The organism is Sphaerisporangium flaviroseum (genome assembly GCF_039537005.1).
Classification (GTDB): Bacteria; Actinomycetota; Actinomycetes; order Streptosporangiales; family Streptosporangiaceae; genus Sphaerisporangium; species Sphaerisporangium flaviroseum.
In genome coordinates this window covers 530,085-628,029 of the sequence record NZ_BAAAZR010000008.1, presented here as the reverse complement: position 1 = coordinate 628,029, position 97,945 = coordinate 530,085, and the positions used below count along the sequence as shown (strand labels likewise).

The 97,945-nt window shown below is 69.6% G+C and carries 79 protein-coding genes, 1 tRNA gene and 1 pseudogene; 37 read left to right on the top strand and 44 right to left on the bottom strand.

Annotated elements, in window-relative coordinates:
* Positions 1-734 precede the first annotated feature (734 nt).
* The 3 genes from ABD810_RS19070 to ABD810_RS19060 form a co-directional block, all read right to left on the bottom strand.
* Positions 735-3,401: a glycoside hydrolase family 3 N-terminal domain-containing protein gene (locus ABD810_RS19070; protein ID WP_344941599.1), complete on the bottom strand. Its 2,667-nt coding sequence runs from the start codon at positions 3,399-3,401 to the stop codon at positions 735-737.
* A 332-nt stretch (positions 3,402-3,733) separates the two neighbouring features.
* Entirely contained in the window at positions 3,734-4,159 is a 426-nt protein-coding gene (locus ABD810_RS19065) for a PH domain-containing protein (RefSeq protein WP_344941597.1), read from the bottom strand.
* An 80-nt stretch (positions 4,160-4,239) separates the two neighbouring features.
* Complete coding sequence (locus ABD810_RS19060; RefSeq protein ID WP_344941595.1) at positions 4,240-6,732, bottom strand: transketolase-like TK C-terminal-containing protein; 2,493 nt, start codon at positions 6,730-6,732, stop codon at positions 4,240-4,242.
* 155 nt (positions 6,733-6,887) lie between these two features.
* On the opposite strand from ABD810_RS19060, the gene ABD810_RS19055 reads away from it, so the two are divergent.
* Positions 6,888-7,397 (top strand): Lrp/AsnC family transcriptional regulator, encoded by a 510-nt coding sequence (locus ABD810_RS19055; protein WP_344941592.1) that lies wholly within the window; start codon positions 6,888-6,890, stop codon positions 7,395-7,397.
* On the opposite strand, the gene ABD810_RS19050 is transcribed toward ABD810_RS19055, so the two are convergent.
* The gene (locus tag ABD810_RS19050; protein WP_344941589.1) at positions 7,394-8,404 is read right to left on the bottom strand and encodes a YihY/virulence factor BrkB family protein; all 1,011 of its coding nucleotides are present in this window, start codon (positions 8,402-8,404) and stop codon (positions 7,394-7,396) included. The two genes, ABD810_RS19055 and ABD810_RS19050, sit on opposite strands and share 4 nt — an antisense overlap.
* Positions 8,405-8,590: 186 nt before the next feature.
* On the opposite strand from ABD810_RS19050, the gene ABD810_RS19045 reads away from it, so the two are divergent.
* Positions 8,591-9,304, top strand: coding sequence for a dienelactone hydrolase family protein (locus ABD810_RS19045; protein WP_344941586.1), 714 nt, complete (start codon positions 8,591-8,593; stop codon positions 9,302-9,304).
* Here the strand turns inward: ABD810_RS19045 and ABD810_RS19040 are convergent.
* On the bottom strand, positions 9,301-10,953 hold the full coding sequence (locus ABD810_RS19040; RefSeq protein WP_344941583.1) for a catalase: 1,653 nt from the start codon (positions 10,951-10,953) through the stop codon (positions 9,301-9,303). The genes ABD810_RS19045 and ABD810_RS19040 overlap by 4 nt on opposite strands.
* 214 nt (positions 10,954-11,167) lie before the next feature.
* Here ABD810_RS19040 and ABD810_RS19035 point away from each other — a divergent pair, with 214 nt between their 5' ends.
* A complete protein-coding gene (locus ABD810_RS19035) occupies positions 11,168-11,416 on the top strand; it encodes a helix-turn-helix transcriptional regulator (protein WP_344941580.1) in 249 nt (82 codons plus the stop codon).
* 357 nt (positions 11,417-11,773) lie between these two features.
* On the opposite strand, the gene ABD810_RS19030 is transcribed toward ABD810_RS19035, so the two are convergent.
* The gene (locus ABD810_RS19030; RefSeq protein ID WP_344942001.1) at positions 11,774-12,694 is read right to left on the bottom strand and encodes a cytochrome c oxidase assembly protein; all 921 of its coding nucleotides are present in this window, start codon (positions 12,692-12,694) and stop codon (positions 11,774-11,776) included.
* Between the two features lie 2 nt (positions 12,695-12,696).
* Positions 12,697-13,248 (bottom strand): DUF2243 domain-containing protein, encoded by a 552-nt coding sequence (locus ABD810_RS19025; protein WP_344941577.1) that lies wholly within the window; start codon positions 13,246-13,248, stop codon positions 12,697-12,699.
* A gap of 368 nt (positions 13,249-13,616) precedes the next feature.
* On the opposite strand from ABD810_RS19025, the gene ABD810_RS19020 reads away from it, so the two are divergent.
* From ABD810_RS19020 to ABD810_RS19010, 3 genes are all read left to right on the top strand, one after another.
* Complete coding sequence (locus tag ABD810_RS19020) at positions 13,617-14,705, top strand: zinc-dependent alcohol dehydrogenase family protein (RefSeq protein ID WP_344941575.1); 1,089 nt, start codon at positions 13,617-13,619, stop codon at positions 14,703-14,705.
* A gap of 185 nt (positions 14,706-14,890) precedes the next feature.
* Positions 14,891-15,748, top strand: a complete 858-nt coding sequence (locus ABD810_RS19015; RefSeq protein ID WP_344941571.1) for a lytic polysaccharide monooxygenase auxiliary activity family 9 protein — start codon at positions 14,891-14,893, stop codon at positions 15,746-15,748.
* Positions 15,749-15,958: 210 nt separating this feature from the next.
* Positions 15,959-16,567 (top strand): STAS domain-containing protein, encoded by a 609-nt coding sequence (locus ABD810_RS19010; protein ID WP_344941568.1) that lies wholly within the window; start codon positions 15,959-15,961, stop codon positions 16,565-16,567.
* A gap of 11 nt (positions 16,568-16,578) precedes the next feature.
* Here ABD810_RS19010 and fabG read toward each other — a convergent pair whose 3' ends face one another.
* The 5 genes from fabG to ABD810_RS18985 all read right to left on the bottom strand — a co-directional run bounded on the left by fabG (position 16,579) and on the right by ABD810_RS18985 (position 22,252).
* Complete coding sequence (gene fabG, locus ABD810_RS19005) at positions 16,579-17,325, bottom strand: 3-oxoacyl-ACP reductase FabG (protein WP_344941565.1); 747 nt, start codon at positions 17,323-17,325, stop codon at positions 16,579-16,581.
* A gap of 143 nt (positions 17,326-17,468) precedes the next feature.
* Positions 17,469-18,842, bottom strand: a complete 1,374-nt coding sequence (locus ABD810_RS19000; protein WP_344941562.1) for an NADP-dependent succinic semialdehyde dehydrogenase — start codon at positions 18,840-18,842, stop codon at positions 17,469-17,471.
* 108 nt (positions 18,843-18,950) lie between these two features.
* The gene (locus tag ABD810_RS18995; RefSeq protein WP_344941560.1) at positions 18,951-19,361 is read right to left on the bottom strand and encodes a hypothetical protein; all 411 of its coding nucleotides are present in this window, start codon (positions 19,359-19,361) and stop codon (positions 18,951-18,953) included.
* Positions 19,362-19,391: 30 nt separating this feature from the next.
* Complete coding sequence (locus ABD810_RS18990) at positions 19,392-21,599, bottom strand: ATP-binding protein (protein ID WP_344941557.1); 2,208 nt, start codon at positions 21,597-21,599, stop codon at positions 19,392-19,394.
* Between the two features lie 359 nt (positions 21,600-21,958).
* The gene (locus ABD810_RS18985; protein WP_344941554.1) at positions 21,959-22,252 is read right to left on the bottom strand and encodes a hypothetical protein; all 294 of its coding nucleotides are present in this window, start codon (positions 22,250-22,252) and stop codon (positions 21,959-21,961) included.
* A 17-nt stretch (positions 22,253-22,269) separates the two neighbouring features.
* Between ABD810_RS18985 and ABD810_RS18980 the strand changes: the two genes are divergently transcribed.
* A complete protein-coding gene (locus tag ABD810_RS18980) occupies positions 22,270-22,944 on the top strand; it encodes a hypothetical protein (RefSeq protein WP_344941552.1) in 675 nt (224 codons plus the stop codon).
* A gap of 31 nt (positions 22,945-22,975) precedes the next feature.
* Here the strand turns inward: ABD810_RS18980 and ABD810_RS18975 are convergent, their stop codons facing one another.
* Positions 22,976-23,560 (bottom strand): hemerythrin domain-containing protein, encoded by a 585-nt coding sequence (locus tag ABD810_RS18975; RefSeq protein WP_344941549.1) that lies wholly within the window; start codon positions 23,558-23,560, stop codon positions 22,976-22,978.
* A gap of 625 nt (positions 23,561-24,185) precedes the next feature.
* On the opposite strand from ABD810_RS18975, the gene pulA reads away from it, so the two are divergent.
* Positions 24,186-30,014: a pullulanase-type alpha-1,6-glucosidase gene (gene pulA, locus ABD810_RS18970; RefSeq protein WP_344941547.1), complete on the top strand. Its 5,829-nt coding sequence runs from the start codon at positions 24,186-24,188 to the stop codon at positions 30,012-30,014.
* A 111-nt stretch (positions 30,015-30,125) separates the two neighbouring features.
* Positions 30,126-31,877: a carbohydrate-binding module family 20 domain-containing protein gene (locus ABD810_RS18965; protein ID WP_344941544.1), complete on the top strand. Its 1,752-nt coding sequence runs from the start codon at positions 30,126-30,128 to the stop codon at positions 31,875-31,877.
* A gap of 75 nt (positions 31,878-31,952) precedes the next feature.
* Here ABD810_RS18965 and ABD810_RS18960 read toward each other — a convergent pair whose 3' ends face one another.
* Positions 31,953-32,900, bottom strand: a complete 948-nt coding sequence (locus tag ABD810_RS18960; protein WP_344941541.1) for an endonuclease/exonuclease/phosphatase family protein — start codon at positions 32,898-32,900, stop codon at positions 31,953-31,955.
* A 261-nt stretch (positions 32,901-33,161) separates the two neighbouring features.
* Between ABD810_RS18960 and ABD810_RS18955 the strand changes: the two genes are divergently transcribed.
* Positions 33,162-33,449: an iron-sulfur cluster biosynthesis family protein gene (locus ABD810_RS18955; protein WP_344941538.1), complete on the top strand. Its 288-nt coding sequence runs from the start codon at positions 33,162-33,164 to the stop codon at positions 33,447-33,449.
* A gap of 72 nt (positions 33,450-33,521) precedes the next feature.
* Here the strand turns inward: ABD810_RS18955 and ABD810_RS18950 are convergent, their stop codons facing one another.
* Together ABD810_RS18950 and ABD810_RS18945 are read right to left on the bottom strand one after the other, a co-directional pair.
* Positions 33,522-33,947: a nucleoside deaminase gene (locus ABD810_RS18950; RefSeq protein WP_344941535.1), complete on the bottom strand. Its 426-nt coding sequence runs from the start codon at positions 33,945-33,947 to the stop codon at positions 33,522-33,524.
* Positions 33,944-34,762 (bottom strand): LLM class flavin-dependent oxidoreductase, encoded by an 819-nt coding sequence (locus ABD810_RS18945; protein WP_344941532.1) that lies wholly within the window; start codon positions 34,760-34,762, stop codon positions 33,944-33,946. Before ABD810_RS18945 ends, ABD810_RS18950 begins: the two co-directional genes overlap by 4 nt.
* A gap of 144 nt (positions 34,763-34,906) precedes the next feature.
* Between ABD810_RS18945 and ABD810_RS18940 the strand changes: the two genes are divergently transcribed.
* From ABD810_RS18940 to ABD810_RS18930, 3 genes are all read left to right on the top strand, one after another.
* Positions 34,907-35,377, top strand: coding sequence for an Lrp/AsnC family transcriptional regulator (locus ABD810_RS18940; protein WP_344941529.1), 471 nt, complete (start codon positions 34,907-34,909; stop codon positions 35,375-35,377).
* Between the two features lie 66 nt (positions 35,378-35,443).
* Positions 35,444-36,028, top strand: coding sequence for a peroxiredoxin (locus ABD810_RS18935; RefSeq protein WP_344941525.1), 585 nt, complete (start codon positions 35,444-35,446; stop codon positions 36,026-36,028).
* A 502-nt stretch (positions 36,029-36,530) separates the two neighbouring features.
* On the top strand, positions 36,531-37,091 hold the full coding sequence (locus ABD810_RS18930) for a DUF998 domain-containing protein (RefSeq protein WP_344941522.1): 561 nt from the start codon (positions 36,531-36,533) through the stop codon (positions 37,089-37,091).
* A 330-nt stretch (positions 37,092-37,421) separates the two neighbouring features.
* Here the strand turns inward: ABD810_RS18930 and ABD810_RS18925 are convergent, their stop codons facing one another.
* From ABD810_RS18925 to ABD810_RS18915, 3 genes and pseudogenes are all read right to left on the bottom strand, one after another.
* On the bottom strand, positions 37,422-38,132 hold the full coding sequence (locus ABD810_RS18925; protein WP_344941999.1) for a GNAT family N-acetyltransferase: 711 nt from the start codon (positions 38,130-38,132) through the stop codon (positions 37,422-37,424).
* Positions 38,133-38,303: 171 nt separating this feature from the next.
* Positions 38,304-39,493: pseudogene (locus ABD810_RS18920) on the bottom strand (RNA-guided endonuclease InsQ/TnpB family protein); the annotation flags it as partial.
* A 447-nt stretch (positions 39,494-39,940) separates the two neighbouring features.
* The gene (locus ABD810_RS18915) at positions 39,941-42,808 is read right to left on the bottom strand and encodes a galactose-binding domain-containing protein (RefSeq protein WP_344941519.1); all 2,868 of its coding nucleotides are present in this window, start codon (positions 42,806-42,808) and stop codon (positions 39,941-39,943) included.
* A gap of 272 nt (positions 42,809-43,080) precedes the next feature.
* Here ABD810_RS18915 and ABD810_RS18910 point away from each other — a divergent pair, with 272 nt between their 5' ends.
* The 5 genes from ABD810_RS18910 (at position 43,081) to ABD810_RS18890 (ending at position 49,495) form a co-directional block, all read left to right on the top strand.
* A complete protein-coding gene (locus ABD810_RS18910; protein ID WP_344941514.1) occupies positions 43,081-44,124 on the top strand; it encodes a LacI family DNA-binding transcriptional regulator in 1,044 nt (347 codons plus the stop codon).
* A gap of 327 nt (positions 44,125-44,451) precedes the next feature.
* Positions 44,452-45,831 carry an ABC transporter substrate-binding protein gene (locus tag ABD810_RS18905; protein ID WP_344941511.1) on the top strand — a complete coding sequence of 460 codons (1,380 nt, stop codon included), beginning with the start codon at positions 44,452-44,454 and terminating at the stop codon, positions 45,829-45,831.
* Positions 45,832-45,899: 68 nt separating this feature from the next.
* On the top strand, positions 45,900-46,817 hold the full coding sequence (locus ABD810_RS18900; RefSeq protein WP_344941508.1) for a carbohydrate ABC transporter permease: 918 nt from the start codon (positions 45,900-45,902) through the stop codon (positions 46,815-46,817).
* Positions 46,818-46,955: 138 nt separating this feature from the next.
* A complete protein-coding gene (locus ABD810_RS18895) occupies positions 46,956-47,837 on the top strand; it encodes a carbohydrate ABC transporter permease (RefSeq protein ID WP_344941506.1) in 882 nt (293 codons plus the stop codon).
* Between the two features lie 107 nt (positions 47,838-47,944).
* The gene (locus tag ABD810_RS18890) at positions 47,945-49,495 is read left to right on the top strand and encodes a glycoside hydrolase family 13 protein (RefSeq protein WP_344941503.1); all 1,551 of its coding nucleotides are present in this window, start codon (positions 47,945-47,947) and stop codon (positions 49,493-49,495) included.
* Positions 49,496-49,682: 187 nt separating this feature from the next.
* On the opposite strand, the gene mshB is transcribed toward ABD810_RS18890, so the two are convergent.
* The 4 genes from mshB to ABD810_RS18870 all read right to left on the bottom strand — a co-directional run bounded on the left by mshB (position 49,683) and on the right by ABD810_RS18870 (position 53,946).
* The gene (gene mshB / locus ABD810_RS18885) at positions 49,683-50,534 is read right to left on the bottom strand and encodes an N-acetyl-1-D-myo-inositol-2-amino-2-deoxy-alpha-D-glucopyranoside deacetylase (protein ID WP_344941500.1); all 852 of its coding nucleotides are present in this window, start codon (positions 50,532-50,534) and stop codon (positions 49,683-49,685) included.
* Between the two features lie 175 nt (positions 50,535-50,709).
* Entirely contained in the window at positions 50,710-51,738 is a 1,029-nt protein-coding gene (locus ABD810_RS18880; protein WP_344941497.1) for a LacI family DNA-binding transcriptional regulator, read from the bottom strand.
* Positions 51,739-52,103: 365 nt separating this feature from the next.
* Positions 52,104-52,931 (bottom strand): patatin-like phospholipase family protein, encoded by an 828-nt coding sequence (locus ABD810_RS18875; RefSeq protein WP_344941494.1) that lies wholly within the window; start codon positions 52,929-52,931, stop codon positions 52,104-52,106.
* Between the two features lie 28 nt (positions 52,932-52,959).
* On the bottom strand, positions 52,960-53,946 hold the full coding sequence (locus tag ABD810_RS18870; protein ID WP_344941491.1) for a 1-aminocyclopropane-1-carboxylate deaminase/D-cysteine desulfhydrase: 987 nt from the start codon (positions 53,944-53,946) through the stop codon (positions 52,960-52,962).
* 78 nt (positions 53,947-54,024) lie between these two features.
* On the opposite strand from ABD810_RS18870, the gene galK reads away from it, so the two are divergent.
* Complete coding sequence (galK, locus tag ABD810_RS18865) at positions 54,025-55,158, top strand: galactokinase (protein ID WP_344941486.1); 1,134 nt, start codon at positions 54,025-54,027, stop codon at positions 55,156-55,158.
* A gap of 101 nt (positions 55,159-55,259) precedes the next feature.
* Here the strand turns inward: galK and ABD810_RS41045 are convergent, their stop codons facing one another.
* The 5 genes from ABD810_RS41045 to ABD810_RS18845 all read right to left on the bottom strand — a co-directional run bounded on the left by ABD810_RS41045 (position 55,260) and on the right by ABD810_RS18845 (position 58,711).
* Positions 55,260-55,634: an STAS domain-containing protein gene (locus ABD810_RS41045; RefSeq protein ID WP_425566914.1), complete on the bottom strand. Its 375-nt coding sequence runs from the start codon at positions 55,632-55,634 to the stop codon at positions 55,260-55,262.
* A gap of 143 nt (positions 55,635-55,777) precedes the next feature.
* A complete protein-coding gene (locus tag ABD810_RS18860) occupies positions 55,778-55,981 on the bottom strand; it encodes a cold-shock protein (RefSeq protein ID WP_248964071.1) in 204 nt (67 codons plus the stop codon).
* Positions 55,982-56,273: 292 nt separating this feature from the next.
* Entirely contained in the window at positions 56,274-57,050 is a 777-nt protein-coding gene (locus ABD810_RS18855; protein ID WP_344941481.1) for an enoyl-CoA hydratase, read from the bottom strand.
* 67 nt (positions 57,051-57,117) lie between these two features.
* The gene (locus ABD810_RS18850) at positions 57,118-58,251 is read right to left on the bottom strand and encodes a nitric oxide synthase oxygenase (protein WP_344941478.1); all 1,134 of its coding nucleotides are present in this window, start codon (positions 58,249-58,251) and stop codon (positions 57,118-57,120) included.
* 384 nt (positions 58,252-58,635) lie between these two features.
* A tRNA-Asn gene (locus ABD810_RS18845) sits at positions 58,636-58,711 on the bottom strand.
* A 224-nt stretch (positions 58,712-58,935) separates the two neighbouring features.
* Between ABD810_RS18845 and ABD810_RS18840 the strand changes: the two genes are divergently transcribed.
* On the top strand, positions 58,936-59,238 hold the full coding sequence (locus ABD810_RS18840) for a YtxH domain-containing protein (RefSeq protein ID WP_344941473.1): 303 nt from the start codon (positions 58,936-58,938) through the stop codon (positions 59,236-59,238).
* A 68-nt stretch (positions 59,239-59,306) separates the two neighbouring features.
* Here the strand turns inward: ABD810_RS18840 and ABD810_RS18835 are convergent, their stop codons facing one another.
* The 4 genes from ABD810_RS18835 to dnaG form a co-directional block, all read right to left on the bottom strand.
* Complete coding sequence (locus tag ABD810_RS18835; protein ID WP_344941470.1) at positions 59,307-59,786, bottom strand: hypothetical protein; 480 nt, start codon at positions 59,784-59,786, stop codon at positions 59,307-59,309.
* A gap of 10 nt (positions 59,787-59,796) precedes the next feature.
* Complete coding sequence (locus ABD810_RS18830) at positions 59,797-61,068, bottom strand: MGH1-like glycoside hydrolase domain-containing protein (protein ID WP_344941467.1); 1,272 nt, start codon at positions 61,066-61,068, stop codon at positions 59,797-59,799.
* 146 nt (positions 61,069-61,214) lie between these two features.
* Complete coding sequence (gene rpoD, locus ABD810_RS18825) at positions 61,215-62,351, bottom strand: RNA polymerase sigma factor RpoD (protein WP_344941464.1); 1,137 nt, start codon at positions 62,349-62,351, stop codon at positions 61,215-61,217.
* Between the two features lie 144 nt (positions 62,352-62,495).
* A complete protein-coding gene (gene dnaG, locus ABD810_RS18820) occupies positions 62,496-64,370 on the bottom strand; it encodes a DNA primase (protein WP_344941461.1) in 1,875 nt (624 codons plus the stop codon).
* A 144-nt stretch (positions 64,371-64,514) separates the two neighbouring features.
* On the opposite strand from dnaG, the gene ABD810_RS18815 reads away from it, so the two are divergent.
* Positions 64,515-65,426, top strand: a complete 912-nt coding sequence (locus tag ABD810_RS18815) for a M23 family metallopeptidase (RefSeq protein WP_344941458.1) — start codon at positions 64,515-64,517, stop codon at positions 65,424-65,426.
* Here the strand turns inward: ABD810_RS18815 and ABD810_RS18810 are convergent.
* Both ABD810_RS18810 and ppdK read right to left on the bottom strand, forming a co-directional pair.
* Entirely contained in the window at positions 65,423-66,661 is a 1,239-nt protein-coding gene (locus ABD810_RS18810; protein WP_344941455.1) for a deoxyguanosinetriphosphate triphosphohydrolase, read from the bottom strand. The two genes, ABD810_RS18815 and ABD810_RS18810, sit on opposite strands and share 4 nt — an antisense overlap.
* 205 nt (positions 66,662-66,866) lie before the next feature.
* Entirely contained in the window at positions 66,867-69,527 is a 2,661-nt protein-coding gene (gene ppdK, locus ABD810_RS18805) for a pyruvate, phosphate dikinase (RefSeq protein ID WP_344941453.1), read from the bottom strand.
* Between the two features lie 418 nt (positions 69,528-69,945).
* Here ppdK and ABD810_RS18800 point away from each other — a divergent pair, with 418 nt between their 5' ends.
* Together ABD810_RS18800 and ABD810_RS18795 are read left to right on the top strand one after the other, a co-directional pair.
* Entirely contained in the window at positions 69,946-70,911 is a 966-nt protein-coding gene (locus ABD810_RS18800; protein WP_344941451.1) for a D-isomer specific 2-hydroxyacid dehydrogenase family protein, read from the top strand.
* An 81-nt stretch (positions 70,912-70,992) separates the two neighbouring features.
* On the top strand, positions 70,993-71,778 hold the full coding sequence (locus ABD810_RS18795; protein ID WP_344941996.1) for an aminotransferase class IV: 786 nt from the start codon (positions 70,993-70,995) through the stop codon (positions 71,776-71,778).
* Positions 71,779-71,817: 39 nt separating this feature from the next.
* Here ABD810_RS18795 and ABD810_RS18790 read toward each other — a convergent pair whose 3' ends face one another.
* The gene (locus ABD810_RS18790; RefSeq protein ID WP_344941448.1) at positions 71,818-72,669 is read right to left on the bottom strand and encodes a PHP domain-containing protein; all 852 of its coding nucleotides are present in this window, start codon (positions 72,667-72,669) and stop codon (positions 71,818-71,820) included.
* A gap of 187 nt (positions 72,670-72,856) precedes the next feature.
* Between ABD810_RS18790 and ABD810_RS18785 the strand changes: the two genes are divergently transcribed.
* Both ABD810_RS18785 and ABD810_RS18780 read left to right on the top strand, forming a co-directional pair.
* Entirely contained in the window at positions 72,857-73,570 is a 714-nt protein-coding gene (locus ABD810_RS18785; protein WP_344941445.1) for a hypothetical protein, read from the top strand.
* A 187-nt stretch (positions 73,571-73,757) separates the two neighbouring features.
* The gene (locus tag ABD810_RS18780) at positions 73,758-74,867 is read left to right on the top strand and encodes a glycoside hydrolase family 18 protein (RefSeq protein WP_344941442.1); all 1,110 of its coding nucleotides are present in this window, start codon (positions 73,758-73,760) and stop codon (positions 74,865-74,867) included.
* Here the strand turns inward: ABD810_RS18780 and ABD810_RS18775 are convergent.
* On the bottom strand, positions 74,842-75,222 hold the full coding sequence (locus ABD810_RS18775) for a ribulose bisphosphate carboxylase small subunit (protein ID WP_344941436.1): 381 nt from the start codon (positions 75,220-75,222) through the stop codon (positions 74,842-74,844). The two genes, ABD810_RS18780 and ABD810_RS18775, sit on opposite strands and share 26 nt — an antisense overlap.
* Positions 75,219-76,628 (bottom strand): ribulose-bisphosphate carboxylase large subunit, encoded by a 1,410-nt coding sequence (locus ABD810_RS18770; RefSeq protein WP_344941430.1) that lies wholly within the window; start codon positions 76,626-76,628, stop codon positions 75,219-75,221. Before ABD810_RS18770 ends, ABD810_RS18775 begins: the two co-directional genes overlap by 4 nt.
* Before the next feature lie 63 nt (positions 76,629-76,691).
* Between ABD810_RS18770 and ABD810_RS18765 the strand changes: the two genes are divergently transcribed.
* The 5 genes from ABD810_RS18765 (at position 76,692) to ABD810_RS18745 (ending at position 80,996) form a co-directional block, all read left to right on the top strand.
* Entirely contained in the window at positions 76,692-77,588 is an 897-nt protein-coding gene (locus tag ABD810_RS18765) for a LysR family transcriptional regulator (RefSeq protein ID WP_344941426.1), read from the top strand.
* Positions 77,589-77,680: 92 nt separating this feature from the next.
* Positions 77,681-78,637, top strand: coding sequence for a phosphoribulokinase (locus tag ABD810_RS18760; protein WP_344941423.1), 957 nt, complete (start codon positions 77,681-77,683; stop codon positions 78,635-78,637).
* Between the two features lie 202 nt (positions 78,638-78,839).
* Positions 78,840-79,562: a hypothetical protein gene (locus ABD810_RS18755; protein WP_344941419.1), complete on the top strand. Its 723-nt coding sequence runs from the start codon at positions 78,840-78,842 to the stop codon at positions 79,560-79,562.
* A gap of 190 nt (positions 79,563-79,752) precedes the next feature.
* Positions 79,753-80,589 carry a helix-turn-helix domain-containing protein gene (locus ABD810_RS18750; RefSeq protein WP_344941993.1) on the top strand — a complete coding sequence of 279 codons (837 nt, stop codon included), beginning with the start codon at positions 79,753-79,755 and terminating at the stop codon, positions 80,587-80,589.
* The gene (locus tag ABD810_RS18745; protein WP_344941415.1) at positions 80,586-80,996 is read left to right on the top strand and encodes a VOC family protein; all 411 of its coding nucleotides are present in this window, start codon (positions 80,586-80,588) and stop codon (positions 80,994-80,996) included. Before ABD810_RS18750 ends, ABD810_RS18745 begins: the two co-directional genes overlap by 4 nt.
* Before the next feature lie 64 nt (positions 80,997-81,060).
* Here ABD810_RS18745 and ABD810_RS18740 read toward each other — a convergent pair whose 3' ends face one another.
* A complete protein-coding gene (locus ABD810_RS18740; RefSeq protein ID WP_344941411.1) occupies positions 81,061-81,540 on the bottom strand; it encodes a RidA family protein in 480 nt (159 codons plus the stop codon).
* Between the two features lie 419 nt (positions 81,541-81,959).
* Between ABD810_RS18740 and ABD810_RS18735 the strand changes: the two genes are divergently transcribed.
* A complete protein-coding gene (locus ABD810_RS18735) occupies positions 81,960-82,841 on the top strand; it encodes an SCO6745 family protein (protein WP_344941408.1) in 882 nt (293 codons plus the stop codon).
* 5 nt (positions 82,842-82,846) lie between these two features.
* On the opposite strand, the gene ABD810_RS18730 is transcribed toward ABD810_RS18735, so the two are convergent.
* Entirely contained in the window at positions 82,847-83,692 is an 846-nt protein-coding gene (locus ABD810_RS18730) for an SDR family oxidoreductase (protein WP_344941405.1), read from the bottom strand.
* Between the two features lie 130 nt (positions 83,693-83,822).
* Between ABD810_RS18730 and ABD810_RS18725 the strand changes: the two genes are divergently transcribed.
* Positions 83,823-84,215: a winged helix-turn-helix transcriptional regulator gene (locus ABD810_RS18725; RefSeq protein ID WP_344941401.1), complete on the top strand. Its 393-nt coding sequence runs from the start codon at positions 83,823-83,825 to the stop codon at positions 84,213-84,215.
* A gap of 4 nt (positions 84,216-84,219) precedes the next feature.
* On the opposite strand, the gene ABD810_RS18720 is transcribed toward ABD810_RS18725, so the two are convergent.
* The 3 genes from ABD810_RS18720 to ABD810_RS18710 all read right to left on the bottom strand — a co-directional run bounded on the left by ABD810_RS18720 (position 84,220) and on the right by ABD810_RS18710 (position 89,705).
* Positions 84,220-85,836 carry an AMP-binding protein gene (locus tag ABD810_RS18720; RefSeq protein ID WP_344941397.1) on the bottom strand — a complete coding sequence of 539 codons (1,617 nt, stop codon included), beginning with the start codon at positions 85,834-85,836 and terminating at the stop codon, positions 84,220-84,222.
* Positions 85,837-85,923: 87 nt separating this feature from the next.
* Positions 85,924-87,813, bottom strand: coding sequence for an ABC transporter ATP-binding protein (locus ABD810_RS18715; protein ID WP_344941393.1), 1,890 nt, complete (start codon positions 87,811-87,813; stop codon positions 85,924-85,926).
* 158 nt (positions 87,814-87,971) lie between these two features.
* Positions 87,972-89,705, bottom strand: a complete 1,734-nt coding sequence (locus ABD810_RS18710; protein WP_344941389.1) for an ABC transporter ATP-binding protein — start codon at positions 89,703-89,705, stop codon at positions 87,972-87,974.
* A gap of 279 nt (positions 89,706-89,984) precedes the next feature.
* Between ABD810_RS18710 and ABD810_RS18705 the strand changes: the two genes are divergently transcribed.
* Positions 89,985-91,280 carry a serine hydrolase domain-containing protein gene (locus ABD810_RS18705; protein ID WP_344941386.1) on the top strand — a complete coding sequence of 432 codons (1,296 nt, stop codon included), beginning with the start codon at positions 89,985-89,987 and terminating at the stop codon, positions 91,278-91,280.
* Between the two features lie 24 nt (positions 91,281-91,304).
* Here the strand turns inward: ABD810_RS18705 and ABD810_RS18700 are convergent, their stop codons facing one another.
* The gene (locus ABD810_RS18700) at positions 91,305-92,228 is read right to left on the bottom strand and encodes a LysR family transcriptional regulator (protein ID WP_344941383.1); all 924 of its coding nucleotides are present in this window, start codon (positions 92,226-92,228) and stop codon (positions 91,305-91,307) included.
* A gap of 70 nt (positions 92,229-92,298) precedes the next feature.
* Here ABD810_RS18700 and ABD810_RS18695 point away from each other — a divergent pair, with 70 nt between their 5' ends.
* The 3 genes from ABD810_RS18695 (at position 92,299) to ABD810_RS18685 (ending at position 95,024) form a co-directional block, all read left to right on the top strand.
* Positions 92,299-93,186: an SDR family NAD(P)-dependent oxidoreductase gene (locus tag ABD810_RS18695; protein WP_344941379.1), complete on the top strand. Its 888-nt coding sequence runs from the start codon at positions 92,299-92,301 to the stop codon at positions 93,184-93,186.
* A 95-nt stretch (positions 93,187-93,281) separates the two neighbouring features.
* Positions 93,282-93,863 (top strand): hypothetical protein, encoded by a 582-nt coding sequence (locus ABD810_RS18690; RefSeq protein WP_344941375.1) that lies wholly within the window; start codon positions 93,282-93,284, stop codon positions 93,861-93,863.
* 99 nt (positions 93,864-93,962) lie between these two features.
* The gene (locus ABD810_RS18685; protein WP_344941372.1) at positions 93,963-95,024 is read left to right on the top strand and encodes a hypothetical protein; all 1,062 of its coding nucleotides are present in this window, start codon (positions 93,963-93,965) and stop codon (positions 95,022-95,024) included.
* A gap of 212 nt (positions 95,025-95,236) precedes the next feature.
* Here the strand turns inward: ABD810_RS18685 and ABD810_RS18680 are convergent, their stop codons facing one another.
* Entirely contained in the window at positions 95,237-96,022 is a 786-nt protein-coding gene (locus ABD810_RS18680) for a hypothetical protein (protein ID WP_344941369.1), read from the bottom strand.
* Positions 96,023-96,557: 535 nt separating this feature from the next.
* Between ABD810_RS18680 and ABD810_RS18675 the strand changes: the two genes are divergently transcribed.
* Entirely contained in the window at positions 96,558-97,814 is a 1,257-nt protein-coding gene (locus ABD810_RS18675; protein ID WP_344941366.1) for a cellulose binding domain-containing protein, read from the top strand.
* The last annotated feature ends 131 nt before the right edge of the window (positions 97,815-97,945 follow it).

Sequence of the window (97,945 nt, the reverse complement as noted above, 5' to 3'; positions counted from 1 at the left end):
CTGGCTGTTCAAGGATGTGGTCAGGGGAAGGTCGACCTGGCGGCCTTCCGCTTTTCGGGCGCGGCGATCGCCTGCTACCTATCGAGGATGTGGGAATGGCAGGTGCTCAATGTTATTGGGGCCCACCCGGCACCCATTTGATCAGGGAACCCGGTTGCTTCCCACCCAGACCGGGGCCTACCACGCAAGGAATCGGCAGTGACGTACCCGCAAGGCAAGCCCGGGACGGACCCGCAAGGCCGACCGGGACGTACCCGTAAGGTCGGAATGGGACGTACCCGGAGGCGGGCCGTGACCTACATTCCACCACCCAAACACACCCGGAACCATCACCACCAGGGGCACGCCTACCTAGGAACAACACTCGAATTCAAAAAGCCGAGCAACTACCAATGTATTGGAGCCCCACCCGGCACCCATTTGATCAGGGAACCCGGTTGCTTCCCACCCAGACCGGGGCCTACCACGGAAGGAACGGCAGTGACGTACCCGCAAGGCAAGCCCGTGACGGACCCTGTGACCGACACTCGCCGGTACGCCACGGCCTGCGACCTTCCCGGAACGCCATTACTCCGGCCTTTCGCGCCAGATCCTGACTCGGGTGGGAATCAAATGGGTGCCCCGATCAAACGGGTGCCGGGAGGGACCCTCACCACACCCAGCACAAGGCAAAGCTCACCCCGCCCACCCCCGTAAGAACGGGCATGGGCGGGGTGATGGGGACGAAGGTGAGGTCAGGTGAGGCTGGCGCAGGTTCGGGCGTCGGGGTCCTTGGCGGCTTGGGGGACCCAGCGGACGTTGGCGAACGATGCGGAGAAGGCCGCCTCGGTGTACACGAGGAACGGTGTGTTGATCACCTCAAGGTCCAGGCCGGTGGCGGCGAAGCAGGAGATCGGGATCTTGACCGTCGTCTTGGTCCCGGTCGGCATCCCCTGGAACAGCGAGGTCGCGACCACCTCGGAGAAGCAGGGGTAGACGCAGTGGACGCTGATGACGGTCCGCGCGGCCGGAGGCTGGTGGACGATCGTGTCGAAGACCAGGGCGGCGTCGGCGTTCAGGTAGCCTCGCAGGTCGCTGCCGCCCGCCGGGTCCTGCATGTAGATCTGCCCGGGTCCAGTGCCGGTCCAGGTCGCCTTGAGTCCGTCCTGCTGCACGTTGACGTCCGACTGCACCACGTTGATCTCCGAGTGCGCCGCCTGGCCGTCGACGCCGATCTCGGTGCCGCCCCAGTTCTCAGGGGAGCCGATGAAGCTCTTGTACGGCGCGATGTCGGTCCGGTTGAAGATCTCGAGATCCTCGGTGGCGGTGCCACCGCCGCCGGACGTGCCGCAGCCGGCCTCCGGCGAGGTCTCGTCGAGCGTGCCCACCGAGCCGGTCTGCCCGTAACGCAGGCCGTAGCCGAGCGGGAAGAGCGGGTCGTAGCCCTCGGTGCCCGGGTTGAGCGGGGTCTGGCAGGCGCTCTTCGGCCAGGAGTACGACAGCTTGCCGGTGTAGCCCTCGCTCCGGTGCGACTTCCTGATGAGCAGGTCGGCGACACCGCCGCCCTCGGTGCCCGGGAGCCACGCGACGACGAACGCGTCAGAGCGGTTGAGCTCCTTGTTGACGTAGAGCGGGCGGCCGGTGACGTACACGGTAACCACGGGCGCGCCCTTGCCGCGGACCTTGTCGAGTACGGCGAGGTCGCCGGGGTAGAGCTTGGCCGCTTCCAGCGAGCGCCGTCCGAGGTCGCCCACGCCCTCGGCGTACGGCGTCTCGCCGATGACGGCGATGACCGCGTCGTAGGCGGCGGGGTCGACACCGTCGGCCGTCTCGCTGAAGGTGACGTCGGCCGTGCCCAGCGCCTCCTGGAGGCCGCCGAGGATGGTCGTGCCGTTGGGGAAGTCGGCGTTGGTGTTGCCGGTGCCCTGCCAGCTGAGCGTCCAGCCACCGGTCTGGTTCTGCATGCTGTCGGCGCTCTTGCCTACCACGAGCACCTTGGAGTCGGCGGCGAGCGGCAGGACCTTGCCGTTGTTCTTGAGCAGCACCTGCGACTCGCGCACGGCCTCCCGGGCGAGCGCCCGGGTCTGGAGCGCGCTCGCCGACCCGGCGAGGGGACGAGCGGACGGCTTGGGAGCGTCGAACACCCCGGCGCGCAGCTTGACGCGGAGGATGCGCTTCACCGCGTCGTCGACGCGCGCCATCGGGATCTCGCCGGCCTCGACCTGCGCGATGGTGTTGGTGATGAACGCCTTCCAGTCGTTGGGCACCATCACGACGTCGATGCCGGCGTTGACGGCCCTCGCGCAACTGGAGTTGCTGCATCCGGCCACCTGGCCGATGCCGTTCCAGTCGGAGACCACGACGCCGTCGAAGCCCATCTTCTGCTTGAGGATGTCGGTGAGGGCGAGCTTGCTGCCGTGGAGCTTGCCCTCGTTGATGCCGAGGTCGGCGTTGGTCCAGCTGTTGAAGGACGCCATCACGGTCTGGGCTCCCGCTGCGAGCGCGCCGTAGTACCCCTGGCCGTGGATGTTGATCATCTCGGCCTCGGACGAGGGGTTGACCCCCTGGTCCACGCCCTTGATGGTGCCGCCGTCACCGATGAAGTGCTTGGCGGTCGCGATGACGCCCTTCTGGCCGAGCCTGTGCGCGCTTCCGCCCTGCAGCCCTCTCACGGCCTCGTAGCCGAAGGCCCGGGTGATGCGGGGGTCCTCGGAGAAGCCCTCGTAGGTGCGGCCCCACCGGTCGTCGCGCACGACGGCGAGCGTGGGCGCGAAGGCCCAGTCCTGGCCGGTCGCGCGGATCTGCGCGGCGGTGGCGGCGCCGATGTCGCGGACGAGGCAGGGGTCGTGCGCGGCGCCCAGGCCGATGTTGTGCGGGAAGAGCGTGGCGCCGTAGACGTTGTTGTTGCCGTGGACGGCGTCGATGCCCCAGATGATCGGAATCTTCGTCCGTGTGCCGACCGACGCCTGCCAGTAGGCGTCGGCGAGGTCGAGCCAGGCCTTCGGGGCCGCGTGCTTGTCGCGGCCTGGCCAGGAGCCGCCGCCGTTGAGCACCGAGCCGATGTAGTACTGCTTGACCTCTTCGGGGGTGATGGCGGCGATCTCCGGCTGCGTCATCTGCCCGACCTTCTCGGCCAGGGTCATACCGGCGACGATCTTCGCGATCCGCTTCTCGTCGGCGGGATTCCGCTTGATCCGGCTGTCGACCTTCGGCCAGTCGGCGAGCGTCGGCAGGGTCCTCTCTATGCGCGCGCAGCCGTGGCCGTCTCTGGCGGGAGCCCCGATCACGGGTTGCTTGCCGCCCTTCGCGGACTCGGCGCCCGCGCCCGGGATCGCGATGGCGCCCGTGGCCAGGAGCGCCAGGCCTGCCAGCACCGCCGAGGCGGCGCGGCGTGGACCTGATCGGGCAGGAGGTCTGGTCATGAAGCGTCCGTTCTCGAAGCTCTGCGAGGGTCACGGCGGCCCCCCGCAGCCGCACTGGGCAGATCTTGACCCTGTGCGAGCCCGGAGTCAAGAGCTACGCTAGAGCGCTCTCACGCCTTCAAAGATGACCAAGATAAGGAAACCAGGCCCCAAATCGCTCCCTACCAGGGGTCGTGACGCCGGGTTATGTCGATCACGGCCCGGCTCAGCCGCCGAATTGGAGAGAGCGCTTTCTCGGCTGGTGGAGGACGTCTCGACCACCCAGGACCGGGCGACCGGACGCTCGGCCGCCTCCGCGCCCGCAGCGGCCTGACCCCGAACTGATCCGTGCCTCAGGCCGGCCTGAGCCTGAACAGCTCCTCGGCCGCCTCGGTACAAGAGGTCCCCAGCTCGTACGACGAGAAGATATGCAGTGTCTCGTCGGTCTCGATCTCCAGCAGTTCCCAGCGCAGCCCGTACCGGGCGTTCCGCGCGACCCGGATGTGGGTGACCTCCGGCCAGAACACCCGCTCGCGGTGCGCGAGCCCGGTCACCATCGTGAGCCCCTGGTCGTCGGCCGCGAGCCGCACCGGTGCCAGCACGTCGCGGAGGGCGAACCCGCCGAGCAGCACGGCGGCGGCCGCGCACAGAAGCATCCCGCGTGTGTCACCGGCGACGATGACGGCGAAGACGCCGAACCCGACGGCCGCCGCCCATTTGAGGATGGTGAACTCGCGCCGGATCCGCCACTGCCGTGCCTGCCGGGATATGCCCGTCATACACGCACGCTACCGCTCACCCACGCCTCCGGGCGCGCCTCACCGGCCTCCGGAACCTCGCCCCCGACGCATTCCACGGATCAGTCGACCAGGTCCAGCCCGGCCGCGACGATGCTGTCGGTGTCGAGCCCGTGGTACCGGTACACGTCGTCGAGGCTCCCCGACTGGCCGAACGTCGTGACGCCGAGGTGGGTGCCCGGCACCTGGTGGATGCCGGCGAGGAAGGCCAGGGTGTGCGGGTGGCCGTCCACGACCGTGACGATCGGCGTGGCGCGCTGCGAGGGGAAGACGCTGTCCAGGATCCAGGTGGGCGCGTCGCCGTGACCGCCGCGGCCGCGCATGGCCTCGAACAGCAGCCCGGGGCTGGTCAGGCAGATCACGTCGGCGCCGATGCCGAGCCCGCCGAGACGGTCGGCGGCGGCGAGCGCCTCGGTCATGACCGCGCCCATCGCGGCGATCGTGACGGCGGGTCGCTCGTGACGCCTGATCGCGTACGCGCCCGCGACGGCCTGGCGCCGTCGCAGCTCACGGGCCGCGGGGTCGGCCGGGACGTTGGCGAGGGACTGGTCCACGGGACGGGTGGAGAGGCGGAGGTAGGCCGACCTGCCATCGGGCCTGCCGAGCCGCGCCAGGGCGGCCAGCAGGCACCACTCCAGGTCGATGGCGAACGCGGGCTCGTAGCCGGTGCAGCCGGGCTGCTCGATCCCGATGGACGGCGTCTTGATCGACTGGTGGGCGCCGCCTTCCGGCCCGAGGCTCACCCCGGACGGCGTGCCCACCAGGATGGACTGGCCACCGGCGTAGATGCCGAAGGACCAGGGTTCCAGGGCGCGCTCCACGAACGGGTCGTACAGCACGCCGATCGGCAGCAAGGGCTGCCCCCAGCGGGACCAGGTGGCGCCGAGCTCGCCGAGCAGCCCCACGAGGTTGGTCTCGGCGATCCCGAGCTCGATGTGCTGGCCGGTGGGCCGCTCGCGCCAGTGCAGGATCGTCTCGGCGTCGTCGTCGAACCAGTTGCGTCGCTCGGAGGTGGCGAAGACGCCCACCTTGTTGAGCCAACCGCCCAGGTTGGTGCTGGAGCTGACGTCCGGGCTGACGGTCACCACGCGGGCACCGACGCCGGGAGCCTGGCGGGTGAGGTCGAACAGCGTGCGTCCGAGCGCCGCCTGCGTCGTGGCGGTGCCGTGCGGGGTGCGCCCGAAGTCGGCGGGCACGTCGCCGGCCTCCTGCACCTGGCGGGGCGTCCGGCGCAGCCGCGACGCGGTGTCCGCGCAGTGCCGCGCGGCCCTGCCGCCCTCCGCGAGCGGCGCCCACGGCCGCTCCGGGTCGGCTCCGACCTGTACGGCGAGCGCGCGCAGCTGGTCGGCGGTCAGCAGGGAGGAGTGGTTCTGGGGGTGGCCCTCCGTGGCGAGCCCGTAGCCCTTCACCGTGTAGGCGAAGATGACCGTGGGGCGGGTGTCGTCGATGGCCTCGTACGCCTGCTTGAGGGCGGACAGGTCGTGCCCGCCGAGGTTGCGGATGGCGGCGTGCAGCGTCGCGTCATCGACGTCGGCGAGCAGCCCGGCGATCGTCTCGGCGTCCCCTCCCGTGCCCGAGGTGTGCCCGCCGGTGCCCGAGGTGTGCCCGCCGGTACCCGAGGTGCGCCCGCCGGTACCCGGGGTGCGCCCGTCGGTGCCCGAGGTGTGCCCGTCGGTGCCGGAGATGTGGCTGCCGGGGGTGTGCCCGTCGGTGCCGGTGCCGGTGCCGATGAGGCGGGCGCGGAGCTCCTCCGGGCCGCAGCGCAGCAGGCGCTGGTACTCGGGGTTGGACATGCCGTCGATGCGCGCGCGGAGCACCTCCCCGCCCCGCCGCGCGAACAGGTCCTCCAGGAGCCTGCCGTACTTCACCGTGAGCACCTGCCACCCCGCGGCGGCGAACATGCCCTGCAACCGGGTGCCGCCCATGTTGGGCACCACACGGTCGAGCGACTGGCGGTTGAAGTCGACGATCCACACGACCTCGCCCAGCTCCGCCACCTGGGGGTCGAGGATGGCTTCCCAGCAGGCCCCCTCGTCCAGCTCGGCGTCGCCGAGGAGCGAGTACTGCCGCCCGGCGCCCGCCCCGCCGAAGTGCGCCTCGACGTAGCGGCGGGCCAGCGCGCCCCAGATCGGGGCGGTGGCGCCGATGCCGACCGAGCCGGTGGAGTAGTCGGCCGGGTCGGGGTCCTTGGTGCGGCTCGGGTAGCTCTGCAGGCCGCCGAACTCGCGCAGCGTGGTGAGATACGACTCGTCGAGCTCGCCGAGCAGGTGGTTGATGGCGTGCAGCACCGGCGACGCGTGCGGTTTCACCGACACCCGGTCGTCGGCGGTGAGTGTCCCGAACCACAGGGATGTCATGATCGACACGATGGAGGCGCTGGACGCCTGGTGACCGCCGACCTTGAGCCCCGTGGGGTTGGGGCGGACACGGTTGGCGTGGTCGATCATGGCGGTCGACAGCCACAGCACCCGCTGCTCGATCTCGCGAAGGACGTCCAGGTCATCGGGGCCGCTGGGCAGGGCGGGGGAGGTGGCCGGGTCCGCCTTGGGGTTCATCGGATACTCGCCTCTCCAGCGCACATCAGCCATCGCTCCGTTGAGCAGTTTGCTGAGACATGCTGACTAGCATGGGCGAGAGTGCGCAAGCGCGTCACGATTAAGTAAGCTACATGCACGGTTTTGTAAGGGTGACCCCAGGAAGGGGAGGCAGTATGCGCAGCTCGGGGGCGCTCGACCGGGTCGACGCACGCCTGCTGCTCGCCTTGATCGACAACCCCAGGGCGACCGTGCTGGCACTCGCGGAGCAGGTCGGCCTGTCCCGCAACACGGTGCAGGCCAGGCTGGCCAAGCTGGAGGAGCGTGGGGTGCTGGCGGGCTTCGAGCGGAGCCTGGATCCCGGCGTCCTCGGATACCGCCTGACGGCGTACATCACCGTACGGGTCGACCAGCACACGCTCGCGGCCGTCTCCGACGGCCTCGCCGCCATTCCCGAGGTCATCGAGGTCCTCGGCATCAGCGGAGGGGACGCGGACCTGCTGGTGCGGGTCGCCGCCAAGGACGCCGACGACCTCTACCGGGTCGCCGGGCGGATACTCGCCACCCCCGGCGTGGAGCGTACGACCACGGCGCTGGCGATGCGCACGCTGGTCAGCCACCGCATCTCGCCCCTGTTGCGCCGGGCCGCCGCCGGCGAGGAGGACCCCGCCGAGCCCGCAGGCTAGTCATCGTCGATCTTCCGGGTGTCCCGGGGTTCGACGTACGGCTCCTGGTCGGGCGGGCTGCCCGCCTCGATGGCACGTCCCCGGGCCAGCTCGGCGTCGAACTCGACTCCGAGGAGCACGGCGATGTTGGTGATCCACAGCCAGACCAGGAAGATGATGACACCGGCGAGCGCGGCGTAGGTCTTGCTGTACGAGGCGAAGTTGGCCACGTAGAACCCGAAGGCGACGGACGCGATGATCCACAGCACGACGGCGAGCATGCTGCCCGGCGTGACCCAACGGAACCCGGGGTGCGCCACATTGGGCGCCGCCCAGTAGAGCAGGGCCAGCACCACGATCACGATGATGACCAGGGCCGGCCACTTGGCGATCCCCCACACCGTCAGCGTCGTGTCGCCGATCCCCAGCAGCTTCCCGGCCTCGCTGGCCACCGAGCCGGTGAACACGACGGCGACCGCGCCGACCGCCATCATGATGACCAGCACGGTGGTGATGGCCAGGCGCAACGGCACCGTCTTCCAGATGGGCCGGCCCTCCGGCATCTCGTACATGACGTTCGCGGCGCGCATGAACGCCCCGACGTACCCTGACGCCGACCACAGCGCGACGCCGATGCCCATCGCGGTGGCGATGCCCGCGGCACCCTGGTTGCTCTGCAGGGAGGTCAGCACGCTGTCGAGGATCTGCCGGGCGGGCCCGGGGGCGAGGGCGCCGAGGTTGTCGATGAGCGGCTGGGTGGCCTTCTTGCCGAACAGGCCGAGCAGCGAGACGGCGGCCAGAAGGGCCGGGAACATGGACAGGACCGAGTAGTAGGTCAGGGCCGCGGCCCAGTCGGTGACCTTGTCCTCCTGGAACTCCTTCACGGTGCGCTTGAGCACCGACCACCACGACCGCTTGGAAAGCTGGAGCGGCCCTTCGGGCGCCGCCGCGCTCGCGTGATCAGAATCTGCGGAGCGCCGGACATCGTGGTTCTTCATGGCCATGCCACCGTCTTCTGGTCGCCGCACTGTCGCTTCCTCGACGGCGGCTGCCCCGACGCGCTGACGGCAAACACGCCGCGACACCGGTCGTACGCGGGCTGTGGGGCTTCGGGCGGTGGCGGCCGCGCACCTGGAGGAAGGGAGGAAAGAAGTGGCTCGCCGGCGATACCGTGCTGCCAGGGAAGAGATCGTCGGCAGGCGAAGGAGGAAGACGTGCGCTCACGCAGGGAGACCATCACCGTCGCGGACGGCGGGTTCGACATGCACCTGTGGGTTCCCGACCAGGGGAGCGGCCCCGGGCTGCTCGTGCTCCAGGAGATCTTCGGCGTCGGCCCGTACATCCGCAAGGTCGCCGAGGACCTGGCCGGACGGGGGTACGTCGTGGGCGCGCCCGACCTGTTCTGGCGCCTCCAGCCCAATTGGGCGGCCGACCACGACGATGAGGGGCTGACCCGGTCGCTGGACCTGGCCGCGCGGTTCGACTTCGAGACGGGCGTGGCGGACTCCGCAGCCGCCCTGGACACGCTTTCCCGGCTGCCGGAGGTGAGCGGCGGGACGGGTGTCCTCGGCTTCTGTCTCGGCGGCTCCCTCGCCTACGCGCTGGCGGCCCAGGCCGATCCGGCGGCCGTGGTGTCCTTCTACGGCTCCGCCGTCCCGGACTCCCTCGGCCTGATGGACCAGATCGCCGCCCCGATCCAGTTCCAGTTCGGCGGGCAGGATCCCTACATTCCCCGCGACCAGGTGACCCGGGTGCAGGAGGCCGCGGCGGGCCGGGACGGGATGGAGGTCCATGTCCAGGAGGCGGCCGGGCACGCCTTCCACAACTTCGAGGCGCCCCGGTTCCACCACCCGGCGGCGGAGGAGGCCGGATGGCGCCTCGCCGTCGAGTTCCTCTCCCGTCACCTGCCGGCCGGGGTCAGGAGTTAGGGTACGAACCTTTCGTTGGGGACGCAGTGGGTCATCTTCAGACCCGTCACGTCCCGGTTGCCGTTCTTGCCGAGGTTGGACAGCCGTTCCTTGTCCTCCTCGGTAAGGTCCTGGCTCGCCAGCGGCTCCAGGTGCGCGACGTCCTCGGGACCGATGCCGAGGCCGGCGCCGACGCGCAGCCCCAGGTCGTCCTCGACCATGAGGAAGTGCCAGACCATCCGCTCCTGGATGGGCCGGTCGCAGTCCGCGAGCATCGTGGTGAAGTTGAGCACCAGGTCGTCGCGCTCCCACTGCTCCATCAGCAGGTAGCGCTGGCCCGCCTGCTTGTAGTCGTTGGTGCGTGGGATGCGCTTGCGCGTGACCCGTCCGCCGATGACCGGGCCCTGCTCGTCATGGGAGGGATACTGCGCCTCGCGCAGCCCGCCGGTGATCGAGGGCTCGTAGTTGACGTGCGGGTTCTCTCCCTGGCCGTCGACGTGATAGGTCATCTGCCCGTCACGCTGGTTGGTGCGCACCTCGGCGTTCTTGGCCGAGTTCACCTGTAGCTGCAGGTAGTTGGGCCCGACCCTGTAGCGCTGGGTGTCGCTGTAGGAGAAGGTGCGGCCCACGAGCATCTTGTCGTCGGAGAAGTCCAGCCCGTCGACCAGCACGCCGGTCCCGAACGCGATCTGCTCGTTCTCCGCGAAGAAGTTCCGGACGTTGCTGTTCAGCACCATGCGCCCGACCGACAGTGCGGGGAACCGGTCCTCCGGCCACACCTTGGTGTCGTCCAGCGGGTCGAACTCCAGCTCGGGGTGCTCCTCGTCGGTCATGATCTGCACCAGCAGCTCCCACTCGGGGTAGTCGCCGCGGTCGATCGCGTCCTGGAGGTCCTTGGTGGCGTGCCCGAGGTCGAGGGCCTGCACCTGGGCCGCCTCGGCGGCCGTCATGCTCTTGACGCCCTGCTTGGGCATCCAGTGGTACTTGACCAGGTGGGTCTCGCCGCGCTGGTTGACCCACTTGTAGGTGTTGACGCCGAACCCCTGCATGTGGCGGTAGTCGGCGGGGATGCCCCGCGGACTGAACAGGTTGGTGATCATGTGCATGCTCTCGGGAGTCTGCGACATGAAATCGAAGATCCGGTTCGGCTCCTGGCGGAACGTCACGGGATCCGGCTTGAGCGCGTGGATGACGTCGGGGAACTTGATGGCGTCCCGGATGAAGAACACCGCGAGGTTGTTCCCCACCAGGTCCCAGTTGCCGTCCTCGGTGTAGAACTTCACCGCGAAGCCTCTGGGGTCGCGGGCGGCCTCGGAGGAGTCCCTGCCACCGATCACGGTGGAGAAGCGGACGGCGACATCGGTCCGCTTGCCGGGCTCGCTGAACAGCTTGGCCCGGGTGTAGCGGCTGATCGGTTCGTCGCCGATAGACCCGGTCGCCTCGAAGTAGCCGTACGTCGTGATCCCACGCGCGTGCACGACACGCTCGGGGATGCGCTCGCGGTCGAAATGGCTGATCTTCTCAAGGAATTGATAGTTCTCCAGCGTCGCCGGGCCACGGGCGCCCACCGTTCGCTGGTTCTGGTTGTCGTAGACCGGATGGCCCTGCCGGTTCGTCAGCACCGGTCGCTCGTCATTGGGCTCCGGTCCGGTGCTCGACACGTCCGTCATGAGGACGGCTCCCTCCTATGGCGGTCTCGGTCGTTCACCCCTATCCGTTTTATCCCCAACTAAAGCTCTTGAGTCGGTCAAAAACGGCTGCCGTGGCCGACGTCACACAACCCGGCCCGCTCACACGCGATTCGTCGTAGACACTAGATTAGATGTAGTACATGTACTACATTAGTCAGCATGAGTACTGTGCAGATGACATCAGAGCGTCGCGATGTCCGATGACGAGGTGTTCAACCGCATCTCGATGCTCAGGGTGGAGCGCGGGGTCTCCCGCAAGGACCTGGCGGCCGCGCTGGGCGTCCACTACCAGACCATCGGCTACCTCGAGCGCGGTGAGTACAGCCCCAGCCTGTTCCTGGCCCTGCGCATAGCCGAGTACTTCGGCGTGCCGATGGAGATCGTCTTCTCCCTCAAACCCTTCCCCCGACTTGGCAGTGAGGTGACCCATGACCGAGCTTGATCAGAACCGCATCGAACGGGCCAGGCGCGGCGTGCCGTTGATCTGGTACGGCACCCGGCGGGGCCGTCAGAGCACGGTCGTCCTTGGGGCGGCGGCGCTCGCGACCCTGTGGATCAGCTCGATCGTGTGCTGGTTCCTCGCCCCGAGCTCCGTCGCGATGTGGACGACGTTCGCGCTGACGGGCGCCGGCATCATCGTCTACGCATGGGTGTTCTCGGTGCTCATCGTCGCCTCCGACGGCGTGGTGGGCATGGCCGAGACCAAGCTGGACGAGCGCCAGCTCGCCGAGCGGCGCCACGTCTACGCCCTCGCCCATCGCGGTACGGCGATGATGCTCCTGGCCGCCACGGTCGTGGTCTACTTCCTGCCGTCGGGCGACGACCACGTCATGCGGGTGCCGTCGGCGGCGATCGCCCTGTTCCTGATGGCCGCCGTGACCACCCACCTGATCCTGCCCCACCTCATCGCCGGCTGGCGGATCCCGGATCCGCCGGTGGACGACGAGGGCTGACCGCGAAGGGCCGGTCGCCTGGCGGGGCGCCACACGCTCACCATCGCCAGGGCGAGCAGCAACTCGGCGACGTCCCCGCCGTAGTACATGATCTCGGCGGCGCCCTGGCGCTGCGGGACGGGCACCGGGACGTCGACGAGGAGTCCGGCGTACATGAGCTGGGAGAGCGTGGCGTGCGCCGCGATCGCCACGCCGAGCACGAACAGCCGTCGCGGCACCGACGGCCGGCGCGGCGCGGGATCCGGCCCCGCCACCACCCAGGCGAACAGGTAACCCGCGAGCACGAAGTGCACGTGGACCAGGTGATGGAGCCCCGGATGGCCGGCCGTCACCCGGTACAGCGGGGTGAGGTACAGGGCCGCCATGCCCCCCACGTTGAGCGCCAGCGCCGTCCACGGGTTGGCGACGGCGTGGAGGGCGCGGCTCCGCAGCACCGCCGCGACGGCGCGGCGCCCGCGGCGCGACGCCGACCGCAGGACGAGCGTCACCGGGGCGCCGAGCACCAGGGCCGTCGGTGCCAGCATGCCGAGGAGAAGATGCTGCAGCATGTGCCCGCGGAAGTCGTGCTCGGCGAAGGGGGCGACGGGCGGCAGCGAGCCCGCGAGCAGGAGCGCCCCGCCCGCCACGAAACTCGCCGTCCGCCAGTGGCTCCAGCCCCTGGCCTCCCGGCGCCGCCGCGCGGCCGGCAGGGCGTAGCCGCCCACGAGCAGGACGACGGCGACCACCACCACCGCCTGTCCCGCCGGCCCTCCGCCGTGAACGTGCATCGTCACGGCGCCGGGGAGGAGTGCGAGCGGTCCCGGCACAGGTCTACGACGGTCCCGCTCCGCTGCAACAGCCACCCGCCGGCGACCAGCAGGGCGCCAAGGACGAGGAACCCGATGTCCCACCACGTCTGGTACGCATCGGTGCGCACGTGGTGGATGGCCAGGATGTGGTGGTCGATGATCCCCTCGACGAGGTTGAACAGCCCCCATCCGACCAGGCCCCACCCCCACAGCACGCGGGACGTCCAGATCGTCCCGCGCGAGTGGGTGACCCGTGAGTACAGCAGGCCGAGGCCGAGGAGCACGGCCAGCCAGGTGAAGACGTGGAAGAAGCCGTCCCACATCGTGTTCATCTGCAGACCCGGGACGGTGCCGGGCGAGTAGTACCTCACCCCGATGTGGTCGCTGTCCGTGCTGCTCAGCATGTGGTGCCACTGGAGCACCTGGTGCAGCGCGATGCCGTCGACGAACCCGCCCAGCCCCACGCCGAGCACGATGCCGGGCAGCGCGAGATCCCGCGCCCCACCTGCTCCTTCGGCGGACCTGATCGCCATCGCGGCTTCCTCTCAACCCGGGTGCGGCGGTGATGGACGTACCGGTCCCGACGGGCCCGTACTGAAGGCGTCCCTCCCCAGGAGCGGCGCCGGATAATCAGCGCGATCATCGGTTGCGAGCCGGTCAGGTCTCCCGGCGGAAGATCAGCACGCGGGATTTCGGCTGGTACAGGGTGTTCGGCACGGACCGAACCGGGGGGAATGACCGACCGGGATGTCCGGGAGGGGACAATCGTCCTGCCCGGCGGTGGAGGTCGTTGGGCCCCGTGCGGTCCTGGAGACCGGTGGGCACCCTTGCCCGGTGACGCGGATTCGATGGAGATCTCCTCCGGTCGTGGAGACCGGTGGACGGAGAAGGGAGCCGGCCGGTGCGTGCGGTGCAGTATGACGGGTTCGGCGAGCGGCCGGAGGTTCGCCAGGTGGCCGACCCCGCACCGCCGCGTGCGGGTGCCGTGATCCGGGTGGAGGCGTCCGGACTGTGCCGCAGCGACTGGCACGGCTGGATGGGGCACGACCCCGACATCCGGACGTTCCCGCATGTGCCGGGGCATGAGCTGGCCGGCGTCGTCGAGGCGGTCGGCGCCGAGGTGACCAGGTGGCGGGCCGGGGATCGCGTCACGACCCCCTTCATCTGCGCGTGCGGGCGCTGCCCGGCATGCGCGTCGGGCGACGGGCAGGTCTGCGAGAACCAGACCCAGCCCGGATTCACCCACTGGGGATCGTTCGCGGAGTACGTCGCCATCGAGAACGCCGACGTCAACCTGGTACGCCTGCCGGACCCCATGCCGTACGCGACCGCGGCCGGCCTCGGATGCCGTTTCGCCACCGCCTTCCGCGCGGTGGTCTCCCAGGGTCGTGTCAGGGCCGGTGAGTGGATCGCGGTCTACGGATGCGGCGGTGTCGGCCTGTCGGCGGTGATGATCGCCGCCGCGTGCGGGGCGCGGGTCGTCGCCGTCGACGTCTCCCCCGCCGCGCTGGACCTGGCCACCCGGTTCGGGGCCGCCGCCACCGTACTCGCCGGCGAGACGACCGGCACGGGGTGGGCCGGGCAGGTGGAGTCGCCGGACGCCGCCGGGTCCGGGCGTGTCCGTGAGCTCACCGGCGGGGGCGCCCACCTCACCGTCGACGCCCTCGGCAGCGCCACCACGTGCGGCGCCGCGATCGAGAGCCTCCGGCGGCGTGGACGGCACGTACAGGTCGGCCTGCTCCCCCGGGTCGCCGGGCATCCGGCCGTCCCGATGGACAGGGTCATCGGGCTGGAACTGGAGATCCTGGGCAGTCATGGCATGGCCGCGCACGCCTACCCACCCATGCTGGAGATGATCGCGGCCGGCGCGCTCCGGCCGGAACTGCTCATCAGCCGCACGATCGGCCTCGGGGAGACCTCCGAAGCCCTGGCGACCATGGCCACGATGGGCACGCCGGGCGTGACGATGATCCACCCCGGCCTGCCGTAGTGGACATGGCACCGGGTCGACGAGGTGAGTTCGGTGGGTTTCGAGCCGTCTTGCGGACATGGCACTGCTACGGTCGTGCCCGCGGTGGGGTGCCCCCGCGCCTGAGGGCGCAGGCGGCATGGTGGACCACGCCTGAAGACGGAGCGGAACGTCCCCGCTCCGGTGTCGCCGAGGAGGTCTGCCGCGTGATCCGCTCGCGCAAGGTCGCCCTGACCGTCGCCGCGTTCGGCCTGGCCCATCTGCCGCTCGCAGCCCCGCTGGCCGAAGCGCGAGCGCACGGCGCGCTGGAGAATCCCCTCAGCAGGGCCGCCGCCTGTGGGCCCGAAGGGGGTGAGGCCGCCACGACCAGAGCATGCCGGGCCGCTGTCGCGAAGAGCGCCGCCAACGCGCTGGACGCCTGGGACACGCTCAGGGTGCCCGGCGTCGCGGGGCGCGATCGGGAGATCATCCCCGACGGCAGGCTGTGCAGCGCCGGGCTGTCCCGGTTCCGGGGCCTTGACCTGCCGCGTGGAGACTGGCCCGCGACGACGCTGCCCGCCGGTGCCAGGTTCGCCTTCAGGTACCGGGCGACGATTCCGCACAAGGGCACGTTCCGGATGTACGTCACCAAGGACGGGTACACCCCGACCCGGCCGCTGACGTGGTCCGATCTGGAGCCGAAGCCTTTCCTCAAGGTCACCGACCCCAAGCTCTCCGGGGGCGCGTACAGGATGAGGGGCACGCTGCCGTCTGGCAGGACCGGCCGCCACCTGATCTACACGATCTGGCAGAACTCCGACACCCCGGATACCTATTACTCCTGTTCCGACGTCGTCTTCGCGGCGAGCCGCGCCGAGGAGGAGAGCGGCCCCGCAGACAGCGGCACGAGCGGTTCTGGCGACGCCGTCGAGGCGTCCCCCACCCTCCTCGAACCGGTCGGCTCGCCACGCCATCCGGAAGGCGGGAGCGCGATCGGCGCCACGACCCTCGCGGCGGGGGGCGCCGTGGTGATCCTCCTCGGCACGGGCGTCGGCATCGCGCTCGCCCGCCGTCGCCCTCGGTAGCGGCCCTTGGACGCCGTGAAGGCGCCTAATTCCCTTCACCACCTATCCGACCGGTCGAACCATGCCAAACCCGTATACCAGCATCCAATTCACCGCCCGGATTCGGGTGTCGCGTCCCCCTTCTGTACGGGCGCGCGGCGTTAGTCCCTCCCAGAACTGGTAGGAAGGGAGTCATGCCTGCCCTGAACCTTGCAGGCCGAAGGAGTGATCATGAAGTACGGGGCCGATCCGCAGACGGGGCTCAGCGTCTCATCCGTCGTACGCGGAAGCGCGCTCGTCGTCCAGGTGCAAGGGGAACTGGACTACCGTTCCACCTCGATCCTGCGGACCGAGTTGAGCGGTGTCTGGGAGAAACCGGGTATCTCCACCATTGTCCTCGATCTCGCCGAGGTGGTCTTCTGTGACTCGGTGGGCCTGAGCGAGCTGATCGCCGCCCTGCGGCGCAGCCAGAGGTCACGTCACGCACTCATGGTCAGCGGCGTACATGGCACGCTGCTGCGCGTGCTGACCATCACGGGGCTGCGCGACGCCTTCGACACCTATGACACCGTCGAAAGCGCCCTGGGCCACGCGCCCGCCGCCGTGGAACCGGCCACATCGTCCGTCCTGGAACCGCCGGCCGCGCCCTCTCCCTTGGAACCGCCGGCGATGTCGGCCCTCCTCGAACCGGCGGCCGCTTCGCCCGTCCTGGACCAGACGGCACTCTTGGACCAGGTGGCGGTCATGCCGGAGGGGCGTGAGGCAGGCGCCGTGGCCCCTCCGCCGGGCAAGGGCGCGCCGCCCGACCCGGCGGCGCCCGAGGCGATCCCGGCTCCCTGAGGTCCTGGCGCCTACATCATCCGGCCGCCGCCGACCTCCAGGACCGTGCCGGTCATGTAGCTCGACAGATCGGAAGCCAGGAACAGCACGGCGCCCGCCACCTCGTACGGCTCTCCCGCCCGCTTCATCGGGATGTCGGCCTCCCGGGCGGCGAAGACGTCGGGCGGCATGGCCGCCGTCATCGCCGTGCGGATGAGACCGGGTTGCACGGCGTTGACCCGGACGCCACGACCCGCGAGCTCCTTCGCCGCGGCCTTGGTGAGCCCGACGATGCCGGCCTTGGCCGCGCTGTAGTTCGTCTGCCCGAAATTTCCCGACTTTCCGGACAGCGAGGAGATGTTGATGATCGAACCGGACCTGGCCTGGCGCATCACCTCGGCCGCCGCCCGCACCCCCAGCCACGTCCCTTTCAGGTGGACGTCGACGACCGCCTCGAAGTCGGCGACGGTCATCTTGCCCATCGTGGCGTCCCTGGTGATCCCCGCGTTGTTGACCAGGATGTCCAGGCGGCCGAAACGGTCGACGGCGTGGCCGACGGCGGCCGTGACCGCCTCCTCGTCGGTGACGTCGCATCCGAGCGAGGACACCGACTCCCCGCCGCCCAGCCCTTCGGCGGCCGTCACGGCCAGCGCCGCGTCCTGATCGGTCACCACGACGTTCGCCCCGTGCTCGTACAGGATGCGGGCGATCGCCAGCCCGATGCCCTGCGCCGCGCCGGTCACCACGGCCGTACGGCCCAGTACGAGCCCGCCGTTCACGCCGGCCACCCGGCGGCGGAGCCGCCCACGCGCTCACGGCCGGGCCACGCGCCGGCCGTCCCACCACCATTGCCGCCGAAGACCCTCATCCGGAAACCGCCCTTCGCTCGCTCCATCCGGCATTAGATCATCCGGCGGGCGGGTCAGCCGATCCAGACGGTCTTGACGTTGCAGAACTCCCGGATGCCGTTCGCGGACAGCTCCCGGCCGTACCCCGATCGCTTGATGCCGCCGAACGGCAGCTCCGGATGGGAGGCGACCATGCCGTTCACCGTCACCGCGCCGGCCTCCAGCTCGTCGACGAAGCGATCGCGTTCCACCGGGTCGGTGGTCCAGGCACCGGCCCCGAGTCCGAACGTGGTGATGTTGGCCAGCGCTATCGCCTCGTCGATGCCGGCCACCCGGTACACCTGCGCCACAGGCCCGAACACCTCTTCGTTGAACATCCTCATCTCGGGGGTGACGTCGGTGATGACGGTCGGCTCGAAGAACCAGCCGGTCCGGGACGGGGTCACCCCGCCGCACAGCACCCGGGCGCCCCTGCCGACCGCGTCGGCGACCAGCCGCTCCAGGTCGTCCCGCCCCTGCTGGGTGGCCAGCGGCCCGACGTCGGTGTCCTCGTCGATGGGGTCGCCCAGCCGCAGCGACAGCACCTGTGACACGAAGCCGTCGAGGAATTCGTCGTAGACGCCGGTGTGGACGATGAACCGCTTGGCGGCGATGCAGGACTGGCCGTTGTTCTGCACGCGCGCGGTCACCGCGGTCGCCACCGCCTCCGCGAGGTCGGCGGACGGCATGACGATGTAGGGGTCGGAGCCGCCGAGCTCCAGCACGGTCTTCTTGACCTCGCTCCCCGCGATGGACGCGACCGAGCGGCCCGCGTCCTCCGAGCCGGTGAGGGTGACCGCGACCACCCGATCGTCGCGGAGCACGCGTTCGACCTGGTCCGAGCCGATGAGCAGGGTCTGGAAGCAGCCTTCGGGGAATCCCGCGCGGGTGAACAGGTCGCCCAGGTACAGCGCGACCTGCGGCACGTTCGAGGCGTGCTTGAGCAACCCGACGTTGCCGGCCATCAGCGCGGGCGCCGCGAACCGGATCACCTGCCAGCAGGGGAAGTTCCACGGCATGATCGCGAGCACCGGACCCAGCGGCTGGTACCGCACGTACGCCTGCCGGGCGCCGACGGCGGCGGGATCGGCGGGCTCGTCCGCCAGGAACTCCCCGGCGCGCTCGGCGTAGAACCGCATCCCCCGGACGCACTTGGCCACCTCCGCCCGCGCGGAGGCCAGCGTCTTGCCCATCTCGACGGTCATGAGCCGGGCGAGGTGCTCCTGCTCGGTCTCCAGAAGCGCGGCGGCGCCCAGCATCCACTCGGCCCGCTGCTTGACGTCGGTGGTCCGGTAGCTCCCGAACACCCTGGCCGCCGTCGCCAGCCGCTCCTCCAGCCGGCTCTCGTCGAGCGGCTCGAAGGTCCTCAGGGTCTCACCCGTCGTGGGATTGATCGACTCGATCGCCATCAGCGCCTCCCCGGAACCCGGCTCTCGTTCCAGTATCCGCCTCGCGACCCTGAATGGCAGGCCCGGGCACGCACGCTCCGCGGCGCACGAGCGGGACCCGGAGGAGGTCTAAAGCCGGACTTCGTACTCCGGCGAGCGCCGCCGTCCCGGCTGGCCCGGCTCGGTGTTCGGCTCGACCTTGCGGATGTAACCGGCCGTCTCCAGCAGGTCCAGCGCGGGCACCATGGCGGCGACGGTCTTGAAGTGGCGGGCGAGACGGCGGAACACGTCGCGCCGCCGGAAACGCTGGGTGCCGGTCCGCCTGATGCACTCCAGCACCGCCCGGGCATCGTCCGGCAGGGCCTCGTCCGAGCGCGCGGGCGGGGTGATCGAGCTGATCTGCATCCGGGAGGCGCTCTCGTTCCTGATACGCGAGATCTCCAGGATGAGATCGTCGAGATCCACCAGCAAACGTGTGGCGGCGCGGAAGCGTTCGAAGTCATCGGGGATCTGCAGCAGCCGCTCGGCTTCCTGACGCATGGCTGAATAATGTCATTTATGGCATTAATGTCAACAGCCCAATTCGGGGTCGTCCTCGATGAGCGCGTACGCGAGCGAGCCTTCGATGCCGAGTGCGCGCCCGCGGCCGAACGCCGCCTCGAAAGCCTGGTCACCGAGGACCGCCCTGGCCCGCGACTTGGTCTCCTCGCGGAGGCCGTCCGAGTACGGCCCGGCGAGAAGCAGTCCGGAGCCCTGCTCGACGAGGTCGCCGATGCCGAGCAGCCGCGCCGCGCGCACCATCTCCCCGAGCCCCGCCGCCGCGCACGACAGGCTCACCAGCGCCACGGCCATGCCGGCGCTGTCGTGCAGCAGGTACTTGGCGCGCAAGGATGTGCGGGCGAACCGGTCGGCCGAGAAGAAGTCGCCACGGTCGAGCTCGATGATGCTGCGTACCCAGTCTCCGGTGGACTGCAGCCAGACGTCCCCCCACGAACCGCACAACGACGCCTGCTGCCGCAGGCACGACAGGGCCTCCTCCTGCCTGCCCAGCCGGGTCAGTACGTACGCCTGGCCCGCCAGCGCGTACGCGAGCCCGGCGCCGCGGTCGCCGCCCTCCTCGTGCGTCCCCCGCGCGCGTTCGTACATGGCCAGCGCCTCGGAGACGTAGCCCCAGCGCAGACCCGTGTTCGCACAGCAGACGATCCCCCACCCGGTGGACGCGCCGTCGTTCTGGGCGAACGCCTGTGACAGGCACTCGGTGGCCAGGTCGTTCGCCTCGTCCAGGTCCCCCTGGAAGTCGGTCAGCCACGCGCACGCCCACAGGGCCCGGGACAGGCTCGTGCCGGGGATGTGGCACAGGGACAGGGCCCGCTGGAGGTAGTGACGGCCCTCGGCGATGAAACCGCACGCCATCCAGAAGTAGGCGAGCCGACCGGCCATCTCCAGACCTACGGCGTGCTCGGCCGGATCGGGGCCGGAGAGGCAGAGATCGAGCACGGAGCGGAGGTTCGGAAACTCGCGGTTCATCCGCACGTACCACGCGACCTGGCCGGGCCCGAACCACTCGTGGTCGAACCGCCTGGCCAGGTCCAGGTAGTAGTCACGGTGGCGGCGCCGCGCCGACGCGTACTGCCCCAGCTCGCGCAGCCACTCGATGCCGTACTCCCTGACCGTGTCCAGCATGCGGAAGCGGATCGCCTTGCCGGTGTCGTCGCGCCGCACGATCGACTTCTCCACCAGCGCGATCAGCAGGTCCTCGACCTGCGCGCGGTGCAGGCCGGTCTCGACGTTCATGTCCGGGTCGGCGCAGATCGCCTGCGCCGCTTCGAGGTCGAAGTCGCCGGCGAAGACGGAGAGCCGGGCCCAGAGGAGGCGTTCCAGCGGCTCGCAAAGCTCGTGGCTCCAGCCGATCGCCGTGCGCATCGTCTGGTGGCGGGGCAGTCCCGCGAGGTTCTCGCTCCACAGCAGGTCGAAACGGTGGTCGATGCGGCCCATGATCTGCTCGACCGACAGCGTGCGCAGCCGTACCGCCGCCAGCTCGATCGCCAGCGGGATACCGTCGAGCCGCTGGCACAGCAGCGCGATCTCCGGTGTCGGGACGAATCCCGGAACGAGCGAGGCCGCCCGTTCGGCGAACAGCGCGACCGCGCCCTCCTGCACGGGCCCCACGCTCGTGGACCGCCCGGCGGCACGGCCGTCGCCCACCACTGCCGGCCGCTCGTCACCCACCATGACCGGACGACCGTCGCCCACCACTGCCGGCCGCTCGTCACCCACCTCGGCCGGACGGCCGGTGGAGGGCCCCGCCGAGCGGTAGCGGCCCTCGACGGGAAGCGGCTCGACCTGGAAGCAGGACTCACCGTCCAGGCCGAGCATGCTCCTGCTGGTGACCACGATGCGCAGATCGGGCACGGCCCGCAGCAACGTGCCGACCATCGCGGCGCACCCGTCCACCAGGTGCTCGAAGGTGTCCAGCACGATCAGCGAGCGCCGCCCGCTGAGGAACTCCTCGAGCACCGCCATCTGCGAGCGCCCGGCCTGCTGGGCCAGCCGCAGCACGGAGCAGACGGCGTGACCGAGCAACTCCGGCTCCCGCAGTGACGACAGCTCGACGAACCACACGCCGCCGGGGAAGCGCGCCTGGAGGTTACGCGCGACCCGCAGGGCCAGGCGTGTCTTACCGACCCCGCCCACGCCTGTCAGCGTGACCAGGCGCGACTCCTCCAGCATCCGGACGATGTGGGCGGTCTCGTCCCGGCGCCCCACAAAGCTCGTCATCTCGGCAGGCAAATTGCCCGCGTGTGCCCCAGCAGGCACATCCCTCGCCGCCCCACGTCGCCTCGGCTCCAGATGCTCCGCAATGGTAAGTCAGCGTTGCCGTTCTGGAAAGATCGCGACATCAGTGGCGATTCCTCCATCTACTCGGCGGTTCCCCACCCGACCCACCGGGCGTCAGTAGCCTCCGGAGGTTGGCGTGTCGGCCACCGACTCGGACGGCGTCACACCGGGCGTCAGTAGCCTCCGGAGGTTGGCGTGACGGCCACCGACTCGAACGGCGCCGCACGGCCACCGCCGCGCTCTTGCGGGTGCGCGGGCCCTTGACCTCGCCGAGGCGATCTGCTGTAAGGCCACGGTCGCTACCATTTGCGGAGAGGTGCAGCTTTTGTCCGCTCTGTCCTGGCGGGGAGCAGGGCCCTGAGCCGCTCCGGGATCCGCCGGGCGAGGGGACCGCGCGTCGGGTCGGCGGCCGCCGGTGGCGTGGTCACCGGCTGCGGGCCCGCGGCCGACGCCTCGGCGAGGCGGTCGCGCAGCCGCGACCGGACCTCCTCGGGAGTGTACGCGCGGCGGCGCCGCTCCGCCCGGGCGATCACGACACCTGTCGCGGCGACGCCCGCGAAGCCTGCCAGTCCGAGTATCTTCCACCAGCGCATGTCCCTAGGCTACTGGGATGTCTGGTGTAAGCATCAGCCTCGATGAGGCACTCGACCTGACACGCACCGGCGATGTCTGGCTGTTCCGCGGGCGCACGGTGCCCGACCGGGCCATCCAGATGACGACGAACAGCCCTGTCAACCACGTCGGCATGTCCGTCGTCATCGACGACCTTCCGCCGCTGATGTGGCATGCCGAGCTCGGCCGGTCCCTGCCCGACCTGTGGTCGGGCACCCATCAGCGCGGGGTCCAACTGCACGACCTGCGCGACGCGGTCGTGGTCTGGGCCACCAGATACGGGCAGCGGGCGTGGCTCCGGCAGCTCGACCGGCCGGTCACGCGCGAGATGGAGGACGCGCTGCTGCGTACGGTCGCGCGCCTCGACGGCACGCCGTTCCCGTCCACGGCCCGGCTCGCCGGCCGCTGGCTGCGCGGCCGGGTGCCCTCGATCCGTAGGGGCGGCGAGCAGGCCGCCCTGGAGACCGCCTACTGCGCGGAAGTGGTCGCCGCGACCTACCAGGACATGGGACTGCTCCCCGCCGGGCGCCACCCCAACTGGTACGACCCCGGACGATTCTGGAGCGGGGACGACCTGGAGCTGGCGTCGGACGCCCGGCTGGGCGGGGAGATCTCCGTGCGGATCCCCGCCGACGCCCGTCCGGCGTCCCGCGCGTCCGGCGGCGGACGCTGAGGCCGGAGGTGGCCGCCGTGGCCGCGGGCGGCTAGGCCTGCCCGCCCATGGCCTTCCTGATTGCGTCGCGCGTGCGGTCGACGATGGCGGCCGGCGGGCCGAGCAGCACGTTACGGGTGGCCGACTCGACTCCTGGATGAGGGTGCGTGGGCGCCATGGCCTGGGCGGCCCTCACCCCGGCCGCCAGGGCTCGGCGCTCGGCCGCGTTCGTATGCGCACGGAGCAGCGGGAACTCGTCGCGTTCCTCCGCACGGGTGTGCGCGGTCACCGTCGCCCGCAGCGCCCGCAGGTTCCTCGGGAAGTCGGGATGGTCGGTGCCCAGCCCTTCGAGGTGGGCGAGCAGCAGCTTGCCCTGCCTTTCCTCTTTGAGACGCTTGCCCACCACCGTGTCGCCGTCCTGGAGCTTGAGCCGGACGTACGGATGGACGATCTCCTCCTCGGCGGTCTCGTGGACGGCCAGCAACCGGACGAGGCGATGGAACGCATCGCGCCGCTCGGGGCCGGTGGCGCGCTCCACCTCCTCGAAATGCTCGGCGATCTCGCCATGCTGGCGGAGCAGCAGGGCGACGACGTCGTTCTCGTTCAACAGCTCGTGCGTCGTTTGCCGATCGTCCATTTCGTCCTCCTGCTGAGAACGGTCCGCTTACCTTCACCGCCCGTACCAACGCCTCAGGAATCACGATGTCCAAGGCGACGGAACGAGCAGTAAGGACGGAGCCAGGCGCTGGAGCGGCGGCGGTGGAATCCGCAGAACGTCTCGTGGCGTGCCGCGTTTCCCACGCTCAGGCGGCCGAGCGGGCCCGAGCGGGCAAGGCGGGCGGCGCATATCGGACGGCCCTCCGTCCTGGGACGACGGAAGATCGGTTCCCGCCAAAGCCCCAAATCGCCATTTATGCCACCAAAAAAGACATATAGCATATTTCTCCACATCCAGGAGGCTTACTGGCACCGCGCTCATTTTGGGGGGACCGAAAACATCACTGCTGGTGATCAGTAAATCACTCTACGAGGTAACCGCCGGACATTGACACCAGCCACCTTCCCCACCAAAGCCATACTGATTGGTTATTTTCAGGAAATTTCAGTAAGGCATTGCATAGATCGGGGCTTCTGAGTAACTTCCGGGCAACACCCGTGAAACACGACCCGTGGAGGCCCCAGTGGTCTGGCCACTCCCCCCACGGCCCGCGAAAAGGTCACCCTCGCGCAGATCCGGCCCTCTGGCGGCCTCGATCCTCGCAGTGGTCCTGTCCGCGTCGCCGCTCGCCGCCGTATCGCCCGCCTCCGCCACGACCTCCCGGACGGCGACCGTCTCCGCGGTCACGAACCTCGCGGCGCCCGGCTCCCCCACCGCCGTGACCGGCCAGCGCACCGGCGGACCCGTGGTGTCGGCTCTCAGCGGCACGGCGGACCCTTCCGACAAGGACCTCGCGCGTGACGCCTTGCGCGCCGACCTGTCGCGCGAGCGTTTCTACTTCGCGATGACCGACCGGTTCGCCAACGGCGACACCCGCAACGACCGTGGCGGCCTCACGGGCGACCGGCTCAGCACCGGCTTCGACCCGGCCGACAAGGGCTTCTACCAGGGTGGTGACCTGGCGGGCCTGCTCGGCAAGCTCGACTACGTCAAGAACCTGGGCAGCACCGCGATCTGGCTCACACCGGCCTTCAAGAACCGCCCGGTGCAGGGCACCGGCGCCGACGCCTCCGCCGGGTACCACGGGTACTGGATCACCGACTTCACCTCGATCGACCCGCACCTGGGCACCAACGCGCAGATGAAGCAACTCGTCCGCGAGGCGCACAAGCGCGGGATGAAGGTCTTCTTCGACATCATCACCAACCACACCGCCGACGTCGTCGACTACAAGGAGAAGACCTACTCCTACCGGCCCAAGGGCGCCTACCCCTACGTCGACGTGGACGGGCGGCCGTTCGACGACCGCGACTACGCGAGGGGGACCGCCTTCCCCAAGGTCGACCTCAACTCGTTCCCGTACACACCGGTCGCGGCCAAGGGCGTCAAGACCCCGTCGTGGCTGAACGACCCGACGATGTACCACAACCGGGGCGACTCGACCTTCAGCGGCGGCGAGAACGACCAGTACGGCGACTTCTCGGGCCTGGACGATCTGTGGACCGAGCGTCCCGAGGTCGTGAAGGGCATGACGGACATCTACCAGACCTGGGTTCGCGAGACCGGCATCGACGGTTTCAGGATCGACACGGCCAAGCACGTCAACATGGAGTTCTGGGAGCGGTTCTCCCCCGCGCTGCACGGCTACGCCGCCCAGCTCGGCAACAAGCGCTTCTTCATGTTCGGCGAGGTCTACTCCAGCGATCCCGCCCTCACCAGCCGCTACTCCACGCGCGGCGAGATGGACGCCACGCTGGACTTCCCGTTCCAGGAGGCGGCGAGGTCGTTCAGCGGCGGTACGGCAGGGGCCGCGCGGCTCGCCCAGCTCTACGCCGGGGACGACCACCACACCGACGCCGACAGCAACGCGGCCTCGCTGCCCACGTTCCTGGGCAACCACGACATGGGCCGGATCGGCCGGTTCATCGCCCAGGACAATCCAGGCGCGCCGGATGCCGAGCTGCTCAGGCGGGACCTGCTCGCCCACGAGCTGATGTACCTCACGCGGGGCCAGCCGGTGGTCTACTACGGCGACGAGCAGGGCTTCACCGGCAAGGGCGGCGACAAGGACGCGCGGCAGACCATGTTCGCCTCCACGACGCAGAGCTATCTGACCGACGACCTGATCGGCACGGCGGCGACCCACGCGCAGGACAACTTCGTTCCGGGCCATCCGCTCTACCAGGGCATCGCGGCGCTGGCGAAGCTGCGTGACGCGCACCCGGCGCTGGCCGACGGCGCCCAGGTGGAGCGCCTGGCCAAGGACGGCCTGTACGCGTTCAGCCGCATCGGCGCCGAGGAGCAGGTCGAGTACGTCGTCGCGGTCAACAACGCCGAGACCGCCGCGACCGCCGCCGTCCCGACCTACTCCGGCGGGATGGCCTTCACCAAGGTGTACGGCGAGGCGGCGGCCACCGCGACCTCGGGCGCCGATCGCATGCTGGCGGTCACGGTCCCGCCGCTGTCGGCGGTGGTCTACCGTGCCTCCGCCAAGCTGGCCGCCCCCGCCGCCGCCCCCGCCGTCTCCATCGCCCTGCCCGGGGCGGAGGTCACCGGCACGGCCGACGACGGGCGGATCCCGGTCACGGCCACCGTGCCCGGCACCGGGTTCGACCAGGTCACATTCGCGGCCAAGGCCGGTGACGGCCCGTGGAGGGTGGTGGGCACCGACGACTCCGCCACGCTCACCGGCACGAACCGCACCTTCCGCGTCTTCCACGACCTGCGCGGCATCGCGACCGGCACGAGGATCGCCTACAAGGCGGTCGTGAAGGACTCCGCCGGCCGGTTCGCCTCCGCGACCGGGACGGCCACCGTCGGCGCGCCCCCGGCCCCGGAGGAGCCGGGCACGGTGACCCGCGACCACCTGGTCGTGCACTACCAGCGCTCGGACTACGACGGCTGGGGCCTGCACGTCTGGGGCGACGTGGAGCAGCCCACCGAGTGGGGCGCTCCCCTGCCGCTCACCGGGGAGGACGCCTTCGGCCGGTTCGCCTGGATCAAGCTCAAGCCGGGCGCGACCAGCGTCGGGATCATCGCCCACAAGGGCGACGAGAAGGACGGCGGCGACCGTACGGTCAACCCGGCCAAGAACGGCGAGGTGTGGCTGGCCGAGGGCAGACCCGAGACCTTCGCCTCCCGCGCGGCGGCCCAGGGCTACGCGACCGTCCACTACAGCAGGCCGAGCAAGGACTACGACGGCTGGGGCCTGCACCTGTGGGGCGACGCTCTGGCCGACGGCGCGGGCACCGAGTGGGCCACCCCCCGCCCGCCCGACGGCGCCGACTCCTTCGGCCCGTTCTGGAAGGTCCCGCTCAAGGATCCGAGCGTCCCGCTCAACTACATCATCCACAAGGGCGACACCAAGGACCCCGGCCCCGACCAGTCGTTCACCCCGGCGGCGCAGCCGGAAGCGTACGTGAACTCCGGCGAGACGAAGATCCACCCGACGCGTGCCGCGGCCGAGAACGTGGCGATCGTGCATTACCGCCGCCCGGACGGGAACTACGAGGGCTGGGGGCTGCATGTGTGGGGTGGAGCGGCCGATCCGACCGAGTGGGCCACGCCCGTCCAGCCGGCGGGGACCGACGGCTTCGGGGCGTACTACCGGGTGCCGCTGGCCGAGGGGGCGACGAGCCTGAGCTACATCATTCACAAGGGCGACGAGAAGGACCTTCCCGGCGACCAGTCGCTCGAACTCGCAACCACCGGGAACGAGGCCTGGCGGCTGGCGGCCACGGAGGGCTACCTGCTGCCGCAGCCTCCGGCGCGCGGCGCCGACGCCGACCTGTCCAAGGCCAGGGCGCACTGGATCGACCGGGACACCGTGGCGTGGAAGGTGACGCCCTCGGGCTCGCTGCGCTACTCGCTGGCGTTCTCGGCGAAGGGCGACGTCGCCTACGACAAGGGCGATCTGACCGGCGACATCCGGCTCATCCGCCTGGTCGCCGGCGCGGGGCTCACCGACGCGCAGAAGGCGAAGTGGCCGCACCTGGCCGCCTACACCGCGCTCACGGTGGACCCGCGCGACACCGACCTGGTCCGCGAGGCCCTGCGCGGCCAGGTGGTCGCCGTCGAGCGCGATGCCTCCGGAGCGCTGCTCACCGCGACCGGCGTCCAGGTCGCGGGCGTCCTGGACGACCTGTACGCCAAAGCCTCCGGCGCCGTGCTCGGCCCGGTCTGGCCGTCGTCCTCGTCGGCCTCGGAGCTGACGTCGTCCTCGGCGTCGCCCACGCTGTCGGTGTGGGCGCCGACCGCGCGCAAGGTCGAGCTCGCGCTCTACCGCGACGCGTCGGGCGACGGCCGCACGGTCCACCAGATGCGGCGCGACGACGCCACCGGCGTGTGGTCGGTACGCGGCATGCCCACCTGGAAGGGGCGCTACTACACCTTCCTGGTCACCGTGTACGCCCCGGCCGCCGGCACGATCGTGACCAACGAGGTGACCGACCCCTACAGCCTGTCCCTGGCGGCCGAGTCGGTGCGCAGCCAGCTCGTGGACCTGTCCGACCGCTCGCTGCGGCCCGACGGGTGGGGTTCGCTGCGCAAGCCGAAGGCCGTGAGCCGTCCCTCGATCTACGAGCTGCACGTGCGCGACTTCTCCGCCACCGACGCCTCGGTGCCGGCGGCGAAGCGGGGAACGTACGCGGCCTTCACCGGCGACTCGACCGGCATGAAGGAACTGCGGGCGCTGGCCGCCGACGGCCTGACCCACGTCCACCTGCTGCCCGCCTTCGACATCGGGAGCGTCCCGGAGAGAAGGGCCGACCGCACCGAGCCGACCTGCGACCTCGCCTCGATGCCCCCCAACTCCGAGCGGCAGCAGGACTGCGTCGCCGAGACGGCTGCGAAGGACTCCTTCAACTGGGGCTACGACCCCGTGCACTACACCGTGCCGGAAGGGTCGTACGCCACCGACCCCGACGGGTCGCGCCGCGTCGGGGAGTTCCGGTCGATGGTGTCCGGGCTGAACGGGGCCGGGCTGCGGGTGGTCATGGACGTGGTCTACAACCACACCTACTCCGCCGGGCAGGATCCCAAGTCGGTGCTGGACAGGATCGTGCCCGGCTATTACCACCGGCTCCTGGACGACGGCACGGTGGCCACCTCCACCTGCTGCGCCAACACCGCGCCGGAGCACGCCATGATGGGCAAGCTCGTCGTGGACTCCATCGTCACCTGGGCCAGGGAGTACAAGGTCGACGGGTTCCGGTTCGACCTGATGGGCCACCACCCGAAGGCCAACATCCTCGCGGTGCGCGCCGCGCTCGACCGGCTCACGCCGGCCCGCGACGGTGTCGACGGCTCGTCGATCATCCTGTACGGCGAGGGCTGGAACTTCGGCGAGGTGGCGGACAACGCCCGCTTCGTCCAGGCCACGCAGGCCAACATGGCCGGCACCGGCATCGGCACCTTCAACGACCGCCTGCGCGACGCGGTGCGCGGTGGCGGGCCCTTCGACGCCGACCCCCGGGTGCAGGGCTTCGGCTCCGGGCTGGCGGGCTCGCCGAACGGCTCACCGGCCAACGGCACCGCCGAGCAGCAGGTGGCCAGGCTCCTGCACTACCAGGATCTGATCAAGGTGGGGCTGACCGGCAACCTGCGCGACTATCGCTTCACCGCCTCGTCGGGCAAGGAGGTCACGGGCGCGGAGGTCGACTACAACGGCTCCCCGGGCGGGTACACCGCCGCTCCCGGCGAGGCCGTCACCTACGTCGACGCCCACGACAACGAGACGCTGTTCGACGCCCTCGCCTACAAGCTGCCGCAGGCGACGCCGATGGCCGACCGGGTGCGCATGCAGTCGCTCTCGCTGGCCTCGGCGATGCTGTCGCAGGGCACCGCGTTCCTGCACGCGGGGAGCGAGCGGCTGCGGTCCAAGTCGCTCGACCGCAACTCCTACGACTCCGGCGACTGGTTCAACCGGCTGCTGTGGGACTGCTCGGCGGGCAACGGCTTCGGCGCCGGGCTGCCGCCCAGGGCCGACAACGAGTCCAAGTGGCCCTACGCGAAACCGCTGCTGGCCGATCCGGCGCTCAAGCCCGACTGCGCGGCGATCGGCGCGGCCAGGGCCCGCTTCGGAGAGCTGCTGAGGATCCGTTCCTCCTCGCCCGCGTTCGCGCTGGGCTCGCCGGCCGAGGTGCAGAACCGGCTGTCCTTCCCGGTGAGCGGCGCGGGGGAGACCCCGGGCGTCATCACCATGCACCTGGACTCCTCCGGGATCGACCCGCGCTGGAAGTCGATCACCGTCGTCTTCAACGCGACGACCGGGACGCGGCCGCAGATCGTGGCCGCCCTCAAGGGAGCACAGGTCACCCTCCATCCGGTCCAGGCGGGCTCCGACGACGCCGTCGTCAAGCAGTCGGCCTTCGACTCCTCGACCGGCACGCTGACCGTCCCGGCCCGTACGGTCGCGGTCTTCGTACGGTCGTAGGCGCACGGCCCCTCCCCGCCGGTCGCGACCGGCGGGGAGGGGAACGCCGGACCGGGTGTTGGCGCACCCGGCCCGGCTCGGGATCGCATCCATCGAACCTGGAGGCCCCACGTGAGATCCTACAAATCTCGCCCCCTCACCCTCACCGCCGTCCTCACCCTCCTGCCGGCCCTCCTCGTCGTCCCCCTGACGACCCGCTCGGCGCAGGCCGCCCCGTCGGGCACCAAGGACGTCATCGCCAACCTGTTCACCTGGAACTGGAACTCGGTGTCGGCCGAGTGCACCAACGTGCTCGGCCCGGCCGGGTACGGAGGTGTCCAGGTCTCTCCCCCGCAGGACTCGGTGAAGCTCTCGGGCACCCACTCGTGGTGGGAGATCTACCAGCCCGCCGCTTACGACCTGACCAGCCGGATGGGCAGCAGGGCGCAGTTCTCCTCGATGGTCCAGGCCTGCCACGCGGCGGGGGTGAAGGTCTACGCCGACGCGGTGATCAACCACATGACCGGGCAGGGCGCGACGTCGTACGGCGGCAAGAGCTTCTCCAAGTACGTCTACCCCGGGACGTACTCGGCGGCCGACTTCCACTACTACCCCGGCGCCTGCGGCAACTCCGACAACACCATCCACGACGGCGACTACACGGGCAGCGCGAACAACGTGCAGAGGTGCGAGCTGGTCGGCCTCGCCGACCTCGACACCGGCGCGGGCTACGTGCGGTCCCGCATCGCCGCCTACCTCAACGACCTGCGGAGCCTGGGCGTCGACGGCTTCCGCGTGGACGCGGTCAAGCACATGAGCCCGGCCGATGCAGGGGCCATCTACAGCCAGGTGACCGGCTCCCCTTACATCTACCAGGAAGTGATCTACGGTGCGGGTGAGGCCGTCCAGCCGAGCCAGTACATCGGCATCGGCGACGTGATGGACTTCCAGTACGGGCGCTACCTCAAGCAGAAGTTCGAGGGCAGCATCTCCGACCTGCAGACCTTCGGCGTCACATGGGGTGGCATGCAGCCGGGCGACAGGGCCGTCACGTTCGTCACCAACCACGACACCGAGCGCAACGGCTCGACCCTGACCTACAAGAGCGGCTCCACCTACACCCTGGCGAACATCTTCCAGCTCGCCTGGAACCACGGCACGCCGCAGATCTACGACGGGTTCACCTTCGGCAACAACGACGCCTCCCCGCCCTCGGACGGCAACGGGTACGTGACGGCCGCGAACTGCTCCAGCGGATGGACCTGCCTGCACCGTGACGGCGCGATCAACGGCATGGTGGACTTCCACAACGCGGTCAGGGGCACCTCGGTGGCCAACTGGAGCGCCCCCAATTCCAACGTGATCGCGTTCAGCCGTGGCGCGAAGGGATGGGTGGCGATCAACAACGGCGGCGGCTCGTACTCCGGCACCTTCGCCACCGGCCTGCCCGCCGGTAGCTACACCGACCTGACCGGCGGCGCATCGGTGACCGTGAACTCCAGCGGCTCGGCGAGCGTGACCGTCCCCGCGAAGGACGCGGTCGCCATCCGTACCGGCGCCACCGGCCCGACGCCGACCCCCACTCCGGGCACGACGGTCGCGACGTCGTTCAACGCCAACGTCACGACCTCGTTCGGCCAGAACGTCTTCGTGGTGGGCAACGTCGCCGCGCTCGGCGCCTGGAACCCCGCGAACGCGGTGGCCCTGTCGTCCGCGACGTATCCGGTCTGGCGCGCGACGGTGAACCTGCCCGCGAGCACGGCCGTCCAGTACAAGTACATCAAGAAGAACACGGACGGCTCGGTCACCTGGGAGAGCGACCCGAACCGGTCGTTCACCACACCCGGCAGCGGGACGGCGACCCGCGACGACACCTGGCGCTGACCGTGCGGGGCGGCGACCAGTACCCCCGACTACCTGGAACCGATGAACCTCGGCGACATCGTGGCTTTCAGGGCTTCAGAGGCGGAAGCGGGCGATGATCGGGGCGTGGTCGGAGTCGGCGGCGTCGCGGCGGACATCCGGGTCCTCGCTGATCGACGGGAGACCGTGGCCCACCACGGACCGGATCTCCTCCACCCGCTCGATCAAGGCCCGGCTGGCCAGGATGTGGTCGATCAGCTCGCCGCGGCCGTTGTGAACCCGGGAGTACCGTTCCGCCTCGGGGATCAGGGTCGCGAGGTTCCACAGCCGCCACGCGTCGCCCCGGTCGGGGCGCAGCGCCCCGGCGGTCCCCAGCTCCGAGCCGGGCGGCCCGAGCACGATCTGGGTGGTGGCCGCCTGCGGCTCGTCGTTGAAGTCGCCGAGGACGACCACCGGCCGCTCCTGCCCGTGCCCGCCGACGAGCCGGTCGGCGAGCCCGCGCAGCGTGGTCGCCTCGGCCGCACGCCGGTACAGCGCGTAGGCGCCGTACCTTGCGCGTTCTCCCTCGTCACGCGCCTGGAACCGGCCTCCGGGGAAGCTCAGCAGCTTGGACTTCAGGTGGCATACGGCGACGTCCAGCGTGGTGCCGGGCGTGGGCTCCACCCGTACCGCCAGCATCCCCCGGCTGGTCTGGGCCGCGGCGGGACCGGTGTCGGCGTTCTGCACGGCGGCCAGCGGCGCGGTGAACGCCGAGACGTCCTGCAGGGCGGTGAGGGGAAAGCGGCTGATCACTCCCACCCGGATGCCCCTGGCGTCGGGGTGTCCCGACAGGACGGTCCCCCATTCGCCGTCCAGCGCCGCGACCAGGTCGGCCAGCGCCTCGGGCTGGCCCACCTCCTGCACGCCCAAAACGTCCGCCCCGGTCCCGGCGATCGTGGCGGCCAGCGCCGCGATCTTCTCCTGGTAGGTCACCTCGTCCCTGGGCCCGAACTCTCCCCCGGGCCGGTACAGGTTCTCCAGGTTCCACGTGCCGACGACGACCATGCCCGCTCCCGTAGTGAATGCGGGAAAGACATCTCGTCCCGCGGCTCAACTATGACCGGTCACGCAGGCACCGGCCACTCTTTCGCCACCAATGACCAGGGTCGTCACCCGAGGTCAGGACCACGCGTGGCGCCGCGTGTCAACGCGACGTCAAGGGTCATTAGCGAGATTCGACTCACAGAAGCCGACATATCGGTTTATAGATCGCAAAGCAGGCAATGGCCGGGAGGGTCTGACAACCAACCCTGGCGAGGAGAAGCAATGCTCACGCTGACAGACAATGCCGCCAAGGTGATCCGTGACCTCAACGCCCAATCCGACGAGGCGACGGAGAAGGGCATCCGCATCTCGTCCCAGGACGAGGACGCGGGCTCCCTGCTGCTGTCGGTCGCCGACGGGCCCGAGAGCACCGACAAGGTCATCGAGAGCGAAGGGGCGAAGGTCTACCTGGACCCGGTGGCCGCGACCGTACTCGAGGACAAGGCCCTCGACGCCAACATCGACGACCAGGGAGGCATCTCCTTCCACGTGGAGGACCAGCCCATCTGAGGCCGGCCGGACGCCAAGGCGCCGGGTCCGCCACCTACCAGGCGTTCCGCGGGACGGCACTCCTTGGTTCACTCAGAGGTAGTAGCCGTCGACGGGAACGCGCGCTTCGTCGAACAGCGCCGGGCCTTCAAGAAGCGCACCGGCGTTCGTGACGGCCGGCTTGAGCGTTCCGAGCTGCTCGGTGGAGAGCGCGAACACGACACGGCCCAGGTGGGACCGTTCGATGGCCCCCGTGCACATGCCACAGGGCTGGCAACTGGTGTACATGGTGGTGGCGGCCGCGGTGCCGGGGTCGAGTTCGCGGGCCGCCCACCGGGCCAGCTTCAGTTCGGGGTGGGCGGTGATGTCGGCGTCGGTGAGGACCGTGTTCTGGTCTTCGGCGAGGATCGCGCCGTCCGGCCCCACCAGCAGCGAGCCGAACGGCGGGTTCCCCGCGGCCCGCGCCGCGGCGGCAAGCTCGATGGCCCTGCGGAGAAGGCGTTCTTCGTCGTGTGTCACTGTCGCTCCGTTGATTTGTGATCTGCGCTCCGCCCCCGGTGGGCGGCCACGGTCGCGAGCGCCTGCCAGGCCGTTTCCGGGTGGGAGATCTCGCTCAGGTCGCCGTTGAACGGGTCGAGCACGACGGTGCCCGCGCCGAGAAGGCGCAGTTGTTCGAGGTCGTCGGCGATCTGGTCGATCGTGCCCTCTCCGGCGAGCCGCGCCGGGTCGGTGATCGGTGCGTCGGTGAGCCGCAGGGCGATGCGGGGTGCCAGGGCCGGCACCGGCCGGCGCTCCTCGTCCGCGATGGTCTTCATCCGGTCCAATGCCTCGCGCAACCAGGGGAGCGTGGAGCGCAACGGATGCCATGCGTCGCCGAGACGTACCGCCCGGCGCAGGCCGGCGTCGCTGTTGCCGCCGACCCAGATCGGTATCTCCCCGCTGCGGTAGTCCTCATCGTCCTCCCAGGCTGTACGTACAGCGCGGAGGTACTCGTCGGTCAGCGCGCCGCGCCGATGGAACGGGACCCCGAGCGCCTCGAACTCCTGCCGTGCCCAGCCGACGCCCACGCCGAGGACCAGCCGTCCCCCGCTGAGCTGGTTGAGGTTGGCCGCCATGCGAGCGATGAGCAGCGGGTGCCGATACGGCACGATGAGCACCGTGGTGCCCAGCCGGACCCGATCGGTGACTCCGGCCAGCCAGGCGAGGGTGGTGAACGGTTCGTAGAACGGTGCCGGATAGTGCTCGGCGACGTCAGGGGTCACGACGATATGGTCCGAGATCATCAGCAGGTCGAACCCGAGAGCCTCCACCGCCTGTGCCCAGCGCCGCAGCACGCCAGGGTCGGTCCCAGGCCCAAAATTCGGGACATTCACTCCTAGTTCCACTTGATCATGCTATTCCACTGATCACGCTGGCTGGAAGGGGATTCTCCCTGCATACAGGCCGATATGCCGTGAAACTGCCGGTATCTTTGCCGAATGACCGAGAGCCTTGACGCGACCGACTGGTCGATCCTGGTCGAGCTCCAGCGTGACGGCCGCCTTGCCCTCACCGAGCTCGGACGGCGAGTCAACCTCAGCGCCTCCGCGGCGACCGAGCGGGTCAGGCGCCTGGAGTCGGCGGGGGTCATCACCGGCTACCGGGCCGACGTCGACTTGGAGAAGGTCGGTTTCGCCGTGCTCGCGGTCGTACGGCTGAAGTACCCCGGCAGCCGTCATCAGCCACTGCACCGGCTGCTCGGTGAGCGCCACGAGATCCTGGAATGCCTGCGAACCACCGGCGACGACTGCTACACGCTCAAGGTCGCCGCCGCATCCATGGCCCACCTCGAAGAACTGGTCAACGAACTGGCCCAGTTCGGCAGCACCACCACCAACCTCGTCTACAGCCGGCCCCTCCCCTACCGCGGACCCTCAGGGCCCGTGACCACGGGCGGCGGTGGCTCTTGAACAGACTTCGCCTGGGTCATCGAAATCTGTTCAAGAGCCACCGGCCTGGGTCATTAAGGTGCGGTCATGAGCCACGATCCGACGATACTGCCACCCGGCCTTCCCGTTCCCGTCGATGACGGCGCGTGCGCGCACCTGCCCGGCACCCCGTTACCGCCCGTCGCCCTGGCCGCGACGCAAGGCGGGACCGTACGCCTCGACCAGCCCCCCGCGGACGTCGACCGTCTGATCGTGTACGCCTACCCGCGCACCGCCGTGCCCGGCGAGGCCCCTCTGGTGGCCGACTGGGATCTCATCCCGGGCGCCCGTGGCTGCACTCCCGAGTCATGCGGCTTCCGCGACCATGCGGACGACCTGCGCGTGGCCGGCGCCACGGTCATGGGACTGTCCACCCAGGACACCGAATACCAGCGGGAAGCGGCCGAACGACTGCACCTGCCGTTCCCGCTGCTGAGCGACGCCGACCACGCGCTCACCGACGCCCTGCGCCTCCCGACCTTCGACGCCGCGGGCGAGCGGCTGCTCAAACGCCTCACCCTCGTCATCCGCGACGGCGTGATCGAACACTGCTTCTACCCCGTCTTCCCACCCGACCGGCACGCGGAACAGGTCCTGACCTGGCTCAGGGATCGACAAAGCGCTACTAGTTAGCTTTTGGACATCGGGGATGGTGCTGCGGGGTGGTCTATCTGTGATGCGCCCACCCGGCACCCATTTGATCGGGGCACCCATCTGCTGCCCACCCAGGTCAAGATCCCCGGGACGAGACAGGCAGCGGTCTTCGAAAAAGGGAAAACCGGGGCAGAGAAGGAAAGCTCGGTCACGAGATCAACGCCTCAGCGGACGGGGATGGGACCCCACCATGGGGTGTCAGCGGTGACCGACCTATGAAAGCCCACCCGGCACCCATTTGATCAGGGCACCCACCTGCTACCCACCCAGCTCAAAACCCCCGGAACCAGACAAGCAGCGGCCCCTCGAAGAAGAGAAAGCCGGGGCCCTCAAGGAGGGGAAGCCGGGGCCGGGGAGTGAAGTGCCCGCCGTGGGCTTGTTGGAGGAGTGGATCACGCTGTTGCCATGTCCGGTATCGGGCGGCTGCTTCGACGTTCCTGCTGGAAGGCACGACGCACGTGCCCGGCAGTGAGGAGGAGCGATGGTTCAGCGGAGCGTATCTCCGGAAGCGTCGACAAGGACCCGGCCGACAACACCTACCACGGGGCTGCTGGCGTGTGGTGTCGTCGCCGGCCCGTTGTTTCTCGGGGTGTGGCTGATCCAGGCGCTCACTCGCGACGGGTTCGACCTGACCTACCATCCCCTCAGCCTGTTGAGCCTCGGGGGCCTGGGATGGATCCAGATCACCAGTTTCGTCGTGGCGGGCCTGCTGAATGTGGCCTTCGCCGCCGGGCTGCGGCGGGTACTGCATACCGGCCGGGGCGGCACCTGGGGCCCCTTGCTGATCGCTCTCAGCGGGGTCGGGCTGGTCATGGCAGGAGTGTTCACCGCCGACCCGGGTGCCGGCTTCCCGCCCGGGGCACCGATCGGGGCGCCCACGCACATCAGCTGGCATGGTGTCCTCCACGAGGTCGGGTTCATGGTGACATCGGTGTCGTGGATCGCGTCCTGTTACGTGCTCGCGCGCCGGTTCGCCGAATTCGCGTTCACGATGGCTCTGGCGGTACGTCTCCTGCGAGCCACTGCCCGGCGGCTTCCCTAAGCGTGTAGTCCCGGATGCGGTTCGGGGTCAATTCATTGGCGGCGACGATGAGGACGTGTCAGACGTCGACTACAGTCCGCCCCAAAGCCCCGCCTCCGCTCGCGACAGCTCCCAACTCGGGCGGGCAGCAACCGGGTACCCCAATCAAACGGGTGCCGGGAGGGGCCCTCGGAAGCTAGATCAAATGCTTCAGCCATGCTTCGACACCACACGTCGCACAAACGGCCGTACCCCCCCGGCCCGCTCCCTCCCAACGAAAACCAAGGCAGAACCGGATACCGGGAGGGAGGACACGGCAGGCCGGGCGGCCCGGACCGGGCCCGGTCGTGTCTAGCGGAAGTGGGTCCAGGTGAGCAGGCTGAGCGTGCGGCCCTTGTCCTCGACGATGTTGGGTGGCGCGTCGCTGAGGTGGAAACCGGCGGCGCGGGCGACCCGTGTGCTGGGCTCGTTGTCCGGTTCTATCTCCAGGAAGACCTGCGCGAGTCCTGCGACCTCGTGGGCGAAGTCGGTCATGACCTGTACGGCCCGGACGGCCAGGCGCTGTCCTCGGTACGCGGCACCGACGGCGTATCCGATGCTTCCCGTGCCGTCGTCGCGCATCATGAGCAGTGCCTCGCCCTTGGCCCGTCCCCCGTCGGTGGTGATGGCCAGGTGGACGCGCTGGTCGATGGCGCGGGTGCGCCGGGCCTTGTCCAGGTAGTTCCGCGCCGCCCCCAGGTCGAAGGGGGTCACCAGCGGGGTCCAGTAGGCGACCTCGCGATCGTCGAACAGTTCCACCATCACCGGCAGATCGTCATCCGTCCATTCGCGAAGCACGAGGCCGTGACCGCTCAACCGGAGTCCAGACCCGAACGCCGGACGCCTGTCCTGCTCCGAGTGGGCCAGCGGACTCCTACCCTGCTGCTCGGAGAGGCCCAGCGGACTCGCACTCTGCCGTCCCGGCGGGAAGACAGTGCGCGTTCCCTGCTCGGCGGGGACCGGCGGGAGCGCGCCCTCCTGGCCCGTCGGTGAGGCAGGGCGCCTGCCGTGTTCGGTCGTCATGAGGGAGCCTCTCGGTTCCTGGGACTCGTGTTGCCACAGAGTGCCAGATCCCGAGTTCCGAGGCGGGTCTACGAGACGGTTGCCCCGTACGGCGGCGGGTCCGGGAAGAACCGTCTTGTGGATCAGCACCTGTTGACATCCTCCCCCTCGTGAACGAGGGGCATTCCCCACGGTCGCCTGTGGGGGTTCCTGCTTCGTCGCCAGTCGCCCGCCGGGAGAACTCCCTTGAGGTCTTACACCGGCTCCACAGGCGTTTCATCTCTCCGCAAGCCCTGCGGCGAGGATGTTCTTGGCCGCGTTGACGTCCCGGTCATGGACCGCGCCGCAGGCGCATTCCCAGGTCCGGATGTTGAGCGGCATCTTGTCTTGCAGGGCACCGCACGCCGAGCACAGCTTGGAGGAGGGGAACCACCGGTCGATCACGACCAGTTCCCGCCCGTACCAGGCCGTCTTGTACTCCAGCATGATGCGCAGTTCCCGCCACGAGGCATCGGAGATCGCGCGGGCCAGGCTGTGGTTTTTCACCAGGTTGCGCACGGTAAGGTCCTCGATCACGACCGTTTGGTTCTCACGGACGAGACCAGTGGTGAGCTTGTGCAGGAAATCACGCCGCCGGTCGGCGATCCGGGCGTACACCTTGGCGACGCGGAGCTTTGCCTTGGCCCGGTTGGCGGAGCCTTTTCCTTGCGGGCCAGTGCCCGCTGCGCCCTGGCCAGCTTGGCCCGGTCGGCCCGCTCATGCCTGGGGTTGGCGATCTTCTCGCCGGTCGACAGCGTCACCAGGGCGGTGATCCCCGCGTCCACGCCGACGGCATTCTCCGTCGGGTCGAGCGAACCGATACTGTCCTGGCACAGGATCGACACGAACCAGCGGCCCGCCGCGTCCTTGGACACCGTGACCGTGGATGGCTGCGCGCCTTCGGGCAGGGGACGCGACCACACGATGTCCAGCGGGCCGTCCATCTTCGCCAGAGTCAGCGCACCGTCGTGCCAGCGGAACGCCGAGCGGGTGTACTCCGCCGACGCCCGGGACTTCTTGCGGGACTTGAACGTCGGGTACTTGGCCCGCTTGGCGAAGAAGTTCGCGAACCCGGCCTGAAGGTGGCGCAGGGCCTGCTGCAACGGGACCGAGGACACCTCGGCCAGGAAACCCAGGTCGTCGGTGCGCTTCCATTCGGTCAGCGCCGCCGAGGACTCCACGTAGGAGACCTTGCGGCCCTGGAGCGTGTAGGCGCGGGTCCGCTCCTGCAGGGCCTTGTTGTAGACCAGGCGGACGCAGCCGAACGTCCGGGCAAGCTCCTCGGCCTGTCCGGGAGTTGGATAGAAGCGGTACTTGAACGCCCGCTTCACGATCTGCGCCACGCCTCACAACAGTACAGAAACACGGGGCAAGAATCGCGCGAATGTTCGAGAAGACCCGTGCGGCACCGTGCCGCGTTTCCTCCCCGGCCTGAAGGCCGGGGTCTCCACGCTGAGAGGATTCGATGAGGCTCCGCTGGACCGACTTGCCCGAGCTCTCGGAGGAGGTGACCCTCCTCCGAGAGCGTCGGCTCCGGACCGGTCCAGGTCGGTCCGGGGTGATAAGGGGCCGGGAGGCACGTATCGATATGGCTCCGAAGGCCCGTTCAGATGGACCGAAGGCCCGTTCAGATGGACCGAAGGGAACGGATCCTCCAGATTCCGTTTGGTATAAAGCGGTCGCTCGTTTCTGAGGCCTCGGGGGCAGGTGCGTCCTCCTGTCCCCGAGGCCCCGGTCCTTGGGGGCAGGTGCGTCCTCCCGTCCCGAAGGCCCCGGTCCTTGTTCTCCGGTCAGGAGGCGTACACCTCGAATTCGGAGAGCTGGCCCGCGGGCCAGCCGGAGTTGGCGGTGAAGGACAGGCGGACGTAGCGGCTGCTGCTCGCCGGGAACGTGATCGTCGCGCTGTTGCCGGTCGACGGGTTGAAGGTGTAGGCGGCCGAGCTCTTCAGCGGGCTGTAGGAGCTTCCGTCGGTGGACCCCAGGACCGACAGCGTCTGCGAGCGCGTGGCCCAGGCCGCCGCCGGCGGGAGCTTCAGCACCACCCGGGTGACGCCGACCGGCGCACCGAGGTCGACGGTGACCGTCTGCGGCCAGGCGTTGTTGACGCTCTCCCAGTAGGTGTTGGCGTTGCCGTCCACCACGTTGCCCGATCCGTACACGTCGGCGTGGCCGCTCTCGCTGGTCGCCTTGCCGAGGGCGAGGTTGCCGGACGGAGGCGTGGGCGTCGGTGTGGGCGTGGGCGTCGGTGTGGGGGTGGGCGTCGGGGTCGGGCCCGCCGTGCCGTACACCTCGAAGGAGGAGAGCTGCCCGGCGGGCCAGCCGGTGTTGCCGGTGAAGGTCAGCCGTATGTACCGCGCGTTCGCCGGGGTGAACGACACCGTCGCCGTGTTACCCGAGGCGGGGTCGAAGGTGCGGCCCGCCGCACCCGAGAGCGTCGAGAAGGTGGAGCCGTCGGTGGATCCGAGCACGGCGACCGTCTGCGTGCGGGTGGCCCATGCCGCCGCCGGCGGCAGCTTCAGCACCACCCGCTGCGCCGATACGGTCGCGCACAGGTCCACCGTGATCGACTGCGGGAACGCGTTGTTCGAGGACTCCCAGTAGGTGTCGGCGTTGCCGTCGACCACGTTGACCGGTACGAACCCCTGCGTCTGGCTGGTGGCCGTCACGGTCTTGCCGCGGGCGAGGTCACCCGTCCCCGGCGCACACGGAGTGGGGGTCGGCGTGGGTGTGGGGGCGGTGGGCGTCGGACTCGGCGTGGTGTTGCCGCCGCCGCCCGGGTAGATGTAGTTCGGTGCCGGCCAGGTGCCGGTGCAGGTGGTGGAGGCGGGGCTCCAGCCGGTGTTCCCTGCGCCCTGGGTGATGGAGAACCCCGAGCCGACACAGTTGTGGATGGCGACACCGGCGCCGATGTGGTCGGCCCTGACGTTGGTGAACGTGGTGGTGGCCGCCGACTGCGCCTGGATCATGTACGTGCCGGTGCCGTCGACCCGCACGTTGGTGAAGTTGACGGTCTTGGTGCTGCCCTCGATGAAGTGGATGGCCGCGTAGGAGCTGTCCAGGATGTCGGTGTCGGTGACGTTGATGGTGGCGTTGACCGGTTCGTTGAGCCCGCTGAACCAGATCGCGCCGACGCCGAAGTTCCAGTTGTAGTCGGAGTTGCCCGCTCTGAGCAGGGTGTTGCGGGCGACGGTGATGGTGCCGGACACGGCCGTGCCCTGTCCGGAGTTGACGCCCGGGTACCGGTTGGCCACGTGGATGCCGCCGCCGTTGGTGATGGTGTCGGTCACCACGTTGTCGGTGATCTTGATGTCCTTGCCGCCGTAGGTGACGATGTTGTTCGCCAGGATCGGCAGGATCACCGTGTTGCGAGTGAAGGAGTCGTTGACGTTCGGCAGCCGATCGGGCCACATGGCCAGGCCGTCGTCGCCGAGGTTGCGCAGGAAGCTGTTGGTCACCGTCGAGTTGGTGACGCCGGTGTGGAAGTTCACGCCGTCCGCGGTCTGGTCCAGGATGCGGCTGTTCTTCAGGGTGAAGTTGTCCATCGGGCCGTCCATCCAGGCGCCGACCTTGGTGTGCTGGATCCACAGGTTGTCCACCACGGAGTTGGACATCGCGCCACCGAGGCCATTGACCTGGTCGTTGTCCTCGCGCTCGGTGATCTCGCCCATGATGGCGAAGTCCCTGAGCGTGACGTTGCGGCTGGGCCCGCCTGCCTCGTGGGGCCGGATCTCGCCGCCGTAGCCGCCGCCCTGGACGTACTTGCCGTAGACGCCGACGCCGCGGTTGCGCTGGGTGGGGTGGCGGCCGGTGAGCACGCTGTACCAGGGGCCGGCCCCGCGCAGCGTCACGCCGTCCACGACGACGTGGTCCCACAGCGTGTAGGTGCCCTCGGGGATCCAGACCTCCTTGCCCTGCGCCCTGCCCGCGTCGACGGCCGCTTGGAACGCGGCGGTGGAGTCGGTCGTGCCGTTGCGCGCGGCGCCGAAGTCGTCCACCGACAGCGAGCCTGCCGGACGGGCGATCTGCCCGGGGACCAGCTCGAAGTCGGCCAGGTCCACGGTGATCGAGTTGGTCACCGATGTGGTCGAGACCTGGATTCGGACCTTGGTCCCCGCGGGAAGGGTGGAGCCGAAGAGCGTGCGGGTCTCGTCGTAGAAGTGGTGCGGGTTGTTGCCGCCGGGGTTGTTGTTGAACGGGTACCCGCCGTAGTACCACCCGTACTTGGAGGTGAAGGAGAGGTCCTTCAGGTGGGTGCCGTTGATCCGCAGGTCCACGGGGGTGGTCAGGCCCGTTCCCGCCCCGCTGTCGGGGACGCTGTAGCGCACCGACATGGCGTTGGCGGGCTTGGTCAGGGTGAACTCCACGTACTGGCCGACGGCGCCGAGCTTGACGGCCCGCCTGCCTGACGCCTCGGAGGGAAGGTGACCGTAGAGGCGGTCTGGCCCGATGACCTGGCCGTTCGTCGTGGCGTGCGCGGGGTCTTCCGCTTCGAACTCGGTGAAGGGAACGGTGGCTCCACGCCCGGCGAAGTCCCAGGGCGAGTCGACCGCGGTGGCGGCCACCGCACCCGAGGACAGGAGCGGGATGGACACCGTTCCCGCTGCCAGCGCCACCACCGTGGCGATCGTCCAGGCGTTGAGCCTGCCGGTCATCTTCATCAACTGACCCTTCTGCCAGAGCGAAGAGCCGGACGTTTCGCGGTCAGGGACGCGCGGACCATCGGTTGCCCGGCGGAACTGCCCACACCTTAAGATGACAGACAGATAACCGCAATGTTTCGATGTAAATCTGCAAAGTAACGACTGAGCTACGGTATTTCCTGCTGGCTGACGTGCTGAAACGGATGCATCGCACCCCACCATGGGTTATCTCGGCCCGCAGGCCGACCCAGCGCAAGCCGTTTGCACCGGCCTGACGTATATTTGCGACCGTGACAAGTGAGACTGCGGTCCCCCGTTCGACGACCCGTCGGCTCGCCGAGGTCGCGAAGAAGGTCGGGGTCAGTGAGGCCACGGTCAGCCGCGTCCTCAACGGCAAGCCCGGCGTCTCCGACGCGACCCGCGCGGCCGTGCTGACGGCGCTCGACGTGCTCGGCTACGAGCGGCCCACCCAGCTTCGCGGCGAGCGAGCCCGCCTGGTCGGGCTCGTCCTTCCCGAACTCGGCAACCCCATATTCCCCGCGCTGGCGGAGGTCGTCGGCGGCGCGCTCGCGCAGCGCGGCTTCACCCCCGTGCTCTGCACGCGCACGGCGGGCGGGCTGTCCGAGTCCGACTACGTCGAGATGCTGCTGGAACAACAGGTCTCCGGCATGGTCTTCGCCGGCGGGCACTACATGGAGGCCGACGCGCCCCACGAGCACTACTTCCGGCTGCTCGACCTGCGCCTTCCCGCCGTGCTCGTCAACGCCGCGATCGGCGAGCTGAGCTTTCCCTGTCTGGCCACCGACGACGTGGTGGCGGTGGAGCAGGCCTTCGGCCACCTCACCTCGCTCGGGCACACCCGCATCGGCATGGTGCTGGGCCCCGAGGACCACATCCCCTCGCGGCGCAAGCATGAGGCATTCGTGTCCGAGGCGCGCAGGGCCGGACTGGAGGCGGGCCCCGACTGCGTGGAGCGCAGCCTGTTCTCCCTCGAAGGCGGCCAGGCCGTGGCGACGCGGCTGGTCAAGAACGGCATCACCGGCATCATCTGCGCGAGCGACGTTCTCGCGCTGGGCGTCCTTCGCGCCGTGCGGCGTCTCGGCATGTCGGTGCCCGAGGACATCTCCGTGGTGGGCTACGACGACTCGGCGTTCATGAACTGCACCAACCCCCCGCTGACCACCGTGCGCCAGCCCATCGAGGCCATCGGCAGGACGGCCGTCACGTTGCTCGTGAACCAGATCGACGGCGGCTCGGTCACCGCGGAGGAGTTGCTGTTCGAACCGGAGTTGGTGGTACGCGGCTCCACCGGTCCCGTCAGAATGCGCGACTAGCCCAGGTCTGACCCCTTCGCGAACGGGTCAGGACGCTTCACCGCCGCTGGGCGGGACCCGCGATCCCCCTCGCCCGGCGCCGGGGGGGCCGCCGGCCGGAGGACCTCGATGTCACCACTCCCAGGAGACAGTGCCGCACGTCACCGGACCGGCGTGACACCAAGGTGACATCGCTGTTGCCGATCGACGCACTGTCACTTTTTTGCATCATGCACTATCGACTCTTGCTGGCATATGTCTATCTCTATATGTTGCTCCCAACCGGTTCGCGAAGCTGTTCCAGATCTTGAGCCTCGTAGTCGGGGGCAGTCCAGGAGGGAAACATCCATGAAACCCCGCAACCTTGCGATCCTGCTCAGCGCAGGCATCGCGCTCGCTGCAGCCGGATGCGGCAGCGACGCCGGCAGCACCCCTGACGCCGCCTCGTCGTCGGGCTCCAAGGCTCCCGCCGCCGATGCCCCCGTGACGATCACGGTCGGCTGCAAGCCTCCGAAGAACAACCCGAAGGAAGCGGCCCAGTGGGACGCGGACGTCGCGGCGTTCCAGAAGCTCCACCCCAACGTCACGATCAAGGGCAAGGACGCGTTCCCCTGCATCGTTCCCGAGACGTTCCAGGCCAAGCTGGCCGGCGGGGAGATGGAGGACCTCTTCTACGTCTACTACACCGACGTCCAGAAGATCATCGCTTCCGGCCAGGCGGCGGACATCACCCCGTATCTGAGCAACGTCTCCGCTCTGAAGAACGTCCGCCCTGACGTCATGAGCGTCTTCAAGAGCGGCGACAAGGTCTACGGCCTTCCGAGGGTCAACTACTCCACCGGGCTCGTGTACAACCGCAAGCTGTTCACCCAGGCCGGTCTGGACCCCGACGCACCGCCCAAGACCTGGGCCGACGTGCAGGCCGCGGCCAAGAAGATCGCCGCGCTCGGCCCCGGCTACGTCGGGTACGGCGAGTACAGCGCCGGCAACACCGGCGGCTGGCACTTCACCTCCTCCCTGTACGGTCGCGGCGGCGAGATGGTCAGCGCGGACGGCAAGACCGCCGCCTTCAACAGCCCCCAGGGCAAGGCCGTCCTCGAGAACCTCAAGACGATGCGCTGGACCGACAACAGCATGGGCACCAAGCAACTGCTGCGCTGGGAAGACCTGATGCGGATGATGGGCAGCGGCAAGCTTGGCATGATGATCGGCGCCCCGGATGTCGTCAAGGAGGTCAACAACACCTTCAAGGGCAAGTTCGACGACTACGGCGTGACGGGGATGCCGGAGGCCACGCACTCCCTCAGCGGCGGCGACGGCTACATGTTCCACCCCAAGGCCACGCCCGAACAGATCAAGGCCGGTCTCCAGTGGCTCGAGTTCAAGTTCCTGACCCCGGGACAGGGCCAGTTCAACTTCGAGCGGGCCAAGGCGGACGGGCTGCCGGTCGGACTGCCGGACATCGACCTGTTCGGCAACACCGAGCCGGGCAAGAAGATCCAGGAGCTGCGCAAGCAGTTCGCGACGATTCCCGTGGAGCACTTCCAGACGTACGTCGACGCCAACGCCACGGTCCAGTTCAAGCTGGAGCCGCCCAAGGCCCAGGAGATCTACGCGATCCTCGACACCGCCATGTCGGCGGTGCTGACCAGGCAGGACGCCAACATCGACCAGCTCCTCTCTGACGCGGAGAAGAAGGCCAACAACGTGCTGGCCAAGTCCAGCTGACCTGAGCTCGGGGTGCCGGCCCACAGGCCGGCACCCCGCCGGTCACGTCGAGATCAGGAGTTCAACCGATGACCACAATGTCCGCGAGGGGATCACGGCGTCGCACCCCGGGGGCGGTGCGACGCGGCCTGCGCCGCAATCTGACGGCGTATGGATTCCTCTGCGGGGCACTGATCTGCTTCGCGTTCTTCTCCTGGTACCCGATGGTGCGGGAGTTCCTGCTCAGCTTCCAGAAGACCAACTTCGTCGGGCCGCCTGAATGGGTCGGCCTCGACAACTTCCGCACGGTGATCGAGGATTCGGCGTTCGCCCCGGCCTGGATCAACACCGCCGCGTTCACCGGTCTGGCGCTGGTCTTCGGATACGCGGTGCCGTTCGTGGCCGCCATCGTCCTCAACGAGCTGCGGCACGCCAAGGCGTACCTCAGGTTCGTCGTCTACCTGCCCGTCATGCTGCCCCCGGCCGTCGCGGTCCTGCTGTTCAAGTGGTTCTACGACCCGGGCGCCGGCCTGTTCAACCAGATCCTGGACCTCGCGCACCTGCCCGCGCTCAGCTGGCTGGACTCCACCAGCACCGCCCTGATCTCGTTGGTCATCGTCTCCACCTGGATGAACCTCGGGACCGGCACGCTGATCTACCTGGCGGCCCTGCAGAGCATCCCGAGCGAGCTGTACGAGGCGGCCGAGCTGGACGGCGCGGGCCTTTTCAAGCGGGTCTGGCACGTCACCATCCCCCAGACCAAGCTCATCCTCCTGGTCATGCTCCTCCTGCAGATCGTCGCGACCATGCAGGTGTTCATCGAGCCGTACCTGCTCACCGGCGGCGGCCCGGAGAACGCGACGGTCACCGTCGCCTACCTGATGTACCAGTACGCCTTCAGCTTCGGGAACTTCGGTGGCGGCGGCGCCCTCGGACTCATGCTCATGGTCGTGCTGATGGTGTTCTCCGCCATCTACCTGCGTGTCTCGCGGGACAACCAGACCTAGAAGGGAGTGGCGTCGATGTCGCACAGCACAGTGCAACCGTCAAGCAGTGGCGTCCGGTCGAGCCGCCCCGTTCAACTCGTCCCCCCTCCGGCGCCCGGCCACGGGAGGCCACACCGGTCCCGCGGGCCCGGCAAGAAGATGGAGCGGCAGTTCCGTGGTCTGGTCTCGCCGCACACGCTCAACACCCGGCGCGGCCGGACGATCTACTGGATCGTCCTGGTCACGGTGGTGGTGAGCTTCACCGCGATCTTCGTTTTCCCGCTGTACTGGATGATCACCGGGGCGCTGAAGTCGTCCGAGGAGCTCGCCCAGATCCCCCCGTCGTTCTTCCCCACCTCGATCGACTGGAGCGTGTACGCGGAGGCGTGGAACCAGCTCGACCTGGGCCTGTTCCTCCGTAACACGATCGTCTACGCCGCGGGCGCCTGGCTCTTCACGCTCGCCATCGACGTCACGGCCGCCTACGCCCTGTCGAAGCTGCGGCCGGTGCTCGGCAAGGCGATCCTCGGCCTGATGCTGGCCACGCTCATGATCCCGCCGATGGTGATCCTGCTGCCGGCCTATCTCACGGTCAAGGACCTGCCGATCGTCGGCTGGAACCTGCTGAACACGCCGTGGGCGATCTGGCTGCCCGCCGCGGCCAACGGGTTCTACATCTTCCTGCTCAAGCGGTTCTTCGACTCGATTCCCAAGGAACTGCTGGAGGCCGCCGAGATCGACGGCGCCAGCCCGTTCCGGATCCTGTGGTCGATCGTGCTGCCGGTGTCCCGGCCGATCATCGGCGTGGTGTCCATCCTGTCGGTCGTGACCGTATGGAAGGACTTCGTCTGGCCGCTGCTCGTGCTGCCGGACAGCGACAAGATGTCGATCAGCGTGGGCATCTCCTCGCTGTCGGCCCAGATGCCGCAGAACGTGCTCATGGCGGCGCTGGTCATCGCGAGCATCCCGGCCATCGTCGTCTTCTTCATCTTCCAGCGGAGCATCATGGCCGGCCTCACCGCCGGAAGCCTCAAGGGATGACCCGGCGCCGTCCGCAGAGCAAGCCGCACGCGCCGTACACGCAGCGGCCCGAGCCGTCCATCGAAACGGCACGAGCCGTACACCGAATCTGAAGGAGAGACTCCAGCATGTCCGAAACGTGGTGGCGGGGAGCCGCGATCTACCAGGTCTACCTGCGTAGCTTCGCCGACGGCAACGGCGACGGCATCGGCGACCTGGCTGGACTGCGGTCCCGTCTGCCCTATCTCTCCGATCTCGGTGTGGACGCGATCTGGCTCAACCCCTGGTACCCCTCGCCCATGGCGGACGGCGGCTACGACGTCGCCGACTACCGCGACATCGAGCCGTCCTTCGGCACGCTGGCCGAGGCGGAGAAGTTCATCCTTGAGGCGCACGCGCTGGGCATCAAGACGATCATCGATATCGTCCCCAACCACGGCTCCGACCAGCAGGAATGGTTCATCCAGGCGCTGGCGGCCGGTCCGGGCTCCCCGGAGCGTGAGCGGTTCTGGTTCGCCGAGGGCCGGGGCGACCTGCCGCCGAACGACTGGAAGTCCATCTTCGGCGGCCCGGCCTGGACGCGGGTCCCCGACGGGCAGTGGTACCTCCACCTGTTCGCCCCCGAGCAGCCCGACTTCAACTGGGAGAACCCCGAGGTCGTCGAGGAGTTCCACGACGTGCTGCGGTTCTGGTTCGACCGCGGCGTGGACGGCATCCGCATCGACTCGGCGGCCGTGCTGATCAAGGACTTCGACAGCGTCGAGGAGTCCTACACCGACCATGACGCCGTCCACGAGATCTACCGGGGCTGGCGGCAGATCGCCGACGAGTACGGCGAGCGCATCCTGATCGGCGAGGTGTGGCTGCCCGACCAGGAGCGGTTCGCGCTCTACCTGCGTCCGGACGAGATGCACACCGCGTTCAACTTCGACTTCATGTCCCGCCCGTGGCAGGCCGAGGAGCTGCGCGCCTCCATCGACATGACGCTGGCGACGCACGTGCCGATCGGCGCCCCGCCCACCTGGGTGCTTTCCAACCACGACGTCCCGCGGCCGGTGACCAAGTACGGCAGGGCGGTGACCTCCTTCGACCACGCCGATCGCAGGGACGGCATGCCTTCCGATCTGGTCCTGGGCGAGCGCAGGGCCAGGGCCGCGGCCCTGCTCGCCATGGCGCTGCCCGGCAGCGTGTACGTGTACCAAGGCGAGGAGCTCGGCCTTCCCGAGGTCGACGACATCCCCGGCGAGCTCCGCCAGGACCCGATCTGGACCAGGTCGAAGCACACCGTCCCCGGACGGGACGGCTGCCGCGTGCCGCTGCCCTGGTCGGGGCAGGAGTCGCCGTTCGGCTACAGCACCGGGGAGCCGTGGCTGCCGCAGCCCGCGTCCTGGAAGGGTCTCACCGCCGAGGCCCAGATCATGGACCCCAACTCCATGCTGTGCCTGTACCGGACGGCGCTGCGGATCCGGCGGGCCGAGCTCGGCGACGGCTCGATGCGCTGGCTGAAGGCGCAGGACGGCGTGCTGGCGTTCGCCCGCGAGTCGGGGCTGGCCTGCGTGGTCAACTTCAACGCCGAGCCGATAGAGCTGCCGCCGCACGAGGGCCTCCTGCTCGCCAGCGGCCCCCTGGAGGGCGACCGGCTCCCCTCCGACACCGCCGTCTGGCTCCGCATCGGCTAGCCGTCGTCAACGGCTTCCGTACGACAAGGGCGGTCACGCCGGCGGGGAGGGGTACGACCTGATCCAGGCGTACCACCGGCTCTCCGGCCAGGTCGGCATGGCCGCCCGCGGCGATGGGGTGTTCCCCTCGTCCAGACCGTGCGCTCACCGGGCAGGACCAGGCGTCGCGCGCGACCTGGCCGAAGCGCTATCCGAACAGGTCGGTCTCGCGGCCGTGTTCGTCGAGGGGGCCGGGGTCTCCGGCCAGCCGGGTGAAGTACTCCACGGCGAGCACCGGCTGGCCGACGTTGTTGGACAGTGCGAAGAACCGGCCGTCCACGGAGATCTGCGTGCGGTGCGCTCGCAGGGCGGCGATCTTGGCCTCCTGGTGCTCGGTGGCGTCGACCCGGGTGGTGATCTCGGTGTCCGGAACCCCGAATCCGAAGTCCTCCACCGACTTCACGTGGTCGAAGGGCCCGGTGCCGACGGCCTGCTCGAGCACCGACAGCGGCGTCGCGGTGGCGTAGAACCGGGACGGCGACCACGGCTCTCCTTCGCCGAAGCCGGGATCGGCGGCCTTCTCGAAGGCCCGCCACGCCACTCGGTGCGCCTGGATGTGATCGGGATGGCCGTAATAGCCGTTGTCGTCATATGTCACGATCACTTGCGGCCGTACCTCACGGACGATGCTCACCAGCTCCGCCGCCGCCAGGTCCAGATCGGACTGCCAGAAGCACGCGGGATCGTCGTTGGTGGCCGCTCCCATCATGCCGGAGTCACGCCAGCGTCCCGCTCCGCCGAGGAACCGGTGATCGTCGACGCCCAGGGCCGCACACGCCCGCGTCAGCTCGCCCACGCGGTACTCCCCCAGCCGGTCCTCCTGGTCGGCGCCGAGGTGGCGCAGCTCGGCCGGGATCACATCACCCTCCTCGCCCAGCGTGCACGTGACCAGGCAGACATGGGCCCCTTCGGCCGCGTACTTGGCCATCGTCGCCCCGGTGCCGATCGACTCGTCGTCGGGATGAGCGTGGACGAAAAGAATTCGACGATCGGGCGCCATGGCCGACCTGCCTTTCGTTCTGGAGACTGCACCCACGGGCTCCCCGGGGCCCGCGGGCGGGAGGATCGGCCAGGGCCCCAGGCCGATCCTGCCGAAGGATCAGGTCGCGGGGGGCTCCGCGTCCTGTTCGGGATCCCATCATTCCGAGTGGCTGATGACCCCCGAATCGGGGACCCTACTCCACCAGTGCGCTGGGACGGACCTTGGCGGGGGCCGTGGAGCCCCGCACGACCAGTTCAGGCTCGAACAGCAGCTCCTCCGCGGTGACGGACGCGCCTTCGATCTGGCTCACCAGCAGGGTCACCGCGGTCCTGCCCATCGCCTCGATCGGCTGGCGCACCGTGGTCAGCGGTGGATTGGTGCAGTTCATGAAGGCGGAGTCGTCGAAGCCCACCACCGACACGTCTTCGGGCACCGACATGCCCAACCTGCGCACGGCGCGGAAGGCGCCGAGGGCCAGCGGGTCGCTCGCGCAGATGATGCCGGTGACGCCCCTTCTCAGCAGCTTGGTGGTCACGGCCTGCCCGCCCTCGGGCGAGAACAGCGTGCGCTCCACCGCGTGGGGGTCCACCTCGATGCCGGCCATCCGCGCCGCCGCCGTGAACGCGGCGTGCTTGCGCCGCGAGGGGATGTGGTCCTGGGGCCCGAGCACCAGCCCGATGCGCTCGTGGCCCAGCGAGACCAGGTGACCGAACGCCTGCTCGACCGCGACGGCGTCATCGGTGGACACCCGGGGGAACTCGAGGCTGTCGGTCGCGGCGTTGACGAGCACGACGGGGAGCCGGAGTTCCAGCAGCCGGAAGTAGTGCTCGTGGGGCGCGTCGGCCTCGGCGTAGTGCCCGCCCGCGAACACCACGCCGGAAACCTGCTGCTCCAGCAGCATCTCGACGTAGTCGGACTCGGACAGCCCGCCCGCCGTGCGCGTGCAGAGCACGGGGGTGAACCCCTGCTGGGCCAGCGCGCCGCCGACCACCTCCGCCAGCGCCGGGAAGATCGGGTTGCCCAGTTCGGGAAGCACCAGCCCCACGAGGCGGGCTCGCTCGCCGCGAAGCTGGGTGGGCCGCTCGTAGCCGAGCACGTCGAGCGCCGTCAGCACGGCCGCGCGGGTCGCTTCGGCGACGCCGGGCTTGCCGTTGAGCACCCGGCTGACGGTCGCCTCGCTGACGCCGACCTTCTTCGCCACTTCCGCAAGTCGCCGTGTCACGGCGCAATCATAGGTCGGATGGCTGCAAGCCGCTTACATTCTGGCGGCTTCGGATGAAACGGGAACTACCTCAGGAGCGGTCCAACCGTGCCTGTGGCGACAGGGCTGTGGGCGGGCAGGCCCCGGCGGTTCATCTCAAGACCGGCACCACGCTCCCGCCCATAGGGCTCTGACCTGGCACGCGACCATGGCGCACCGCATCCACCGAACCTTCCATATAGCCCGGAATTTATGGAAGGTTTGCGCTCCCTTACACCTGCTTGCAACTTCTGGCGGGTGACCATGTCAGCGAAACCGCTCATGAGCGCCCGCAGGAGCTCCTCGCCACGCGGCTCACGGGACGCGTACGACCGGCCGCCCGTGGCTCAGGTCCAGAAGGTGACGAGCCGGTCGGCGATCATCTTGCCCTGCTCGTAGCCGGCCTCGGCCGAAGGCGTGCGAACGGCGGGGTCCAGCGGGTCGGCTCCCATGGCGGCGACCGACGCCTTGTCCGGGATGATCACTTCCACTTCCCCACCGGCGGCGAGCGACTCCACCTGCCCCACGAGCTGCGGGTCCTCCAGGGGCGCGAGCACCAGAACGCGGTCGAACCCGGCCGCCAGATCGGCGTTGACCCCCGATCGGACGCCGCCGTCCATGTACCGGTCGGGGCCGATGGTGACCGGAGGCCACACACCGGGCACGGCACAGCTGGCCGCGACCGCGTCGACGAGGTCGACGCCGGATGACCGGTCGAAGACGCGGTGCTCGCCGGTCGCGGTGTCCACGGCCACCAGGGCGATGTCGGCCTCGGGCCATTCATGTCGGGGAAGGCGGTTGGCGACCACCTCCCGCCGTACGGGCTCGGGGACCGTGTTGGCCGCGAGAGCCAGCTCGCCGACCTCCCGCCGGACCTGTGCGAGGTCCTGGGTCCGCTCGTAGAGCGCTTCGAAGGAGGAAACCAGCTCCTCGATCGAGATCCCGCTCGGCAGCTCCTTGTTCTGCAGGACCGGGTCGGCCTGGCGCCGGTACAGCTCGTCGAGCGGCACGCCGCTGGTCACCTGCGCGGCGACGGTCGCCCCTGCGGACGTTCCGACGATCTTGTCGGCCGAGCGGCAGTCGACGCCGCCGTCTGCCAGCCCGGCGAGGACACCCGTCTCCCAGGCAATTCCCGCGACCCCGCCTCCACCAAGCACCAAAGCTCGCTTTGTCATGAAAGATCCCCTGGCTCGTTCCGGAAGATCATGCTAGCCCGCGGAAGGCTTGCTCAGGCCCCGGTCCACCGGTGATGACCGCGACGATCCGCGTGCCACGCGGAAAGTTTCCTCGGTCCACCAGGTCGAAGATCCCATACATCATCTTCGCCACATATATCCGGTCCAGCAGGAGGTCATGCCGTACCGCGAAGTCCTCGACGAAGGCGAGAAGCCCCTTGGTGGTCTTGGCGTAGCCGCCGAAATGGAAGCCGCATTCGAGGGTCCAGTTCGACCAGGACACCCCGAATGCCTCCTGCTGCAACCGCCTCACCTCTTCGGCCAGGAACCCTCCGCCCTTCAGCACCGGGAAGCCGATGGCCCGGCCGCCCCCGGACAGACCGGCGGCGATGCCCGCGAGGGTGCCTCCCGTACCGCACGGGCAACAGATCACGTCGAACCCGTGACCGCCGGGTCCGCGAGGGAGCGGCCGGCCATTCAGATCATCGGCCTGGGCGCCGAACCGGGCCTCGATCTCGACGGGCAGCTCGGCGCACCCCCGGACCGCGTACGCGTTGCTGCCGCCTTCGGGCACCAGGTAGAAGTCACCCCATTCGGCACGCAGCCGGGAGATCACCTCCGGCCGGTCCTTCGCCCGGTACGTGGCCCGGTCGAGGTAGACGAGCCGCATGCCGCGCGACACGGCGTAGGCCAGAGAGGGGTTGAGCGGCAGGTGCTCCTCACCGCGGATGACGCCGATGGTCGCGAACCCGAAGTGGTATCCCGCGGCGGCGGTGGCCCGGATGTGGTTGGAGTAGGCGCCGCCGAACGTCAGCAGGGTGGACTTCTCCTGGCTGTCGGCCTCGGCCAGGTTGTACTTGAGCTTGCGCCACTTGTTGCCCGGCAGCTCTGGGTGGATCAGGTCGTCGCGCTTGAGGAACAGCCGGACGCCGCCGAGCCGGTCGTCGCGCAGCTCTTCCAGAGGGCTCGGCAGCCGCAGTCGCAACCCCCCGAGAACCGTCTCGGCGTTGTCCACAACCCCAGCTTGGCATGCGAGGAGGGCGGGGCGGATCGGTAGGCTACGACGGACCCCGAACACGAGGAGACCGCTGTCATGCGTGCTGTCGATGCCTTCCACGCGGCATTTGGTCACGAGCCCGAGGGCGCCTGGCACGCGCCCGGACGCGTCAACCTGATCGGGGAGCACACCGACTACAACGATGGCTTCGTGCTGCCCTTCGCGGTGCCCTGGGGGGTCACGGCCGCCGTGAGCCGGCGCGACGACGACACCATCGCGCTGCTGTCCCTGCAGACCGCCGGGCGCTGTCCCGGCGAGCCCCAGGTGATCAAGGAGTACGGCGAGGCCGAGGGGTGGGTCCGCTATGTCGTGGGCGTCTTCTGGGCGTTGCGGCAGGCGGGCCATGCCGTGCGGGGCGCCGATCTGGTGATCGACGGTGACGTGCCGCAGGGCGCGGGGCTGTCCTCCAGCGCCGCCCTGGAGGTGGCCGTCGCGCTGGCCCTCAACGACCTGTACGACCTTGGGCTGAGCCGGCTCGACCTCGCCCTCCTCTCGCAGAAGGCGGAGAACGACTTCGTCGGCATGCCCTGCGGCATCATGGACCAGGCCGCCTCCGCGCTCAGCAAGGAGGGTCACGCGCTGTTCATGGACTGCCGCAGCCTCGCCACTCGCGCCGTCCCGTTCGACCTGTCGGCCGACGGGCTGCAGACCCTGATCATCGACACCGGCATCCACCACGAGCTCGCCGACGGGCAGTACGCCCGCCGCCGCCACGACTGCGAGAGCGCCGCGAAGCGGCTGGGGGTGACGTCGCTGCGCGACGTCACCGACCTGGCGGGAGCTTTGTCCAAGCTCGACGGCGACGAGCGCAAGCGCGTCCAGCACGTCGTGACCGAGAACCACCGGGTGGAGGCGCTGATCGGGCTGCTGCGCGCGGGCGCCGTGCGCGAGATCGGCGCCCTGCTGAACGCTTCGCACCTCTCGTTGCGCGATCAGTACGAGGTGTCCTGCCCCGAGCTCGACGTCGCGGTCGAGGCCGCCGTACGCGGGGGGGCCCGCGGCGCCCGCATGACCGGAGGCGGGTTCGGCGGCTCCGCGATCGCCCTCGTGGCCGACGACCGGGTCGAGCGAGTGCGGGAGGAGGTGGAGCAGGCCTACGACGAGCGCGGCTGGGCCGCTCCCCGCTTCCTCCCCGCCACCCCGGGCCCCGGAGCCCGCCGCCTGGGCTAGCGCGCCATGCCACGTCCGACCACGCGAAACGGCGCCCTCTACCCGGATGAACCGGAAAAGGGCGCCGCTTCGGTCGAGCTTCTACAGTCGTACGGCCTTCACTATGAGGTGAGCTGTACGGACTCCGAGTTCGGTCTGGCGGAGGCCACGGCCGCTTGGCGAGAAGCCATGCCCACCTCCACAGGGAACCGGGAATGGAGCCCGCTCGCCTCGAGGACTCGGCGTACGGGAGATGAGGGGGCCACCAGACGCACACCGCCACCAAGAAGCAGTGAACGGCGACGAGCGGCCATGAGCGCTCCCAGCCCGCTGGCGTCCATGAACGTGACTTCCGACAGGTCCAGGATCAGACGGGCGCGCGGCGGTTCAAGAGCGGCGAGAAGCCGCGCACGCAGCACGGGAGAGCACGAGATATCGACATCCCCGCTGACGCGGCACAGGGCCGTATCCGCGCGGACCGTTATGGACAGGTCCATCGAGGACCTCCAATCGATGGACGCCGGGGCGGCCCGCGGTTACCGCGAACCGCCCCGTCCTGCGTCCTTGGGGTGAAGGCGGCAGTGCCGCCTTCACGAGAGCCTTGCGGCCCCTTGATGCTGAGGCCTTGCGACCCTTGATCTTAGAGCGGGCGAACCTGCTCCGCCTGGGGGCCCTTCGGGCCACGCGTCGTCTGGTAGTCGACGCGCTGGTTCTCCTCGAGGCTGCGGTAGCCGCTGGAGTCGATGGCGGAGTAGTGGACGAAGACGTCCGCACTGCCGTCATCGGGAGCGATGAAACCGAAGCCCTTTTCGGCGTTGAACCACTTGACGGTTCCCTGAGCCATGAAACTGATCTCCTAATGAGACGATCTACAAGGTCCACGGGTGTGGATCCCCGGGTTGTTTAGCGACCGACCGCCCCTTGAAAGCACTCTGGCTTCGCACGGTGGAACGCCCGCTGTAAGAACTCCGCAGGCGCTGCTACACGTTAACGAACCTCCACTACAACCGCTCCCATTCAACACCATGTTGGGCCCCTTGGCCAACGCAGGGGGGGTGATCAGGTGAACCCGCGGCATCCCCTCTCCGGAGGCCGGGAGGAACAGGCAGATACCACGCGAGCAGCGGGAAAGTTACCTAGCTCAACGGCGGAAACGCGGGCGGACGGCGCTCCAGGAAGCTCGCCACGCCCTCCGCGAAGTCCGGCCGCCCGAACGACTCCATCATCAGCCGTACGGCGGCGGCCGCGGAGTCGTCGAGCGACTTCTCCCAGTCGCCCCAGATCTGACGCTTGATCACGGCCATGGAAGCGGGCGAGCTGTGCACCGCGAGCTCCCGGGCGTAGGCCACCGTCTCCTCCAGCAGCCGGTCCCCCGGCACCACGCGGCTCACCAGGCCCAGCTCGCCGGCCTCGGCGCCGGTGAACGTCCGGCCGGAGAGCAGGAGGTCCATGGCTCTGGCCTGGCCGATGAGCTTGGGCAGGATCCACGCGAGGCCGTACTCGGCCACCAGGCCGCGCCGGGCGAAGGCCGTGGTCCACTTGGCCTCGGCGGCGGTGAACACCAGGTCGCACACCAGCGCGTGCACCATCCCGAGCCCCGCGCAGGCGCCGTTGACCGCCGCGATGACCGGCTTGCCGATCGTCGTGGGGTGGGTGTTGGGCCGCTTGTCCGGCTCCTCGTCGTAGGAACCGTCCTGGAGGGCGCTGAGCGTCTGGAAGTCCGCTCCGGCGCAGAACCCCTTTCCCGCGCCGGTGACCACGATCACGCGGACTTCGGGGTCGCGTTCGGCCTGCTCCAGCAGGTCGAAGTAGCGCCGCCCCATGGCGTCGACCCAGGCGTTCAGCCGATCGGGCCGGTTGAACGTCAGCGTCAGCACGCCGTGGTCCAGCGACGACAGCACGAGCTCGGACATGGCACCTCCAGGAGAGACCGCTACAGAATAACGTTCTACACCAGATTCGCCGTGAAGGGACCGGCCGTCACCCGTCGTACTCGCCGGCGCGCGGATGATGGACGAACGACGGCGACAGTCGCACGTCGTCGTAGTAACGATGGAAGACCGGCGTGAGGGAGCCCGAGAGCGGCGGAACGATCCACGACCAGTCGGCGGGGCAGATCCGCCCGGAACGCTCCTCACGCTCCAGATGGGACATGAAACGGCGCGACTCGGTGTGGTGGTCGGTGATCGTGACACCCGCCTGCCCGAACGAGTGCAGCACGGCGACGTTGAGCTCGACCAGCGCGTGGTCCTTCCAGAGCGTGCGGTCGCTGGAGGTGTCCAGGCCGAGCAGCTCCGCGACCACGCGCAGCCGGTTGTAGCGATCCTCGTCCGCCAGGTTCCGCGCGCCGATCTCGGTCCCCATGTACCACCCGTTGAACGGCGCGCAGGGGTAGCAGACCCCGCCGATCTCCAGGCACATGTTGGAGATCGCGGGCACGGCGTGCCAGCGCAGGCCGAGATCGGCGAACCATGGGTACTCCGGGTGCTCCAGCGGCACCTCGAGGACCGCGTCCCCGGGAATGGCCGCGAGCAGCGGTGGCTTGCCCGCCGCCTCGATGACCATCGGGAGCACGTCGAAGTCCGCGCCCGAGCCGCCCGTCCAGCCCAAGCGGCGGACCCTGTCGGTGAAGTCCGCGTTACGCGCGTCCCCCGCCACGACGACCCCGTCCGGCCCGTGGTACCCCGCGTACCGGATGAGCTGCTCGTTCCAGATCCGGGGGCCAGGACGTCCCGGCCGGTCCTGGGCGAAGACCGTGATCGTGGGACGTATCCGTCCCGACCCGGTGGCCTCCCGCAGATGCTCGACGCACTCCAGCGCCACCCCCTCGGCGGTGTCGACGGAGCGATGGTCCCGAACCCGCAGCGACCGCCAGTACAGGCGTCCGATGCACCGGTTGCTGTTACGCCAGGCGACCCTGGCGCCGAAGGCCAGCTCCCCGTCGGTGTGGGTGTAGGTCCCGTACTGCGCGATCTGGGCCATCACCTGGCGCAGCCGTGGCTCGACCGGCCCGGCCGAGGGGTTCTCCGTATAGAACATCCGCAGGAAGCCTTCCGCCTCCGCGGGGTCGACGGGACCGATGCCGGCCCCCTTCCGGCGAACCGCGTGCGCCACCGTGTCCCCGGGCGGCTCCTCCCTCTCAGCCGTGCCCGGTCCCGCCGATGGGACCGGACACGAGACCCGACGTCGCACTCTCAACCACGCCAGCATGTGACAACCGCCACACTTCGCTCACGAGCGTCGTCACCGTTTCCGGGCGGTGCGGCGCCCTGCGCGCAGCGGCCCTCCCCGCTGCGATTGCATGATCCGCGGCAGCCGGGCCTTCGCCTCTACGCGAACGTGGTTACCGTTAGCGCCGACACGTAACCGGAGTGACACGAAGCACGGCAGACCCACATCTTCGGCCATCGTCTGTGATTTGTCCCGCCATATCTAAGACGGATTTCGAAGAGCCCGGAGACGACGACAGCCCCAGGGGATCCCCTGGGGCTGTGAGCGTGGCTCCCGCGATAGGACTCGAACCTATAACCTGCCGGTTAACAGCCGGCTGCTCTGCCGATTGAGCTACACGGGATCGGCTCGCGCCGGGCGGAAGGGTGTTGGCCCTTCTTTGCGACGCGGAACCAGATTAGCGCATTCCGAGGGGTGCGTGTCGCACCCAGATGCCTTGCGGGTCCGATCGAAACGGCCATTGCGTGCCGTCTCGCAGAACCGGCGGCCCATCGGGACCATAACCGTGCGCTACCGGGGTAGGGGAGGCGAAGAGCAGGGGATGCCAGCGGCACGCGGAGGTAGAAGATGAGATATCGATTCACGTTCGCCGTGGGCCTGGCCGTCGGCTACGTCCTCGGCAGCCGGGCCGGCCGGGAGCGCTACGAGCAGATCAAGCGAGTGACACAGCGAGTGGCGGACAACCCCATGGTCCAGCAGGCGGCGGGCGTCGCCGGAGCCCGGGCTTCCAAGGCCGCCGAGGTCACCAGGCACAAGCTCGGCGACGTGCTCGGCGACCGGGTGCCCTTCCTCCACAGGAACGGCTGGCAGGTCGTCAAGGACGACACCGGCACCGGCTGGCCGGACACCGAGATGGACCGCGTCACCTGACAGACGCCAGGCCAAGGGCAGCCCACGTGGATCCTCACACGTGGGCTGCCCTGTCGTTGAGCCCGGCCTCAGACGCCGAGGTTGCGCCGCAGCTCCTCCAGAGCCTGCTCGGCCGCCGCCCGCACGCCGGGATCGGCGGAGTCCAGGCCCCGGTCGAAGACGAGGTCCCACTCGGCCGCGTCCTGACCGGGCACCCGGCGCGCCACCAGGCGTACTCCCCCGAGGTCGCCGAGGCGCACATACTGGTTCGCCAGGATCGAGGAGGTCACCCGCTCCCGCACGGCCTCGGGCAGACGGCCGGGGTCGGGCAGCGCCATCCGCCATTCGGTGCCGTCGGTGGCCACGACGCGCAGGCCCTCGTCGTCCCACAGCGCCCGGTCGATCCGGTGCCACGGCAAGGGCTCCTCGCCCGGCAGGCGCAGAGCGCGCTCGGTGGCCATGACGTACCCGCCATCGGGCGTCCGGGCGTGGACCAGCACCCGTTCGCCCGGCTCCAGCGTGACGCCGGCCTCGGCGGCGATGTTCCGGGAGCTCCAAGGGAATCGCATGGGGTGAAAGCTACCTGGCGAGCAGGTCGAGGGTGAGGGCGGCCGACCACGAGAAGTCCCGGCAGCCCCGCCCCATCCCGTCGAAGGGGTCGAAGCACTCTCGGAACCCGGCCTGCCGTACGAGGCGCAGGGTGCTCGCCGCCAGCATCGACTCCAGGCCCTCCAGCCCGTGCAGGACCGCCGCCTGCCAGAGCAGCCAGTTGGTGTTCACCCACGACGGCCCACGCCAGTACGTCGACCGGTCGAACTCCAGCGCCCGAACCTCGCAACTCGGCACGGGGTAACCGCTGGGCCCGAGGAAGCGCGACTCCAGCGACTGGATGAGGACGGTGACGATCGCGGCCGGCATCCCCGGGTCCAGCAGCGGGCCGAACCCGCCGACCGTGCGGATCGGGATGAGATGCCCCGCCCGCAGGTCACGAGCGTAGAAGGCCCCGTTCCACAGGCGGTCGATCAAGGCCCGTCGTATGCGGTCGGCCGACTCGTGGAAGGGCGTGTGGTCGGCCCCGATGACGTCCGCGAGGCCGGCCAGCGCCATGCACGAGGCCAGCCAGATCCCGTTGAACATCGGGTCCTCGACCGCGAACGGATGCTCGTCCCGCAGGTAGCCCGCGGCGTAGCCGGAGTCGCGGTAGCGCACGGCGAGCCACACGTAGCGATCGTGGTGGCTGTCGGACTGCCATTCGTCCAGCGCGTAGGCGTAGCGCACCACAGGAAGCGCTGCCAGCGGGGCGTCCCACACCGGGCTGTCGTCCAGGCCCGACTCCCACGGGTGGACGATCGCCGCCAGGCCGCCGCCGCCGAGGTCGCGCACGGACGTCAGATAGTCGTGCTGGGCGACCAGGCTGGGCCAGGCCCGCCGTACGAACCCGAGGGCGTCGTCGCGGTCGGCGGCGTACCGCCAGATCCACCACACGGCGCAGGCCTGGAGCGGCGGCTGGACGAGCCCGGAGGTGAGCACCCCGTGCGGGGCCGCGGAGCAGTCGCCCGACCGCCACAGCGAGGGGCCGGGGTAGTACGCCTCGCCGGTGGCCCGGTCGAAGACGATGTGCGGCACCATTCCGGTGCTCCACTGGGCGGCGAACAGGTGCAGGAGCTCGGCGCAGGCGCGGGACCAGCGGCGGCGGGCCAGCCCGATGGCCACGAAGGCGGAATCCCAGCTCCACTGGTGGGGATAGCGGCCCACCGCGGGCACGGTGGCAGAGCCCGTCCAGTTCGCGTCGAGCACGTCCATCGCGGACCGTTCGAGCGCGGCGTCGTCGAACGCGGACCGCGCGTCCATCAGATCATCGGCAGGAGACCCTCGCCGTCAGGGAGGGGACGCCGTCGCCTCCCCTCAGGGACGGGAACGCTGTCCCCGCCTTCCTCCTTCCCTTGACCCGGTCCACGGCCCGTGGCCGACGGGCCGTGGACCGGGCATGGGCCGGCTCAGTCGAGATAGTCGCGCAGCATCTGCGCGCGCGTCGGGTGGCGCAGCTTGGCCAGCGTCTTGGACTCGATCTGCCGGATGCGCTCGCGCGTCACGCCGAACTCCCTGCCGACCTCCTCCAGCGTCCTCGGGTGGCCGTCGGACAGGCCGAAGCGAAGCTGGATGATCCGCTGCTCCCGGTCGGAGAGGGTGGCCAGGATGTCGTCGAGCTGGTCCTGCAGCATGATGAAGGCGGCCGCCTCGATCGGCACCACGGCGTCGGCGTCCTCGATGAAGTCACCGAGGTCGGAGTCCTCCTCGCCGATCGGCGACTGCAGTGAAACCGGCTCCTGGGCGATGCGCTGGATCTCCACCACGCGGTCCACGGGCAGGTCCATCTCCAGCGCGATCTCCTCGGGAGCGGGCTCCCGGCCGAGATCCTGATGGAGCTGCCGCTGCACCCGGACCAACTTGTTGATCGTCTCCACCATGTGCACGGGAATTCGAATCGTCCGCGCCTGGTCCGCGATCGCCCGGGTGATCGCCTGGCGAATCCACCACGTGGCATACGTCGAGAACTTATATCCCTTGGTGTAGTCGAATTTCTCGACCGCCCGGATGAGACCCAGGTTGCCCTCCTGGATGAGATCGAGGAAGAGCATTCCGCGGCCGACATAGCGTTTCGCGATCGACACCACGAGCCGCAGGTTGGCCTCGATGAGCCGTTGCTTGGCCCGGACGCCTTCCCAGACCAGCTCCTCGAACTCGGGCTTGGCCAGTCTCAGGCCGATGTCGCACAGCTTGTCCTCGGCGAACAGGCCGGCCTCGATGGCCTTGGCGAGCTCCACCTCCTCCTCGGCCGTCAGCAGCGGCACCCGGCCGATCTCCCGGAGGTAGATGCGGACGAGATCGCTGGTCGGCGCCCGCTTGCCGACATCCTCCTCATCAGGGCGGACGGTGTCGTCCTCGCCCTGAGGCTCGAGCACCTCCACACCCTTTTCCGCGAGCATCCGCACGACGCGTTCCAGCGCGTCGGCCGGCAACTCGGATCGGTCGAGCGCGGCGGCCACGTCGTCGACGGTGACGCTCCCGCGCTCCCTTCCTTTCACGACGAGATCCGCCACCTGGTCTACCGATGGCGGTCCGCTTGGCAGCACCGATGCACCCACGGGACATAGTCTGCGGTATAGGCACCGGAAAAGGGCAGGCCTATTTTTGTCACCGAAGGTAAGGCGAACGGCATTACCGAATCGATATCAAACAAAAGTTTGGCGACTGTGATCAGCGGAAAGTAAAGTTACTTACGCCCCGACGGCGCGTTCTCTTAAGACGCGCCGTTGTTGTTCGAGCGCCACCAGTTCGCCGAAGAGACGGTTGTAGTCCTGCTGCTGCTCAACGGGGTTGAGCCGCTCCATCTTGGCCTTGATCTGGGTGAGCGCCCGCGTCACCGCGATCTCCGCCAGCCGGGCCAGCACGGCCGCGCCGTAGCGCTCCTCGCCCTCCAGGTCGGCGCGTACGGGCTCGACCGCGAACCTGGTCGCCAGCGCCTTCAGGCCCTCGTCGTCGGTGGCCTGGAGCAGCATGTCGACCCAGCCGCGCCCGCCGGGGCCCCCCGTGACCGTGCCTCCGGCGGCCAGGATGAGCTCGTACAGCGCGACGTGCTCCGGCACGGTGAACGCCTGGGACCCGAGGGCGTCGAACTCAGGACCCATCAGCGCGGGGCGCTGCACCGCGAGCTTGAGCGCCTCGGACTCGATGCGCACCGCGGGGTCGGCCGGATCGGCCGGGCGCGCCACCGCGGGCCGCCTGGAGGCCCGCTCGGGCCCACCCTGGCGGGACGTGGAGGAGCGCCCGGAGACCTCGTGGACGCGCCGCCGCACCAGTTGCTCGTCGAGGAAGCCGAGCCAGCGGTCGAGGTCGACGGCGTAGCGGTCGCGCAGCGCCTCGTCCTTGATGCCGGCGACCAGGGGCGCGGCGGCGTCGAGCGCGGCCAGGCGGCCTTCGTTGGAGGTGAGCTCGTACCGGGAGATGACGCTGCGGATGGCGAACGCGAAGAGCGGCTCGCGGCTGGCGATCAGGTCGCGCACCGCGCCGTCGCCCTGTTTGACTCGCAGGTCGCACGGATCGAGCCCGTCGGGCTGAACGGCGACGAAGGTCTGGGTGACGAACTTCTGCTCGTCGGCGAAGGCCCGCAGCGCGGCCTTCTGCCCGGCGGAGTCGCCGTCGAAGGTGAAGACGACCTCGCCGCGGAACTCCGCCTGGTCGAGCAGGAGCCGCCGCAGGACCTTGATGTGCTCCTCGCCGAAGGAGGTGCCGCAGGTGGCGACGGCGGTGGGCACTCCGGCGAGGTGGCAGGCCATGACATCGGTGTAGCCCTCGACGACGACGGCCTGGGAGCGCTTGGAGATCTCGCGCTTGGCCAGGTCGATGCCGTAGAGGACGCTGCTCTTCTTGTAGATGGGGCTGTCGGGGGTGTTCAGGTACTTGGGGCCGTCGTCGCTGTCGAGGAGCTTGCGCGCGCCGAACCCGATCACCTCGCTGGTGATGTCGCGGATCGGCCAGACCAGCCGGCCGCGGAACCGGTCGACCGGCCCGCGGCGCCCTTCCCTGGCGAGCCCGCCCTTGATCAGCTCGTTCGCGCTGAACCCCCGGGCCAGCAGGTGGCGGGCGAGGCGGTCCCACTCGGCCGGGGCGTACCCCACCCCGAAGTGCTCGGCGTCGACGCGCTCGAACCCGCGCTCCGACAGGAACTGGCGGCCCGGCGCCGCCTCGGCCTCCGACAGCAGGGACGCGTAGAACTCCGCGGCGGCCTTGTGGGCCTCGATCAGGCGGCTGCGCTCGCCGTGCTCGCGCCCGGGGACGTAGCCGCCCTGCTCGTAGCGGAGCTGGATGCCGGCGCGCTGCGCGAGCCGCTCGATCGCCTCGGTGAAGGTCAGATGCTCCAGCTTGCGGACGAACGTGATGACGTCGCCGCCCTCGGCGCAGCCGAAGCAGTACCAGTAGCCGCGGGAGGGGGTCACGTTGAACGAGGGAGACTTCTCCTCGTGGAAGGGGCACAGGCCCTTGAGGTTGCCGCCGCCCGCGTTGCGCAGCTGGATATGCTCGCCTACGACCTCGGCGATCGATGAGCGCTCCCGCACGAGCGCGATGTCCTCGTCACTGATCCGCCCTGCCACGCCGTGAGTCTACGGCTCACCGCCGACAGCCTGAGGCGAGAGCCGTACATGGTGGGTGATTTTCCGCGAATAGGTCGTGGTGGTCATGGAAGGTCGGTTACAAAGGAAACGCTCATTTTCGGTAACGTCAAGCGGGTGGAGATCATGCGATCGGGGCGACTTGCCGCCATTGCCGCGTCGGTGCTGGTCACCGCCGCCTGCGCCGCCCCTGGCGGAGTCCCCGGCATCAGCACGCTGCCACCCGCCCCTACTCCGGGCGCGACGGCGGGCGCGTCCTCCTCGGCCGAGCCCTCGGCGACGCTCAGCGTGTCGGCGACGCCCAGCGCGTCGCCCGGTGAGCGGCGGGCCGAGATCGACGCGGCCACGCTCAAGCCGAGCGCCTCACCGACCACGGCGGCCGTGAAGGCTCCGCCCGGGGACGATCCGGTGCGGATGCCCCCGCCCCGCCTGTCGAAGTTCAGCTACGTCTTCCCCGTGCGCGGGTGCCGGGTCACCTATGCCCGCAAGCAACTGGTCCTTCCGAAGACCACGATCTGGGCCGGGAAGGGCTGTCCCTTCGTGGCCCCTGTCAGCGGCGTCGTCCACGAGGTGAACGCGAGGAACCGCTGGAAGTCCTCCACCGACCACGGCGCCGACCGCGAGGGCCGGTTCGTGTCCATCGTCGGCGCGGACGGCGTGCGCTACTTCGGCGGCCATCTCGACGCGGTCGCGCCGGGCATCCGGGCCGGGGTCCCGGTGAGCGCGGGCCAGGTGCTCGGGCGCATCGGCGATTCGGGCAACGCCAAGGGCGCGGGCTCCAACCTGTACTTCGCCGTCTCCTGGCCCACCTCGTCCAGGTACTGGTGGGTACGCCGCGGCATGGTCGACCCCTGGAGCTACCTGGACGCGTGGCTGCACGGCAACCCCACGCTCTCCCCCGCACAGCAGGTGGCCGCCGTCCGGGCCGGCGTCGGCGCGACACCGCGCTGCCGCACGCTGTGCAAGTCGAAGCCCGTGAAGAAGCCCCAGCGCCCCATACCGTCCCAGTCCGGCGAGCCGGAAGTCGACACCGGCTAGCGGGTGCGGGCGCCGAGCCCGCGGTGCAGGGCGACGGCGGAGACGTCGGTGAGCGAGGCGATCTGGTCGATGACCACGCGCAACCGGGCCGCGTCGTCGCTCGCCTCGGTGAAGGCGGCCCGCAGGGCCGGCTCCAGCGTTCCCGGGGCGCCCAGCATGATCATCGAGGCCAGCTCCGCGATCAGCTCGCGCTGCCGCGCCTGGTTGGCGTGGTGGTCGTCCCTGGACATCACGTAGTGCGCCGTGACCCCCTTGAGCAGCGCGCACTCGAGGCGGCTCACCCTTGGCACGAGCAGGTCGGCGGCGTGGCGGGTGAACCCTGGGCCGTACGCCTCCAGGGTGGCCGCCTGAGCGGACAGGCAGAAGCGCCCGATCAGCGCGCTGGTGAACGACTTGAGTGCCACCAGGTCGGCCATGGTGCCCTCGAAGCGCGACGGCCAGAGCGGCTCGGCGATCAGGCGGGTGAGGGTCTCCTCCAGCTCGGAGATGCAGGTGTCGGCGGCGTACGACTTGAGGGTGCGCTCGCACACATCGCGCCGCTCCTCCGGGTCGCGCAGCAGCTCGAGCGTGACGTGCCCGGAGTGCAGGGCGTCCTCCAGGTCGTGCACGGAGTACGCCACGTCGTCGGACCAGTCCATGACCTGGGCCTCGAAGCTGACCCGGCCGGCCGGCACCCCGTCCCTGATCCATTCGAAGACGGGCATGTCGTCGGGGTAGACGCCGAACTTGGCCCCGTCGGCCGAGGTCCAGGGATACTTCAGCGCCGAGTCGAGCGTCGCGCGGGTGAGGTTGAGGCCGGCGCTGCGGCCGTCGTCGGTGAGGACCTTGGCCTCCAGGCGGGTCAGCAGCCGGAGGCTCTGCGCGTTGCCCTCGAAGCCCCCGCACCGGGCCGCCAGCTCGTTGAGCGCCGTCTCGCCGTTGTGCCCGAAGGGTGGATGGCCCAGGTCGTGGGACAGGCAGGCCGTCTCCACCAGATCGGGGTCGCAGCCGAGCGCCTGGCCCATCTCCCTGCCGATCTGGGCGCACTCGAGGGAATGGGTCAGCCGGGTGCGGGGGATGTGGCGGCCGTGGTCGGGGATGTCCCCCGGCCCGACCACCTGGGTCTTGGCCGCCAGCCGCCGCAGGGCCGCGCTGTGCAGCACCCGCGCCCGGTCGCGCTCGAACGCGCTGCGCTGAGGGTTGCCGGGAAGTTCCGGCACCCACCTGGCCTGATCGAACTCTTCATAGCCTCTCATCGGTAGCGGGATGCTACCCCCGCCAAGGCCCACCCATGACAAACATGCGGGAAACTCCCAATGTCAGACGAGCCTCTGGTCTCTTCGCAGGTCAAGCGGCCCCTACGATCCCCTACGCGGGACAGGCGGACCCCCTTCTCCCGGGCCGGCCTCCGGAGGGCGACGTCGTCGTCGTCCCACGGAGACCGGCCGGCCCACAGCGGGGTCAGCGGCTCTCCGGCTCCGCGGATACCAGCGCCGCGCGGCCCGCCTCCAGGCGGGCGACCGGGACGCGGAACGGCGAGCAGGAGACGTAGTCCAGGCCGATCTCGTGGCAGAAGTGCACCGACTCCGGGTCACCGCCGTGCTCGCCGCAGATGCCCAGCTTGATGCCGGGACGGGTCGCGCGGCCCTCCTCGACGGCGATGGTCATCAGCCGCCCCACCCCGCTCCGGTCGAGGGTCTCGAACGGGGACACCCCGAAGATCCCCAGGTCGAGATAGCGGGAGAAGAACGCCGCCTCGACGTCGTCACGGGAGAAGCCCCAGGTCATCTGGGTGAGGTCGTTGGTGCCGAAGGAGAAGAAATCGGCGGCCTCGGCGATCTGCCCGGCGGTGAGGGCCGCGCGGGGCACCTCGATCATGGTGCCGATCAGCGCCTCGACCCCCACCTCCGCCAGGATGCGCTCGGCCTCGTCGCGTACACCTTCCAGCTCCTGCACCGCGCTGACGAGCGGGATCATGATCTCGGCCCGGGGGTCTCCCCCGGCCGCGCGCCGTTCGGCGACCGCCTCGGCGATGGCCCGCACCTGCATGGCGAACAGGCCCGGGATCACCAGCCCGAGCCGTACGCCGCGCAGGCCCAGCATCGGGTTCTGCTCGTGCAGCCGCTTGACGGCCTCCAGGAGCCCGCGGTCCCTGGACGAGGCGGTGTCGCCGGCCAGCGCGATCTTCACAGAGAGCGCGGTGAGGTCGGGGAGGAATTCGTGCAGCGGCGGGTCGATCAGGCGGATCGTCACCGGCAGCCCGTCCATCGCCGCCAGGATGCCGGCGAAGTCGGACTTCTGCAGGGGCTCCAGCGCGTCCAGCGCCGCGCGGCGCTCGTCCTTCGACGACGCCAGGATCAGGTCCTCGACGAGCCGGCGCCGGTCGCCCAGGAACATGTGCTCCGTACGGCAGAGGCCGATCCCCCGCGCGCCGAACCTCCTGGCCCGGGCCGCGTCGTCGGGGTTGTCGGCGTTGGCCCGCACCTCCATCCGGCGGCGCTCGTCCGCGTGGTTCATGATCCGGTGCACCGCCTCGACAAGCTCGTCCCCGCGGTCGCCGGTGCCCTCGAAGTACTCGACCACGGGCGAGGCCATGACCGGCACCTCTCCGAGGTACACCTCGCCGGTGGTGCCGTCGATCGAGATGACGTCGCCCTCGTTGACGACCACGCCGTCCGGAGCGGTGAAGCACCTCTCCTGGGCGTCCACCTCGAGCTCCTCGGCGCCGCACACGCATGTCTTGCCCATGCCGCGCGCCACCACCGCGGCGTGCGAGGTCTTGCCGCCCCTGCTGGTCAGCACGCCCTGCGCGGCGATCATTCCGACGAGGTCGTCCGGTGTCGTCTCGCGGCGGACCAGGATGACGTCCTCGCCGCGGCCGGCCATCTCCTTGGCGTACTCGGAGGAGAACACGGCCTTGCCCACGGCGGCGCCCGGTGAGGCGTTCATGCCCTTGGCGATCCGCCGCCGGTCGGCGCTCAGGTCGAACCGGGGGAACATGAGCTGGGCGAGCTGGTCGCCGGTCACCCGGGAGACGGCCTCATCGAGGTCGATGAGGCCCTGGTCCACGAGCTGGACGGCGATGCGGAAGGCCGCCGCCGCCGTGCGCTTGCCCACGCGGGTCTGGAGCATCCACAGCTTGCCGCGCTCGATCGTGAACTCGATGTCGCACAGGTCGCGGTAGTGGTTCTCCAGGGTCTTCATGATGTCGAGGAGTTGGCGGTAGGACGCCGGGTCGATCTGCTCCAGCTCCTGCAGCGGCACCGTGTTGCGGATGCCCGCGACCACGTCCTCGCCCTGGGCGTTCTGCAGGTAGTCGCCGTACACGCCCTGCTGGCCCGAGCCGGGGTCCCGGGTGAAGGCGACGCCGGTGCCCGACTCCATGCCGAGGTTGCCGAAGACCATCGCGACGATGTTGACCGCCGTGCCGAGGTCGGTGGGGATGCGCTCCTGGCGGCGGTAGATGATCGCGCGCGGGGCGTTCCACGACTCGAAGACCGCCTCCACGGCGAGCCGCATCTGCTCGCGGGGGTCGGAGGGGAAGTCGCTGCCGGTCTGCTCCCTGACGATGCCCTTGTAGGTCTCCACGAGGCGCTGGAAGTCGGCCGCGTCGAGGTCCAGGTCGCTGTCGACGCCCTTGTGCCGTTTGGCGTCGTCGATGGCGCCCTCGAACAGCTCGCCGTCGATGCCGAGCACGGTCTTGCCGAACATCTGGATGAGCCTGCGGTAGGAGTCCCAGGCGAAGCGCTCCTCGCCCGCCTGCTTGGCCAGGCCCTGGACGGACTCGTCGTTGAGGCCGATGTTGAGGACGGTCTCCATCATCCCGGGCATGGAGTACTTCGCGCCGGAGCGCACGCTGACCAGCAGGGGATCGTCGGCGGCGCCGAGGCGCTTCCCCATCCCCTTCTCCAGTGCCACGAGGTGGGTTTCCACTTCGTCCGAGAGCCCTTCGGGTACGCCCCCGTCCTCCAGGTAGCGCCGGCAGGCTTCGGCCGTGATGGTGAACCCCGGAGGCACGGGAAGGCCCAGGTTCGTCATCTCCGCGAGATTGGCACCCTTACCACCGAGGAGATCTTTGAGATCCTTGTTGCCCTCGGTGAAGTCGTATACGTACTTGGGCACTGGAGCTCCTTCAACGACTTCAATGGCGTATGATTCCGCCTCGTTCCGAGGGACTCTACCTACGATTTACCCGGGGAAACGTCACACTCGGCGCAGCATGCTGTTTTCCCTGGTAGAACCCAATATAGCGGTCTAATCCATTCGATACGGGAAGTGAACTCCGGCGAAACTCCGGGGGGCTGCCGTGGTATATACCAATCCTTGGCGATTAACCGGTGATTGAGTGACCGGCAATTGGTGTAGACCTTTCTCCGATCATGCGTGGGGAAGAAAAGCGCCCACCGGACGGCCGGCCCCGGCGCCCACCGCGGTCCGGTACGAAGGGCACGGCGCCGGTCCGGTACGAAGGGCACGGCGCCGGCCCGGTGTGAGAGGCGCGGCGCCGGCCCGGTGTGAGCGGCACGGCAGAATGAGCGCCGTGGAAGCCCGTATCGCCATAGCCCCCGGCGCCGAGCCGGGAACGGCCGCAGAGCGTACCCCCGACGTCCGCCTCGATCGCCTCCGCTCCGCCATCGAGGAGGCGGTGTCCCGCGGCGGCGGCGCCGTCGTCCCACCGGCCGAGGCGAACGGGCTCGTATGGCTCATTCCCGGCGAGCCGGAGCTGCTCCAGCGGACCCTCGACGACCATCCTGGCCTGCGGTGGGTGCAGTTCCCGTGGGCGGGGGTCGAGAAGTTCACGGCCTCCGGGGTCTTCCGGCACCCCGCCGTCTTCACCTGTGCGAAGGGGTCCTTCGCCGGGCAGGTCAGCGAGCACGCCCTCATGCTGATCCTCACCTGCCTGCGCAACATCGCGCGCCAGGCGCGGACGCCCGGCTGGTTCCGGATGGAGCCCCGATCCCTGGAAGGGCTCAGCGTCACGATCCTGGGCGGTGGCGGCATCGCGGAGAAGCTGGTCCGGCTGCTGCGGCCCTTCGACTGCCATGTCCGGGTCATCCGGCGCCGGGCGGACAAGGTGGAGGGGGCCGCCGAGACGCTGCCGCCGTCCGCCCTGGCCGCCACCCTCCCCGGCACCGACGTCCTGGTGCTGGCCCTGGCGCTGACCCCCGAGACGACGCGTATCATCGGCGCGGCCGAGCTGGCGCTGCTTCCCGCCCACGCCGTCGTCGTGAACGTCGCGCGCGGTGCGCACATTGACACCGAAGCGCTGGTCAAGGCGCTCGACGCCGGAACGATCTCCGCCGCGGGCCTGGACGTGACCGACCCCGAGCCGCTGCCCGAGGGCCACCCGCTGTGGCACGACCCGCGCGCCCTCATCACCTCACACTGCGCCGATTCGGCCGACTACGTCATGCGCAAGCTGTGCGAGCGGGTGGAGCACAACGTCCGCCGGCTGGGCGCCGGCCTTCCCCTGGACGGGGTGATCGATCCCATCGCCGGATACTGACGGCGCCGCGTTCACGCTGGGGGCGAACAAGCAGGTTCGCGTGCCAAGGTGCGGCCGTGGAGCTGCCAGGATGGCCGCATGATGGAGCTCAACGGACGTCCCGTCACCCCCGCCGAGCTCGGCGCGCTCGCGCTCTACGGCTACGGCCACTTCACGTCCATGCGGGTAGAGGACCTGCGCGTCCGGGGCCTGTCCCTCCATCTTGATCGGCTCCTCGGCGACTGCCGGGTCCTGCACGGCGTCGACCTCGACCTCGACCGGGTCCGCCACCTGGTGCGCCGCGCCGCGGCCGCGAGCCCGTCGCCGACGATCGTGCGGGTGACCGTGTTCGACCCGGAGCTCGACATGGCCCGCCCGGGGGGCAAGGCGCGTCCGGAGATCCTGGTCACCACGCGACCGGCCCCGGCCGATCTGCCGCCGCTCACGCTCGGCGTGGTCCATTACGAGCGCGACCTGCCCGAGGTGAAGCATTCGGGGCTGTTCGGCCCCATCATGCACCGGCGTTTCGCCCAGCTGAGCGGCCACGATGACGTGCTGTTCGTCGACGGCCGGTCGCGCGTGACCGAGGGCCCGACCTGGAACATCGGCTTCGTCCGCGCCGGCCGCGTCCTGTGGCCGGAGTCGAACCGCCTCAACGGCGTGACCATGCGCCTGCTGAACGACGTCATGCACCGCACCGGCATCGCCGTCGGCGCCTCTGACATCGATGCCGACGACGTGGCCACGATGACCTCCGCCTTCATCGCCAACGCCGCCGCCGGGACCCGGCCCGTGCGGTCCATCGACGGGGTCGGGCTCTCCGTCGACGAGCCGATCCTGGCCACCCTGCGACGGGAGTACGCGGCCATCCCCGGCGAACCCCTCTAGCCCCGGGCCGTCGCCACGCGCACCCGACCCGTGCGTGGGCTACCCCCGCACGGGCGCGGTGCCGGTCGTCGCGGAGAGAAGCTCCTCGTAGACGAGCGGGCCGGTCGTGAAGGCGCCGAGCCGGACGGTCTTGTTCTCACCGTGGTAGTCGCTGGAGCCGGTGATCCGAAGGCCGAGGTCACGGGCCAGCGTGCGCACGTGCCGGGCGTCCTCGGGCGTGTGGTCCATATGGTCGGCCTCCACTCCCCACAGCCCCGCCGCCGTGAGATCGGCGATCAGCGGGTCGGGCACGATGTGCCCGCGGCTTCCCGCCCTCGGATGTGCCAGCACCGAGACTCCCCCGGCCTCGCCGACCAGCCGGATCGCGGTCAGCACGTCCATGTCGGTCTTCGGCAGCCGGTAACGGCGTCCGAGCCATTCCGGGGCGAACGCCTCGTCGACCGTCTTGACCAGACCACGCTTGATCAGGGCCCGGGCGATGTGCGGACGTCCCGCCGTGCCGCCCGCCGCGTATCCGCTCACCTCGGGAACGGTGATGTCGATGCCGTCCGCGTTCAGCAGCGCGATGATCTTCTCGGCCCGGATCTCGCGCGACCGGCGCACCATGGCCAGCTCCGCCACCAGCGGCTCGTACGCGGGGTCGAACAGGTAGGCCAGCAGGTGCAGCCCGACCGACGGCCCGCTTCCGTACCACCGGCCCGACAGCTCGGCCCCGCACACCAGCGTCAGCCCCGGCGGCAGCGCCTTCGCGGCGGCCTGCCACCCGGCGGTCGTGTCGTGATCGGTCAGCGCCACCACGTCCAGCCCGGCCTCGGCGGCCTCCCTCATCAACGCGTCCGGAGCGTCGGTGCCGTCGCTGGCGGTGGAGTGGGTGTGCAGGTCGATCCGCATACGATGAGCCTGCCAGTAGTCAGGCCGTCATGGGGCATCGACCCCGCCGGCCGCGGCAGATCCACCGTATTGATGACAAGCCCGGCGGTCACCGCCGAAACTGGGAACCGCGCGGCAGAATGTCGCGTTGCCGAGCCCTACCCCTGGGGAGGGAAGCGCTCATGTGCCTCGCCGGTGAGAAGCGCCCATGACCGCCTCATGGGCCGCGGCCCCGAGCTTCGGCGGGGGTGACGGGAGCCCGCTGGGGTCCATCGCCCTGTTCGCCCTGGTCGTCGGCGTCGCGCTCCTGTTCTCCATGCTGTCCAGGACGCGGGAACGCTCCCGGCGGCAGGAGTTCCTGACCCGCGCCACCGAGAACGGCTGGTACGAGCCCGGCCCGGCGGACGCGCTGCCGGCCTCGGTCGCGGCCGCCAAGGATTCCGACAGGTCACAGCTCCTGCTCACCACGCGACGCGACGGCGAGAACATCTGGATCAGCTGGCACCGCTGGACGGAGCGGAAGGACTCCAGCGCCTACAACTCCTCGGCCGGACGGTCGGAGACCGACACCCGCACCACGACTCACGATCTCACCCGCTGTTTCGTCCGGGCGGGCGGCCACCCCGAGCCGATCTCCCTCGAAAGGCGGACCAAGGTCGGGGGCCTGTTCATCCCGGTACGCGGCGAGGGCACCGGGGACGCCTCGTTCGACCGCGCCTTCCTCGTCCACCCCAAGGAGGGCGCGCCGATCCACCTGCTCACGCAGGACATCAGGGACGAGATGCTGGCCGGCCTCATCCCCCTGTGGCAGATCGACGAGACCGGCATGCTCGTCACCCGGTACGACGAGGCGCCCGGCGCCGACACGCTGGAGCAGCACGCCGACGCCCTGCTCCACGTGCTGGACCTGCTCCCCCGGTAACCGGATCCCTGGAAGACGTGAGCGCCGGCCTGCGGCGCCCCGGAGCATCCGGCCAACTATGGGTCAAGTACCCCCTCACCGGCCCCCCGGGCCGCCCCCGGGCGGATATCCTTTCGGCGCACCAACGTCGCCACGCCGGGGGGATCGGGACGCTGACTACCACGATCGTTGTAGCGACCGGTCGCTCGTGACCACGTCCGCGGGCGGCTCAGAGGACGTCGCGAGCGGCAAGGGTGACCCGGCAGGAGACGAGCGGGACGGGCCACCGCAGAGAAGGTCACCTCGCCTCTGGGTCACGCTCGTGCTCCTGGCGGCCATCCCTCTGCTGGTCCTCACAGCGGGCGGGGCCTCGTTCTTCCTGCTCAGCCTCGGCGCTCCGAAGCCGCTCTCGCACACCCGTGGCCAGGACGCCGCGTGGCTCGGACACGCCTGGGTGGACGGGCGCAACGGAGACCGCGAGCTGGTGGCGCTGGCCATCCGGCTGCGGGGCAGCGGGATCCGCGACCTCTACCTCCACACGGGGCCGCTGAACTACGACGGCACCCTGCCCGCCGCCCTATACCCCCGCGCCGCCTGGGCCATCACCGCGCTCCACGACATCATGCCCGGCCTGCGCGTGCACGCGTGGCTCGGTCAGCGCGTGGACCAGGGCCAACTCGACCTGTCGTCGCCTGCCGTACGGGCCGCCGTCGTGCGGTCGGCGGGGCAGGCGCTGGCCGTGGGGTTCGACGGGATCCACTACAACTTCGAGCCGGTGTCCGACGGCGACCCCGGGCTTCTCGACCTGCTCGACCGCACCCGTGCGGCCCTGCCCCGCGGCCGGGCCCTGCTGTCGATGTCGGTCCACCACATCGAGCCGCTGCCCGGCGTCAGCATGGTCGGCGGCCTGCTGCTCGGGCACGCCAAGTGGTGGACGCCCGGCTACCTGACCGAGGTGGCCCGCCGCGTCGACCAGGTGGCGGTGATGAGCTACGACACCGCGCAGCCGACCCAGGCCCTCTACAGCGGCTATGTCCGGCGGCAGACCGAGCTGGCACTGGCGGCAGTCCCGCCCGGCACCCACCTGCTCATGGGACTGCCCGCCTACCACGACGACAACTGGACCCACCACGCCTCCGCCGAGACCGTGGCCGCCGCCGTCCAGGGTGTCCGGCTCGGCCTCGGCGGCGGCACCCGGGCCCGCTTCGGCGTCGCCTTGTACGCCGACTTCGCCGCCACCGACTCCGACTGGGACGCCTACGACCGGGAGTGGAACGACCCCGGTGAAGCGGTCAGCCGGTCGTCGAGCGCAGGGTGAAACGGCCGGCGTCGGTGCGGTCGAGGGTGAAGGACGGCTCGACCGCCGGGCGCTGGACGATGAAGGAGAACGCCGTCGTCTGACGCCCCAGCGAGGCGTCGTACGCGGTCACGCGCACGTAGCCGGACGGATGGGCGGCACGGCAGGAGACGACGTGGTGCAACGCGGGCATGGGGTCGGCGAGGTCGAACAGCGGCAGCGCCCACATGTCCCAGTAGACGTTGCGCGGGTGGGGGTCGGTGGTGTGCTCGACCGCGACCGCCCAGCCCTGCCCGATGGCGTAGCCGATCTGGGCGACGATCTCCTCGTCGGACAGGTCGGGAAGGTAGGAGAAGGTTCCTTGGGTCACTCTCATGCCGTCACTCCGTCAGGCCGGTCGGTGGACTCGTAGGCGAACTCGACGTCTCCCCAGGTGGACAGCGCGGCGGCGAGCTCGGGCGACTGCCTGGCCGCCTCCTTGAGGATGGCCGGTCCCTCGGTGGCGAGGTCACGGCCCTCGTTGCGGGCCTTGACGACCGCCTCCAGCGCCACCCGGTTGCCGGTGGCGCCGGCCGCGACCCCCATCGGGTGGCCGATGGTGCCGCCGCCGAACTGCAGGACGACGTCCTCGCCCAGGTGGTGGACCAGGTCGTGCATCTGCGCGGCGTGGATGCCCCCGGAAGCGACCGGCATGACCCCGGGCATGGAGCCCCAGTCCTGGTCGAAGTAGATGCCGTACCCGGTGGAGACGGGGGTGAAGGAGTCGCGGCAGGTCGCGTAGTAGCCCTTGGTCGTCGCGGCGTCGCCTTCGAGCTTGCCGACGATGGTCCCGGCGTGGATGTGGTCGACGCCGAGCAGCCGCGACCACTTGGCGACGACGCGGAAGCTGACGCCGTGGTTCTTCTGCCGCGTGTAGGTGGAGTGCCCGGCGCGGTGCAGGTGCAGCAGCACGCCGTTGTCCCTGGCCCACCTGGCCATCGACCCCATCGCGGTGAAGCCGACCGTGAGGTCGATCATGATGATCGGGCTGCCGAGCTCCTTGGCGAAGCCTGCTCGCTCGTACATCTGCTCCATGGTGGCGGCGGTGCAGTTCAGGTAGTGGCCCTTGACCTCACCGGTGCGTTCCATGGCCCGGTTGACCGCCTCGGTGACGAACTGGAACCGGTCGCGCCAGCGCATGAACGGCTGGGAGTTGATGTTCTCGTCGTCCTTGGTGAAGTCGAGCCCGCCTCTGAGCGCGTCGAACACGACCCGCCCGTAGTTGCGCGCCGACAGTCCCAGCTTGGGCTTGATCGTGGCGCCGAGCAGCGGCCTGCCGTACTTGCCGAGCATCTCCCGCTCCATCACGATGCCGTGCGGCGGCCCCTGGAACGTCTTGACGTACGCGAGCGGGATGCGCATGTCCTCCAGCCGCAGCGCCCGCACGGCCTTGAACCCGAAGACGTTGCCGATGATCGAGGACGTCAGGTTGGGGATGGACCCCTCCTCGAACAGGTCGATGTCGTAGGCGATGTAGGCGATGTACTCGCCGGGGCGCACCTCGTCGACCCGGTAGGCCTTCGCCTGGTAGTGGTCGTACGCCGTCAGGCGGTCGGTCCACACCACCGTCCACGTCGCCGTGGACGACTCGCCCGCGACTGCCGCCGCCGCCTCCTCCGGCGCCACTCCGGGCTGCGGGGTGATGCGGAACGCGCACAGCACGTCGGTGTCCTTCGGCACGTAGTCCGGGTCGTAGTAGCCGAGCTTCGCGTAGGGGATGACCCCCGAACTCAATCGGTCCATGCCGTCAACCGTCATCGCTGACCGTGCAGTTGTCCATTGACGATCGGCGGAGGACTATCAAGCATGACCTTGACTCAGCTGCGTACGTTCCTCGCCGTCGTGGAGACGGGCTCGGTGAAGGACGCGGCGAAGCGGCTGGTCGTGACGGAGTCGGCGGTGTCGGCGTCATTGGTGGCGCTGCAGCGGTCGCTGGGGCTCCGGCTCGTACGGCCCGCCGGGCGCGGGCTGGAGCTGACGGAGCCGGGCGAGACGTATGCCCGTTATGTACGGCATGCTCTTGGGCTTCTGCAGTCGGGCCACGTGGCCGCCGCCGGCGAGGCCGACCCCGAGGGCGGCGACCTGCGGATCGCGGCCGTGACCCCCGCGGGGGAGCAACTGCTCCCCCGCTTCCTGCACGGCTTCCGGCAGGCCCACCCGCGCGCCCGTATCGACCTGCGCATCGGCAACCGGCGGCAGGTGCACGAACTCCTCGACCACCGCGAGGCCGACCTGCTCGTCGGCGGCCGTCCCCCCAAGGGCCGGTCCGTGCTGGCGGTCCGGCGCAACGAGCTTGTCGTGGTGACCCCCGAGGGCGGCGCGGCTCCGGGAGAGCCGTGGGAGACGCGGAAGCGGTGGCTGCGCGGGCAGACCTGGCTGCTGCGCGAGCCCGGATCGGGCACCCGTGCGACCACGGACGTCCTGCTCGACGCGCTGAACATCTCACCCCCGACCCTCACCATCGGCTCCAACGCGGCCATACGGGAGGCGGTCATCGCCGGGCTCGGCGTGAGCCTGATGTCCCGTGACGCCGTCGCCCGTGACCTGGGGTCGGGGACGCTGGCCGTACAGGAGACGCCGGGGACGCCCCTGCGCAGGGACTGGCACCTGGTCGCCCACCCCGACGGGGTGCCCGCCACCGCCGCGCTGTTCGTTCGATACTTGCTGTCACGCGGAGAATTCACCGAATTACGGAGCGAATGAATCGGGAACCCGCTTGCCCGGCGGACGAATCACGGACTTCTTTCCCCCGGCACGGGGAAGACGGCTTCCAACCACGTAGTTACCGTCGGGTAATGCCCGACAAGCTGATGCGGATCAGGCGCGCGGACGAGGCCATGCGGCCCACCATGATCGCCATCGCCGGTGACAGCGCCGCCGGGAAGACCACGCTCACCCGTGGACTGGTAGCCGCTCTCGGCGGCGAACGCAGCATCTCCCTCTGCGTCGACGACTACCACCGATACGACCGGATGGAGCGGCGGTCGCTGCCGTTCACCCCGCTCCACCCGTCGTGCAACCACATCTCGATCATGGAGCAGCACCTGCAGCTGCTGGCGTTCGGCCGGCCCATACTCAAGCCCGTCTACGACCACCGCAACGGCGAGCTGACCCGGCCCGAGCTGATCGAGCCCCACCCCCTGGTCATCGTGGAAGGGCTGCTGCCCCTGCACACCCGGCTGCTGCGCGCCTGCTTCGACGTGACCGTGTTCCTCGCCCCGCCCGAGGAGGTCCGCCGCCAATGGAAGATCATGCGTGACACGACCAGGCGCGGCTACACCCACGATCAGGTGGTGGCCGAGCTGGAACGCAGGGAGCCGGAGGCGGAGAGGTTCATCAGGCCGCAGCGCAGGAACGCGGACATCGTCGTCGCGTTCGGCCGGCTCGGGGCGTCGGTGCTGCTCCGGCCGACGATCAGGCACCCGAACCTCGTGGGGATCCTCGCCGCGACCGGCGCCGGCGGCGTGAGCCTCTCGCTGACCCGTGACCCGGACGGCATCCCGGTCGACGCCCTCCATATCGACCGCGCCATCAGCGCCGTGGACGGCGACGCGGTGGCGGGGGCCATCTGGGAGGACCTCCGCTCCGCCGACCCCCTCCCCGACTGCCTCGGCCTGCTCGACGGCACCCACGACCAGCCCCTGCGGCTCGTGCAGCTCATCCTCCTGTACCACCTGCTGAGCAAGATGAACCTCGTCACGGCCACGGCGACGACGCGGACGCACCCGCCTCTGGCGGCGGGATCACCGTGAAGCCGGGTGCCATGGCGTAGAGACTTTCCGTTGATCACTCCGTTGACGATGAGGGAGGTCGCCGCCTCCGCTATCCTCAGCGACCGTGGCAGGACGAATCGGTCCCGACCGGACGCTCTGGTCACACCGGGTGTCCCGATGACGAGCCCGCTCTGAAGACGCCACGTCCGTCCACGCCTACCCGCACGGGGGCCGCTGATCCATGAGCGAGTACCAGTACCACGAGTTCCTCGCGGTGGACCATCCGCTGACCCCCGCTCAGCAGGCGGAGGTCGGCGCCCTGGCCGGCGGCGCCGAGGTCACCTCCAGCGGGTTCACCGACGAGTTCGATGACGGCGACTTTCCGGGCGACCCGCTCCGGATGATGGAGCTGTACTTCGACGCCCACCTGTGCGTCACCGGCTGGGGCACCCGCCGCGTCATGCTGCGGCTGCCCCAAGAGGTCCTCCCGCTGGGAGCGGTGCGGCCGTTCCGGCTCGAAGAGCAGGTCGAGGCCTTCGTCGCGGGTCGGCACCTGATCCTCGACCTGTGCAACGACGACGACGAGGGCGACTGGGACGAGGGCGGCGACGAGGACCTGGCCGTCATCGCCGGCGTTCGCGCCGAGCTGGCCTCGGGGGATCTGCGCCCTCTCTACCTGGCCTGGCTGGCCGCCATCGGCACCTGGGACCGTGACGAGGACGCCTTCGAGGACGACTTCGAGGACGAGCTGGAGCCGCCGGTCCCGGCGGGACTGGGCTCGCCGAGCGCGTCCCAGCGAGCCCTCGCGGACTTTCTCCGCCTCGACCCCGACCTGCTCGCGACCGCGGCCCACGAGACCGGCGATGAGGGCGCTCCCCGGCGCACCGTGGCCGAGCTGCTGGACACCATGGCGGAGACGCGCCAGAAGCGCGAGCAAGGCGTCATGGTGAACCGAGCGGGGTGACCGGACCGCCATGGCGCGTAGGCCATGGCGGCACAAGAGTTAGGAACGAACGATGCCCACGGCGTGAAGCGGGCCGGTTCGAACCCCAGCGTGATCCGCCTTTGGACGAGTCGTCTTCAGAGGTACAGGCCGATGGAGCGAGTCGTAGGTTGAAATCTGGGGATAGAGGCGGAAGGAGGCTGTCGTGGAGATGGTGCTTGGGGTGCCCGCTCCCGGGCTGCGTCCGTTGATCTCCCACTACCACGGGTACCACGAGCGGGACGCGCCCCCCGGCCGTCATCGAGGGCTCCCGTCGCCGTACCTCACGATCATCGTGACCCTCGACGACCCGCTCACCATCGCCGCGCACCCCGACCCGCGGCAGTCGCCGGGGCGATACGACACGCTGGTCGGCGGCCTGCACACCTCGCCCGCCCTGATCACGAACAAGGGTAGTCAGGCCGGTGTCCAGCTGGCGCTGAGCCCCCTCGGCGCACGTGCCCTGCTCGGGGTGCCCGCGGGCGAACTGCGGAACCTCGTTGTGGACGGGGCCGACGTCCTTGGCCGGACCGCCCATGAGCTGCACGACCGCCTGAACGCCGTCGCGAGCTGGGCCGAGCGGTTCATGATCCTGGATGAGCTGCTCCTGCGCCGCGCGAATCTCGAAAGCGTCGTGCCGGCCGAGCTCGCGCGAGCTTGGCGGGTACTGCTGGCCACCGGGGGAAGGGCACCGGTCGCCGACCTCGCCCGTCATGTCGGCTGGAGCAGCCGCCACCTGTCAGCGCGGTTCAACGCCGAGATCGGGCTCACTCCCAAGGCCGCCGCTCGGGTCGTCAGGTTCGACCGGACACGCCAGACACTGCAGCAGCGAGCCGCCGCCCCGCCTGTGCTGGCCGATCTGGCGGCCGAGTCCGGATACTACGATCAGGCCCACCTTGCCCGCGAGTTCCGCGACCTCGCGGGCTGCTCGCCCACGCGGTGGCTGGCCGAAGAGTTCCGATACATCCAAGCCGCGCCCCCGGTCGCGGCGGCACACTCGACGGTATGACGCAGACACCACAACCCCAGGTCTGGCCCACACTGCGCGCACGTGACGCTCGCGCCCTCATCGCCTTCCTCGTCGAGGCCTTCGGCTTCGAGGAGACCGTCGTGCACGGCGAGGGCGACCGTGTTGACCATGCCCAGCTCGACTGGCCGCCCGGCGGGGGCATCATGCTCGGCTCCGAACGCGACCCCGGCGAGGACAACCCCTGGTCGCTGCCTCCCGGCACCTTCGGCGCGTACGTCGTCACCGACGACCCCGACACGCTGCTGGCCCGCGCCACGGCGGCCGGGGCGACGGTCGTGTACGGACTACGCGAGACCGACTACGGATCCCGCGACTTCGCCGTCCGCGACCCAGAGGGCAACCTGTGGTCGTTCGGCACCTACCACGGCGAACCCCGCAAAGGCTGACCGCGGTCCCCGGCTTGCTCCTGGCCGGGGACCGCGGTCGCGTTCGTCGCGTGAGAGCCGTTGGTCAGTCGATGGCCACTTCGGCCTCGATCTCGACGGGGATCGACAAGGGGAGTTCGGCCAGCCCTACGGCGGAGCGAGCGTGCCTTCCCGCGTCCTGGCCCCAGAGCCGGAGGATGAGGTCGGAGAACCCGTTGATCACCGCCGGCGTGTCGGTGAAACCCGGCGCGGTGTTGACCATGCCGTAGACCCTGAGCCAGCCGGTCACCCGGTCCAGGTCGCCCAGTTCCCGCTTGAGGCTGGAAAGGATTGCCAGGGCGGTCAGCCGCGCGGCCTCGTACCCCTGCTCGCGGGTGAGCTGATCGCCTACCTTGCCCAGGGGCCGGGCCAGGGAGCCGTCCCGCGCGAGCGGCCCATGCCCTGACACGAACGCGCGCCCACCATGGACCCGCACCCAGGGAAACGGCAACTCCATCCCCGGCGGCAACCGCATCGGCTCCGGCAACACCAGCCCAAGCTCGTCCAGTCTCTGCTCGATACGCATGAACGCCATCCGTAGCGCCACCCCGCCCCACGGTCAAGCACACCGTCACATGACCTCACCAGTGGCACGCACTCCCCCAGGTGAAGCACCGCGACGCGGACTCCAGGGGTGAGATCCGGGCCTGACACCAGAAGCAGCACCTCCACCCCGGCGAGCGCGCCGTCCCGAGACGCGGGATCGTCGTAGTCCCCGTGGCGGACCTCGACACCGCGTTGGGGGACCGCCCGGCCACCGGCGGCCGGCTAGACATTGGATAGTAGAGTTATCTAATATGAGCCACGTCGCCGTGAACGTCCGCCTCCCCGAGAGGAGACAGGTACGTCAACGCGGCGCTCGCGACGGCGGGCGACCGCATCCGTGGACCACACCGCCGCCGGACAGGCGGATCCTTGAGCGTTTCCTACGAGAGGTGTACGGCAATGGCGGGGAACCCAGGTTTCGCACGGCAGGTGTGGCATCACCTGGAGCCGGTGCATGCCCTGTTCTGGTATGCCCCGCAGGTTTTCGAGCAGGCCGCCGCTCTCGGCTATCCGGTGAGCACCCGCTGGCCGAGCTACTTCCCCTGGTGTGCCGCGCCTCTCGGAGAGGCCGGCGCACGGCTCGTGACCTCCACCTTCTACAGCTTCAGCCCCCGCATGGTGAACGAGCATGTGCCGGCGGCGTGGTCCGTGGCCTCCGCCGACCAGGTACTCGCGGCCCGGAACCAGGCCGTGGACCGGATGTACCGTGCCCTGCTCGGTGACCAGATCGGCGATCCCGGGCTCACCCAGGCCGCCCGGCTGGCCAGGCAGGCGGCGGAGGGCGCCGTGACCGCCGGCCGCCCGCTCGCCGCCGCCAACGCGGACCTGCCGTGGCCGGACGAACCGCACCTGGTGCTGTGGCAGGCCATCGGCATCCTGCGCGAACACAGAGGCGACGGGCACGTGGCCGCCCTGCTCACCGCGGGACTCGACCCGTGCGAGGCGCTGGTGTCCTTCGCGGCGGTCGGCGCCGCCCCGGTGGAGACCTTCGCCGGCCGTGGCTGGACCGAGCAGGAGTGGCTCGCCGCCCGTGACAGGCTCGCCTCCCGCGGCCTGGTCGACGCCGACGGCCTCGCGACCGAGCAGGGCCATGAGCTACGCGACACCATCGAGCGCCACACCGACGACCTGGCGTCCCAACCATGGCGCACACTCGGCACAGAGAACGCCGAAAACCTCCTCGAACTCACCATGCCGATCCTGGTCGCCGTCCTCCAGTCAGGATCACTCCCCCCCACCAACACCCTGGGCATCGGCAAGATCCCTGCCCCCACCCGCTGACCCGATCATCGGAAGGCGGCGATGTGGTGGTGGAGCCAGTCGGTGTAGGTGCGAGGGGCTCGGGTGAGGATGCGTTGGACGTCGGGGCTGATTCGTTGCTCGGCGGGGGTGGGGTTGCCGAGGATGTCGAGGGTGGTCTCGACCACCGGCTCGGGCATGAACCGCAGCATCTGCGCGTGGGCCTCGTCGCGGGTCTGCTCGATGAAGCGGACCGGCTCGCCGAGCGCGTCGCCGATCTTCCCGGCTCGTTGCCGGGGTGTGTTGAGGGCGGGCCCGGTCAGCTCATAGACCTGCCCGGCGTGGCCGTCCTCGCGTAGAGCCGCGGCGGCCACCTCGGCGATGTCGGCCGGGTCGATGGTCGGCAGGCCGACGTCACCGAACGGCGCGGAGACCGTGCGATGAGCACGGACCGACTCGACCCAGGCGTAGTCGTTGGAGTTGAAGCCACCGGGCCGCAGGATCGTCCAGTCCATGCCCGCCTGCCGGACGGCGTCCTCCCTGGACCGTCCCACGCTCCCGTGGGAGGACGACTGCGGCCGGGTCGCGATTCCCTGGGAGGACAGCAACACGATCCGTCCGACTCCACCGGCCTTCGCGACGTCGAGGATGTCCTGAGGGCTGAACGGGTGCGCGCCGCCGCCGCCGTCGTGGAGGAACAGCGCCTCCGCGCCGCGGAAAGCGGGCCGGAGGCTCTCAGGGTCGGTCAGGTCCGCCCGCCGGTACCGGACGCCTGCGGGCACCGCCGCGTCCGGGGCCCTACGGGACAGCGCCGTCACCTGCTCACCGGCTGCCGCGAGTGCCCGCACGAGCGGCCGGCCGACGTTGCCGGTCGCTCCCATAACTACGATCATGAACAGCTCCTGTGTTAGGTCACACGTGGGGAACATCGCAAACCGGGGTGTTCCCGGTGCGACTCGGTGACGCTAACACCGTCGGTATAGTAGGTACCTACAGGAAAGTGACTATGCCGAGGGGATGCGCATGGCCGGCGAGGCGACCTGGACGGCACCCGCGCCGACCGACCCCGAACAAGCCTGTCCGATCGCCCCCGTCGTGGACATCGTGTTCAGCCGGTGGACCACGCCGATCCTGTGGACACTCAACATGCATGGCCGGCAACGGTTCGTCGAGCTGCAACGACGGATCACCACGATCACCCCGAAGGTGCTGACCCAGCGGCTACGGCAACTCGAACGCGACGGCATGGTGGTTCGCACCTACCACCCAGAGGTCCCCCCTCGGGTCGAGTACGAGATCAGCGACCTCGGCCGCAGCCTCGCTCCGCTGTTCGCCCAACTCGCCGAATGGGCCACCACCAACCTCGGCAAGGTCGATCGTGCCCGGCACGACTACGACTCCGGTTCAGCCCGGTAGCGGGTCAGGCGTTTCTGATCGAGGCGGCGGAGGTGAGGCCGAGGAGGTCGATGGCGGTTTCGCGCATCTCGACTTTGCGGATCTTGCCGGTAACGGTCATCGGGAATCCGTCGACGAGGTGGACGTACCGCGGGATCTTGTAGTGGGCCAGCTTCCCCGCGCAGAACTCCCTCACCGCCTCGGCCGTCAGCGGTGTGGCTCCGGGCCTCATGACGATCCACGCCATCAGTTCCTCCCCGTACCTCTCGTCGGGCACGCCGATCACCTGGACGTCCGCGATGTCGGGATGCCGGTACAGGAACTCCTCGATCTCCCGCGGGTAGACGTTCTCTCCCCCGCGGATCACCATGTCCTTGATGCGCCCGACGACGTTCACGTAGCCGTCGTCGTCCATCACCGCGAGGTCGCCCGTGTGCATCCAGCGGGCGCCGTCGACGGCCTCCCGCGTCTTGTCCGGTTCGTTCCAGTACCCCAGCATCACCGAGTAGCCCCGGGTGCACAGCTCGCCAGGCTCCCCCCGCCCGGAGGTCCGTCCGGTCGCCGGGTCGATGATCTTGACTTCGATGTACGGCATCGCCCGGCCGACGGTCTCCGTACGACGGGCCAGGTTGTCGTCCGACCTGGTCATCGTGGACACCGGTGAGGTCTCCGTCATGCCGTAGCAGATGGCGACCTCGGACATGTGCATCTCCGTGACCACCCGCTTCATGATCTCCACCGGGCAGGGTGAGCCCGCCATGATGCCGGTGCGCAGGCTCGACAGGTCGAACCCGGCGAACCCCTCGAGGCCGAGTTCGGCGATGAACATGGTCGGCACGCCGTAGAGAGAGGTGCAGCGTTCCCGCTCAACGGCGCGCAGTGTGGCCTCGGGGTCGAAGCCGGGCGCCGGGATGACGATGCAGGCCCCGTGCGAGGTCGCGCCGAGGTTCCCCATGACCATGCCGAAGCAGTGGTAGAAGGGAACGGGGAGGCAGACCCGGTCGGTCTCGTCGTAGTGGATCAGCTCGCCGACGAAGTACCCGTTGTTCAGGATGTTGTGGTGCGACAGCGTCGCGCCCTTGGGGAAGCCCGTGGTGCCCGACGTGTACTGGATGTTGATCGGGTCGTCGAACGCCAGGGTCGCCATGCACTCACGTACGGGGGCGGGGTCCTCGTCGGGGAGCAGTGCCTCCCAGCCCGGCTCGCCGATGTAGACGACGTCGCCGAAGCCGATCTCCTCGATCGTCGCGCGGTAGTCGCTGGTCTTGTGACGGACCGCGCTGATGAGCAGGCGCATCCCGGACTGGTCGACGACGTACTTCAGCTCGTGGCTGCGGTAGGCCGGGTTGACGTTGACGAGGATCACGCCGATCTTGGCCGTGGCGTACTGCACGAGGACCCACTCGGCGCAGTTCGGCGCCCAGATCCCGACCCGGTCCCCCGTGACCAGGCCCCGGCGGAGCAGGCCGAGCGCGAGCCGGTCGACGTCGGCGTTCAGCTCGGCATAGGTCCAGCGGCGGCCGGTGGCCACCTCGACGAGCGCCTCGCGATCTCCGAACCGGGCCACGGTGCGTTCGAGGTTCTCCCCGATCGTCTGACCGAGGAGGGCGGTGTCGGAGATGCCACAGGAATAGGCGTTCATAGCGAATGCTCCATCCCTCATCCGTCTCACGAGTCAGGCGCTGTGGGAAGTGGTCTCAGCCAATCTCCGGTGCCGGGCCTCGTCTCCTCACCCCTCGGCCACCTCATCACCCGCCGAGACCAGGGCGCCGCTGAACTGCGCGGAGTACAGCCGGTGGTAGGCGCCCCGGGCCGCGAGCAGCTCCTCATGGGTGCCGTGCTCGACGATGCTTCCCGCCTCCATCACCAGGATCAGGTCGGCGTCGCGGATGGTGGAAAGCCGGTGGGCGATGACGAAGCTGGTGCGGTCGGTACGCAGCGCGGCCATCGCGTGCTGCACCAGGACCTCGGTCCGGGTGTCGACCGAGCTCGTAGCCTCGTCGAGGATGAGCAGCGACGGGTTGGCGAGGAAGGCCCTGGCGATGGTGAGCAACTGCTTCTCACCGGCGCTGACGTTGCCGCCCTCGTCGTCGATCACGGTGTCGTAGCCGTCGGGCAGGGTGCGGACGAACCGGTCGACGAACGTGGCCCGCGCGGCGGCGTGGATCTGCTCGTCGGTGGCCCGCGGGTTGCCGTACGCGATGTTGTCCCTGATCGTGCCGCCGAACAACCAGGTGTCCTGGAGCACCATGCCGATGTTCGAGCGCAGGTCGTCACGGCGCATCGCGGTGATGTCGACGCCGTCGAGGGTGATACGGCCGGCGTCCAACTCGTAGAAGCGCATGATGAGGTTGACCAGGGTGGTCTTCCCCGCGCCGGTCGGGCCGACGATCGCGATCGTGTGCCCGGGGTCGGCCACCAGCGACAGGTCCTCGATGAGGGGCTGCTCGGCGTCGTAGCGGAAGGACACGTGCTCGAACTCGACCCGGCCGCGACGGGCGGTGGGCAGCAGCGGTTCGGCGGGGTCGGGGGCCTGCTCCTCGGCGTCCAGCAACTCGAAGACCCGCTCGGCCGACGCCACTCCCGACTGCAGCAGGTTGGCCATCGAGGCCACCTGGGTCAGCGGCTGGGTGAACTGCCGGGAGTACTGGATGAACGCCTGGACGTCGCCCAGGGTCATCGACCCGGTGGCGACCCGTACGCCTCCGACGACGGCTATGGCGACGTAGTTGAGGTTCCCGATGAACATCATCATCGGCATGATGATCCCGGAGATGAACTGGGCTCCGAAGCTGGCCTTGAACAGCGCCTCGTTCCGCTCCCCGAACACCTGCTCGACCTCCGGCCCGCGTCCGAACACCTTCACCAGCTCATGACCGGTGAACGCCTCCTCGATGTGGGCGTTCAGAGTGCCGGTGTTGGCCCACTGCGCGACGAACAGCTTCTGCGAGCGCTTCGCGACCAGCCCGGTGACGACCATCGACAGCGGGATGGTCACCAGAGCGATCACCGCGAGGAGCGGCGAGATCACGAACATCATCGCCAGCACGCCGACCACGGTCAGCAGCGAGGTGAGCAGCTGGCTCAGCGTCTGCTGCAGGGTCTGGGACACGTTGTCGATGTCGTTGGTGACCCGGCTGAGCAGCTCGCCGCGCGGCTGGCCGTCGAAGAACCTCAGGGGGAGCCGGTTCAGCTTGTCCTCGACATCCGACCGCAGCCGGAACACGGTGCGCTGCGTCACGTCGTTGAGCAGGTAGCCCTGCAGCCAGCCGAAGGCCGACGCCGCGACGTAGAGCCCCAGGGCCCACACCAGGATCGTGCCGAGCGCGCCGAAGTCGATGCCCTGGCCGGGGATGACGCCCATCCGCGCGAGCATGTCGGCGAAGTTGCCGTTGCCCGACGAGCGGGCCGCCTCGACCGCCTGCTCGGTGGTGGTCCCGGCGGGCAACTGCCTGCCGACCACGCCACTGAAGATCAGGTCCGTCGCGTGCCCGAGGATCTTCGGCCCGATGACGGCGAACACGACGCTGGTCACGGCGAGGCCGATCACCGCCAGGATCTTCGGGCGCTCGGGGTCCAGCCGCCGGATCAGCCGCCGGGTGGAGGGCCCGAAGGTCATCGACTTCTCCGCGGGCATACCCATGCCGCCGAACGGTCCGCGCCCGAAGGGGCCGCCTCCCGCGGGCGGCCGCGGTGGCGTGGGCGCCGCGGGCGGGCGCGGCGGGGTGGCCTCTGCGGGCGTTGGCGCCGCCGTGGGCGCTGCGGTGGGCCGGTCGCTCATACTGCGCTCTCCGCGGTCATTTGTGACTCGACGATCTCGACGTAGGTCGGGCAGGAGTCCAGCAGCTGATCATGGGTGCCGATGCCGACGATCAGGCCGTCGTCGAGGACGATGATCTGGTCGGCGTCGGCGATGGTGGAGACCCGCTGCCCGACGATGACGACGGCCGCCTCGGCGGTGTGCGGGCGCAGGGCGGCGCGCAGCCGGGCGTCGGTGGTCAGATCGAGGGCCGAGAACGAGTCGTCGAACAGGTAGATTTCGGGCTTGCTGACCAGCGCTCGGGCGATCGAGAGCCGCTGCCGCTGTCCGCCGGACACGTTCGTGCCGCCCTGGGTGATGGGCGCCTCCAGGCCCGCGGGCATCTCCTCGACGAAGTCGCGGGCCTGGGCGACCTCCAGCGCCTCCCACAGCTCCTCGTCGGTGGCGTTCGGGTTGCCGTACCGCAGGTTGCTCGCGACGGTGCCGGTGAACAGGTACGGCTTCTGCGGCACCAGGCCGATGCGCGTCCAGAGCATCTGGGGGTCGAGGTCGCGGACGTCCACACCGTCGACCGACACCGTGCCGGACGTGGCGTCGAACAACCGCGGCACCAGGGAGACCAGCGTCGTCTTGCCCGACCCCGTGCTGCCGATGACGGCGGTGGTCTGTCCCGCGACGGCGCGGAAGGAGATGCCGGACAGCACCGGCGCCGCCGCACCCGGGTAGCGGAACTCGACGTCGCGCATCTCCAGCTCGGCCCTTTTCTGTACCTGCCGTACAGGGCTCTCGGGTGGGCGCACCGACGACTCGGTGTCCAGCACCTCGCCGATGCGCTCGGCGCAGACCGCGGCGCGCGGGATCATGATCGAGATGAAGGTGGCCATCATCATCGACATGAGGATCTGCATCAGGTACATGAGGAACGCGGTGAGGGCGCCTACCTGCATCTCGCCGCTGTCGACCCGGGCGGCGCCGAACCACAGCACGGCGACGCTGGAGACGTTGAGGATCAGCATCACGGTGGGGAAGATGAGCGCGGTCAGCCGCCCGACGCGCAGCGCGGTCCCGGTCAGCGCTTCGTTCGCCTCGGCGAACCGGCGGGTCTCCTCGCGTTCCCGGACGAAGGCCCGCACGACGCGGATGCCGGTGAGCTGCTCGCGCAGCACCTGGTTCACCACGTCGATGCGGGTCTGCATCGCGCGGAACTGGGGGACCATGCGCCAGACGATGAGGCCGATCGAGGCCAGCAGGGCCGGGACGCAGACCAGCATGAGCCAGGACAGGCCGATGTCCTGGCGCAACGCCATGATGATGCCGCCGACGCCCATGATCGGCGCGGCGACCAGCATCGTGCAGGTCATCACCACGAGCATCTGGACCTGCTGCACGTCGTTGGTGCTGCGGGTGATGAGCGAGGGCGCTCCGAAGTGGGCGACCTCCCTGGCGGAGAACGCGCCCACCTGGTGGAAGATGCTCGACCGGACGTCGCGTCCGAACCCGGCCGCCACCTTGGCCCCGTAGTAGACCGCCGCGATCGAGCAGGCGATCTGCACCAGGGACACGGCCAGCATCCAGCCGCCGGTGGACAGGATGTAGCCGGTGTCGCCGGCGGCGACGCCCCGGTCGATGATGTCGGCGTTCAGGCTCGGCAGGTACAGCGAGGCGATGGTGCCGACCAGTTGGAACAGCACCACGGCGACCAGCGCCGACGAGTAGGGCCGCAGGTAGTCGCGGAGAAGCCTGCTCAGCATGGGTGCGCTCTGACGGAGGCGGCGGGGCGGGAGGTCGGAATCACGCGGAACACGCTATAGGAGGACGTAGCCGCTACTCGCCTGGTTATTCGGTGGGCGGAACCGGCGGGAACACACCCCAGCCCGTGACCGCGTCTGTGCGGCGGGGATCACTCAGGCGGACGCCGATGACCCCGAGCAACCTTTCTTGTCAAAGCTCATCCTTCAAGACGATGAGCTTCGACGGCGGAGTTGCCAGGATCGGCATACCCATTGATTGGATTACGGGAGAAGAAGACGATGGCGTTTGCTCGCTTATCCGTGCGCAGACTGGTGACCGCGTTCGGGATCGGCACCATGCTCCTGACCTGGGCCTCGGTGACCACGCCTGCGACCGCCCAGACCATTTCGGCGCCTGCCGGCGCCTCCCTCGATCGGACGGCCCTCAACGGGACGCTCCACGCGATCCACGAGGCGGGCATGTACGGCACCTACTCCAGCGTGCGAGACGCGCGGGCCAAATGGCAGGGGGCGGCGGGAGTCGCCGACGTACGAACGGGCAAGCCCGTGCATCCCGGCATGCTGCACAGGGTGGGCAGCATCTCCAAGACCTTCACCGCCGTCGCGGTCCTCCAGCAGGTCGCGCGGGGCCGGGTCGAGCTGGACGCGCCGATCGGGCGGTACCTCCCCGACCTCGTCACAGGAGCGCGCGGCCAGGCCATCACGGTCCGGATGCTGCTCAACCACACCAGCGGCCTGGGCGACCACATCGTGGGAGCCTTTCCTTCGCTCCTCCAGGGGTCGACGGCCAGCCTCGACGACAACAGATTCCGCACGTTCCAGCCGGAGGAACTGGTGCGGCTCGGCCTGGCGGCCCCGGCAGCGGGCGAGCCCGGACAGCGCTGGTCCTACTCCAACACCAACTACGTGATCGCGGGGCTCCTGCTCAAGAAGGTCACCGGCACCGACGCCGAGACCTACATCACCCGCAACGTGATCCGCAAGGCGGGACTCAAGGACACCTCGTTCCCGCGCACACCGTTCATCCCAGGGCCGCATTCCAGAGCGTACGAATCTTTCTACGGCCTGATCGACCCGCCACGCGACTACAGCGTCTACAACATGTCCTGGATCTACACGGCGGGAGCCGTGGTGTCCACGATGAACGACCTGAACACCTTCTACCGGGCTCTTCTCGGCGGCGAACTACTGGACGCTCAGCGGTTCGCCGAGATGGTGCGCACCGTGCCGGTCACCGACGAGCGCGGCAATGTCCTGTTCAACTATGGTCTCGGCATCTACGCCCAGGATCTGCCCTGCGGCCGGTTCTGGGGCCACGACGGAGCCGTCTTCGGCTCAGGCACCATCTCGCTCTCCAGCCCTGACGGCAAGCGCCAGCTGTCCATCGGGATCAACCTGATGAAGTACCAGACCGTCGACGAGAACGGCGCCATCCAGGTCCATCCCATCGACATCGCGCTGTCGACGCATCTCCTTCAAGCCCTGTGCGGCTCGCAGGCCGCCGCGCCGAACGCGCTGACCGAGCCGTCCGTCCCCCTCTTCCTCACCGAGCCCCTCTGGCCGAAGATCAAGTAAGCGACCGGACGTGGTCCGGTTCGGTCACCCAGGCGGGCCTATCTCGATCGCCGCCGTGCGCAGGGCGTCGGCGAGGTGGGCGGCCGGCTCCGTCAGCGGGTGCGGGAGCCGTGCCAGGATGATGCGTCGCTGTTCCGCTGGGCCGCCGCGTACCGCCAGGATCCGCACTCCTGGGGGCGCGGCGGACGCCAGCGAAGGGGGCACGGTGGTCAGTCCACACCCGGCCGCGACGAGGTGCAGCTTGGCCAGCCAGTCGCGAGCGCTATGCGCGATCTCAGGTCGCTCGTCCAACCCCGGCCAGACCCCCATCAGAGTCTCCTCACCGGAGGAAGGGCTCGCGATCCAGCGCTGACCACGCAGGTCGGCGATGTCGACGAAGTCCCGCCGGGCCAGCGGATGGGAGGCGGGCACCGCGAGGCATAGGCTGCGCTCGGTGAGCGTCCGTACTGTCAGCGGAGGCGACTCGGTGTCGGGCGGGCGGAACGGGGGCGCCGAGCCCAGCAGCGCGAGATCCAGACTGCCGGCCCGCAGCGCACGGACCAGCGCGGGTGTACTGCCCTCCCGGGTGGTGACCGTGATGGCGGGGTGGGTCCGGCGCAGCGTGGCGATGGCCCGGGGCAGCAGGACGGCACCCGCACTGGGGAACCAGCCGACGCGCACCGTCCCGGCCTCGGCGGGCAGACCGGCGAGCTCTCGCACGGTGGCGTTGATCTGGTCGAGCACCGTCGTGGCCCGGCGCAGCACCACGTGCCCGGCGGCGGTCAGCCGCACCCCGTCATGGCGCCGCTCCAGCAACGGCAGCCCCGCGGCCCGTTCCAGCGCGGCGATCTGCCGGGACACCGCGGACTGGGTGTAGCCGAGCGCGGCCGCCGCCGAGGTCAGCGTGCCTCGCTCGGCCACCTCGCGGAAGACCCGCAACGCGGTGAGCGAGGCGTTCGAGAAGTCCATGACTCAAAGGCATACCAGGTGTGCGTAACTCTCGCTGGCCGCATGGCTCGGACCTTCCTAGCCTGGTCGCATGAAACCTGCACGTATCGCCTTGGTCACCGGAGCCAACAAGGGCATCGGCTTGGCGCTCGTCGAAGGGCTGGCCGCCCGGATGGGCCCGGAGGATCTGGTACTGCTCACCGGGCGCGACGCTGGACGGGTACGGGACGCCGCCGCACTCGTCGAGAAGGCCACCGGCACCAGGAGCCTGGTGGAAGGCCGGGTGCTCGACGTCGCCGATGCCGGCGCCGTGGCCGCGATGGCGACCGAACTCGGTGAACGCCACGGTGGTGTGGACATCGTGGTGTCGAACGCCAGTGCCCTGCTCACCCCGGACCGGCCGCAGGCCGAGCAGGCCGACGAGTTCATCGCCGTGGCCAACGGGGCGACGCATTCGATCCTGCGCTCGTTCGGCCCGGTGCTGCGCCCCGGCGGACGGCTGATCGTCGTCGCCAGCACCCTGGGCACCCTCGGTCACCTGGACCCCTGGCTCCAGCCTCTGTTCGACGGCGCATCGCTCGATGAGGTCGAGAAGACCGTCGAGTCCTGGCGCGCCGCCGTCAACGCCGGGACGGCCCAGGAACAGGGCTGGCCGCATTGGCTCAACGTACCGTCCAAGGTGGCCCAGGTCGCCGCGGTACGGGCGGTCGCGGCGCAGCGCCGGGCGAGAGATCTACCCGAGGGCACCCTGATCGCGGCGGTCTGCCCCGGGCTCGTGGACACCCCGCTGTCACGGCCGTGGTTCGACGACTTCAGCCGGGCCCTAACGCCGGCCCAGGCCGCGCGGGCCGTGCTGGACCTGGTGCTCTCCGAACGGGCCGACCCGAAGTTCTACGGCGAACTCGTGCGCTTCGGCCGCGTGCTGCCCTGGCACGACGGAACCCCTCCCCGGCACCAAGAGCGCATGCTCATCTCGTGACCGATGCTTCGTGTCGGCTCTGGGAGAAACCCGGCGCGTGGGGCGGCGGTGTCGCGTTGACTGGCGGCAGAACAGACGCCACCGAGAGGGAACGCATGGGCGAGCACGACGCCTTCCGGATCGACCACGGACACGACCGTGAACTCGCCACCGAAGGTCTGAGCCACTACGCCGAGCACGTACGACGCAACGTCGCGGCGTTCGAGAGTTCGTGGGGCGACATCGCACCGGTGACCTTCGCCTGCACCGCCTGGCGGCTTGCCATCACACCCTCGCCACCGTACATACGCCGGCACCGGCGCATCCTGTCGGCCGCCTGCGACCGCAATCCCTGGGACGGCACGCTGACCGCCCACATCCTGCTCGTGTCACCCCTGCCGGCCGAGCTCACCTCCTCCCGCGAATGGTGGCGCGACCGCGGCTGGCGTGGGTGGCCGCAGAGCTTCGGCCAGTACCTGGAACCCACCGACCAGGACCTGAGCCGGGCCCCCTTCCTGCGGCCCACCCTGCTCATCGATGCCCCGGTCCCCCTCGACGCCCTCCCACCCGCCCCCGACGGCCCCTCGGGCTCCCTCTCCGACACCGCCTACCTCGCGGTCACCGCCGTCGCCAGAGAACTCAACGCCATGCTCAACCCCATCATCCAGAAACTGGAAACCGCCCAGACCCCTGGCTGACCCGGCCGATGAACCCTCCGATCAGCGGGGAGGCGGTGGCGATCTCGCGAACAAAACAGCTCTCCCGCGCATCTCATCAGATGAGCGAGGAGGATCTTCATGCGTGTCAGATCCATCGCGGCCGCGGCCGCGGTCATGGTGGTCGCCGTTGTCATGGCGCAGTCGGCAAGCGCACAGACGCCCAGATCACCGCTGTCAAGCCCACCTGCGGCGGACGTCCGATCCGCTGCGGCGGGGCGATCGATCAAGCTCGCCGGCACATCGGGCCAACTCAACGACATGGCGGGAGGGCCGGTCCGGCTGGCCTCGTACTCCCTGGTCTTCGATGCAGGCCAGGGTCACTACGGCTACTTGCGCAAGGGTGACAGATTCGTCAGAACGCCTTATCGCGAGGCGCTGGTGTCGCCCGGAGAGAGGTGGGTGGCCGGAATTCCGGACTACCGCCTGTGGCTGGCGCAGAGGAAGGTCGACCTGATCGACCGCAGGAGCGGCCGGAAGCACACGATTCCCCTGCACGCACCCGTGACCTCCCCCCAGTGGTCCCCGGACGGCCGCACCCTCCTGCTCACCGCGTACAAACCGCACCGTGACGGCAGCCTGACGATCACCGGCTTCGTCACGATGAATGTGACCGACCGCACCCCCCACCTGGTGAAAGCCGGGCCGCGCCACCACGTGGCGCACTGGGAGATCGGCCGCTTGTTCCGCTTCTACTTCACCGGCGACGCCCGCGGGGTGCTGGCCATGCACGACGGACAGGACATCGCGCCCAAGGACCGCCGCATCGCCGCCTACGGCTTGGACGGGAAACGACGCGGTTTCTACACCGGCGTCGGAACCCTGGACGAATGGCACACCGTTGATCCCTTCTCACCTTCGGGACGGCTGTTCGCCACCTTCGTACGCAGCGGGCGGATCGGCATAGTCGAGGCGTCGACCGGGAAGATCGTTCACCGGATCGGCCACGACATCCGCACCTTCGCCGGTTGGTACGACGACGAGCACCTGATCGTGAGTAGGCAGCACGCCGGGACCCACGTGTACCAGAGGGTCGATTTCTCCGGCACCGGTGACATCGAACTGATAACCGAGAACCTGGTCCCCGGCCCCGCCGAATACAAGCCGCATCTCGAGCGGGTCAACTTCGTGCGCCGCGGCTGAGGGGCATTGGGCGGGGTCTCGCGGTGACCGGTCGTGAGGAAGGCTCGGGAGCTAGATGCCGGTAGGCCCCATGGGGGCCCGTCTGGATTCGAACCAGTGAGAAGGAAGCCGTCCGAATGGCCTCACGACCGGAACGCGAGGAAAGCGGGAGAACTAGAGTTCAAAGGAGGTTGAGAAGGAAGCTCTCCCATGGCCTCGCGGTGCCAACGGTATCAGGCAGGGATCAGCTCGTGCAGCGTCCCGGGCGTGTACACCCGTGACCCCGGTGGGAGGCCGGCCGGAGCCTCCAGCCCGATGTAGGTGGTGTGCTCGGCTGACGAGGCTTTCGCGCGCAGCAGATCGGCCAGGTAGCCGACCCGCAGGTAGTCGCGTTCGACGATCGAGCGCACCAGCAGGGAGGCGGTGACCCGGTTGCCCTCCACCTGGTTGAAGCCGGGACGCCCCTTCAGGTAGAGGTGCAGCCATTTCACCCGCCATCCGCCGTCGCCGCCGTGCAGGAAGACGAGCGGCAGCGCGATCCGGCCGGAGCCGCGCAGGTCCGACTTCGTGCGTACGGTGCGCGGCTCGGTGTAAGCGTGCTGGTAGCGGCCGTAGCTCGGCAGGGTCAGCAGATCGAGCGTCGGCGGCTGGATGCGCGCGGCGGCGACAGGGTCGAGCAGGGTCTCGCGCAGCAGGCCGGCCCAGAACTCCAGCGTGTCGGGCACGTTCCTGGGGAAGTCGATGAAGTAGACGTTGTGCCGGACATGGTCGCCGACCATGCGGCGGACGGCGGCGAGCACCCGTACCCCGAGATCGACCACGGCCGCACCGGGCAGCCGCGCCAACCGCTCGAGCAGAGCCGCCGAACACGTGAAGCCTACGCTCAGCAGCGCGGCGTCGAGCTGCCGGGCGGCCACCTCTCCCCACCCCGTCGCGGAGCCGGCGGCGGGAACATCGACGCGAACATCGGCGGGAACTCGCAGCCGCCTGGCGATGACAAGGCTCTCCAGATCATCCACGCACGCACCTTATAGCGGTGAAACCCCCGCACACTGCCGGTTTTCCAGCGCGCTACCACCAGCCGCCGGGCTCACCCGGCCACGCGACGCCGCGGTGTCGTAGGCGGCGGGACGCCCAGTGAGCGGGGACGCTGCGGACGCCGAACACCACGGCGAGCATCGGACGGTCGTCCCGGCTGATCGGTACGGGGACGCCGAACGCCGAACGCCACGGCGAGCATCGGACGGTCGTCCCGGCTGATGGGTGAAACTTTCAGCATGCTCCGCCGCTGACCTGTCCTGGACGACCTCCGGTCCCGCGGGTGATGGATCCCGCCCCTTCATGCTGCGCATGATCCCTGACAGGCGGCGCGTTCAGCCGTTCGCCAGGCGAGACGACCGGCCGCCGGGCGCGTGCCTGGATGCTGGGCCGCTCCGGTGTCCCGAAGGCCGACGGCCCGTCGACACCCGTGCGTTCGGCCGCACCACCTGCTCCTGACCCGGCACTCCGCGGGCAGTCCCGCCGGGATCTGCCCGCCCGACCGAGAGGCGCCTCATGCCCTTCTCCCGTCCCCGTGGGGCCGCGTTACGTGGCCTTCTGATCGGATGTTGTGCGGCACTGGCCACGGCGGCCGCGCTGGGCACCGGTACGGTGCCGACCCCGGGAACCGTGCCAAAAGCCGTGCCCGCCCCGGAAGCCGTACCCGCCCCAGGAGCCGTGCCCGCCCTGGAAGCCGTACCTGCCCTGGAAGCCGTACCCGCTCTGGAAGCCGTGCCCCGCTCGACGGCGGCAGCGGCCGCCGTGCCCGGCACGGCCAGGACCGGCGCGGCCGCCGCCGATACCACCCCGCCCAGTGAACCCGGCGAGCTCAGCTCCCACAACGTCTACCTGAACAGCACGGTGGGCCTTTCCTGGACGCCGTCGACCGACGACGTCGCGGTCACCGGGTACGAGGTGTACGCCTGGTCGTACAGCACTCCGGAGAGCGCCTCCTTCAGCCTCGTCCCGGCGCAGGTCACCCCCTCGGCCACGAAGGTCACCGCCGTGGCGTACGATCTCACGCCCGACCGCCACTACCTGTTCTACGTCGTGGCCGTGGACGCCGCCGGCAACAGGAGCGTGCCCAGCCTCCTGACCTGGGCCAGAGCCATGAGGGAGCCACCCTCCCCGTACCCGACCCCCCGCCCGGCGCCCCCGGCGAGGCCCTACGACCTGCGCGTCTCCGCCGGCCTCACCCCCGGTTACGTGACGCTGACGTGGGCGTACGTGGACCCGACGCCGACGACCGTATATATGGTGTTCCGCCGCTCCTCGTCCGGATGGAGCTACGCAGGGAACAGCTCGCTTCCCCGCACCATGGCGAGCATCGGCGGCGAGGCGTCCTACACGTTCCAGGTGGTGAGCCGCGACGACGTCGGCAGTCTGAGCACCCCCACCAACGCCGCCACCTACCTCAACCCCTCCGCGTCCCCCTCGCCGACCCCGGCGCCCGCGACCTGTGCCGTCACCTACAACGCGAGGACCTGGGCGAGCGGCTTCGCCGCCGACATCACCATCGAGAACACCGGCGGCACATCCGTCGACGGCTGGCGCCTGGCCTTCGGCTTCCCCACGACCGCTCAGCGCCTGACCAACGGCTGGTCGGCCACCTGGGCCCAGTCGGGCACCGACGTCTCGGCGACCAATCTCGCCTGGAACGAGACCATCAAGCCCGGCCGGTCGATACGGATCGGGTTCGTCGGGACACACTCGGGCGGCAACCCGTCACCTACGGCCTTCACGCTGAACGGAAAGGTCTGCGCGGCAGGGTGACGACGAGGGCGTTTCCGGGCCACCGGCCCCAGATGGCCCTGGCGGGGAGTCCCTGCGTTCCCGGCCGAGGACCAGCCGCCCGGCGGAGGACCAGCCGCCCGGCGGAGGGCCGGCGGCCCGGCGGAGGACCG

Coding starts and splice junctions, on each gene's coding strand:
- ABD810_RS19070 (WP_344941599.1), bottom strand. CDS start 3,401: ATGACCAGACCTCCTGCCCGATCAGGTCCACGCCGCGCCGCCTCGGCG.
- ABD810_RS19065 (WP_344941597.1), bottom strand. CDS start 4,159: ATGACGGGCATATCCCGGCAGGCACGGCAGTGGCGGATCCGGCGCGAG.
- ABD810_RS19060 (WP_344941595.1), bottom strand. CDS start 6,732: ATGAACCCCAAGGCGGACCCGGCCACCTCCCCCGCCCTGCCCAGCGGC.
- ABD810_RS19055 (WP_344941592.1), top strand. CDS start 6,888: ATGCGCAGCTCGGGGGCGCTCGACCGGGTCGACGCACGCCTGCTGCTC.
- ABD810_RS19040 (WP_344941583.1), bottom strand. CDS start 10,953: ATGACGGACGTGTCGAGCACCGGACCGGAGCCCAATGACGAGCGACCG.
- ABD810_RS19035 (WP_344941580.1), top strand. CDS start 11,168: ATGTCCGATGACGAGGTGTTCAACCGCATCTCGATGCTCAGGGTGGAG.
- ABD810_RS19030 (WP_344942001.1), bottom strand. CDS start 12,694: ATGCACGTTCACGGCGGAGGGCCGGCGGGACAGGCGGTGGTGGTGGTC.
- ABD810_RS19025 (WP_344941577.1), bottom strand. CDS start 13,248: ATGGCGATCAGGTCCGCCGAAGGAGCAGGTGGGGCGCGGGATCTCGCG.
- ABD810_RS19010 (WP_344941568.1), top strand. CDS start 15,959: ATGAAGTACGGGGCCGATCCGCAGACGGGGCTCAGCGTCTCATCCGTC.
- ABD810_RS19000 (WP_344941562.1), bottom strand. CDS start 18,842: ATGGCGATCGAGTCGATCAATCCCACGACGGGTGAGACCCTGAGGACC.
- ABD810_RS18995 (WP_344941560.1), bottom strand. CDS start 19,361: ATGCGTCAGGAAGCCGAGCGGCTGCTGCAGATCCCCGATGACTTCGAA.
- ABD810_RS18990 (WP_344941557.1), bottom strand. CDS start 21,599: ATGACGAGCTTTGTGGGGCGCCGGGACGAGACCGCCCACATCGTCCGG.
- ABD810_RS18985 (WP_344941554.1), bottom strand. CDS start 22,252: ATGCGCTGGTGGAAGATACTCGGACTGGCAGGCTTCGCGGGCGTCGCC.
- ABD810_RS18980 (WP_344941552.1), top strand. CDS start 22,270: ATGTCTGGTGTAAGCATCAGCCTCGATGAGGCACTCGACCTGACACGC.
- ABD810_RS18975 (WP_344941549.1), bottom strand. CDS start 23,560: ATGGACGATCGGCAAACGACGCACGAGCTGTTGAACGAGAACGACGTC.
- ABD810_RS18960 (WP_344941541.1), bottom strand. CDS start 32,900: ATGGTCGTCGTCGGCACGTGGAACCTGGAGAACCTGTACCGGCCCGGG.
- ABD810_RS18955 (WP_344941538.1), top strand. CDS start 33,162: ATGCTCACGCTGACAGACAATGCCGCCAAGGTGATCCGTGACCTCAAC.
- ABD810_RS18940 (WP_344941529.1), top strand. CDS start 34,907: ATGACCGAGAGCCTTGACGCGACCGACTGGTCGATCCTGGTCGAGCTC.
- ABD810_RS18935 (WP_344941525.1), top strand. CDS start 35,444: ATGAGCCACGATCCGACGATACTGCCACCCGGCCTTCCCGTTCCCGTC.
- ABD810_RS18930 (WP_344941522.1), top strand. CDS start 36,531: ATGGTTCAGCGGAGCGTATCTCCGGAAGCGTCGACAAGGACCCGGCCG.
- ABD810_RS18925 (WP_344941999.1), bottom strand. CDS start 38,132: ATGACGACCGAACACGGCAGGCGCCCTGCCTCACCGACGGGCCAGGAG.
- ABD810_RS18915 (WP_344941519.1), bottom strand. CDS start 42,808: ATGAAGATGACCGGCAGGCTCAACGCCTGGACGATCGCCACGGTGGTG.
- ABD810_RS18905 (WP_344941511.1), top strand. CDS start 44,452: ATGAAACCCCGCAACCTTGCGATCCTGCTCAGCGCAGGCATCGCGCTC.
- ABD810_RS18900 (WP_344941508.1), top strand. CDS start 45,900: ATGACCACAATGTCCGCGAGGGGATCACGGCGTCGCACCCCGGGGGCG.
- ABD810_RS18895 (WP_344941506.1), top strand. CDS start 46,956: ATGGAGCGGCAGTTCCGTGGTCTGGTCTCGCCGCACACGCTCAACACC.
- ABD810_RS18890 (WP_344941503.1), top strand. CDS start 47,945: ATGTCCGAAACGTGGTGGCGGGGAGCCGCGATCTACCAGGTCTACCTG.
- mshB (WP_344941500.1), bottom strand. CDS start 50,534: ATGGCGCCCGATCGTCGAATTCTTTTCGTCCACGCTCATCCCGACGAC.
- ABD810_RS18875 (WP_344941494.1), bottom strand. CDS start 52,931: ATGACAAAGCGAGCTTTGGTGCTTGGTGGAGGCGGGGTCGCGGGAATT.
- galK (WP_344941486.1), top strand. CDS start 54,025: ATGCGTGCTGTCGATGCCTTCCACGCGGCATTTGGTCACGAGCCCGAG.
- ABD810_RS41045 (WP_425566914.1), bottom strand. CDS start 55,634: ATGGACCTGTCCATAACGGTCCGCGCGGATACGGCCCTGTGCCGCGTC.
- ABD810_RS18860 (WP_248964071.1), bottom strand. CDS start 55,981: ATGGCTCAGGGAACCGTCAAGTGGTTCAACGCCGAAAAGGGCTTCGGT.
- ABD810_RS18855 (WP_344941481.1), bottom strand. CDS start 57,050: ATGTCCGAGCTCGTGCTGTCGTCGCTGGACCACGGCGTGCTGACGCTG.
- ABD810_RS18840 (WP_344941473.1), top strand. CDS start 58,936: ATGAGATATCGATTCACGTTCGCCGTGGGCCTGGCCGTCGGCTACGTC.
- ABD810_RS18835 (WP_344941470.1), bottom strand. CDS start 59,786: ATGCGATTCCCTTGGAGCTCCCGGAACATCGCCGCCGAGGCCGGCGTC.
- ABD810_RS18830 (WP_344941467.1), bottom strand. CDS start 61,068: ATGGACGCGCGGTCCGCGTTCGACGACGCCGCGCTCGAACGGTCCGCG.
- ABD810_RS18815 (WP_344941458.1), top strand. CDS start 64,515: ATGCGATCGGGGCGACTTGCCGCCATTGCCGCGTCGGTGCTGGTCACC.
- ABD810_RS18810 (WP_344941455.1), bottom strand. CDS start 66,661: ATGAGAGGCTATGAAGAGTTCGATCAGGCCAGGTGGGTGCCGGAACTT.
- ABD810_RS18795 (WP_344941996.1), top strand. CDS start 70,993: ATGGAGCTCAACGGACGTCCCGTCACCCCCGCCGAGCTCGGCGCGCTC.
- ABD810_RS18790 (WP_344941448.1), bottom strand. CDS start 72,669: ATGCGGATCGACCTGCACACCCACTCCACCGCCAGCGACGGCACCGAC.
- ABD810_RS18785 (WP_344941445.1), top strand. CDS start 72,857: ATGACCGCCTCATGGGCCGCGGCCCCGAGCTTCGGCGGGGGTGACGGG.
- ABD810_RS18775 (WP_344941436.1), bottom strand. CDS start 75,222: ATGAGAGTGACCCAAGGAACCTTCTCCTACCTTCCCGACCTGTCCGAC.
- ABD810_RS18770 (WP_344941430.1), bottom strand. CDS start 76,628: ATGGACCGATTGAGTTCGGGGGTCATCCCCTACGCGAAGCTCGGCTAC.
- ABD810_RS18765 (WP_344941426.1), top strand. CDS start 76,692: ATGACCTTGACTCAGCTGCGTACGTTCCTCGCCGTCGTGGAGACGGGC.
- ABD810_RS18760 (WP_344941423.1), top strand. CDS start 77,681: ATGCCCGACAAGCTGATGCGGATCAGGCGCGCGGACGAGGCCATGCGG.
- ABD810_RS18755 (WP_344941419.1), top strand. CDS start 78,840: ATGAGCGAGTACCAGTACCACGAGTTCCTCGCGGTGGACCATCCGCTG.
- ABD810_RS18750 (WP_344941993.1), top strand. CDS start 79,753: ATGGTGCTTGGGGTGCCCGCTCCCGGGCTGCGTCCGTTGATCTCCCAC.
- ABD810_RS18745 (WP_344941415.1), top strand. CDS start 80,586: ATGACGCAGACACCACAACCCCAGGTCTGGCCCACACTGCGCGCACGT.
- ABD810_RS18740 (WP_344941411.1), bottom strand. CDS start 81,540: ATGCGTATCGAGCAGAGACTGGACGAGCTTGGGCTGGTGTTGCCGGAG.
- ABD810_RS18735 (WP_344941408.1), top strand. CDS start 81,960: ATGGCGGGGAACCCAGGTTTCGCACGGCAGGTGTGGCATCACCTGGAG.
- ABD810_RS18730 (WP_344941405.1), bottom strand. CDS start 83,692: ATGATCGTAGTTATGGGAGCGACCGGCAACGTCGGCCGGCCGCTCGTG.
- ABD810_RS18725 (WP_344941401.1), top strand. CDS start 83,823: ATGGCCGGCGAGGCGACCTGGACGGCACCCGCGCCGACCGACCCCGAA.
- ABD810_RS18720 (WP_344941397.1), bottom strand. CDS start 85,836: ATGAACGCCTATTCCTGTGGCATCTCCGACACCGCCCTCCTCGGTCAG.
- ABD810_RS18715 (WP_344941393.1), bottom strand. CDS start 87,813: ATGACCTTCGGGCCCTCCACCCGGCGGCTGATCCGGCGGCTGGACCCC.
- ABD810_RS18710 (WP_344941389.1), bottom strand. CDS start 89,705: ATGCTGAGCAGGCTTCTCCGCGACTACCTGCGGCCCTACTCGTCGGCG.
- ABD810_RS18705 (WP_344941386.1), top strand. CDS start 89,985: ATGGCGTTTGCTCGCTTATCCGTGCGCAGACTGGTGACCGCGTTCGGG.
- ABD810_RS18700 (WP_344941383.1), bottom strand. CDS start 92,228: ATGGACTTCTCGAACGCCTCGCTCACCGCGTTGCGGGTCTTCCGCGAG.
- ABD810_RS18695 (WP_344941379.1), top strand. CDS start 92,299: ATGAAACCTGCACGTATCGCCTTGGTCACCGGAGCCAACAAGGGCATC.
- ABD810_RS18690 (WP_344941375.1), top strand. CDS start 93,282: ATGGGCGAGCACGACGCCTTCCGGATCGACCACGGACACGACCGTGAA.
- ABD810_RS18685 (WP_344941372.1), top strand. CDS start 93,963: ATGCGTGTCAGATCCATCGCGGCCGCGGCCGCGGTCATGGTGGTCGCC.
- ABD810_RS18675 (WP_344941366.1), top strand. CDS start 96,558: ATGCCCTTCTCCCGTCCCCGTGGGGCCGCGTTACGTGGCCTTCTGATC.